The organism is Brevibacterium sp. R8603A2, from assembly GCF_023072605.1.
Classification (GTDB): Bacteria; Actinomycetota; Actinomycetes; order Actinomycetales; family Brevibacteriaceae; genus Brevibacterium; species Brevibacterium pityocampae.
This window is the reverse complement of the sequence record NZ_JALLGN010000006.1, coordinates 115,344-230,686: the sequence shown is the minus strand read 5'-3', so window position 1 is coordinate 230,686 and position 115,343 is coordinate 115,344. Positions and strand designations below refer to the sequence as shown.

Annotated in this window: 91 protein-coding genes, 3 tRNA genes and 2 pseudogenes (2 of these 96 cut by a window edge); 39 read left to right on the top strand and 57 right to left on the bottom strand. The window is 70.5% G+C overall.

Annotated features, from left to right (window positions below; all coding sequences use genetic code 11):
- Positions 1-715, top strand: the 3' portion of a protein-coding gene (locus MTQ12_RS08095; protein WP_247618208.1) for a hypothetical protein. It extends 23 nt beyond the left edge of the window; 715 of the gene's 738 nt are visible here — the last part of the coding sequence; its start codon lies off the left edge, out of view; its stop codon occupies positions 713-715.
- 117 nt (positions 716-832) lie between these two features.
- On the opposite strand, the gene MTQ12_RS08090 is transcribed toward MTQ12_RS08095, so the two are convergent.
- Entirely contained in the window at positions 833-1,192 is a 360-nt protein-coding gene (locus tag MTQ12_RS08090) for a DUF2218 domain-containing protein (protein ID WP_137318242.1), read from the bottom strand.
- Positions 1,193-1,296: 104 nt separating this feature from the next.
- Between MTQ12_RS08090 and MTQ12_RS08085 the strand changes: the two genes are divergently transcribed.
- Positions 1,297-3,393 carry a RecQ family ATP-dependent DNA helicase gene (locus tag MTQ12_RS08085; RefSeq protein ID WP_247618207.1) on the top strand — a complete coding sequence of 699 codons (2,097 nt, stop codon included), beginning with the start codon at positions 1,297-1,299 and terminating at the stop codon, positions 3,391-3,393.
- A 102-nt stretch (positions 3,394-3,495) separates the two neighbouring features.
- Here the strand turns inward: MTQ12_RS08085 and MTQ12_RS08080 are convergent, their stop codons facing one another.
- The 4 genes from MTQ12_RS08080 to MTQ12_RS08065 form a co-directional block, all read right to left on the bottom strand.
- On the bottom strand, positions 3,496-4,218 hold the full coding sequence (locus MTQ12_RS08080; RefSeq protein ID WP_175406810.1) for a GntR family transcriptional regulator: 723 nt from the start codon (positions 4,216-4,218) through the stop codon (positions 3,496-3,498).
- 269 nt (positions 4,219-4,487) lie between these two features.
- On the bottom strand, positions 4,488-5,201 hold the full coding sequence (locus MTQ12_RS08075) for a DUF3152 domain-containing protein (RefSeq protein ID WP_247618206.1): 714 nt from the start codon (positions 5,199-5,201) through the stop codon (positions 4,488-4,490).
- Positions 5,202-5,467: 266 nt separating this feature from the next.
- Positions 5,468-6,418: a DedA family protein gene (locus MTQ12_RS08070; protein WP_247618205.1), complete on the bottom strand. Its 951-nt coding sequence runs from the start codon at positions 6,416-6,418 to the stop codon at positions 5,468-5,470.
- 161 nt (positions 6,419-6,579) lie between these two features.
- Positions 6,580-6,798: a hypothetical protein gene (locus MTQ12_RS08065; RefSeq protein ID WP_137318236.1), complete on the bottom strand. Its 219-nt coding sequence runs from the start codon at positions 6,796-6,798 to the stop codon at positions 6,580-6,582.
- 344 nt (positions 6,799-7,142) lie between these two features.
- On the opposite strand from MTQ12_RS08065, the gene MTQ12_RS08060 reads away from it, so the two are divergent.
- From MTQ12_RS08060 to MTQ12_RS08040, 5 genes are all read left to right on the top strand, one after another.
- The gene (locus MTQ12_RS08060; RefSeq protein WP_247618204.1) at positions 7,143-7,931 is read left to right on the top strand and encodes a TIGR02206 family membrane protein; all 789 of its coding nucleotides are present in this window, start codon (positions 7,143-7,145) and stop codon (positions 7,929-7,931) included.
- 299 nt (positions 7,932-8,230) lie between these two features.
- Entirely contained in the window at positions 8,231-10,093 is a 1,863-nt protein-coding gene (dnaK, locus tag MTQ12_RS08055) for a molecular chaperone DnaK (protein WP_247618203.1), read from the top strand.
- Positions 10,093-10,791, top strand: a complete 699-nt coding sequence (locus MTQ12_RS08050; protein WP_247618202.1) for a nucleotide exchange factor GrpE — start codon at positions 10,093-10,095, stop codon at positions 10,789-10,791. Before dnaK ends, MTQ12_RS08050 begins: the two co-directional genes overlap by 1 nt.
- Positions 10,792-10,999: 208 nt before the next feature.
- Entirely contained in the window at positions 11,000-12,046 is a 1,047-nt protein-coding gene (locus MTQ12_RS08045) for a DnaJ C-terminal domain-containing protein (protein ID WP_247618201.1), read from the top strand.
- Positions 12,047-12,152: 106 nt separating this feature from the next.
- On the top strand, positions 12,153-12,626 hold the full coding sequence (locus MTQ12_RS08040; protein WP_247618200.1) for a helix-turn-helix transcriptional regulator: 474 nt from the start codon (positions 12,153-12,155) through the stop codon (positions 12,624-12,626).
- 184 nt (positions 12,627-12,810) lie between these two features.
- Here MTQ12_RS08040 and MTQ12_RS08035 read toward each other — a convergent pair whose 3' ends face one another.
- The 8 genes from MTQ12_RS08035 to MTQ12_RS08000 all read right to left on the bottom strand — a co-directional run bounded on the left by MTQ12_RS08035 (position 12,811) and on the right by MTQ12_RS08000 (position 22,830).
- A complete protein-coding gene (locus MTQ12_RS08035; RefSeq protein ID WP_247618199.1) occupies positions 12,811-13,593 on the bottom strand; it encodes a maleylpyruvate isomerase family mycothiol-dependent enzyme in 783 nt (260 codons plus the stop codon).
- Between the two features lie 181 nt (positions 13,594-13,774).
- Positions 13,775-14,512, bottom strand: a complete 738-nt coding sequence (locus MTQ12_RS08030; RefSeq protein WP_247618198.1) for a DUF3618 domain-containing protein — start codon at positions 14,510-14,512, stop codon at positions 13,775-13,777.
- A complete protein-coding gene (locus MTQ12_RS15200) occupies positions 14,509-15,180 on the bottom strand; it encodes a phage holin family protein (protein ID WP_348983858.1) in 672 nt (223 codons plus the stop codon). The genes MTQ12_RS08030 and MTQ12_RS15200 overlap by 4 nt, the downstream gene beginning before the upstream one ends.
- Positions 15,177-16,130: a hypothetical protein gene (locus MTQ12_RS08020; protein WP_247618197.1), complete on the bottom strand. Its 954-nt coding sequence runs from the start codon at positions 16,128-16,130 to the stop codon at positions 15,177-15,179. Before MTQ12_RS08020 ends, MTQ12_RS15200 begins: the two co-directional genes overlap by 4 nt.
- Positions 16,131-16,462: 332 nt before the next feature.
- Positions 16,463-18,070 (bottom strand): DASS family sodium-coupled anion symporter, encoded by a 1,608-nt coding sequence (locus MTQ12_RS08015; RefSeq protein WP_247618196.1) that lies wholly within the window; start codon positions 18,068-18,070, stop codon positions 16,463-16,465.
- A 362-nt stretch (positions 18,071-18,432) separates the two neighbouring features.
- On the bottom strand, positions 18,433-19,515 hold the full coding sequence (locus MTQ12_RS15195; protein WP_247618195.1) for an LPXTG cell wall anchor domain-containing protein: 1,083 nt from the start codon (positions 19,513-19,515) through the stop codon (positions 18,433-18,435).
- Between the two features lie 168 nt (positions 19,516-19,683).
- On the bottom strand, positions 19,684-21,408 hold the full coding sequence (locus tag MTQ12_RS08005) for a hypothetical protein (RefSeq protein ID WP_247618194.1): 1,725 nt from the start codon (positions 21,406-21,408) through the stop codon (positions 19,684-19,686).
- 249 nt (positions 21,409-21,657) lie between these two features.
- Positions 21,658-22,830, bottom strand: a complete 1,173-nt coding sequence (locus MTQ12_RS08000) for a diacylglycerol kinase family protein (RefSeq protein WP_247618193.1) — start codon at positions 22,828-22,830, stop codon at positions 21,658-21,660.
- 176 nt (positions 22,831-23,006) lie between these two features.
- On the opposite strand from MTQ12_RS08000, the gene serS reads away from it, so the two are divergent.
- Together serS and MTQ12_RS07990 are read left to right on the top strand one after the other, a co-directional pair.
- Positions 23,007-24,296 carry a serine--tRNA ligase gene (gene serS / locus MTQ12_RS07995; protein ID WP_247618192.1) on the top strand — a complete coding sequence of 430 codons (1,290 nt, stop codon included), beginning with the start codon at positions 23,007-23,009 and terminating at the stop codon, positions 24,294-24,296.
- Positions 24,297-24,316: 20 nt separating this feature from the next.
- Complete coding sequence (locus MTQ12_RS07990) at positions 24,317-25,120, top strand: HAD family hydrolase (RefSeq protein WP_137318221.1); 804 nt, start codon at positions 24,317-24,319, stop codon at positions 25,118-25,120.
- A gap of 7 nt (positions 25,121-25,127) precedes the next feature.
- On the opposite strand, the gene MTQ12_RS07985 is transcribed toward MTQ12_RS07990, so the two are convergent.
- From MTQ12_RS07985 to ilvA, 5 genes are all read right to left on the bottom strand, one after another.
- On the bottom strand, positions 25,128-25,991 hold the full coding sequence (locus MTQ12_RS07985; RefSeq protein ID WP_247618191.1) for an HAD family hydrolase: 864 nt from the start codon (positions 25,989-25,991) through the stop codon (positions 25,128-25,130).
- Positions 25,984-26,616, bottom strand: coding sequence for a hypothetical protein (locus MTQ12_RS07980; RefSeq protein ID WP_247618190.1), 633 nt, complete (start codon positions 26,614-26,616; stop codon positions 25,984-25,986). The genes MTQ12_RS07985 and MTQ12_RS07980 overlap by 8 nt, the downstream gene beginning before the upstream one ends.
- A gap of 6 nt (positions 26,617-26,622) precedes the next feature.
- On the bottom strand, positions 26,623-27,423 hold the full coding sequence (locus tag MTQ12_RS07975) for a proteasome activator (RefSeq protein WP_247618189.1): 801 nt from the start codon (positions 27,421-27,423) through the stop codon (positions 26,623-26,625).
- Entirely contained in the window at positions 27,420-28,433 is a 1,014-nt protein-coding gene (locus MTQ12_RS07970) for an NAD(P)H-quinone oxidoreductase (RefSeq protein ID WP_137318217.1), read from the bottom strand. The genes MTQ12_RS07975 and MTQ12_RS07970 overlap by 4 nt, the downstream gene beginning before the upstream one ends.
- 192 nt (positions 28,434-28,625) lie before the next feature.
- Positions 28,626-29,912, bottom strand: a complete 1,287-nt coding sequence (gene ilvA / locus MTQ12_RS07965) for a threonine ammonia-lyase IlvA (RefSeq protein ID WP_247618188.1) — start codon at positions 29,910-29,912, stop codon at positions 28,626-28,628.
- 261 nt (positions 29,913-30,173) lie between these two features.
- Here ilvA and MTQ12_RS07960 point away from each other — a divergent pair, with 261 nt between their 5' ends.
- The 4 genes and pseudogenes from MTQ12_RS07960 to glgB all read left to right on the top strand — a co-directional run.
- Entirely contained in the window at positions 30,174-31,295 is a 1,122-nt protein-coding gene (locus MTQ12_RS07960) for a universal stress protein (RefSeq protein WP_247618187.1), read from the top strand.
- 189 nt (positions 31,296-31,484) lie between these two features.
- Positions 31,485-33,599 (top strand): alpha-1,4-glucan--maltose-1-phosphate maltosyltransferase, encoded by a 2,115-nt coding sequence (locus MTQ12_RS07955; RefSeq protein ID WP_247618186.1) that lies wholly within the window; start codon positions 31,485-31,487, stop codon positions 33,597-33,599.
- Positions 33,600-33,848: 249 nt separating this feature from the next.
- Complete coding sequence (locus MTQ12_RS07950) at positions 33,849-36,284, top strand: hypothetical protein (protein WP_247618185.1); 2,436 nt, start codon at positions 33,849-33,851, stop codon at positions 36,282-36,284.
- A gap of 69 nt (positions 36,285-36,353) precedes the next feature.
- Positions 36,354-38,501 (top strand): annotated as a pseudogene (glgB, locus tag MTQ12_RS07945) (1,4-alpha-glucan branching protein GlgB); the annotation flags it as partial.
- A 162-nt stretch (positions 38,502-38,663) separates the two neighbouring features.
- On the opposite strand, the gene MTQ12_RS07940 reads toward glgB, so the two are convergent.
- Complete coding sequence (locus MTQ12_RS07940) at positions 38,664-39,470, bottom strand: VOC family protein (protein ID WP_247425617.1); 807 nt, start codon at positions 39,468-39,470, stop codon at positions 38,664-38,666.
- A 281-nt stretch (positions 39,471-39,751) separates the two neighbouring features.
- On the bottom strand, positions 39,752-40,345 hold the full coding sequence (locus MTQ12_RS07935) for an endonuclease domain-containing protein (RefSeq protein WP_247425614.1): 594 nt from the start codon (positions 40,343-40,345) through the stop codon (positions 39,752-39,754).
- Between the two features lie 270 nt (positions 40,346-40,615).
- Here MTQ12_RS07935 and MTQ12_RS07930 point away from each other — a divergent pair, with 270 nt between their 5' ends.
- Entirely contained in the window at positions 40,616-41,182 is a 567-nt protein-coding gene (locus tag MTQ12_RS07930) for a hypothetical protein (protein WP_247425612.1), read from the top strand.
- A gap of 198 nt (positions 41,183-41,380) precedes the next feature.
- On the opposite strand, the gene MTQ12_RS07925 is transcribed toward MTQ12_RS07930, so the two are convergent.
- On the bottom strand, positions 41,381-43,213 hold the full coding sequence (locus tag MTQ12_RS07925; protein WP_247425609.1) for a gamma-glutamyltransferase: 1,833 nt from the start codon (positions 43,211-43,213) through the stop codon (positions 41,381-41,383).
- A gap of 217 nt (positions 43,214-43,430) precedes the next feature.
- Here MTQ12_RS07925 and MTQ12_RS07920 point away from each other — a divergent pair, with 217 nt between their 5' ends.
- From MTQ12_RS07920 to MTQ12_RS07910, 3 genes are all read left to right on the top strand, one after another.
- A complete protein-coding gene (locus MTQ12_RS07920; RefSeq protein ID WP_247425607.1) occupies positions 43,431-44,177 on the top strand; it encodes an AraC family transcriptional regulator in 747 nt (248 codons plus the stop codon).
- Between the two features lie 124 nt (positions 44,178-44,301).
- A complete protein-coding gene (locus MTQ12_RS07915) occupies positions 44,302-45,114 on the top strand; it encodes a VOC family protein (RefSeq protein WP_247425604.1) in 813 nt (270 codons plus the stop codon).
- On the top strand, positions 45,114-45,590 hold the full coding sequence (locus tag MTQ12_RS07910) for a VOC family protein (protein WP_247425602.1): 477 nt from the start codon (positions 45,114-45,116) through the stop codon (positions 45,588-45,590). The genes MTQ12_RS07915 and MTQ12_RS07910 overlap by 1 nt, the downstream gene beginning before the upstream one ends.
- 241 nt (positions 45,591-45,831) lie before the next feature.
- Here MTQ12_RS07910 and treZ read toward each other — a convergent pair whose 3' ends face one another.
- From treZ to glgX, 3 genes are read right to left on the bottom strand one after another with little or no spacing between them, the layout of a single operon-like run.
- Complete coding sequence (gene treZ, locus MTQ12_RS07905; RefSeq protein WP_247425601.1) at positions 45,832-48,264, bottom strand: malto-oligosyltrehalose trehalohydrolase; 2,433 nt, start codon at positions 48,262-48,264, stop codon at positions 45,832-45,834.
- Positions 48,265-48,268: 4 nt separating this feature from the next.
- Entirely contained in the window at positions 48,269-51,193 is a 2,925-nt protein-coding gene (locus MTQ12_RS07900) for an alpha-amylase family glycosyl hydrolase (protein WP_247425599.1), read from the bottom strand.
- Positions 51,194-51,230: 37 nt separating this feature from the next.
- Complete coding sequence (gene glgX, locus MTQ12_RS07895; RefSeq protein ID WP_247425597.1) at positions 51,231-53,507, bottom strand: glycogen debranching protein GlgX; 2,277 nt, start codon at positions 53,505-53,507, stop codon at positions 51,231-51,233.
- Positions 53,508-53,928: 421 nt separating this feature from the next.
- Between glgX and MTQ12_RS07890 the strand changes: the two genes are divergently transcribed.
- A tRNA-Ser gene (locus MTQ12_RS07890) sits at positions 53,929-54,016 on the top strand.
- Between the two features lie 1,071 nt (positions 54,017-55,087).
- Here the strand turns inward: MTQ12_RS07890 and MTQ12_RS07885 are convergent.
- From MTQ12_RS07885 to MTQ12_RS07875, 3 genes are all read right to left on the bottom strand, one after another.
- The gene (locus tag MTQ12_RS07885) at positions 55,088-55,597 is read right to left on the bottom strand and encodes a hypothetical protein (RefSeq protein ID WP_137318205.1); all 510 of its coding nucleotides are present in this window, start codon (positions 55,595-55,597) and stop codon (positions 55,088-55,090) included.
- A gap of 552 nt (positions 55,598-56,149) precedes the next feature.
- Positions 56,150-56,494: an HNH endonuclease gene (locus MTQ12_RS15190; protein ID WP_175406806.1), complete on the bottom strand. Its 345-nt coding sequence runs from the start codon at positions 56,492-56,494 to the stop codon at positions 56,150-56,152.
- Between the two features lie 734 nt (positions 56,495-57,228).
- Positions 57,229-58,086, bottom strand: a complete 858-nt coding sequence (locus MTQ12_RS07875; RefSeq protein WP_247425595.1) for a hypothetical protein — start codon at positions 58,084-58,086, stop codon at positions 57,229-57,231.
- A 183-nt stretch (positions 58,087-58,269) separates the two neighbouring features.
- On the opposite strand from MTQ12_RS07875, the gene MTQ12_RS07870 reads away from it, so the two are divergent.
- The gene (locus MTQ12_RS07870) at positions 58,270-58,842 is read left to right on the top strand and encodes a recombinase family protein (protein WP_137318203.1); all 573 of its coding nucleotides are present in this window, start codon (positions 58,270-58,272) and stop codon (positions 58,840-58,842) included.
- A 223-nt stretch (positions 58,843-59,065) separates the two neighbouring features.
- On the opposite strand, the gene MTQ12_RS07865 is transcribed toward MTQ12_RS07870, so the two are convergent.
- The 6 genes from MTQ12_RS07865 to MTQ12_RS07840 form a co-directional block, all read right to left on the bottom strand.
- Complete coding sequence (locus tag MTQ12_RS07865; RefSeq protein ID WP_137318202.1) at positions 59,066-59,695, bottom strand: hypothetical protein; 630 nt, start codon at positions 59,693-59,695, stop codon at positions 59,066-59,068.
- A gap of 9 nt (positions 59,696-59,704) precedes the next feature.
- Positions 59,705-60,010, bottom strand: coding sequence for a hypothetical protein (locus tag MTQ12_RS07860; protein WP_137318201.1), 306 nt, complete (start codon positions 60,008-60,010; stop codon positions 59,705-59,707).
- Positions 60,011-60,232: 222 nt separating this feature from the next.
- Complete coding sequence (locus MTQ12_RS07855) at positions 60,233-60,526, bottom strand: hypothetical protein (RefSeq protein ID WP_137318200.1); 294 nt, start codon at positions 60,524-60,526, stop codon at positions 60,233-60,235.
- On the bottom strand, positions 60,523-60,924 hold the full coding sequence (locus MTQ12_RS07850; protein WP_175406805.1) for an HNH endonuclease signature motif containing protein: 402 nt from the start codon (positions 60,922-60,924) through the stop codon (positions 60,523-60,525). The genes MTQ12_RS07855 and MTQ12_RS07850 overlap by 4 nt, the downstream gene beginning before the upstream one ends.
- Positions 60,925-61,260: 336 nt before the next feature.
- On the bottom strand, positions 61,261-61,908 hold the full coding sequence (locus MTQ12_RS07845) for a helix-turn-helix domain-containing protein (protein ID WP_247425592.1): 648 nt from the start codon (positions 61,906-61,908) through the stop codon (positions 61,261-61,263).
- Positions 61,905-62,120 carry a helix-turn-helix domain-containing protein gene (locus MTQ12_RS07840; protein WP_217494878.1) on the bottom strand — a complete coding sequence of 72 codons (216 nt, stop codon included), beginning with the start codon at positions 62,118-62,120 and terminating at the stop codon, positions 61,905-61,907. Before MTQ12_RS07840 ends, MTQ12_RS07845 begins: the two co-directional genes overlap by 4 nt.
- Positions 62,121-62,352: 232 nt before the next feature.
- On the opposite strand from MTQ12_RS07840, the gene MTQ12_RS07835 reads away from it, so the two are divergent.
- From MTQ12_RS07835 to MTQ12_RS07825, 3 genes are all read left to right on the top strand, one after another.
- Complete coding sequence (locus MTQ12_RS07835; protein ID WP_137318197.1) at positions 62,353-63,792, top strand: tyrosine-type recombinase/integrase; 1,440 nt, start codon at positions 62,353-62,355, stop codon at positions 63,790-63,792.
- A 48-nt stretch (positions 63,793-63,840) separates the two neighbouring features.
- A tRNA-OTHER gene (locus MTQ12_RS07830) sits at positions 63,841-63,935 on the top strand.
- A gap of 44 nt (positions 63,936-63,979) precedes the next feature.
- Positions 63,980-64,201, top strand: coding sequence for a hypothetical protein (locus tag MTQ12_RS07825; protein ID WP_101652577.1), 222 nt, complete (start codon positions 63,980-63,982; stop codon positions 64,199-64,201).
- A gap of 58 nt (positions 64,202-64,259) precedes the next feature.
- On the opposite strand, the gene MTQ12_RS07820 is transcribed toward MTQ12_RS07825, so the two are convergent.
- The 3 genes from MTQ12_RS07820 to MTQ12_RS07810 all read right to left on the bottom strand — a co-directional run bounded on the left by MTQ12_RS07820 (position 64,260) and on the right by MTQ12_RS07810 (position 66,954).
- On the bottom strand, positions 64,260-65,081 hold the full coding sequence (locus MTQ12_RS07820; RefSeq protein WP_137318196.1) for an NAD(P)H-binding protein: 822 nt from the start codon (positions 65,079-65,081) through the stop codon (positions 64,260-64,262).
- 32 nt (positions 65,082-65,113) lie between these two features.
- Positions 65,114-65,848, bottom strand: coding sequence for an ABC transporter permease (locus MTQ12_RS07815; protein ID WP_247618224.1), 735 nt, complete (start codon positions 65,846-65,848; stop codon positions 65,114-65,116).
- 101 nt (positions 65,849-65,949) lie between these two features.
- The gene (locus tag MTQ12_RS07810) at positions 65,950-66,954 is read right to left on the bottom strand and encodes an ATP-binding cassette domain-containing protein (protein WP_137318194.1); all 1,005 of its coding nucleotides are present in this window, start codon (positions 66,952-66,954) and stop codon (positions 65,950-65,952) included.
- Between the two features lie 102 nt (positions 66,955-67,056).
- On the opposite strand from MTQ12_RS07810, the gene MTQ12_RS07805 reads away from it, so the two are divergent.
- Entirely contained in the window at positions 67,057-68,016 is a 960-nt protein-coding gene (locus MTQ12_RS07805) for a YafY family protein (RefSeq protein ID WP_137318193.1), read from the top strand.
- 80 nt (positions 68,017-68,096) lie between these two features.
- Here the strand turns inward: MTQ12_RS07805 and MTQ12_RS07800 are convergent, their stop codons facing one another.
- The 9 genes from MTQ12_RS07800 to MTQ12_RS07760 form a co-directional block, all read right to left on the bottom strand.
- The gene (locus tag MTQ12_RS07800) at positions 68,097-69,755 is read right to left on the bottom strand and encodes a sodium:solute symporter family protein (RefSeq protein WP_247425589.1); all 1,659 of its coding nucleotides are present in this window, start codon (positions 69,753-69,755) and stop codon (positions 68,097-68,099) included.
- On the bottom strand, positions 69,752-70,396 hold the full coding sequence (locus MTQ12_RS07795) for an OsmC family protein (RefSeq protein ID WP_247425587.1): 645 nt from the start codon (positions 70,394-70,396) through the stop codon (positions 69,752-69,754). The genes MTQ12_RS07800 and MTQ12_RS07795 overlap by 4 nt, the downstream gene beginning before the upstream one ends.
- 182 nt (positions 70,397-70,578) lie before the next feature.
- Positions 70,579-71,310, bottom strand: a complete 732-nt coding sequence (locus MTQ12_RS07790) for an HAD-IA family hydrolase (RefSeq protein WP_247425585.1) — start codon at positions 71,308-71,310, stop codon at positions 70,579-70,581.
- 10 nt (positions 71,311-71,320) lie between these two features.
- On the bottom strand, positions 71,321-72,493 hold the full coding sequence (locus MTQ12_RS07785) for an acyl-CoA dehydrogenase family protein (RefSeq protein WP_247425583.1): 1,173 nt from the start codon (positions 72,491-72,493) through the stop codon (positions 71,321-71,323).
- Positions 72,490-73,917: a beta-ketoacyl-[acyl-carrier-protein] synthase family protein gene (locus MTQ12_RS07780; RefSeq protein WP_247425580.1), complete on the bottom strand. Its 1,428-nt coding sequence runs from the start codon at positions 73,915-73,917 to the stop codon at positions 72,490-72,492. The genes MTQ12_RS07785 and MTQ12_RS07780 overlap by 4 nt, the downstream gene beginning before the upstream one ends.
- Positions 73,914-75,428, bottom strand: a complete 1,515-nt coding sequence (locus MTQ12_RS07775; RefSeq protein WP_247425578.1) for a class I adenylate-forming enzyme family protein — start codon at positions 75,426-75,428, stop codon at positions 73,914-73,916. The genes MTQ12_RS07780 and MTQ12_RS07775 overlap by 4 nt, the downstream gene beginning before the upstream one ends.
- A gap of 51 nt (positions 75,429-75,479) precedes the next feature.
- Entirely contained in the window at positions 75,480-76,364 is an 885-nt protein-coding gene (locus MTQ12_RS07770) for an LCP family protein (RefSeq protein ID WP_247425575.1), read from the bottom strand.
- Positions 76,365-76,570: 206 nt separating this feature from the next.
- Positions 76,571-76,978 carry a four-helix bundle copper-binding protein gene (locus MTQ12_RS07765; protein WP_247425573.1) on the bottom strand — a complete coding sequence of 136 codons (408 nt, stop codon included), beginning with the start codon at positions 76,976-76,978 and terminating at the stop codon, positions 76,571-76,573.
- Positions 76,979-77,136: 158 nt separating this feature from the next.
- The gene (locus MTQ12_RS07760) at positions 77,137-77,751 is read right to left on the bottom strand and encodes a PepSY domain-containing protein (protein WP_247425571.1); all 615 of its coding nucleotides are present in this window, start codon (positions 77,749-77,751) and stop codon (positions 77,137-77,139) included.
- 257 nt (positions 77,752-78,008) lie between these two features.
- Here MTQ12_RS07760 and MTQ12_RS07755 point away from each other — a divergent pair, with 257 nt between their 5' ends.
- A complete protein-coding gene (locus MTQ12_RS07755) occupies positions 78,009-79,082 on the top strand; it encodes an MBL fold metallo-hydrolase (protein ID WP_247425569.1) in 1,074 nt (357 codons plus the stop codon).
- A gap of 208 nt (positions 79,083-79,290) precedes the next feature.
- Here the strand turns inward: MTQ12_RS07755 and MTQ12_RS07750 are convergent, their stop codons facing one another.
- Complete coding sequence (locus MTQ12_RS07750) at positions 79,291-80,262, bottom strand: nitronate monooxygenase family protein (RefSeq protein WP_247425567.1); 972 nt, start codon at positions 80,260-80,262, stop codon at positions 79,291-79,293.
- A 630-nt stretch (positions 80,263-80,892) separates the two neighbouring features.
- Between MTQ12_RS07750 and MTQ12_RS07745 the strand changes: the two genes are divergently transcribed.
- Positions 80,893-82,032, top strand: a complete 1,140-nt coding sequence (locus MTQ12_RS07745) for a C45 family peptidase (protein WP_247425565.1) — start codon at positions 80,893-80,895, stop codon at positions 82,030-82,032.
- 193 nt (positions 82,033-82,225) lie between these two features.
- On the opposite strand, the gene MTQ12_RS07740 is transcribed toward MTQ12_RS07745, so the two are convergent.
- The 3 genes from MTQ12_RS07740 to MTQ12_RS07730 form a co-directional block, all read right to left on the bottom strand.
- Entirely contained in the window at positions 82,226-83,347 is a 1,122-nt protein-coding gene (locus MTQ12_RS07740) for an acyl-CoA desaturase (RefSeq protein ID WP_247425563.1), read from the bottom strand.
- Positions 83,348-83,574: 227 nt separating this feature from the next.
- A complete protein-coding gene (locus MTQ12_RS07735) occupies positions 83,575-83,997 on the bottom strand; it encodes a VanZ family protein (protein ID WP_137318180.1) in 423 nt (140 codons plus the stop codon).
- 93 nt (positions 83,998-84,090) lie between these two features.
- Positions 84,091-84,264, bottom strand: a complete 174-nt coding sequence (locus MTQ12_RS07730; protein ID WP_137318179.1) for a CsbD family protein — start codon at positions 84,262-84,264, stop codon at positions 84,091-84,093.
- A 215-nt stretch (positions 84,265-84,479) separates the two neighbouring features.
- Between MTQ12_RS07730 and MTQ12_RS07725 the strand changes: the two genes are divergently transcribed.
- From MTQ12_RS07725 to MTQ12_RS07705, 5 genes are all read left to right on the top strand, one after another.
- A complete protein-coding gene (locus MTQ12_RS07725) occupies positions 84,480-85,352 on the top strand; it encodes a MaoC family dehydratase N-terminal domain-containing protein (protein WP_137318178.1) in 873 nt (290 codons plus the stop codon).
- 90 nt (positions 85,353-85,442) lie between these two features.
- Positions 85,443-86,186 (top strand): DUF5058 family protein, encoded by a 744-nt coding sequence (locus MTQ12_RS07720; protein WP_137318177.1) that lies wholly within the window; start codon positions 85,443-85,445, stop codon positions 86,184-86,186.
- Between the two features lie 22 nt (positions 86,187-86,208).
- A complete protein-coding gene (locus MTQ12_RS07715; protein ID WP_137318176.1) occupies positions 86,209-86,937 on the top strand; it encodes a hypothetical protein in 729 nt (242 codons plus the stop codon).
- 48 nt (positions 86,938-86,985) lie between these two features.
- Positions 86,986-88,221 carry an amidohydrolase gene (locus tag MTQ12_RS07710; protein ID WP_137318175.1) on the top strand — a complete coding sequence of 412 codons (1,236 nt, stop codon included), beginning with the start codon at positions 86,986-86,988 and terminating at the stop codon, positions 88,219-88,221.
- A 52-nt stretch (positions 88,222-88,273) separates the two neighbouring features.
- Entirely contained in the window at positions 88,274-89,707 is a 1,434-nt protein-coding gene (locus tag MTQ12_RS07705; RefSeq protein WP_137318174.1) for an amidase family protein, read from the top strand.
- A gap of 98 nt (positions 89,708-89,805) precedes the next feature.
- Here MTQ12_RS07705 and MTQ12_RS07700 read toward each other — a convergent pair whose 3' ends face one another.
- On the bottom strand, positions 89,806-90,915 hold the full coding sequence (locus MTQ12_RS07700) for a hypothetical protein (RefSeq protein ID WP_137318173.1): 1,110 nt from the start codon (positions 90,913-90,915) through the stop codon (positions 89,806-89,808).
- A gap of 103 nt (positions 90,916-91,018) precedes the next feature.
- A complete protein-coding gene (locus tag MTQ12_RS07695) occupies positions 91,019-91,759 on the bottom strand; it encodes a TetR/AcrR family transcriptional regulator (RefSeq protein ID WP_175406801.1) in 741 nt (246 codons plus the stop codon).
- A 102-nt stretch (positions 91,760-91,861) separates the two neighbouring features.
- Here MTQ12_RS07695 and MTQ12_RS07690 point away from each other — a divergent pair, with 102 nt between their 5' ends.
- A complete protein-coding gene (locus tag MTQ12_RS07690) occupies positions 91,862-94,717 on the top strand; it encodes an MMPL family transporter (protein WP_247425561.1) in 2,856 nt (951 codons plus the stop codon).
- Complete coding sequence (locus MTQ12_RS07685) at positions 94,717-97,296, top strand: YhgE/Pip domain-containing protein (protein ID WP_137318170.1); 2,580 nt, start codon at positions 94,717-94,719, stop codon at positions 97,294-97,296. The genes MTQ12_RS07690 and MTQ12_RS07685 overlap by 1 nt, the downstream gene beginning before the upstream one ends.
- Positions 97,297-97,696: 400 nt before the next feature.
- Here the strand turns inward: MTQ12_RS07685 and MTQ12_RS07680 are convergent, their stop codons facing one another.
- Both MTQ12_RS07680 and MTQ12_RS07675 read right to left on the bottom strand, forming a co-directional pair.
- Positions 97,697-99,778, bottom strand: coding sequence for an FAD/NAD(P)-binding protein (locus tag MTQ12_RS07680; protein ID WP_247425559.1), 2,082 nt, complete (start codon positions 99,776-99,778; stop codon positions 97,697-97,699).
- The gene (locus tag MTQ12_RS07675) at positions 99,775-102,117 is read right to left on the bottom strand and encodes an LCP family protein (protein ID WP_247425557.1); all 2,343 of its coding nucleotides are present in this window, start codon (positions 102,115-102,117) and stop codon (positions 99,775-99,777) included. The genes MTQ12_RS07680 and MTQ12_RS07675 overlap by 4 nt, the downstream gene beginning before the upstream one ends.
- A 371-nt stretch (positions 102,118-102,488) precedes the next feature.
- Between MTQ12_RS07675 and MTQ12_RS07670 the strand changes: the two genes are divergently transcribed.
- From MTQ12_RS07670 to MTQ12_RS07650, 5 genes are all read left to right on the top strand, one after another.
- Positions 102,489-102,577, top strand: a tRNA-Ser gene (locus tag MTQ12_RS07670).
- 509 nt (positions 102,578-103,086) lie between these two features.
- On the top strand, positions 103,087-103,845 hold the full coding sequence (locus MTQ12_RS07665; RefSeq protein ID WP_137318168.1) for a 5-oxoprolinase subunit PxpA: 759 nt from the start codon (positions 103,087-103,089) through the stop codon (positions 103,843-103,845).
- Entirely contained in the window at positions 103,842-105,983 is a 2,142-nt protein-coding gene (locus MTQ12_RS07660; protein WP_247425555.1) for a carboxyltransferase domain-containing protein, read from the top strand. Before MTQ12_RS07665 ends, MTQ12_RS07660 begins: the two co-directional genes overlap by 4 nt.
- Positions 105,980-107,821: a biotin carboxylase N-terminal domain-containing protein gene (locus MTQ12_RS07655; RefSeq protein ID WP_247425553.1), complete on the top strand. Its 1,842-nt coding sequence runs from the start codon at positions 105,980-105,982 to the stop codon at positions 107,819-107,821. The genes MTQ12_RS07660 and MTQ12_RS07655 overlap by 4 nt, the downstream gene beginning before the upstream one ends.
- Positions 107,822-107,868: 47 nt before the next feature.
- Positions 107,869-108,513: a GntR family transcriptional regulator gene (locus MTQ12_RS07650; RefSeq protein ID WP_247425551.1), complete on the top strand. Its 645-nt coding sequence runs from the start codon at positions 107,869-107,871 to the stop codon at positions 108,511-108,513.
- Positions 108,514-108,748: 235 nt separating this feature from the next.
- Here MTQ12_RS07650 and MTQ12_RS07645 read toward each other — a convergent pair whose 3' ends face one another.
- Both MTQ12_RS07645 and MTQ12_RS07640 read right to left on the bottom strand, forming a co-directional pair.
- Positions 108,749-109,585: a putative hydro-lyase gene (locus MTQ12_RS07645; RefSeq protein ID WP_137318165.1), complete on the bottom strand. Its 837-nt coding sequence runs from the start codon at positions 109,583-109,585 to the stop codon at positions 108,749-108,751.
- 5 nt (positions 109,586-109,590) lie between these two features.
- Positions 109,591-110,780, bottom strand: a pseudogene (locus MTQ12_RS07640) (NRAMP family divalent metal transporter).
- A gap of 523 nt (positions 110,781-111,303) precedes the next feature.
- On the opposite strand from MTQ12_RS07640, the gene MTQ12_RS07635 reads away from it, so the two are divergent.
- The gene (locus MTQ12_RS07635) at positions 111,304-111,621 is read left to right on the top strand and encodes an XRE family transcriptional regulator (RefSeq protein ID WP_137318164.1); all 318 of its coding nucleotides are present in this window, start codon (positions 111,304-111,306) and stop codon (positions 111,619-111,621) included.
- 27 nt (positions 111,622-111,648) lie between these two features.
- On the opposite strand, the gene MTQ12_RS07630 is transcribed toward MTQ12_RS07635, so the two are convergent.
- A complete protein-coding gene (locus MTQ12_RS07630; protein WP_175406800.1) occupies positions 111,649-113,019 on the bottom strand; it encodes a DUF418 domain-containing protein in 1,371 nt (456 codons plus the stop codon).
- Positions 113,020-113,163: 144 nt separating this feature from the next.
- Between MTQ12_RS07630 and MTQ12_RS07625 the strand changes: the two genes are divergently transcribed.
- On the top strand, positions 113,164-113,733 hold the full coding sequence (locus MTQ12_RS07625; protein ID WP_137318162.1) for a TetR/AcrR family transcriptional regulator: 570 nt from the start codon (positions 113,164-113,166) through the stop codon (positions 113,731-113,733).
- A 195-nt stretch (positions 113,734-113,928) separates the two neighbouring features.
- On the opposite strand, the gene MTQ12_RS07620 is transcribed toward MTQ12_RS07625, so the two are convergent.
- Positions 113,929-115,343, bottom strand: partial view of a phosphoenolpyruvate carboxykinase (GTP) gene (locus MTQ12_RS07620; protein ID WP_137318161.1) — the 3' portion only. 418 nt of this gene lie beyond the right edge of the window; the window shows 1,415 of its 1,833 coding nt (coding positions 419-1,833); its start codon lies off the right edge, out of view; it ends in the stop codon at positions 113,929-113,931.

Here is a 115,343-nt window from a genome sequence, read left to right as displayed (position 1 = left end):
GACCCTCGTTCCCATGGCACTCGGCAGCACCCTGCTGCTCGTCGGGTGTTCCTCCGGCGGGGGTGAGCCGGCCGGTGGCGAGGAAAACCCCGCCCCCGGTCAGGAGGCTTCGGCGGAGCAGCCGGAGCAGCCCGCCGAGGAGCCTGCTCCCGCCGCCGTGACCAATGAGCAGATCCGCACCGCGATCGAGGCGATCGACGTCGAGGGCGTCGACCTCACGGTCACCGATTCCGCGGCCACCGAGGGCGCGGACGAGGCGCTCGACGAGAACCAGGTCGAGCCGGCGGAGTGCCGGGCGGCGCTCGAGAACATGCCGGGCGTCGGCAGCTCGGAGAGCGCAGCCGTCTCCGGCATCGCGAACAACGGGATGATGTTCGGCGGCTCGGCCCTCGAGGATGCACAGACCGCCGAGGAGCTGCTCGCCGCCCAGGAGCAGATGCCGGAGCGGTGCGCGGAGTTCACGATGACGAACGCGGCGGGCGAGACCGGTGAGGTCGCCATCGCCCCGTACGACCAGGCACCGGAAGGGGCGACGGGATACACGATGACGACGCAGGCCGGCGGGGTCGCCATCGACGTGAACATCGTCTTCGGAACCGTGGGCAATGCCTTCGTCCTCGGCGCGTTCGTGCCGGAGATGGCTGTCGACGGGCAGCAGAAGCTCGACGAGGGATACGGGCAGCTCGTCGAGTCCCTCGAATCGCAGGCCGGCTGACGGGCAGGCTCCGCGACAGGTCGATCTCGCCGCAGGCCGGCGACCGATCGGACGGGGACCGATCGGTCCGGGACCGGCCGATCGGCCGGGCCGGATCCACCGGCCGGGCCGGACGGGTCAGTCGGCGTCGGCGGTGAAGCGCTGCTCGGTGCCGGGGGAGTCATCCGAGCGGGTCCACGTGCACACGAGCTCGTCGCGGGAGCCGAAGCGCACGAGGTGCCGACCGACGACGCCCTCGAAGCGCTCGACGGAATCGGCGGTGGCCGTGAGCTCGATGTCGAGGGAGTCACCGCGGTCGGTGAGTGCGGCGAGCACGGACCCGTCTGCGAACTCGATCGTGCCCTTGCCGGTGTCGGCATCCCACACGCCCGGCACCTTGCGGCTCATGTGCGACACGAGCTGCTTGGCGTAGCGCGCGGGGCGGTCGGTGCGCACGTGCGCGGTCGAGATCACAGGGTGCTCGGAGGATTCGCTCATGCGATGGAGTCTACTGCCGGGATCGTGGTGCCCCTCTCCCGTGCCCGGGCATCTTCCGTGTCCGTGCCTCTCCCGTGTCCGTGCCCGGACCTAGACTCGGGACCATGGACAGCAGCGAACTCCGGACCCAGGCCCTCAGCGCACTGCGCGAACTCACCGGTCGTCCCGACGCGGAGTTCCATCCCGGGCAGTTCGAGGCGATCGAGGCGCTCGTCGCCGGTCGCCGCCGCACCCTCGTCGTGCAGCGCACCGGTTGGGGCAAATCCGCCGTCTACTTCGTCGCCGCCCGGCTGCTCCGTGCCGCCGGCCGCGGCCCGTCCCTCATCATCTCCCCGCTGCTCGCCCTCATGCGCGACCAGGTGGGGGCCGCCGAACGCGCCGGGGTCCGCGCCGTCACCCTCAACTCCTCGAACGTCACGGAGTGGGACTCGGTGCTCGCCGCGCTCGGCGACGGCGCCGTCGACGTCCTCCTCATCTCCCCGGAGCGGCTCAACAACCCGAAGTTCCGCGACCACGTGCTCCAGAACCTCCTCACCGAGGTCGGCATGATCGTCGTCGACGAGGCGCACTGCATCTCCGACTGGGGGCACGACTTCCGGCCCGACTACCGGCGCATCGGCGCCCTGCTCGCCGAGCTCCCGGCGGACCTGCCTGTGCTCGCGACGACGGCGACGGCCAACGAGCGGGTGGTCGCCGATGTCGCCGAGCAGCTCGGCGCGGACACCCTGGTGATCCGCGGCCCCCTGTCGCGGGCCTCGCTGCGCCTCGGCGTCGCCCCGGTGCGCCCGCCGAGCGAGCGGATCGCCTGGCTCGGTGAGCGCCTGGGGGACTTCCCCGGATCAGGCATCATCTACACGTTGACCGTCGCCGCCGCCCAGGACACCGCCCGCGCCCTGCGATCCGCGGGCTGGGACGTCGCCGCCTACACCGGGGGCACCGACCCGGAGGAGCGCGAACGGCTCGAGGGCGACCTCAAGGCGAACCGGCTCAAGGCGCTCGTCGCCACCTCCGCGCTCGGCATGGGATTCGACAAACCCGACCTCGGATTCGTCGTCCACCTCGGTGCGCCGTCCTCCCCGGTGGCGTACTACCAGCAGGTCGGCCGTGCCGGCCGTGCCACGGAGTCCGCCGACGTCCTGCTTCTGCCCGGCGCGGAGGACTCCGACATCTGGGAGTACTTCGCGACCGCGTCGATGCCCGCGGAGGACGATGCCGCCGCAGTCCTCGCAGCCCTCACCGACGCCGGCGGGGAGCCGCTGTCCGTGCCGCGGCTGGAGACCCTCGTGGGCGTCAAGCGCGCCCGCCTCGACCTGCTCCTCAAGACCCTCCAGGTCGACGGTGCCGTGGATCGGGTGGCCGGCGGGTTCGTCTCCACCGGCCGCGGGTGGACCTACGATGCCGAGCGCTACGCCAACGTCGCCGCCGCGCGGAAGCGGGAGGCACAGGCGATGCTCGACTACGAGGCGACGGGCGGCTGCCGCATGCGGTTCCTCGCCGAGCAGCTCGACGACCCGGAGGCCGCCGACTGCGGACGGTGCGACACCTGCGCCGGCCAGTGGTGGTCCGACGAGGTCTCCGACTCCGGACGCTCCGCCGCCCGCTCGGTGCTCAGCGCGGTCGGGCTGCCGGTCGAACCCCGCGCCTCGTGGCCGTCCGGGCTCCCGTCGATCGGGGTCGACCTCAAGGGGAGGATCCCGGAATCGGAGCGCAGCGCCGTCGGCCGGGTCGTCGCGCGGCTCACCGACCTCGGCCCCGGGCAGCTGCTGCGCGGATTCCTGGCGCCCGGGGCGGAGGACCTGCCCGTCCCGCCGGAGATCGGCGCGCACTGCCTCCGCGTGCTCGCGGACTGGGGCTGGGACGCCCGGCCCGAGGTCGTCGTCTCCATCCCCAACGCGCGCCGTCCCACGACGGTCGCCTCGCTCGCCGCGGAGCTCGCCCGCGTGGGCCGGCTGCACGACGGCGGGCCGCTGACGGCCCGCCGGGAGACCGGCAGCCCCGACGTCAACAGTGCGTTCCGCGTGCGCGACGTCCACGACGCCTTCGCCGTGAGCCCCGAGCTCGGCGCCGCGGTCGAGGGCCGCACGGTGCTGCTCGTCGACGACGAGATCGTGTCCCGCTGGACCATGACGGCGGCCGCCCGGGAGCTCCGCCGTGCGGGTGCCGCGGCCGTCCTGCCCTTCGCGCTCGCCCTGCGCGCCTGAGCCACGTCTGCGGGTGCGCGGTCTGCAGGTGCGCGCCCGCACCACGTCGCCGGCTGCGCGCCGGGTGGGCCGGGCGGCGCCTCGACCTCGGTGAGGAGATCCTCAGAAGCGGTGGGTGACGCTGATCGCGGAGCCGAGCATCGACCCGGTGCGGTACTCGACCGGGGTGTCGCCGGAGGCGGAGATGCGGGTGTAGGCGAGCAGCGGGGTGCCGGGCTCGCACTCGAGCGCGGCGGCCTCCTCCGCATCGGCCGCGACCGCCCGGAGTGTCTCCCTGCCCCCGTCCACGCTGATGCCGCAGACCACGCTGAGCTCCCGGTACACGCTCGTATGGGTGAAGTCGAGATCGGTGAGCGGCTCGGCGTACCGCAGCGGGATCCAGCTGTGACCCAGCGAGATCGGCGGGCCGTCGGGGTGGTAGGTCCAGGCGAGGTGGAGGAGCGCGGTGTCGGATTCCACGCCGAGATGCGCCGCCGCCTCCTTGTTGAGCTCGGCCCGCTGGACCGTCGTGTGGGTCGTGCCCCGGGAGATGTCGCCCTCGAGTGGGGGCAGCAGGCTGTGGACCGGGCCGCTCGAGGTCCACGGGTCGGTGGTCTGGACCTGGGGCGCGCGGCCGCGGTGGGAGATGATGATGCCGGCCTCGCGCAGCGGGCGCAGTGCCTGGCGCACTGTCCCTCGGCTCACGCCGTACTCCTCGGCGAGCTGCACCTCACCGGGGAAGCCTTCGGTGAACTCGCCGGAGTAGATCCGGGAGCTGAGGTCGTCGTGGATGCGCTTCCATACCGGGTTGGGGCGCGTGGTACCGCTTTCGGCACGGGAGAACAACGTCAGGACCTTTCGGTGGACAAAGCAGTGGGTCGGCCATTTGAGGACGGGGTGAGGCAACGCGCCGTGTTGATGACAGACGGAATCCGGCGGATTCCCGGTCACTGTACACCGGTTTGACTGAACATTCTGCCGTTCAATGACATTCCACCGAGATGGGATCGCTCCATGCGGCCCGCATGCAAGGCAGCGGCCGTCCGGGTTCATGGTGCGGAAGGGCGATCATGCGAGTGGTGCTCGAAACTGCGTATAGGAGATCCTACCTCCGCTCAGGCCACGGTGGGCCAGGCATTCGGCCGGCAGCCGTCGAGCCCCTTCGACTGCTGATGCATGAGAGGAGCGGGCTCCCCGTCACCGGGGCAGCTGACGTGACCGTGCCCGAGCGCGTGCCCGACCTCGTGGTTGACGAGATACTGGCGGTAGACCTCGAGCGACTCGAAATCCTCCGTGCCCTGCATCCAGCGCTTGGCGTTGAGGTTGACGTTCGGGCCGTTGCGGCACGAGAGCTCGCCGTCGGTGATGAGCGGTGCGCACATCCGGTCCACGGTGTCGGGGCTCGCGATGCTGATCACCGAGTCGGCCTCCGCGGTGTCGACGACGAGTTCGAAGGCGACGCCGTCGAGCGTCTGCCAGCCGCGTTCGTCCTGGAGAGTCGCGATGACGAACTCCGCGGCTTCATCCGCGTCGATAGGCATGTCGTCCTCGACCCGGATGGCGACGGCGAAGGGCCGGCCGTCCTCGGTCGACGGTTCCACCGGCTCATCGCTGCTCGCCCACTCGCCGCTGCCGGAGACGGGGACCTCGGTGGGTGTCGGAGTGCCCGGGGCGGCCTGCCCGGGTGCCGGGATCGATTCCGGGGCGACGGCCGCGGTCGGCGTGGCCCCGGCGTTCACCTGGTGTGCGGAGTCCGCCGGGGTGCAGGCGGAGACGGCGAGCACGAGGGACGCGGCGGCAAGCGGCAGCATCGGGCGCGGGGGATGCATGCTCGTCATCGTAGTCGACGCCCGGCGCCGCGACGGGACCCCGCACATCCGGTGCGGGGATCCGCAGGCCCGGTTCAGGGTTCCAATGCCAAGCTGTTCGAGCGCCTGCCGGGTTCAGCCGCGCAAGGAGCGCATGGCGCGCATGGCGCGCTGCTGGGCCACGGTGTCTACGGCGCGGAGCACGGCGATCCGCACGGGCCTGCGGGGTGTGCCGGCGCCTCGGCCCGGGGCCGGATCCGTGGAAGCCGGGAAAGCCGTGGACGAGGTCAGGCCTGGGCGTCCTTCGCCTGCTTGTTCGCCTTCGCGCCGGACCACACGGCGATGAGGACGACGAGGCCGAGGCTGATCCACAGCGCGTAGCGGTCGATGGTCTGGATGACGTCGACGGCCGCCTGGCCGAGCGAGTAGCCGAGCAGTGCGACACCGACGGTGAGGATGAGGCAGGCGAGGAAATCGGCGATGAGGAACACCCACAATCGCATCCCGCTCCAGCCGGCGACGAGCCATACGAGGGTCCCGGGGATGCCGGGCACGCGGCTGATGACGACGAGGAGGAAGAGGAGCCACGGGGGCATCCGGCGGAACTTCTCGACCTGCCGGCGCTGCCGGTCGGTGGAGGTGAAGATGTTGAGGATGCCGTCGCCCCAACGGCGGCCGGCGAGCCAGAACAGCCAGTCGAACTTCGTCATCCCGACGAAACCGGCGACGAGCACGAGCCAGAGCGGGAACTCGCCCACCCGCGCATAGGCGGCTGCGCCGACGATCGCGGTCTTCGCGCCGGTGAGGAACTCGAGGAGAATCGGCTGGTGCGCGATGAGGAACGGCCGGAACGGCATCATGCCCAGGTAGAACGCTGGGACGGCGAAGATCGCGAACAGTAGGAACTTGTCCGTCGGAGCCGCCGCGCCCTTCCACGGCTTGAGGTCGTCCCAGGACTGGGGCGGCTCCTTCTTCATGCCGCCGGCGGTGTCTGCGCTGTCCGCGGAAGCCGAGCCGTCAGCAGGAGCGGTGACCGTGGATGACGCCGTGTCCGCAGGTGATGCGGTGTCCTCGGCTTGGGTGCTGTCGCTCGCCGGGCCGGGTGCGCCCGGGGATTCGGGGCGCGGGGATGACGGTTCGGGGACCACGGTCTGTCCTTCGGTGTCGGGGTGGGCGCAGAGTGATCGAGCGGCGCGAGGAGCGCGGAGCCCGCCGGGGTCCGCAGGCGTTCGTGTCATGGTAGCCGGTGAAGCCGGGCGGGTGGTGCCACCGCTCTCCGAGACGGCCTGCGGAGGCGGTCGGGCTCTGGGTCGCCTGCCAATTCGTCCTGGAGCGGCCTGTGGTCAGGGCAACCCTCGCGGGCCGGGTCGGACTGGGGTGCGCGGAACGGGTGCTCGGGTCACCCGCGGCGGCCGGCCACGACGATGAGGGCGATCCCGCCGCCGGCCATCAGCACGCTCACTCCGGCGACGAGGGAGGCGACCAGGCGGAAGTTCGCGGCGATATCGTCGAACGCCTCGGTGTTCCCGCCGCCGCCCAAGAGGAACAGGCCGAACGGCATGATGAAGATCAGCACCGCCGCGGCGATGCCGAGCAGACCGAGGACGAGGAGCGTCACGCCGGGGGCGATGAAGTGGCGCCTCTTCCGAGGCGCGCCCGGGGCTCCCCCGGGCTGCGGGGGCGCAGGCGGCGCGCCGGGTGGTGGAGGGGGCGGGGCCTGACCCCGGCCCCCGCTGGGTGGGGGTGGCCGGTGGGGGTTCCGTGCTGGGCCGGTCATGGTGTGCTCCCGCTCATCCTCGTCGTGTGGTCCTCTCCGGACTCTCCCGCAGCGGCCGGTCTTGCGCAAGCCGGTGCGGAGAACGGCGCGCCTGCGGGCCGGGCAGACTCTACACTCATGATGAGGCCGGAGCGGTGCGGGCACCACCGTCGTGCCTGTCGAGGACGAGCAGGGAAGGGGCGCCCATGGAGATCGCGGAGCCGATCGGCCGGATGGCCCTTTTCGGCCCCGAGCACCTGACCGCGCTCGCCGGGATCGTCGTCGGGGCGGTCGTCCTCGTGGTCATGGCGCGGCGGAAGCGCGGCACCCGCACCGAGCTCCGGATCACCCGTGCGACCGGATGGGTGCTCCTCGTCGTGGCCGTGGGGTGGACGGTGTGGGGGATGCTGCCGAGCCACTGGGACATCGGTCAGTCGCTGCCCTTCCACTTCTCCGACGTGCTCCGCATCGTCACTGCGATCGCCCTCATCACCCGCGCGGGCTGGGCGATCGCCATCACCTACTACTGGGGGCTCACGCTCAACCTCCAGTCGGTCGTCACCCCCGACCTCAACTACATGCAGAACCCCGAGCTCGAGTTCACCGTGTACTGGATCCTCCACGCCCTCGCCCAGTGGGCGCCGATCGTCCTCGTCTGGGGGCTGGGCTACCGGCCCACCTGGCGCGGCTTCGGCGTCGCCTACGTGTCGGCGCTCGCCTGGGCCGTCCTCGCGGCGGCGGTCAACTGCGCCACCGGAGCGAACTACGGCTACCTGGCGCAGGCGCCGGCCGGGTTCTCCGTGCTCGACCTGCTCGGCGGCTGGCCGTGGTACATCGGTGTGGAGATCGCCGTCGTCGCCGTCGTCTGGATGCTCATGACCCTGCCGTGGTCGGAGCCCGAGCGCCTCACCCGCGCCCCGGTCGTCGACTGCTGGCGCTGCGTGCGCCGCTGGGACGGAACGCCCGTGCGGCCGCGCGGGCGAGCGTCGGCCTAGCACTCGGAGCCCGGAGATCACCGGGTGGACCGGAGAAACTTGTCCGGCGACCGGAATAAAACCCCGCTGAGCAAAGTTGAGTCAGGTGTACGCAACTTTCGTGATCGTGGTTTGACACCGCGATCGCGGCGTTCAAGACTTGAGCCAATGGCGCTCAATGTGTTCGGGCGCGCGGTTCCGCTCCGGTTCCCCGGGCGGGGCCCCGCTCCAGGGGCCACGGTCGGAAGTCCGGCCGCGGAGCCGTCCGGCCGAGCACATCGGGGCACCGGCTCGCACAACTACGAAAAGGAGTTCCACTCATGGCACGTGCAGTAGGCATCGACCTCGGTACCACCAATTCGGTCGTCGCCGTCCTCGAGGGCGGCGAGCCCAAGGTGATCGCGAACGCCGAGGGCGGACGCACCACCCCCTCGGTCGTCGCGGTGAACAAGAACGGCGACTCGCTCGTCGGCGAGATCGCCAAGCGTCAGGCTGTCACCAACGTCAAGAACACCGTCGCCTCCGTCAAGCGCCACATGGGCACCGACTGGAGCACCGAGATCGGCGGCAAGACCCTGACCGCCCCGGAGATCTCTGCCCGCATCCTCCAGAAGCTCAAGCACGATGCCGAGGAGTACCTGCAGGAGGAGGTCACGGACGCCGTCATCACCGTCCCGGCCTACTACAACGACGCCCAGCGTCAGGCCACCAAGGACGCCGGGCAGATCGCCGGCCTCAACGTCCTGCGCATCATCAACGAGCCCACCGCCGCCGCCCTGGCCTACGGCCTCGAGCGCGGCAAGGAGGACGAGCTCATCCTCGTCTTCGACCTCGGTGGAGGCACCTTCGACGTCTCCCTGCTCGAGGTCGGCAAGGACGAGGACGACTTCTCCACCATCCAGGTGCGCGCCACCTCGGGCGACAACAAGCTCGGCGGCGACGACTGGGATCAGCGGATCGTCGACTGGCTCGTGTCCGAGGTCAAGAACGGCTACGGCGTCGATCTGTCCAAGGACACCACTGCGATGCAGCGCCTCAAGGAGGCCGCTGAGCAGGCGAAGAAGGAGCTCTCCAGCGCGACGAGCACGAACATCTCGCTGCAGTACCTGTCGATGAGCGAGAACGGGCCCATCCACCTCGATGAGACCCTGACCCGCGCGAAGTTCGAGGACCTCACCAAGGACCTTCTCGAGCGCACCAAGAAGCCGTTCGAGGCGGTCATCGCCGACGCCGGCATCAAGCTCTCCGACATCGACCACGTCGTGCTCGTCGGCGGTTCGACCCGCATGCCGGCCGTGTCCGAGGTCGTCAAGAAGCTCACCGGCGGCAAGGACCCCAACAAGGGCGTCAACCCGGACGAGGTCGTTGCGATCGGCGCCGCCGTCCAGGCCGGCGTCCTCAAGGGCGAGCGCAAGGACGTGCTGCTCATCGACGTCACCCCGCTGTCCCTCGGTCTCGAGACCAAGGGTGGAGTGATGACGAAGCTCATCGAGCGCAACACCCCGATCCCGACCAAGAAGTCGGAGACCTTCACCACCGCCGAGGACAACCAGCCGAGCGTGTCGATCCAGGTCTTCCAGGGCGAGCGGGAGTTCACTCGCGACAACAAGGCGCTCGGAACCTTTGAGCTCACCGGCATCGCGCCGGCCCCGCGCGGCCTGCCGCAGATCGAGGTGTCCTTCGACATCGACGCCAACGGCATCGTGCACGTGTCCGCCAAGGACAAGGGCACCGGCCAGGAGCAGTCGATGACGATCACCGGCGGGTCCGCGATCCCGCAGGAGGACATCGACCGGATGGTCCGCGAGGCCGAGGAGCACGCCGACGAGGACAAGCAGCGCCGCGAGGCGGCGGACAACCGCAACCTCGCCGAGAACCTCGCGTACTCGACGGAGAAGCTCATCTCCGACAACGAGGACAAGCTGCCCGAGGACGTCAAGTCCGAGGTCAGCGCGGACGTCGAGGCCGTCAAGGAAGCGCTCAAGGGCGATGACGACGACGCCGTCAAGGCCGCCGTCGACAAGCTCTCGCAGAGCCAGACCAAGCTCGGTGAGGCGCTCTACGCGCAGCCCGACGAGTCCGCCGGTGCGCCCGAGGGCGATGCCGCAGGCGGATCCGCCGACACCGAGGACGAGGTCGTCGACGCCGAGGTCGTGGACGACGAGGACGAGGAGAAGAAGTAATGACTGCCGAGGATCCCGACAACGGCGCAGCCGAGCAGGGCTTCTCGTTCAGCGACGAGCGCCGCATCGACCCGGAGACCGGGGAGGTCCGGAACCCCGCTGATCCGTCGGCCCAGGCAGCTGCCGGGTCGGGCGGGGAGCCGGACCCGCAGGCCGCAGCGCCTGCGGACCCCGGCGCGGAGCCCGCCGAACCCGGCGTCGAGGTCCCGGACGACATCTCCGGCATCGACGACACCGCGGCCCCGGTCGAGGGCGGCGTCGAGGACGAGCAGTCCGCCGACGCCCGCCTCGCGGCCGAACGGCTCGCCGACCTGCAGCGGATCAACGCGGAGTACGCGGCGTTCCGGATGCGCGCCAAGCGCGAGCAGGACCGGGCCCGGGAAGCCGGCGTCCAGTCCGTCGTCGAGGCGCTCTACCCGGTGCTCGACGAGCTCCGGCTCGCCCAGGAGAACGGCGACCTCACCGGTCCCTTCGAGACGCACGCGAAGAAGTTCATCGCGTCGCTCGAGAAGGTCGGGGTCGTCCAGTTCGGGGAGCCGGGCGAGGAGTTCGACCCGAGCATCCACGAGGCGCTCATGCAGCAGCCGTCCGACGAGGTCGAGACCGCCACGGTCTTCCTCGTCATGCAGCCGGGCTACCGGCTGGGCGAACGCGTCATCCGGGCCGCCCGCGTGGGTGTGCAGGCGCCGGCCGAATGATCCGCTCCCGAGGCGCCCGCCGGCACCCGGCCCACCCCACCGGTGGGAGATTGGGCATCCCGGCGGGGCGCCTCGGGCACGGGCCCGGCGAGCAGGACGCGCCCATCCGACCGCCTGCCGCTCGGCACGTGAGGAAGACAGCAGCACACATGACACATGAGAATCAGCAGATCGATGCGAGCGTGAGCTCACAGGAAGGAGGTGCCAGGTGAATACGGGACCTCAGAACGAATGGTTCGACAAGGACTACTACACAACCCTCGGCGTCTCCAAGGACGCCACGGACGCGGAGATCAAGAAGGCCTACCGCAAGCTGGCCCGCAAGTACCACCCGGACACGAATCCCGGCGACAAGGCCGCCGAGGAGAAGTTCAAGCAGATCAGCCAGGCCAATCAGGTGCTCTCCGACAAGGAGACCCGCGAGCAGTACGACCAGGTCCGCGCCATGGGCCGCGGCGCCCGCTTCTCCGCCGGCTCCGGCGGCGGAACCGGTGCGGGCGGATCCGGCGGCGGGTTCGAGGACATCTTCTCCGGCCTGTTCAACACCGGCGCGGGCAGGAGCCAGTACCCGCGCTACACCACGCGCGGCGGCGGCAGCCCTTACGGCGGCTACGGTGACGTGCCGCCCGACCTGTCGGACCTGTTCGGCGGTCAGCCCTACGGCGGCAGCCCCTACGGCGGCGGGTTCTCCACCGGCCCGCAGAAGGGCGGGGACATCAAGGCGAGCACCTCGCTGTCCTTCACCGAAGCGGCGAAGGGTGCCACCGTCAAGCTTACGATGCCCTCGGGCAAGCCGCTGAGCGTGCGCACCCCGGTGGGCGTCAAGGACGGCCAGAAGATCCGCGTCAAGGGCAAGGGCAAGCCGAGCCCCAACGGCGGGGAGAACGGCGACGTCGTGCTCACCATCAACGTTGAGAAGCACCCGGTGTTCAGCCGCGACGGCGACAACCTGCGGATGGAGCTGCCGGTGAGCTTCGACGAGGCCGCGCTCGGCGCCGAGGTCGAGGTGCCCACCCTGTCCGGCATGCCCGTGCGGATGAAGGTGCCCGCCGGCACTCCGTCGGGTCGCGTGCTGCGGATCCGCGGCAAGGGCATCGAGGGCAAGAATCACACTGGTGACCTGCTCGTCACCATCGAGGTCGCCGTGCCGCGGAACCTCAGCCCGGACGCCAGAAAGGCCGTCGAAGCCTACCGGAAGGCGACCGAGGGTGAGGACCCGCGTGCCGAGCTGTACTCCAAGGCGAAGGCGAGCTGATACGGCTCCGCCGCGATCGGCGCCGGGCGAGTGGACAACTGAACAGTCGAGCACGAGCAATCGAGCACGAGCAATCGAGCACTGAGCGAAGGAGGTGGGGAGGACGATGCAGATCGACAGAGCGGCCGCGGTCTACGTGATCTCGGTGGCCGCCGAGCTCGCCGGGATGCACCCGCAGACCCTGCGGCAGTACGACCGGCTCGGTCTCGTGGTGCCCCAGCGCACGGCCGGGCGCGGGCGCCGCTACTCCGCCGCCGACATCTCCCGGCTCCAGCTCATCCAGCGCCTCTCCCAGGAGGAGGGAATCAACCTCGCCGGGATCAAGCGGATACTCGAGCTGCAGCGCGAGGTCGAGACGCTCGGGGCGCATACCCGGACCCTCGCCCAGCGCCTCGAGAAGGTGATGCGCAGCGGCGGCGGCCGCGTGTTCGCCGCCGGCGCCGCGGGTGACGTCGTCTCGATCGTCCACGGCACCCGGCCCGAGCTCCGGATCGCCGGGGCGCTGGCACCCGGAGCGACCGCGCGCGCCGGCGGACGGCGCAGCGGTGAGCTCACGCTCTACCGCCGCCGCTCCGGCTGAGGCGAAGCGCAAGCGGCGCGCCCGGCTCCACCGGATCCGTATACGCTCGTTACCGGCACCAGTTCCCGGTACCCACCGCCGGCACCCCGCGCAACTGTAGGACTTTCGGCCGAGCGTGGTGCCGTTGATGGCCCTACACTCCTCTGAAAGTCCCACACTCCCGGGCGCATACCGCGCCGGCGGCTCAGAGCCAGTTCGGGGGCGCCGGGAGGTCCTGCGGCGTGGTGCTGCCGGCGCCGCCCTTGTCCGTATCCCCCGACACCGAGGCCGGCCAACCGCGGCCGGTGAGGTAGGACAGCACCTCGGCGGCCTCGCCGGTGACCTCGATCGGCTCGGCGGGCACGCTGCCCTCGGAGCCGTGGCGGATCACCCGCTCCTGGCCGCCCTCGCGGTCGGTGAGCCGGATCCGATAGTGCACGGGCTCGTCGCGGGCACCCCAGACCGTGTCGACGTCATCGAGCAGCCGGTCGACGACCTCGGCCGGGAAATCCCGGGCGGTCATGCCGATCCCGAGGTCGAGGCTGTGCATCCACACCTCGCGGGCCCGCAGCCAGGGGATCTCCGCGGCGAGGATGTCCGCACCGCGCCCGGACACCACCTGTGCGCCCCAGTCGCCGGCCGACATCGAGTCGAGCTCGGCGGTGAGGTCGTCGGCCACCTCGTGCGCGAGCGTGATCGTGTCCGCGCCCGAGGTGTGCGCCACCCCGTCGGCGATCTGCTGGTCGCGCCATTCCCGCGAGGGGTACATCGGGTTCTCCTCGCCCGTCTTCGCCCATTCGAGCAGCCGGAGGAAGCCCTCGGCGTTGTAGAGCACGTGGAGGGCCACGTGCTTGCGCGTCCAGTCGGGGACGAGGGACGGCTCGTCGAGGCCGTTGACGGAGAGCTGATCGAGGGCCTGGAGATAGAAGGTCTCGCCGAGCAGCCGGAAGCCGAGGTCGCGCTCGAGCGCGTTCGTGTCGATGTCCATGGTGGTCACTCTAGTTCTCCTGGGCGACGGTGGGGGAGGTCAGGCGTGACCGGGCGACGGTCCGGCATGCACTTCGGGCGAGAATGCCGCCGGCGCCCTGACCGGAGGGTCCGGACAGCACAGCGCCCGCGGGAGCTCGGGGCTTCCGCGGGCGCTGCAATGGTTCACCGGAGGGCGAGGGTCACTCGCGGGTCTCCTTGACCGTCTGACCGGAGGACTGGGCCTCGGTCTTGAGGTGGTCGGCCTCGGACTGGGCGTCGGACTTCACGTGCTCGGCGCCGGACTGGGCCTGCGACTTCACGCTCTCCGCAGCCTCCTTCGCCGGCTCCTGCAGGTTCTGCCCCATGTCCTTGGCGACGCTCTGGGCCTCCTGGACGAGCGGCTGAGCGGCGTCCTTCGCCTGACCGGCGAGCTGCTGCTCCTTCTGCGAGGCAGGGATCAGCGAGCCGATGAGCCAGCCGGCGCCGAGCGCGATCACGCCGGCGGCCAGCGGGTTGCCGCGGGTGCCCTGCTTGATGCGGCCGGGCACCTGGGAGGCGGCGTCACGGGCCTGGTAGGCGGCGTCGCGAGCCTGGTCGGCCGCACCGTGGGCGGAGTCGGCGAGCTGCTGGCGCTGGTGGTGGAGCTGCGCGTTGGCGTCGTCTGCGGAGCCCATGATGGATTCCTTCCAGTGGTTCAGGCGATCGGCGACCTTGTTCTTGCGGCGCTCGACGACCTTGGCCGGGGAGACCTTCTCCGCCATCGCATCGACGTCGTAGCCGAGGTTGCGACGGGTCTGCTCGATCTCCGCGCGAATCTGCTCGGGGGACTTGTTCGAGTTGTCCGTCGGGTAGTCCGCGGTGCCGTAGCCGGCGTTGCCGTGGGTCGCGACGGGACGGTTGGGGTCGGCCTGGTAGCCGTGATCATGGGTGTAGGTCATGGCGTTTCCTTTGCGGGATTCATGGTGGGCGGGATGTCCTTGGCGGTGTCCACGGTCTCGGGGATGCCCTTGACCTGCTGGAGCTTGCTCTTGCCGACGAGGCCGAGCACGGTGGCGACGATCGCCCAGATCACACCGACGACGAGTGCCGCCCAGCCCAGCCCGATGAGGTTGGCGAGCGCCATCCACAGGGCGTTGGACAGGAAGAGCAGGAAGAACAGCGCGGCGATCGCGGCCCCGGCGAGCATGCCGGCGCCCGCGCCTGCGCGCTTCGCCGATTGGGTTGCCTCGGCCTTGGCGAGGGCGATCTCCTGCTGGATGAGCTGGGTGGTGTTCCGGCTCAGCGAGGAGAACATCTCGCCGATCGACTGGCTCTCGGCGCGCACCTCGGCCTGGGCTTCGGCATAGGCCTCGCGGTCGTAGCCGCGGTCCCAGCCGTGCCCGGCGGCGTTCGCCGGGTACTCCTCACCGGGTCGGGGCGGCTCCTGCGCCACGTAGGCGGTCTGCGGATTGGGCCCGGGCGGGACCACGCCGGGCTGGCCCGGATGCGGCTGGCCGGGGTGGACCGGCTGACCCGCGTGCGGGACCTGCTGGCCCGGATACCCGCCGCCCGGGTGCTGGCCGGGGTGCTGCCCCGGGTGCGCGCCCTGGTTGGGGTCGTAGCTCATCGGTTGGTCTCCCCGGTGCCGTAGCCCTGCTGGCGGGCGTCGTACTGTCCGGCCTCATAGCCCTGGCCCGCGCCGTACTGGCCCGCGGACTGCTGCCCGGCGGCGTAGCCCTGCTGGCCGTAGCCCTGTGCGGCATGACCCTGCTGGCCGTACTGCCCGCTCGCATCGCTGTACTGCCCGGCGGAGTACTGGCCTCCGGTCGGGTAGCCCTGCTGGCCGTAGCCCTGGGCCGGGTAGCCGGTGGTCGGGTACCCGCCCTGGACGGGGTAGCCGTACTCGTCGATGCCAGTTCCCGAGGTGCCGCCATCGTTCGAATCGTTGTTGGCGTCGGCGAGACCGCGGGTCACGCGACCGGCGATGAGGCCCACGCCGGCGGCGATCGCGAGGAAGGTGAAGGGACGGGTGGAGGCGAAGCGGCGCACGTCCTGCACGAGATCCTGCGGGTTCGAGTTCTCCAGGCGGTCGGCGATCGCGGAGACGCGCTCGTCGGCCATGCTCAGCAGGTCGCGGGTGACGGCGTCCTTGGGCTCTTCGCCGCGGCGCAGACCGGCAAGATCGTCGGAAACCGCGCGGACGGACTTGGCGGCACGATCCTGCTGGTGGGTGGCCTGGTCGCCGGCATCGCGCTGGAGCTGGTGCCACAGGTTCGAAGCCTGCTGCTTGGCCTCCTCGGCGACCTGGCCGGCCTCGTACTGCGCGGTCGAGGACACGTTCTGCGCGGCGGCTCCGGCCTCGCCCTGGAGGCGGCGGCCCTCGTCCTTGGCGACATCGGCGGTGCCGGCGCTGTCGGTGCTGACGCCGTGGCGTCCGTAGGATGCGGGCTGGTCGCTGCTGAGCGCAGCGCCCTGCGATGCGGAGTGCACCGGCTGCTGCGGCACATCGGTACCCGGGTACGGGGTGTCGGAGCCGAGTGCGCTGCCCGAATCCGCGGAGTTGTAGTTGTCGGTCATCGATCAGACCTTCCTTGAGGAATCGGTGGAAATGGGCCCCGCTTTCAAGGGCCCTTGCGTTTTCACCCAATCACTTCCTGACGGTTTCGGCAAGGCTCCGGGTGTGGGAACTTCCTGGCAGATGGTGGTGCGGCCCTGCGGGGAACCAATGCGGACCGGCCCGGAACGCGATGCGTTCCGGGCCGGTCGGGTGCGGCGTCCCCGGATTCGCGGGGCGCGAGCGGTCGGTGGTCCACAGCGGGCCGGGCAGCTGCGGGGACTCGTCAGCGGCGGCGGCCCCGTCAGAAGCGGCGACCCGTCAGAAGCGGCGACCCGTCAGAAGCGGTGTCCCGTCAGACCAGTCCGATCCAGTTCCAGTAGGTCGCCGACAGCAGCAGCACGAGCAGGTAGCCGACGATGGTGAGCGGGATGCCGGTCTTGAGGAACTGCTTGGCGGTGAATGCCCCGGTGCCGTAGGCGAGCATGTTCTGCGGCGCGGAGATCGGCAGCAGGAAGCCGAAGCTGATGACGAACTGCTGGATGATGACGAAGCCGAACCCGCCGTCGGAGGCCCCGGGCAGGGTCGCGGCCAGCGCGATGTAGACCGGGATCAGGGCCGAGGCGAGCGAGGTCGCCGAGGCGAAGCCGAGGTGGATGAGGATCGTGAAGATCGAGACGAGCGCGATCGTCGTAAGCAGCGGCATCCGGCTGATGCCGAGCGCACCGAAGGTGTTCTGCGACAGCCATGCGGCGGCGCCGGTGTCGAGCAGCAGGGTGCCGAGCGAGATGCCGGTGGCGAACACGATGAGGGTGCCCCAGTTGACGAGCTTCTCGAGCGACTTCCAGGAGAACACGCCGATCTTCGGGACGAGCAGCAGGCCGATCGCAATGATCGTGATCGTCGAGGAGTCGAGCGGGTGGAGGATGCCCTCGGTGGCCCACATGAGCAGGAGGAGGCAGGCGATGACGATGAGCCGGATCTCCTTGCCCGTCATCGGACCGAGCTCGGCGAGGTTCTGCTTGACGACCTCGCGCCCGCCGGCGATCGAATCCACCTCGGGCTTGATCGCCCAGCGCATGATGAAGTAGAGCGCGATCGACATGAGGATCGACCACGGGGCGGCGTAGAGGAACCACTGGCCCCAGGAGATGGTGATGCCGAGCTGATCCTCGATGAAGCCGGCGGCGACGAGGTTCTGGGCGGCCGCGGTCTTGATGCCGACGTTCCAGATGGAGACGGCCTGGGCGGCGGCGATGATGAGGAGCGCGCCGAGGCGGGAGTTGTTCGCAAGCCCGAAGGCGGCGACCATGCCGAGCAGGATCGGCACCACGGCACCCGCACGGGCGGTGGCCGAGGGGACGAAGAAGGCGAGGATGATCGCGATGACGATGCCGCCGATGAGGACGTTGCGGGTCTTCTCGCCGGAGAATCGGAGGACCCACAGGGCCAGGCGCTTGTGGAGGCCGGTGGCCTGCATGGCGGCGGCCAGGGCGAGGGCGGCGGCGACGAGCGCGACGGCGGTGGATGAGAACCCGGCGAGGCCCATCCGCAGGGCGTCAGAGGAGCCGATCGTGGTCGAGGGGTCCTCGAGGCCGGGGGAGAACCCGAGGAGGATCGCGACGAGCCCGATGATGAGGACCGAGCTCACCGAGTAGGACACCGCCTCGGTCACCCACATGATGACGGCGAACACGAGGATCGCGAGCGCGCGCTGGGCGGCGACGGAGAGGCCGTCGCCGGTGGGGACGAAGAGGATGACGGCGAACATCGCGAGGAAGGCGACGCCGAACCAGATCGGCTTGAGGTTGAGGTGGGCGAAGAAGCCGTCGGGCTGGCGGGAGCCCGCGATCGCGGTCTCCTGGCGGGCGACGGCCTGCTGTTCGGCGCGGGCCTCGTCCTGCAGCCGGGAGCGCTTGACGGCCTTCGAGCGGAGCCGGGAGCTGTTCTGCGGGGGGATCATCGGGTTCACCTGATTCCGTGTCCGGGTGCGAGGCCCCGGTGGGGGTCTCCGGGACCAGGATAGGAGCCGACCGGCCACCCGGGGCAGGGGTCTTGACCTGCGGGTCCGCCCATCTCACGGCCGCGATTCCGGCAGGGTGCGCTGTGGTGCGGGACACGATCCGCACCGGGTTTGGCGCGCGGGATCTGCGCGAGTGGCGTGGTCTGTGCGGCTTTCGGAGAAGAGTGCGACCGATGACGCCACCACTCTCGACCGAAAGCCCCACAGCCCCGTCGGCGCATGCGGAAGGCCCGCGAACCGTGGGGTTCGCGGGCCTTCCCGGGTGAGCGGTGCCGGTGCGGCGGCGCTCAGCACGAATCGGCTCAGATGTCGGCCGGGCCGGTCTTCGCGCCGCGGCGGCGGGTGAGCATCATCGTCGCAGCACCGATGACGAGGAGCCCGGCGCCGGCGGCGAGACCGGTGAGCTCGGTACCGGTGCGCGGCAGCTCGTTGCCCCCGGCGTTGTCGTCCGAGCCGTTGTCGTCGCTCGAGTCGTCGTCACCCGGGTTGGCATCGTCGTCGCCGTAGCCCACGGTGAACGCGTCGGTCCAGGAGTTCTCACCGCAGGTGGCGGTCACGGTGTACTCGCCGATGTAGGCCTCGGCCTGGTCGGCGTCGAGTCCCTTGACGCCGTGGACGGCGATGCCGTTCTCGTCGGCGGCGACGGTCTCGGTGTAGGGGCGGACGTCGTCACGGCCGGCGCGGACCTCGAAGGTCACGTCCTGGCCGGGCTCGCAGCCGCGGACGGCGAAGGCGACGCCCTCGTCGACGAACTTCTCCGGGGTGACCCGATCGGACTCGAGGTTGAGACCTTCCTTGAGCTCGGCACCGTTCCAGGTCCACTCGTCCTCGTCCGCGTCGTCATCCTCGGTCGGGGTGGGGGTCGGCGAAGCGGTCGCGGTCTCGGTCTCAGTGGGGGTCGGCGACGGGGTCTCGGTCTCGTCGTCATCGTCGGAGGCGGCGACGGTGAACTGCAGAGCAGCCCCGACCTGGTTGCCGTCGGGGCCCATGATCTGGACGGTGTAGTCACCGACGTAGGCATCCGGGTTGTCGGCGCTCTGGCCGAAGATGGTCACGCCGAGGATGCCGTCTTCAGCGACGGTGGCGTCCAGCTCGTAGTCCTTGACCGAATCGCTGGAGGGGTTGACCTGGAGCGTGTACGTCCCGGTCGGGAAGTCCTGGCCGGACCCCTTGATAGCGGTGTCCTCGTTCACGAAGTCATCAGCGGAAACCGTCTCAGCGCTGAGCGAGGCGGTCGGCTCGGCAGCCTCCGGCTCCGGGGTCGCGGTCTCCGTCTCGGTGGGGGTCGGAGCCGGGGACGGCGTGGGGGCGGCGGACACGGCGGTGGCGCCGAAGCCGCTGATCGCGATGGCGACGGCGGGGGCGAGGACGATCGACTTCTTCACGGTGGTGCCTTTCGTGGATGAAAAGAATGATTGGTCTCAACGTAGCCATGCGCATGCGGCATGAAAACTTGTGTTCATTGTGGTCGCGAACTGAACGAATCAAACGTCTGCGAAGACGACTGCGGCCCCCGTCCGCGGTGGACGGGGGCCGCAGATGCGGGTCGGGGATCAGATGTCGCCGGGAGTGCTGCCGGTGCCGCGACGGCGGGTGATGAGCAGCGACGCGCCGCCGATGACGAGCAGTGCGGCACCTGCGGCGAGGCCGCTGAGCTCGGTGCCCGTGCGCGGCAGGGTGCGTCCGTCGTCGTGGCCGGAGTCGTCGGATCCGCCGTGGCCTGGATCGCCGACGACGAACTCGCCGGTGAGGTCCTCGCCGCCCTCGCAGGCCACGCGCACCTCGTAGGTGCCGGCGTAGACGTGCGGCGCGTCGGCATTGATGCCGCGGACGCCGAACGTCACCGTGCCGTCCTCGCCGACGGTCTGCGTGTCCGTGTGGCCGGTGACCCCCGAGGAGCCGGACGGGGTCACGGTGAGCGTCGCCGCGGTGCCCGGGGTGCAGCCGGTCGCGGTGATCGACACGGCCTGCTCCTTGACGAAGTCCGCCGCGGAGATCCGCTCCGGGTCGATCGCGAGCGAGCGTGCGACCGCCTCGTCCTGGTCGTCGTCGCCCGGACGCGCGTCATCGTCATCGTCACCGGGACGGGCGCCGTTGTCGTCGTCATCGTCGTCGCCCGGGGGCGGGGTCGGATCGCCGACGCGGAAGCTGCCGGTCAGCGCGTCCTCTCCCTCGCAGTCGACGACGACGTTGTAGGTGCCTTCGTACGCGGCGGCGTTCCCGGCGGAGTCGCCCCAGACGCGGAACGACACGGTGCCGTCCTCGGCGACGGTCTCGACGTCGTCGAGACCGTCGATGTCGCCGGACCCGTCGAGACTCACGCGGATCGTGGCCTCGGTGCCCGGCTCGCAGCCGGTCGCGACGATCGTCACGCCCTTGCCCTCGTCGACGAAGTCCGCCGCGCTGATCTGCTCGGGCGAGATCGAGAGGCTGAGGGCCGCTGCGTCGTCCGCATCGTCGTCCTCGCTCGGAGGCGTCTCGGGGCTCGGGGTGTCGTCGTCCTCGTCCCCGTCGCCCGGGGGAGGGGTTTCGCCGTCCTCGTCGTCACCCGGAGGGGGAGTCTCGTCGTCACCGTCGCCGGGGGGAGGGGTCTCGTTGCCTTCGTCGCCGTCACCCGGGGGAGGAGTTTCGTTGCCGTCGTCGGCATTGACCGTGATGTTGAGTGGTTCGACTTGACCGTCCCCGTCATCGGGGATAGTCCCCGTGACGGTGATCGTGCCACCATCTGTCCGAAGAGCGGCGATGTCGGCTGAGAGCTCGGTGACGTTGATTCGTGCTTCTGCCCCGGGTGCGACGGTGAGCTCTTTCGATCCGCCTGGCTCCGCGGTGGCGGTGACTGACATGCCCGCCGTCGTCGAATCATTCTTCACGGTGATGACGAAACCGGCTTCGACCTCATCGGCGTTGACTGTGGTCTTCTCGGTAGTGATCGAACCCGTCGAGGCTTCGGCATCGTTCGCATCCTGGTCCTCGGAATCGTCCGACTCCGAAGAACCGTCCGGTGCTGATTCCGAGTCCTTCTCGGCCTTCTCGGGGACCGGCTCCTCGGCGGGCTTCGGCTCGGCTTCCTTCTTCGGAGCCGGCTCCTCGGCCTCGTCCGTGGTCTCCTCGGCCTTCGGCTCCTCGGCGGGGGCGGGCTCCTCGGCCTCGGCAGCCGCCTCCGGAGTCGCCTCGCTGGGGGTTTCGGTGGGCTCGGCATCTTGCGCGAAAGCGACGGGAGTGCCCAGGCCGGTGAGCGCGATGGCGACGGCGGGAGCGAGGACGATCGACTTCTTCATGACAACCTCATTCACAGGGAAGGCGCGCCCGCGGTTCGGGAGCAGCAGTGATCCTTGGCCTCATTCAATCCGATCGCGCGGAATGATCGTGAATATGTGCTGAATAGAACATTAACAACAGGTGAATCACGCTTGGTGCTCAGCCAGCAGAGTACGGATCATCGTCCTGCTCGTCCCGCCTGCCCGCTCAGGCCGAGTCCTGCTCGGATCGGTGCCGCGCTCACCCGGCCGACACCCGCTGACGCCGGATCACCCGACCGGGATCGGCCAGCCCTCGGCGCGGATCGCCCGCTTCTGCTGACGGGTCGCGGTGCGCATGGTGAGCGCATGCTCCTCGACCTGCATTGCGAGGTAGGTCGACGAGCCGACGGCGTCCCCGTCGAGCTGCACCTCGATCTCCTCCTCGGACTCGATGACGATCTCCTTGCACCGGTGGATCTCCGTGTGGAGGCCCTTGCGCTTGTTCCGACCGAGCACCGACGCCGCGACGCCGATCCATTGGACGGCGTTCTTCGGGGCGATGACGATGACGTCGAGGATGCCGTCGTCGAGCTCGGCCTCGGGCAGCAGGGTGATGCCGCCCTGGAGCTTGCCGCAGTTGCCGGCGACGACCGAGCGGATCTTCTCGGTGAAGGGCTCCCCGCCGTCCACGGTCACACGCACCTCGGTGCGCGTGCCGACGAGCTTGCGGCTGCCGGCCTCGAGATAGGCGAGCCAGCCGACCTTGGACTTGAGGTCGGAATCGGTGTCGGCCATGACTGCGGCGTCGAAGCCCAGGCCGGCCATGACCATGAACGCGTGGTCCTTGCCGCCGGGCTCGATCTGCGCGTGCGCGACGTCGACGGCGGTGTCCTCGCCCCACAGCGCGATCCGCAGCGCCCACTCGGGTCGGCCGAGCACGATGTCGAGGTTCCGGGCCAGCAGGTTGCCGGTGCCCATCGGCACGACGCCCATGGGGACGCCGGTCCCGGCGAGCACTTCGGCCACGGCGCGCACGGTGCCGTCGCCGCCGGCGGCGACGACGAGGTCGACTTGCTGCTCGAGCGCCTGTCGGGCCATCGTGCAGCCGGGGTCCTCGACCTCGGTCTCGAGCATGATCGGGGCGTCCCAGCCCTCCTGCCGGCACACGGCCCCGGCGGTTGCCTCGAGGCCGGCGGCATCGGGCTTCGAGGGATTGACGATGATCGCGACGCACGGCTTGGGCGGGACGACGGTCTCCTGACCGGAATCCTCGTCCGCGCTCGTCATCGGCGTGAGGTCCTGGGCACCGCCGGCGAGGTCGACCCTGCGGTCGCGCCCCTTGCTGTCCCCGCCGCGGGAGGCCGAGGAGCGGCGGCCGACCGCGAGGCCGACCCCCAGACCGACGAGCAGCATGACGACGGCGATGATGATGCCGATGAGCAGATCGGTTCCGGTGTCCATATGGCCAATCTAGCCGCTGGGCCTGCGTGCCGGATGCAGGTCGGTCCGGATGCAGGGGGCCTTGATGTCACGGTCAGGCGGGCGGCCCGCTCCGCCGCCCGCTGACTTCATGGCCCGACCACCGGCGCGTTTCGAGCGGGTCACCCCGTGTCCGCGCCGGAATGTAGGCTGGAATCGTGATCGACATCCAGCAGCTCAGAGACCATCCCGAGGCATTCAAGGCCTCCCAGCGCGCTCGCGGCGCGGAGGAGTCGCTCGTCGACGAGGTCCTCGCCGCCGATTCCGCCCGGCGCCGGGCGCTCACCGCGTTCGAGGAGTCCCGCGCCGAGCAGAAGGCGTTCGGCAAGACCGTCGCCCAGGAGAAGGACAAGGAGGCCAAGGCGAAGCTCGTCGCGCAGGCCAAGACCCTGTCCGATTCCGTCAAGGTGCTCCACGCGGAATCCGACGAGGCCGATTTCGCCTTCGACTCCCTCGTCGCCAAGCTGCCCAACCTCATCATCGACGGGGTGCCGCCCGGTGGCGAGGAAGACTCCGTGGAGCTGCGCCGCGAGGGCACTCCGCGGGACTTCGCCGCGGAGGGCTTCGAACCGCAGGACCACCTGGCGCTCGGGGAGAGCCTCAAGGCGATCGACACGCAGCGCGGGGCCAAGGTCTCCGGCGCGCGGTTCCACTACCTCACCGGATTCGGCGCGCGGCTCGAGCTCGCGCTGCTGACCATGGCGATCGACGCCGCCCAGCAGGCCGGGTTCATCCCCGTCATCACCCCCACCCTCGTCAAGCCGGAGATCATGGCGGGCACTGGGTTCCTCGGCGAGCACGCAGACGAGATCTACCGCCTCGAAGCGGACGACCTCTTCCTCGTGGGCACCTCCGAGGTGGCACTCGCCGGGTACTACAAGGACGAGATCATCGACCTGTCCGAGGGCCCGATCCGGTTCGGCGGCTGGTCCTCGTGCTACCGCCGCGAGGCCGGCTCCTACGGCAAGGACACCCGTGGCATCATCCGCGTCCACCAGTTCCAGAAGGTGGAGATGTTCTCCTACGTCCCCGTCGAGCAGGCCGAGGACGAGCACCAGCGGATGCTCGCGCTCCAGGAGGACATGCTCGCCAAGTGCGAACTGCCCTACCGGGTCATCGACATCGCCGCCGGCGACCTCGGCGACTCCGCCGCTCGCAAGTACGACTGCGAGGCCTGGGTGCCCACCCAGGGCACCTACCGGGAGCTCACCTCGACGTCGAACTGCACGACCTTCCAGTCGCGCCGCCTCAAGATCCGCGAGCGCGGGCCTGAGGGCACCACCCGCCCGGTGGCGACCCTCAACGGCACCATGGCGAACACCCGTTGGCTCGTGCCGCTGCTCGAGAACCACCAGCAGGCCGACGGCACCGTGCGCGTCCCGGCGGCGCTCCAGCCCTACCTCGGCGGGATGACCGCCTACGGCCCCGACGGGCCCGTGCACGCCTGATCCCCTGAACCGGAGGAAGAATGAAACCGCACATCGTGGCCCTCGACGTCGACGGCACCATCGTCGACTACGACGACATGATGACCGAGCGCGTCCGCGACACCATCACCCGGGTCGCCGAGGCCGGACATCACGTCGTCATCTCCACCGGTCGCGCGGTGAGCGGCTCCCATGAGGTCGCCAACCGGCTGGGGCTCGTCGAGGGATTCGTCGTGAGCTCCAACGGCTCGGTGATCACCCGCCTGAGCCAGGACCTCGAGGACGGCTGGGAGATCTTCCACGTCGAGAGCTTCGACCCCGAGCCCGCGCTGCGCCGGATGTCGGAGGTGCTGCCGACCGCGCTCTACATGGTCGAGGACACCGAGCTCACCCGCTGGGCATCGGGCAATTTCCCTGAGGGCGAGCTCGCCTCGATCACCAACCTCCGCACGGTGCCGTTCGAGGAGCTCACCACCAAGACCGCGACACGCATCGTCATGCGCGAGCTCGAGGGCACTGACGAGGAGTTCGCCGCCGCCGTCGAACGGATCGGCCTGCACGGCGTGACCTACGCGGTGGGCTGGAGCAACTGGCTCGACATCGCCCCGGACGGGGTCTCGAAGGCGAGCGGACTGCAGATCGTGGCTCGCGAGCTCGGCATCGCACAGGAGCATACGGTGGGAGCCGGCGACGGCTCCAACGACATGGAGATGCTCGAATGGGTGGGCCACGCCATCGCGATGGGCCAGGCCGGCGACAAGCTCAAGGGCGTCGCCGATGTCGTCACCGGTTCCGTCGTCGACGACGGCCTGGCGACCGCGCTCGAGGAGTACTTCGAGCTCTGACGACTGCTCAGCGGCGGGCGGCGATGGTGCGGAGCACCTCGGCGATCCCGCCGTCGAGCACTGCGGGTGCGATGCCGTCCGCCGCCGCGAGCACGTCCGGGTGGCCGTTCGCCATCGCGTAGCTGTGCCCCGCCCACTCGAGCATCTCGATGTCGTTGGGCATGTCCCCGAACGCCGCCACTTGATCGGCGGTGATCCCCGCCTCCGTGCACCATGCCGCGAGCGTCCGGGCCTTGGTGACGCCGTTCGCCGACAGCTCGACGAGTCCGTTGCGCGGATTGGAATGCGTGGCGTGGAGCACCGGGCCGATGACCTCGCGCACCTGCGCGAGGATCGCGTCGGAGTCCCGGGACCCGGTGCGGAGGATGACCTTGACGACGTCGCGGACTTCCGGGCTGTCCGCCGGGTCGATCCAGGTGGCGTCCGCGGGGAAGCGGGTCCGGAACCCCGGTTCGAGGAGCAGCCCGGTCAGCGTCTCGAAGCCGAGCACGGCCGCCGGCATCCGCTCGCGGACCAGCCCGACGAAATCCCGGAGCACTGCGCCGTCGACCGTGTGCGCGGTGAGCACCCGGGCCTGCGCCAGGTCGTAGACGATCGAGCCGTTCGCGCAGATCACCGGGCCGAGCTCCGGCACGCTCGCGTGGATCGGGGCGAGCCAGCGCAGCGGCCGGCCGGTGACGGGGACGAACGGGATGCCGGCACTCAGGCAGTCCCGGATCGCGGCCACGGTGGGCGCGGGGATCGGCTGCCAGTCGTGGAGGAGCGTGCCGTCGACATCGCTCGCGATGAGCCGGACGCCGGCAGGGGCCCGCGCTGCCGGGTCCGGCAGTGCGGTGGCGTGCGCCTGCTCCGGGGCCGAGGGATCAGTCATGGTGGAGTGCCCTTTCGCAGGCGTCGACGAGCGTGATGGCATCCGCGGCGTAGGAGCGCGCGGAGCGGGCGGCGGGCAGCGGGTCGGTGCCGGAGCGCAGCGCGGCGCGCGCCATCGCTGCGGCCTGGCCCGCCTCGGCGGTCTTCGCGGCGGCCTTCGACAGGAGCGCGGGCAGCTGCCCGACCCGGGCCCGCACCTCGGCGGGGACGACCAGGCCGTCGAGCGGGAAGCGCGCGTGGACGGTCTCCGTCACGGCACCGACCCGGTCCGCGAGCCCGTTGAGCACGAGCGTCTGCTGGGCGACGATCTCAGCGGCCTCCGTCGCCGAGGTGCCCGGTGCGTCCGCCTCCCCGGGCGCGGATCCGGCCGTGGAATGGAGGTCCACGGCGATCGCGTAGAACCGATCGACGGCGCGCAGGAAGCGGTCGTGGTGCTGCCGCCACAGACCGGTCCCGAGCCGGTGATCGAGGCCCTGGGCATCAGCGGCGCGAGCACCGCCCGGACGCTCGGCGCCTCGGGTCCGGGCGGGTCCGCCCGCCGTGCTGCGCAGGGCTCCGGTCGGAACCGCCGCATTGTTGCCGGCCGCCCCGCGCAGCGCACGGGACAGCCGATCCCAGATCCCCATCGTGGCTCAGAGGTAGTTGCCGGTCCCGGAGTGGCCGTCGTCCTTGGGGTTCCCGGAGGACCGACCCTCGCCGCCCTGGGGAACGACGACCATGCCCGGGGGCAGCGCGCCCTGCGCGTGGCCGCCGCGCTGCTGGGCGAGCGCCTGCTGCGCCATGATCGCGGTCTGGATGCCGTGGAACAGGCCCTCGAGCCAGCCCACGAGCTGCGCCTGTGCGATCCGCAGCTCGCCCGCCGTCGGTGCGGATTCGCCGTCGAAGGGCAGGTTGAGGCGCTTGAGCTCGTCGGCGAGCTCGGAGGACATGCCCTCGGACAGCTCGTCGATCGTGCGCCGGTAGATCTCGGCCAGGCGCGCCCGCCCGGCCTCGTCGAGCTCCATGTTCCGCACCTCTTCGAGGAGCTGTTTGGCCATGGTGCCGATGCGCATGACCTTGCCCGGCTCGGAGACCGCGACCTCGCCGCTGTCGTCGTCCTCGCCGTCGGGGCCGGCGTTCCCGGAACCGGCGTCCCCGGATTCGGACCCACCGGTGTGGTCGGCGGAGCTGTGTGGGTCGGAAGCCCCAGCAGTGCCGCCCGGCTGGGAGGATCCGGACGGCGCGGTGGTCGCCGGGTCGACGTCGGGTGCCGGGCGCTCGCTCGACGCGGGGTCGCCCTCCGGCGACTGCTGTGCGGAGTCCGACGCGGTGCCGGGAGCAGCGGCCGGATCCGGCAGCCGGTCCTCGGCCGCGGGCCGGGGCGCCTCTGCGGGGGTGGTGAAGGGCGCCTCGGGCGCGTTCTGCCGGGGCTGCCCGGTCGTCTCGTCCGTCATCGCACACCTTCCACATCGAGGAGGACCTTGCCGATGCTGTCGCCGTTCTCCAGCAGCTGCTGGGCCTCGCCCGCGTCGGCGAGCGGGAGCACCGAATGGATGATCGGCTTGATCGTGCCGTCGGCCACGAGCGGCCACACGTCGCGGCGCACCTGCTCGACGATCGCGGCCTTCTGGCGGCCGGGGCGGGCGCGCAGCGTGGTGCCCATGACGGACTTGCGGGCGCGCATGAGGGCGTTGAGGTTGATCTCGGCCTTGACCCCGCCCTGCAGGCCGATGATCATCAGCCGGCCGTCGTCGGACAGCGCCTTGATGTTGCGCTCGAGGTACTTCGCGCCGATGAGATCGAGGATGACGTCCGCGCCCGGCTTCGCGCCGGCCGCCTCCTGATCCGCTGCGGTGATCTCGCGGATGCGCTCGACGAAGTCCTCCTCGCGGTAGTTGATGACCGCGTCCGCACCGAGCTCGGTGCAGAAGTCCGCCTTGCGCTGGGAGCCGACGGTGACCGCGACCTTGGCCCCGAGCGCCTTGGCGAGCTGGATCGCCGCGGTGCCGATCCCGGAGCCGCCGCCGTGGGCGAGCAGCCACTCGCCGGGCAGGAGCCGGGCGGCGGCGAAGACATTGGAATGGACGGTGCAGAGGACCTCGGGCAGGGCTGCGGCCTCCTGCAGGGTGAGGTTCTCCGGCACGGGGAGCAGCTGCCCGGCCGGCACATCGACGATCTCCGCATAACCGCCGCCGGTGAGGAGGGCCGCCACGTGCTGGCCGACCTCCCAACCGGTGACCTCGGCGCCGAGCTCGATGATCGTGCCGGACACCTCGAGCCCGGGGATCCGGGTCGCGCCCTCCGGCGGGTCGTAATGGCCCTGCCGCTGGAGGATGTCGGCGCGGTTGACGCCGGCGGTGTGGACCTTGACGAGGACGGAGCCGGGTGCGAGGTCCGGGACCGGGGCCTCGTCGAGGACCAGGGCCTCGGGCCCGCCGGGATTCGGGATCGTGATTGCGAACATGTCCTCAGCCTAGCGACAGGTGGGGACGCGGCGCAGGGTCGGCTGTCCGGGAAATGCCCCGGAACCGTCCGGGGGCGGCCGCGAATCGTCCGGGAACGGGTGGCCGGGCCGGATCCGGGAACGGGCATGCTGGGCGTGAGTGTGCGAAGAATCGCGGAATCACTCTCAGAAACCTTCGGGAATCGAGTGGTGTCAGACGAACATGCGGAAGAGCGGGGAGTCCTGGGGGACCTTCTCGATCTGCAGCGGCGAGGCGTCCATCCGCTCGAGCAGGCCGGCCAGATCGTCCGGACGCCCCAGGGTGATGCCGACGAACGCCGGGCCGGTCTCCCGGTCGGAGCGCTTGACGTAGTCGAACAGCGCGATGTCGTCGTCGGGTCCGAGCACCTCGTCGAGGAAGCGGCGCAGCGCGCCGGGCTCCTGCGGGAAGTTCACGATGAAGTAGTGCTTGAGGCCCTCGTGGACGAGGGACCGCTCGAGGACCTCCGAATACCGTGAGATGTCGTTGTTCCCGCCGCTCACCAGGCACACGACGGTTGACCCCGGGCGCACGGCGACCGGGGCGGCCGAACCGGGTGCGCCGATCGCAGCCGAGGCGAGCGCCCCGGCGGGCTCGGTGATGATGCCGTCGACCTGATAGAGGTCGAGCATCTCCGAGGCGGTCCGGCCCTCGGGCACCGGCTCGATCGGCAGGCCGAGCTCCTGGATCATCCGGAAGGTGATCTCGCCGGCCCGGCGCACCGCGGCACCGTCGGCGAACGAGTCGATGTCCTCGAGGGTGACCGGCCGGCCCGCGGCGAGCGCGGCGATCATCGAGGCGGCACCCTCCGGCTCGGCACCGATGACCGTCGTGTCGGGCATGTGCTCCGCGGCGTAGGCGGCGATCCCGGCGAGCACACCGCCGCCGCCCACCGGCACGATGATCGCGTCGGGCTCAGCGGGCAGCTGGGCGTGGATCTCGGCTGCGATCGTGCCCTGCCCGGCGATCGTGCGCGGATCGTCGAACGCGGACACGAGCAGCGCCCCGGTGCGGGCGGCGCACACTTTGGCGAGGTCGGAGGCGTCGTCGTAGGTCGAGCCGTCGATGACGACCTCGACGTCCTCCCCGCCGAAGTGCCGGATCCGGTCGATCTTCTGACGCGGGGTGGTCTTGGGCACGAAGATCACGCCGGCGATGTCGAGCTCGTTGCAGGCCCGCGCGAAGCCCTGCGCGTGATTGCCGGCCGAGGCGCACACGACGCCGCGGGCGCGTTCGGCGGCAGTGAGCTGGAGCATGAAGTTGAAGGCCCCGCGGATCTTGTACGAGCGGACCGCCTGGAGGTCCTCGCGCTTGAGGTAGACCGTGGCCCCGGTCACTTCCGACAGGCGCTCCGAGACATGGAGGGGGGAGGTGATCACGGAGTCCGCGATGCGCGCGGCGGCGGCCTCCACCTCGGTCGCGGTGACGAGCTCGCTGGTCGTCGCTTCGTTGTTGAGCACCCCACCATTGTGCTCCTGGCACCCGGTCAGTACCAACCTTCGGACAGCGTCCGCTCGCACTGTGGTATCGGCGGGGGGTGCCGGCAGGGTGCGGGCGAGGCGCGCTCGGGAGCGGACGAGGAGCCGCCGAGGGGCCGCCGGGGGTCGCGGTCCACGGTGTGAGAACGCGGGGACGGTGGCGTGGACCACTCGACGGGGCTGCGGATCCGACACGTACCCTTGTCGGAAGGCACCGATGGCGATGCCGCGAGGAGGAGCATCATGGCACCGGACACCTCCGGCCGGGAACCAGCGGCCGGCACCCCTGACCCTGCTGCGCGGGCTGCGGTCCTCGTCGGCGTGGACGGCTCGCTCAACGCCTCGCGCGCCTTCGACATCGCGCTCGGCATTGCGTCGAGCCGCGACCTCGACCTGGAGCTCGTCGGCGCCTTCACCTACCCGTTCTCCTACGTCGATCCCACCGACCCCGCCGTCGCCGACGAGCGCGCGGAGTTCCGGCGGGCCGTCGAGGCCCGGATCCGTGAGGCGACGGACCCGCTCGTCGCCCGCGCGGCGGACGCCGGCGTCGGGACCCGGCTCGAGATCCGCGAGGGGGATGCGGCCGGCGTCCTCATGCGGGCGAGCGAGGACGCGGTGTTCGGCGTCGTCGGCAAGCGCGGCCGGACCTCGTTCGGCGGGCGGTTCATGGGCAGCGTGTCCTCCTCCTTCGTGTCCCACGCCCGCTGCCCGGTCCTCGTCGTGCCAGAGGCCTGGACCGGAGAGCCGGCTCAGGCGGCCGATGCCCCCGAGGTCGAGGGAGTCGCCGGCGAGCCGGAGCCCGCGATCACCGCCGAGCTCCGCGCCCGCTCACCCGAGGTCGAGGTGCCCGCGCCTGCCCCTGCCGAAGCCTCCGTTGCCCCGGCCGCGGGGACCTCGCCGGTCCCGCCCGACCTCGACTTCGCCGGTGCGATCGTGCTCGCCGTCGACCCCGGCGACACGCGCAGCGACCTCGCACAGCGGGCCGCGGACTGGGCAGAGGAGGCCGGCCGCAGGCTCGCCCTCGTCTCCGCGCTCGCACTCGGCGTCGAATCGAGCACCTGGGTGCCCACCCGCAGCCAGCGGCCCCTGCTCGAAGCGCCCCGGGTGCGCGGTGCCGCGGTCGGCCGGCTCAAGGAGATCGCCGCCGCGGTCGCGGACTCCCACCCCGGTCTGCCGGTCGAATGGCGGTTCTACGACGGGCTGCCCGCCGAGGTCATCGGCGAGGCGACTCGGACCGCCTCGCTCGTCGTCATCGGCAGCCGCGGTCGCGGCGGGTTTGCCGGGCTGCTGCTCGGCTCCGTCAGCCGCGCCGTCCTCGCCCGCGCGGTGTGCCCCGTCCTCGTCGTGCCGGCACCGCGGGGCTGACGGCGCCGGGCCGACAGGTGCCCGAGTCGGGACGGCGCCGGATCGAGCCGCGCCGGGTCGGGACGGTGCCGGGACGGGACGGCGCCGAGTCGAGCCGCGCCGGGCTCGCCGTCACCGGCCCACGGACCGACCCCACCACCGGCCCGGAGGCATTCACACCGCATTCATCGCGCCGCTAGGGTGATGACCATGAGCCGTCCTAACGTGTTTCACGTGAGCACCCATTTCTCCCGCATCCCGATCCTCGACCCGCAGCCGCTCGTCGAGGGCGGCGTGTTCCCCGCGAAGGCGATCGTCGGCGAGACCGTGCCCGTCGCCGCCACGGTGTTCCGCGAGGGTCACGACATCATCGGCGTCAACGCCGTGCTCAGCGACGACACCGGGCGCGAGGTGCACCGCTCACTGCTCTTCAACACGATCGAGGACGTCGACCGCTACTCCGGCTTCGTCGTGCCGCGGGCCACCGGCCTCCATCACATCGTCATCGAGGGCTGGGGCGACGACTTCGCCACCTGGAAGCACCGCGCCGAGATCAAGATCTCCGCCGGCACCGACGTCGAGCTCATGCTCGCCGAAGGGGTCGAGCTCCTCGACGCTTACCGGAAGGCGCCGGGCCGGGTGGCCCGCGACCGCGACATCCTCAAGGAGGCGCTCGGGCACCTCGAGTCCTCCCACGGCGAACCGCTCGAACGCCTGCAGCGCGCGCTCAGCCCCGCGCTCCTCGAGCTCATGACGCGCCGGCCGATCCGTTCGCTCATCTCCCGCTCCGCGCCGCTGCCGCTCCTGGTCGCCCGCCCGCTGGCCGGCAATGCCGCCTGGTACGAGTTCTTCCCCCGGTCCGAGGGGGCGCACTACGATCCGGAGTCGAAGACCTGGACCTCGGGCACTCTCCGCACCGCCGCGGAGAGCCTGCAGCGCGTCGCGGACATGGGATTCGACGTCATCTACCTGCCGCCCATCCACCCGATCGGCGAGGTCAACCGCAAGGGCCCGAACAACACGCTGACGGCCGGTCCGGAGGACCCGGGCTCGCCCTGGGCGGTCGGGTCGAAGGCCGGCGGCCACGACGCGATCCACCCCGAGCTCGGCACCGTCGCGGACTTCGAGCACTTCGTGACCCGCGCCCACGAGCTCGGCCTCGAGGTGGCGCTCGACCTCGCGCTCCAGGCCGCCCCGGACCACCCCTGGGCCACGGAGCACCCCGAGTACTTCACCACCCAGCTCGACGGCAGCATCGCCTATGCGGAGAACCCGCCCAAGAAGTACCAGGACATCTACCCCCTCAATTTCGACAACGACTACAAGGGCCTGCGCAAGGAGATCCTGCGGATCGTGCGGCTGTGGATCTCCCGCGGCGTCACGATCTTCCGCGTCGACAACCCCCACACCAAGCCGCTGCGCTTCTGGGAGTGGCTCATCCGCAAGGTCAACGCCGACCACCCCCACGTCGTGTTCCTCGCCGAGGCGTTCACCCGCCCGGCGATGATGCAGTCGCTCGCCAAGGCCGGCTTCCAGCAGTCGTACTCGTACTTCACCTGGCGCAATACCAAGGAGGAGATCGAGGAGTACCTCACCGAGCTGCGCGACGACACCGGTGCGTTCCTGCGCCCGAACTTCTTCGTCAACACCCCGGACATCCTCACCGAGTACCTGCAGTACGGCGGGCCGGCGGCCTTCCGGATCCGCGCGGCGCTCGCGGCCACCTCGTCCCCGCTGTGGGGCATGTACTCCGGCTTCGAGCTCTACGAGCACGTCGCCCGGCCCGGGGCGGAGGAGTACATCGACAACGAGAAGTACGAGTTCAAGGACCGCGACTTCGCCGGGGCGCTCGCCGAGGGCCGCTCGCTCGCGCCGTACGTCACCCGACTCAACGCGATCCGGCGCGCCCACCCGGCGCTCGGGGAGCTGCGCAACATCACCTTCCACACCTCGGACGACGATGCGGTGCTCGTGTTCTCCAAGCGCACCGGCGAGGACGTCCTCGTCGTCGTCCTCAACGTCGACCCGCATGCCACCCGGGAGACCATGGTCCACCTCGATCTCGACGCGCTGCGGCCGTTCTCCCTCTTCATCGAGGCACCCCCCGGCCACACGACGATCGCCCCCGACGACGTCGAGCACCCCGAGGGCAAGGTCGAGTACCACCCGCCGGTGCCGCTGCCGGCCTCCCGCACGGCCACGGAGTTCGAGGCCCACGACCTCATCACCGAGCAGACGTGGACGTGGGGTGCGGACAACTACGTCCGCCTCGACCCGCGCGACGAGCCCGCCCACATCCTCGAGGTGCGCTGGCCGCAGGACTGAGCGCCGGCCGCCGTTCCGGGCCGGCCCCTGGGGATGGGCGCCGGCCGCGGGGTCCGGATCCGGCTGGTGCCGGCCACGGGGCGCCGCTCCGGCTGCATGTCCGAGCGCCGGCCACGGGGCCGAGGCGCGGGCTCGCTCCCGTGATCGGACCGGGCGGGCGAATCCGCAGGTCGCGGGGCGCGTTCGCCCGCGCGTGCCGTCGCCTTCGCTAGAGTGGGGGCAGGCATTTCAACGGCAAGGGGGACATCGGTGGCCATCAGCAGTGATCTGGAGCAGCTGCTCTCCTCGTGGTTGCCGCGCCAGGGGTGGTTCCCCAAGCTCGAGACCGAGCTCGGGGCCGACCCGGACATCACCCCGATGTCCGTCACCCAGCTCTTCGAGTTCGACACCGACGCGGTCGCGGGTGCGAACCACGACGCCCCCGGGACCGTATCGCCGGACGCGGATCCGGCAGGCGGCTCCGCGGCCGAGGCGCCCCTCGCCGAACGATCGAGCGCCGACCGCACCGACCCCGGACGCGCCGACTCCCCGCGCACCGGTGCCGGGCGTGCGGGCACCGAGACCGAGCACTACCGCATCATCGACAACCGCACGCCGCAGCCGGAACCGGCGGCGCAGCCCCCGGCCGCCGGCGCTTCGCCCACCCCCGGTCCGCTGCGGGCGTTCGGCACCGTGCAGGGTCACCAGGCGATCATCTCCGTGGGCGACGGCCGCACCCTGCGCCGCCTCAACATCCCCCTGTCGTTCCGCACGCAGGAGGACTACGCGCTCCGTCCGCATCTCATCGGCACCGTCGACGACATCACGCTCGGCCGCTGCTACGTCTACGACGGCACCGCCGACCCCGTGTTCGTCCTCGCCTACGCCCAGGCCATGGCGACCGGGCACCGGTTCCAGGGCGGTCAGGTGCAGGCCGATCGCGTCTGCGAGCACGAGCACCCCTTCGCCCGGCTCGACGATCCCGAGTCGCTCCTCGTCCACTCCGAGGTCATCCGGCTCGGACTCATCGACAGCCGGACGAACGAGTCGAGCGTCGTCATCGACGACCCGGCCGACCCCTGCGTGCTCACCTTCTTCCGCGTCATCCGCCCTGGTCTGAGCTCCGCGGTGCGGATCCCGGTCGCACTCACCGAAGCCGAATCCGGGGCCGTGCCCGAGGTCATCGGCTGGTCGGCCGGCCGCTGGTTCGACGCCGCCGACCTCGACACCCAGAGCGCCCCCCTGGCGATCCTCAGCCGCACCGAGCGCGAATCGCAGCCCGCCTGGCGCGAGGCCGTCGAGATCGCCTGCACCGTGGACTCCGGCTCGCTCGGCTCCTACAACAAGCGGGCGATGGCGCTCGGCGCCCGGGTGGGCGAACTCCACCTCGACCTCGCCGCGGAGTTCGGCGTTGTGCGCAGCACCGGCGAACCCACCGCGGACTGGGTGAAGAAGTGGCAGGAGCGGGTGGACTGGGCGCTCGCCCGGGCTCCGCTCGCCCTCGGATCTCTCGGCACCCGCCTGCGCGCCCACCGGGATGCGCTCGGTGAGCTCACGACGCTGGGCGGACTGCAGCGGATCCACGGGGAGATCACCCTCAACCAGGTGGTGACGAGCCCCGCTGCCGGCTTCCGGGTGGTGAACTTCTCCGAGGACACGCAGGAGTTCCCCAAGCCCCCGGCGATCGACCTCGTCGCCCTGCTCCGCAGCATCGACTACGCCGCCGGCTACGCCCGGCTCCGCCGCACCGGCGCCCTCGAGCTCGACGCGCAGCCCGTGGTGCTCGGATTCTCCGGCCTCGAGGAATCGGGCGAGTCCATGCAGGAGGTCGTCGACTCCCCGGAGTACCTGTGGTCCTCGCAGGCGCAGAACTCGCTCCTCACCGGCTACTCGCACGCGGTCAACGCCTCCGTCGGCCTCCACGACCCGGTGCTGCGCGCGGTGCTCGTCGACCGCCTCCTCGTCGAGGTCGTCACCGAGCTCCGCAACCGCCCCACCTGGCTCATCGTCCCGCTCGCGACGCTCACCCTGCTGCTCGGCGGCCGGCTCGAGCACGACGTGCCCACCGCGGACGAGGAGGGCGCCGCCCGCGCCTGGGCCGCCCCGGCCACCGCCGCGGAGGTCAGCGCCGAGCAGTTCTCGCAGGCCTCGGTGGACCAGGTTCCCGTCATCCCGCCCGAAGAGGACCGCACCCGGGGGGAGACTCCCACGCAGGCGGAGGCCTCGCAGGGGATCTCCGCGAATGCGGCCCCTGTAAAGGCGGCCGTCGCAGGCGAGGTGGCTCCCACGAAGGAACCCGGTGGGGAGCCGGCGTCAGCTGAGCCGGGTCCCGGACCGGTCGAGAACGTCGACCCGGAGCTTGTTTCGGGCGCGGATCCCGTGCCTGCCGGGGGTCCGGAGCCGGCCCCGGCCTCGGACACGGCCCCTGCCTCGGACGCGGCCCCTGCCTCGGACACGGCCCCTGCCTCGGACACGGCGACTCCGGAGCCGGCTCCCGCCTCGGCTCCGGCACCCGCACCCGCGGACCCTGTGCCGGGAGCCTTCGTCGGCATGACGGCGGACCCCGACGACCCGGACGACGAGTTCGACCTGGAGGTCGCGGAGCCGCCCGCACCTTCGCGCCCCGACACCGACCCGACGGCGGACGCCGCACCCCCGATGCCGGCGCGGCCGCCGGCCCCGCCGCGCTTCGGATTCGACCGCTGACGCGGACCACCCCAGACGCGGATCCGCGCACAGGAGGATGACGGAACCATGAGCGAACTCACCCCCGAGCTGCTCGACACGATCGCGGCGGGAGCGCACTACGACCCGCACGGCGAGCTCGGCGCCCACCGCCTCGACGCGGAGCACGTCGTCGTGCGCACCGTCGCCCACATGGCCGACTCCGTCGCCGTGGTCGTCGACGGCGAGCACATCCCTGCCGAACACGTGCGCAGCGGCGTCTGGGAGGCCCGCCTGGCCCGTGCGGACGTCCCCGACTACCGCCTCGCGATCGACTGGGGCTCCGGCCCCGTCGTGACCGACGACCCCTACCGCTTCCTCCCCACCGTCGGAGAGCTCGACCTCCACCTCATCTCCGAGGGACGCCACGAGAAGCTGTGGACGGTCCTCGGCGCGCATCGCCGCACCTACGACGGGCTCGGCGCCGACCCGATCACCGGGACGAGCTTCGCCGTGTGGGCGCCGAACGCCCGCGCGGTCCAGGTGATCGGGAGCTTCAACGGCTGGGACGGCCGTGCTCATGCGATGCGCTCGCTCGGCGCCACCGGCGTGTGGGAGATCTTCGTCCCCGGCCTCGGCACCGGCGAGATCTACAAGTTCCGGATCCTCACCCGCGACGGCCGCTGGGTGGAGAAGGCCGACCCGCTCGCCCGGGCCGCCGAGGTGCCGCCCGGCACCGCCTCGGTGATCGCCGACTCGGAACACACCTTCCGCGACGCCGGCTGGATCGCCGCGCGCGACGCCTCGGTCCCGGCCGACCGCCCGATGGCCACCTATGAGGTCCACCTCGGCTCCTGGCGCCTGGGCCTGGGCTACCGGGAGCTCGCCCGCGAGCTCGTCGACTACGTGTCCGCGCTCGGCTTCACCCACGTCGAATTCATGCCCGTCGCCGAACACCCCTTCGGCGGCTCCTGGGGGTACCAGGTCACCTCGTACTACGCCCCGACCTCCCGGTTCGGCTGCCCGGACGAGTTCCGCCACCTCGTCGATGCGCTCCACGAGGCCGGGATCGGCGTCATCCTCGACTGGGTGCCCGCCCACTTCCCCAAAGACGAGTTCGCGCTCGCCCGGTTCGACGGCGAGCCGCTCTACGAGCACCCGGACCCGCGGCGCGGCGAACACCCCGACTGGGGCACGCTGATCTTCGATTACGGCCGGCCCGAGGTGCGGAACTTCCTCGTCGCGAACGCGCTGTACTGGATCGAGGAGTTCCACATCGACGGGCTGCGCGTCGACGCGGTCGCCTCGATGCTCTACCTCGACTACTCGCGTGAGGACGGCCAGTGGCTGCCCAATGAGCACGGCGGGCGGGAGAACCTCGACGCGATCGCGTTGCTCCAGGAGGTCACCGCGACGGTCGGCAAGAAGCACCCCGGGGTCGCGATCATCGCCGAGGAGTCGACCGCGTTCCCCGGTGTCACCGCACCGACGTCCGGCGGCGGACTGGGCTTCGACCTCAAATGGAACATGGGGTGGATGCACGATTCGCTCGGCTACATCGGACGCGACCCGATGTACCGCAGCTGGCACCACAACGACATCACCTTCTCCCTCGTCTACGCCTTCTCCGAGCAGTACGTGCTGCCGATCTCCCACGACGAGGTGGTCCACGGCAAGGGCTCGCTGCTCGCCCGGTTCCCCGGGGACCGCTGGCAGCAGCTCGCCGGGGTGCGCTCCTTCTTCGCGTACCAGTGGGCGCACCCGGGCAAGAAGCTCGTGTTCATGGGCTCGGAGTTCGGCCAGGAGGCCGAGTGGTCCGAGCAGCACGGCCTCGACTGGTGGCTGGCCGACATCCCCGGCCACCGCGGGGTGCAGCGGCTCGTGGCCGACCTCAATCAGCTGTACCAGGACACCCCGGCGCTGTGGGAGCAGGACGGGGTGCAGGCCGGGTTCCAGTGGCTCAACGGGGCCGACTCCGGGAACTCCGTGCTGTCCTTCGTCCGCTGGTCGACCTCCGGGGAGCCGCTCGTGTGCGTGGTGAACTTCTCCGGGCGGACGCTGAGCGACTACCGCCTCCCGCTGCCGTTCGGCGGGGTGTGGACCGAGCGCCTCAATACCGACGCCGAGGCCTACGGCGGCTCCGACGTGGGCAACATGGGGTGGATCGACGGCGAGCCCGGGGGATTCAACGGCTTCGACGCCTCCGCCGAGGTCACCGTGCCCGCCCTCGGCGCCCTGTACTTCACCCCCGGGCGCTGAGCCCGCTCAGCACCGCGAACTGCGCGGTATCCGAGACCGAGCACGCAATTGCGCGGTCGCATTCGGATACCGCGCAGTCCGTGCTCGATGTCACCCCGTGGTTCGCGATCCGTGCAGGATCTGCGACCGCGCGCGGTGCTCAGATCGGTCTCCCCGCGCCGGTCACTTGCCGCCGATGGCGAAGATCGTGGCTCCCCGGGGGTCGGCGAAGGCGGAGATGAAGCCGTAGGGCGAGGGGTCGGCATCCATCATCGCGAACGCGCCGAGGTCGACCGCGCGGCGCAGCGTGTCACCGGCGGAGTCGACGAGGTAGCACGTGTTCCAGGTGCTCGGCTGTTCGGGTGGGTACACCTGGGACACGTCCATCATCCCGAACAGGTAGTCGCCCTCGGGTCCCTTCGCGCTCGCATAGGTGTAGGGGAATCCCTCGGGCTGCTCGAACTCGACGCCGAGCCAGCGGCTGTAGAAGGCCCGGGCCGCGTCGAAGTCCTTGGTGTGCAGGTCGAACCAGGCAGGGCAGCCGGGCTGGGCGGCCGCCCCGAACCCGCGATGCGTGCCGGGCTGCCACAGCCCGATGACCGCGCCGGCGGGGTCGTGGAGCAGCGCCATCGTGCCCTGCTCACCGACGTCGGTCGGCTCAATGATCGCGGTGGCGCCCAGGTGGAGTGCCTCGTCGAAACTCTGCTCGATGTCGTCGAAGTGGAGATAGAGGTGCCAGACGGAGCGCTGGGACCCGGCGTCGTGGTGCGCCGGAGCGTCGGAGGGCGAGGTGTCGTCCATCGCAGCGCCGAGGCCGGCGACGGCGACCGGTCCGGAGTCGGTGCGCGCGGATGCGATGCGGTAGTCGCCGTGTTCCGGTCCCTGGGATTCGATGTCCCAGCCGAAGACCTCGCGGTAGAACGTCACCGAGGCGTCGACCTCGGGTGTGCTGAGCCCGGCCCAGCAGGGCTGTCCGTTGATGAAATCCATGGCGATCCTCCTGCTCGGGAACGGTGCGTGCTTCCAGTGTGCCCCCGAAAGCGCCGGCCAGGGTGGTGCCGAAGCGAGAGTTCACCTTGCGCCGCAGGTGGGCGGGGTGAGCCGGGTCGTTCAGCCGACCCGGGCGGAGCCGTCGGCGCGGGCGGTGGCGCGGGCGTGGTCCTGTCATCGAACTGCGCGGTATCCGAAGGGCGCCGCGCAATTGCGCGCTCGGTTTCGGATACCGCGCAGTCGGGTGTCGCCGAGCCGCCGGCGCCCCGAACCTACAGCACTCACAGGAGGCCCATGCGCATGAGCGCGCGGCGGAACCGGTGGACGTCGATGACGTCGGCCCACGTGAGTCGCACGACCGTGTACCCGCATTCGCGGATGCGCTGTTCGCGCTCCTTCTCGTCGAGCAGGACGTCGCGCCGCATGAGGTTGGGATCCGCGGCGGACGCGTACTTGCCCAGCCCGTCGACCTCGATGACCAGTCGTCTGCTCTGAAGCAGGAAGTCCACCTGCGCGACGCGGAACCCGTGCCGATCCTCGATCCACACCTGCTGCTGGACTCCCTCGACGCCGAGGTGGTGGAACCCCACAGTGGCCAAGCTCTCCGCCGGTGATTCGGCGAGCCCGGTCGCCCACTCGAATGCAGTGAGGAGTCGACGACGCCCGGGACCGTGGCCGGTCGATTCGATGATCTCAGCGAGCGTCTCCCTGCGGGCTGCGATCGCCTCGGGCTCCGGCGGGAACTCGCCCCTGCGCCGGTCCGCAGCACCGACGCGTTCGCCGCGGGCGAGGAAGGCGTCGAGCGCGACGACACCGGTCTGGATGCCGCTGTCGCGAGCCAGGTCGACCACGGTGCGCGCTCGTGTGGTGATCATCCGATCGGCACCGGCCGTCGCTGCGGATCCTGATTCGGTCGAAGGCGCCTGCGGCGAGAGCGATCGTATCGATGCACCCGTGGACCGGATGGCCGCCGTCGCCGGGCCGGGCCCGTGAATGGCCGCCGCAGAGCCGGTCGCCACGACCCTCACTGTTGAGCGATCCGGGGCAGGCGTCCCGGTGGTTCCCGGGTTATCGGGGGCTGGTACTGGCGGCGCCGGCAGGGCGGGCGCCTCGGCGGCTGTCTGATCGTCGAGAACGGGTGATCGGTGAGCGAGGACCTCGATGATGGACATCGTGTGCGCAGCGTCCACGATGCGCCGGCGTCGGTGGATCGATCTCGCGCTGCGGCTGCGCCGGGGGTTCACCAGCTCGATGCGGTTCGGCTCCGGGCCGATGTACGGAATCCCGAGAAGCAGACCAGCGGAGCGGTGGCTCACCGCGTCATCCTGACACAGCGATTCGTGGGCGAGTACCCAGCCGAGGTGGCGCTGTCGGAGGTAACGCCGCCAGCGCGGGTCGCTGCTGCGGGTTGTGCCCACCGCGGATCCGCGCGGGCGCAGGCCTTCCGGGTCGTCGACGAAGTACCCGAACGGGCGATGCCCAGGGACACCGCACTGCGAGATGACTTCGAAGACTCCGTGCGACAGGCGGTCGATGCAGCAGGACAGCGCGGTTCGGATGCGATGTTCAGCCGAGGGGTGATGGGCGATGTCGCGATACGTGAAGACGTTGTACATGCGCCGATGGTGCGTGCGGTCGAGCGCGACGGGAAGTGCGGCGACGGCGATGTGGATACTGGTGCTCGTTCCACAGGCGAGGAGTCGCAGCCGTGAGCAGGGATTCCACACGTGCACCGCACATCGGCGGGGTCGAGCACGAGCCGACTGCGCGGTATCCGGTGATCACCGCGCAATTGCGTGTTCGGTTTCGGATACCGCGCAGTTGGGCGGAGCGACCCGCCCACCGGCGCGGGAAAGGTCTGGCGCGGGAAAGGTCAGGCACGGGCAAGTACGGGTTCGCCGCCCGGCCGCTCAGCCCACCCAGGCGGAGCCGTCGGCGCGGGGGTCCGAGGCGGCCTCGGGCGTCTCCCCGCGCAGGTCGATGACATTCGCGTGGCCCATCCAGTCAGTGCGCGGGGCGGTCCACTGCACCGGCTCCGGGCTCGAGCGCTCGAGCTCCGCGACGGCCTCGGCGGGGACGTCCTCCTCCGCATGGACGGACTGCGGGGTGTCGTCCTGATGGCGCACACCGGTCACCCAGCGGGGCAGCGCGACGGCCTCGGCCGCGGTGCCGCCGCGCACGAGGTGCGTGAACAGGCGGGCATGGATCTGCGCCTGGGCCTTGCCGCCCATCGTCGCCTGCACGAGGGCCGGGCGGCCGGTCGGGTCGGTGACGATGACCGGCATGAGCGTGTGCGCGGGCCGCGTCCGGCCCCGGACCAGCTGCGGTGAGTCCGGGTCGAGGGAGAACATCGAGCCCCGGTTCTGGAACACGATCCCGGTGTGCGGGTCGAGGCAGCGCGAGCCGAACGCGGAGTACAGGCTCTGGATGAGGGAGATGCTCACCTCCCCGTCGCTCGCCGCGATCCCCACGGTGTCCCCGTCGGCCGGCGGGGTGGCGACGGGTCGTACGGTGTCGGCCGGGGAGGCGCCGCCGGTGGGAAAGGCGGAGCCGGCGGGAGAGGCGTTGCCGGTGGGGGAGGCGCCGGGGTCACCGCTGCCGAGGCGCCCCGAGCGGTCGAGGAGGAGCGCCGGATCGGTGTCCTCGGCGAGGACGGAGTCGCGCAGCGCATCCGAGGCGGCGAAGGACCCGGTCCAGATGCGGGCGAGCGCGGCGTCGGTCAGAGCGCCGTCGTCGATACTGTCGGCACCGCTGGACCCATTGCCACCACCGGACTCGCCGGTACCACCGGACTCGCCGACACCACTGGCCCCGACACTGTCGGACCCAGCGGCACCGCCGACACCGTCGGGCCCCGCAGCGCCACGGGGCTCGGCGGCCTCGCCGAGCTCATCGAGGTACCGCAGGAGTGCGAACCCCTGGCACGGCGCGCCACCGGTGTTCACCGTGAGCCCGGCGAACTCGGTGCTCAGCGGTTCACCGATGTGCACCGTGTAGTCGGCGAGGTCCTCCGCCGCGAAGTCCGGCCGTACCTGCTGGAGGTAGGCGAGCACGTCCGCGGCGACCGCGCCGTCGTAGAAGTCGTCCGGGCCGGCCTCGGCGAGACGGGTGAGAGTGCGGGCGAGCGCCGGGTTGGACGCCTGCTCGGCCTCCGCCCAGTCGGGTCCGAACATCGCCTCGACGAAGGCGAGTCCCTCCGGCCCCGAGGCGGCCGTCCGGTCGATCGCCCCGCGCAGCGACTCGCTGATCGGGTAGCCGTCGCGGGCGCAGGCGATGGCCGGTTCGAGCAGACGCGCCCAGGGAAGCCTGCCGTAGGTGTCGTGCAGGTGCTTCCACCCGCGCAGCGTGCCGGGGACGGTGATGGATTCCGGGCCGAAGGCGGGCACCCGCCCACTCGTGCCCCATGCCGCCGGGTCGACGGCGCGCGGGGCGTACCCGAACCCGTCGACGAGCTCGAGCGTGGTCTGCGATCCGGCGCCCGGGGCGGGTGCCGCTGACGTGGGCGGGTCCCCGTCCGCACCCGCATCCGCGGCGGCGGTGCGCGCGACGAGTGCGATGAGGTCCCCGCCGATCGCCGTGTTGTGCGGGTAGACGACGGTGAGCACCGCATCGGCGGCGATCGCCGCGTCCACGGCGGAGCCGCCGTCGGCGAACGCCTGCCGACCGGCCTCGGTGGCGAGTGTGTGCGGGGTGGCGATGGCGCGAACGGCCCCGACGGTGGGGGCGGCAGTCTGAGCAGTCATGATGCTGTCCACCCTAGCCGCGGCCGAGGCCTCCGTCACCGGTTCCGCGCCCGGCCGGAGCCTCGCGCGGCGCGCACTGCCGGCGCTCCACATCTCCACGACCCCTCCACGCATCCCTGCGCCCGGTTCGTGCGGAGCACCGCACACCGTGCCCCCGACCCCACCGGTGGCGCAGAGCGCCCTGCCACACCTGCGGCGGAGGTCGTACAGTGGTGGCATGAGTCACACCACGGCTCTCTCCGCCATCGCGTTCATGCGCCGTCTCCACGCGGACCGGATCACCGTCTACGACGTCGCCGACCACGTCGGCTACAGCCCGGCCCACTTCTCCCGTGCGTTCGCACAGGTCACCTCCCTGAGCCCCGGGCAGTACCTCGCCGCGGTCCGCTTCGATGCCGCCAAGCGCCTGCTGCTGGCCGAGGACTTCGCCGTGTCCGAGGTGTGCGCCGCCGTCGGCTTCGACTCGCTGCCGACCTTCACCCGCCGCTTCTCCCGCGCCGTCGGCACCACCCCGGCCGCGCTGCGCCGACTCGCCGAGAGCGTCGGCGAGCAGCCGCCTCGGCCGTTCGAGCAGACCCGCGGGCGCCACGCCCCGGTGCGGGTGCGGATCCGCTACCCGGACGACGGATGGGGCGGCGCAGACACCTGGTTGGGCTGGTATCCGCAGCCGGCACCCATCGGCCTGCCCGCCGCCGGTGTGCTCGTGCGGGACCGAGAGCTCGTCGACCTGCCCCTGTGCCCCGGGAACCCGTGGCTGCTCGCCTTCGTCGTGCCGCCCGCAGCGCAGGTGAGCGACCACTTCGCACTCGGTCGTCCCGTCGTCGCGGTCCACCGCACCCCCCTCACCCAACCGCTGCCGGCCGGAGCCGAGGTGACGCTCGACCTCGGCCCGGCGCCGGGCACCTCGGCGCCCCTGCTGTCCGCCCTGCCGGTGCTGTGGGCGCAGGAGCGCAGGAACGGATAATCACGCCCGCCCGTACGGGCTTACCGTGGGGAACACCGACAGGGCCGGAATCAACCGATTCCGGGCACCGACACATCCGACGCCGATCGCAGCGACCGGCACGGTGGAGAGAGAAGGCACGACCATGGCACGTCCGACCGGAGAGCCCACCTGGCTCGAGTACAGCGCGAACGGGATCGCGGGTTCCATCGACTTCTACCGACAGATCTTCGGCTGGGAGTTCGAGGACCTGGGCCCGGAGATGAATCACTACCGCATGGCCGTCGCAGAGGGCGGCCGCCAGTCCGGCTTCATGGACACCACCGGGATGACCTGCCCGGACGGCGAGGAGCTCACCCCCACATGGGACGTCTACCTCTCCGTGGACAGCGTGGACGAGCGCCTCGAGAAGGCCCGCGCGAACGGTGCCCGGGTGGTCGTCGAGCCCGCCCGGATGGAGGGCGTGGGGACCTTCGCCGGGATCTGCGATCCCACCGGGGCGTTCGTGGGCCTGTGGGAAGACGGCGGGTTCGAGGGCTACGTGTTCTCCGGCAAGCCGGGCACCCCGGTGTGGTTCGAGCTCATGAGCATGGACTTCGACGCCTCGGCGGCGTTCTACTCCGCGGTCTTCGACTTCGACATCACGCTCATGGACAGCGATGAGGACGACCCGCAGCCCGACCTCCGGTACGCGACGAACGCACCCGGGGAGAAGGCGAGCGCAGGGATGTGCGAGGCGAAGGAATGGTTCCCCGCCGGCACGAAATCGTTCTGGCGGCCGTACTTCGGGGTCGCCGACGCCGATGCGACCGTCGCCGCGATCGAGAAGGCCGGCGGGAAGCTGCTCGACGGGCCGATCGACTCCCCGTTCGGCCGGGTCGCGACCGTCGCGGACCCGAAAGGCGCGAGCTTCCAGATCAACCAGCCGCTCCCCGGCGGCCCGGGAGCGGGATCCTGATGGCCGCCGTCGACACGATCACCCCGTTCCTCTGGTTCGCGGACTGCGCCGAGGAGGCGATGGAGTACTACGTCTCCGTGTTCCCCGACTCCTCGATCGACGAGATCATGCGCTACTCCGCCGACCTCGAAGTCATGGGGGAGCAGTTCCAGGGTATGGCCGGGAAGGTCAACGCTGCGTGGTTCACGCTGGCCGGCCGGAGGTTCGGCTGCCTGGACGGCGGGCCGTACTTCACCATCACCGAGGCGGTGTCGTTCGCGATCGCGTGTGCCGACCAGGCGGAGATCGACCACTACTGGGAGAAGCTCTCCCACGTCCCGGAATCGGAGCAGTGCGGCTGGTGCAAGGACCGGTTCGGAGTGTCATGGCAGGTGGTGCCGGCGCGGATGAGTGAGCTCGTCCGGACGCCGGCGCAGATGCAGGCGATGCTCGGGATGGAGAAGATCGTCATCGCCGACCTCGAGGCCGCGGGCTGAGTCGTCTGGCCGGCTGACCCGTTCGAGTGAACCGTCCGTCCGGATGACTCGCATCATCCAACTGCGCGGTATCGTGCCCCGAGCGCGCAATTGCGCGCCGGGTTCCGGATACTGCGCAGTTGGATGAAGCGGCGGATCGCCGCTTGCGCAGCGCCTCGCCGGTTCAGTGCACCGCAGGGTCGGCGCGTCGCAGGGTCGGCGCGTCGTGCTGGACATGTGCCGCCGGGGCAGCGCCGCGGGGTCAGCCCGCCGTGGTGAGCACGACCGCGGACATCGGGGGTACGCGCACGGTGCCGGCTTCGATCGAGGCGAAGAGCTCGCCATCGGCGTCGGTCGCGCCACCGGCGTCTCGTGAGGCATGCGAGTCCTCACCCGACCCGGCGCCGCGCTCGGCGAGGAACCCGGCGGTGTCGAGCAGGATCGACGCGGCACCACCGGGCAGCTCGACGGCTGCGGCCTCGGTCCCGAGGTTCGCGACCACGTGGAGACCGCCGATCGTCATCGCGACCCACCGGTCACCGGCGCTCCCTCCGCCCGCGGACGCGTCCACCGTGATGTCGGCGAAGGCGAGCTCGCGGAACTCGGGCCGCTCGGCGCGCAGCGCACCGAGAGCGCAGTAGAGCTCGAAGATCGCCCGCCGGGCCGCGGTCCCGGTCCCGTGAGCCGATCCCGTGCCCAGCCCGGCCCCGAGAGCCGGTCCCGTGCCGAGCCCGGAAGCGGCGAACCCGGCATCCGCGGCCCCGGCTCCGGCCGCCTCGGATCCGGGGACCCCGGCTCCGGGCGCCTCAGCCGAGTCGTCTCCGCTCCCGTCCTCACCGAACTCCGTCCAGTCGAGGACGGAGCGGGTGGAGGTCTCCGGGTCCTGCGGGTCGGGCACCGCGGACTCGTCCCAGCCCATGCGCGCGAACTCGGACTTCCGGCCGTTCGACACCGCCTCGCCCAGCCAGTCCTCGCGGTGGTCGGTGAAGAACTGCCAGGGGGTCGAGGCCGCCCACTCCTCACCCATGAAGAGCATCGGGGTGTTCGGCGCGAGCATGAGGAGGACCGCCCCGACGGCCAGCGCATCGGTGCCGACGAGGTGCGACAGCCGCTCCCCGGCCGCCCGGTTGCCCACCTGGTCGTGGTTCTGGATGCAGACGATCAGCTGGCCCGGTGACACCCGGTCTCCGTCGATCGGCCGGCCGTGGGCGCGGCCGCGGAAGGTCGAGAGCGTCCCGTCGTGGAAGAAGCCGCTGCGCAGCACCTTCGGGAGCGCCGCGGGGTCCGCGAAGTCGGCATAGTAGCCCTCGGTCTCCCCGGTCAGCGCGACGTGCACGGCGTGGTGGAAGTCGTCGCTCCACTGGCCGGTGAGGCCGTCCCCGCCGTCGGCGCGAGCGGTGATGAGCCGGGGGGCGTTGAGATCGGATTCGGCGATGAGGTGGATCGGGTGGGCGCGTCCGAGCGTGCGGGCCAGCTCCTCCATGTGGACGGTCATGTCCTCGAGGATCGGCAGGGCGCGCGAGTCGAGAAGGGCGTGGACGGCGTCGAGCCGGAACGCGTCGACGCCGTAGTCGGCGGCGAACATCGCGAGGTCGTCGAGGATGAGGGCACGCACCTCGTCCGAGCCCGGGCCGTCGAGGTTGATCGAGTCGCCCCAGGGGTTCGCTGCCGCGGCGTGGAGGTAGGGCCCGAACATCCCCAGGTAGCTGCCCGAGGGCCCGAGGTGGTTGTACACGACGTCCTGGATCACGCCGATCCCGCGGGCGTGGGCGGCCTCGACGAAGCGCCGATACCCCTCCGGCCCGCCGCAGCTCTCCTGCACCGCGAACCAGCCCACCCCGTCGTACCCCCAGTTGTGGAGGCCGGCGAAGGTGTTGACCGGGAGCAGCTCGACCCAGCCGATGCCCAGGCGCACGAGGTGGTCGAGCTTCTCGATCGCCGCGTCGAAGGTGCCGGCGCTCGTGAAGGTGCCGATGTGGAGCTCGTAGACCGGGGAGGAGTCCCAGGCCCGGCCCGCCCAGCCGCCGTCCGAGGCGCGTTTCGCCGCAGGGGCGTCCGACGCCGAGGTGGGGGCCGGCTCGCCGTCGGCGCGGTCGGCCCAGCCGCCGTTCGGGCTGCTGCCCGCTGCCGAGGTGCTCCCCGGCTGTCCGAGGACCGGCACCGTGGCCGACGGACCGTGCGGCCCGTAGGGCTGCCGGCGGGAGCGCGGGTCCGGGCGCAACGCCGGATCCTCGTCGAGGAGGTAGCCGTACTCGATGACGGGGGCCTCGGTGCCGCCGGCGGCGCCCGCGGCGTGGTCCGCGAGATCGCGGAGCACGGCGGTGAGCGCATCGGAGGGAGCGGTGACGGCCCACCAGCCGGCGGGCGTGGTCTCCATCGCCTCGGTGTGGAAGCCGAGTGCGCTGAGCTCCTCGCCCTCGACGGGGGCCTCGCGGTACTGGGTGCGGGCGAAGTCGGTGCCGTAGGGCGCGTCCGCGAGGCGCCAGGCGAGGCGCACGGTTCCGGCAGCCGGGGCCCAGACGCGGAACACCGGGTCGCTGCCGGTGACCGGGTCGCTGCCGGCGACCGGGTTGATGCCGGTGCCGGAACCGGCGTCGGGGTCCGGCCCGGCCTCGGGGCCGGTCACGAACCCGCGCGCGATGCTCGGATAGTCGGGGAAGTGGAAGGTGGCGTCGATGCCGGGGTATCGCGTCATGGGTCTACTCCACGCGTTCGAGGACGGCGACGGGCAGGCGGTCGAGGAGCTCGGCGACCTGCAGGCGGGTGCCGGTGAACTCGGCTCCGGTGAGCACGTCCCGCCAGCGGCAGGGCGCCTCGGGTGCGGGGGCCTCGCTGGGCTCCGCGGAGCCGGTGGTGCCGGCGGTGCTGGTCCCGGGGTCGTCCGCGGGGAGGTCGTCAGTGGAGCGGTCGGGGTCCGTCTCCGCGAGCACTTGGGCGAGGTAGGCGTCCTCGTCGAGCGGGCGGAGGTCCTCGGCGGCGACGGTGACCGCGGTGTCGGCCCACCCGCCGGCCGCTGCCAGGCCGATCGGCAGGCGGGTTCCGACGAGCAGCACGCGCCCGCCGAACAGCACGGCCAGCGCATGCTCCCATTGCGCGCCCGTCCGCCCCACCGGCCCCGGCGGGCCGGTGAGCAGCGGGCTGTCGGGGACGAACACCTCGCGCAGGCGCGTGCGCAGGTGGAGCAGGCGAGAGGTGAGGAGGAGCTTGACCGCGCCGGAGTCCCAGGCCGCCTCATCGCTGAGATCGAGCCGGTCGATGCCGCCGAGGTGGCGGCCGCGCTCGCCGTAGTCCACCGGGCGCCGGTTGTCCGGGTCGACGAGCGAGCGGTCCCACAGCTCGGTGCCCTGGTAGACGTCGGGGACGCCGGGGGCGAGCAGCTGGAGCGCCTTGGCGACCAGTCCGTTCGAGTGCCCGGCTGCACGGATCCGGCCGTCCATGTCCTCGATGAGGGCGCGGAGCTCGGGGTCCTGCTCGGTGGCCTCCATGGCGGCGCGCAGCTCGTCCTCGAACTCTTCGTGGTTGTCCGTCCACCAGGTGTAGAGGCTCTGCTCGCGGGCGGCCTTGAGCGCGTACTCGGTGAGCCGCTCCGGGGTGGCCGGCCAGGCACCGAGCACCGCCTGCCACAGGAGGATGTCGAACGAGGTGTCCGCCGCGAGCGGCGCCTTGGTGCGCTCGATGCTCGCGTTGACGCCGTACCGTGCGCCGGCGGTGACCATGAGGTCGGACTCGTCGGGCCGGTAGCGCACGGAGGTGCGCTGCCGGGCGGCGGCGAGGAACGCGAAGAACTCGCCAGGGAGCTCGGCGAGAGCGAGGATGCGGGCGCGGGTGTCCTCGCTGCGCTTGGTGTCGTGCGTGCTCAGCGAGTTGAGGCCGTGGGGAGTGGTGCGCATGCGGCGCTCGAACTCCTGCCACAGCGCGGCCGGCTCGAACGGCTCCTCCGGCCGGCCGCCCACCTCGTTGAGCGCGGTGAGCGCGGCGTAGCGGTAGAAGGTCGTGTCCTCCACACCCTTGGCCATGATCGCGCCGGTGGACTGGGCGAACCGGATGAAGGTGGGATGGTTCGCGGTGGTGAGCACGACGCCGAGGTACGCGAGCAGCCGGTCCGAGGCGGTCGCGGAGCGGGCCGTCGAGCGGATCGCCGACAGCGCGCGCATGATGATCTGGCCGTCCTCGCTCAGCGGCGGCAGGTCCACGGTATCGACGGTGTCCGAGAGCTGGGCGAGGAAGTGCTCGCGGTCGGTGGGCGCCGGGCGGTAGACGCGGTAGACGGGCAGCGAGGCGGCGAGGATCCCGAACACGTCGGCGAGCTGCTCGATGTCGATGTCGAGCGGGTCGGCGCCGATCACGGCGCGGGAGCGGGCATCGCAGTGGAACCAGCCGATGGCCTTGAGCTCGCGGGCCAGACGGAGCATCTCCCCGGACAGCGGGCCGAAAGCGAAGTGCGTCTTGGCGGCCTGCTCGATCTGGGTGAACAGGCCGTGCACGGAGGTGGGGTGGCGCTGCAGGTGGCGGCCGGCGGCCGCGAGGCCCGCCGGCTCCTCGGCGGCGTCCGCCCCCTCGACCGCTTCACCGGGCAGCGGACCGCCGGCGAAGAGCTGCTGGCGGGCGGCCTCGAGGTGGAAGAACCCGGCACGGTCGGTGAGCGCACCGTCGATGTAGGCGATGAGCTCGTAGCCGGTGGTGCCGCGGGCGCCGGCCTCGGCCCAACCGGCCGGCAGCAGCTCGCGGGCACCGAGGGACTCGAGGGCCAGGATCTTCTCCGTCACGATGTAGGCCCCGGTGAGGTGGGTGAGCCGGGTCAGGTACTCCTCGGGCCGGGCGAGCCCGTCGATGTGGTCGATGCGCAGCCCGTCGACCAGGCCCTCGGTGAACCAGGAGGCGATCTCACGGTGGGTGGCTGCGAACACGGCGGGGTCCTCGACGCGGATCCCGGCGAGGGTCTTGATCGAGAAGAAGCGGCGGTAGTTGAGCCCCCAGTCCTCGTGCTTCCAGTGGACGAGCCGGTAGTTCTGCACCGCGTGGAGCTCCTGCGGCGTCATCCCGTCCTGCAGGCTGCCCGGGGCCACCGGGTAGAGGTTGTCGTAGTAGGCCAGCACGGGGCTGCCCTCGTGCTCGCGGATCTCGAGCTCCCCGAGGTGCTCGGGAGCACCGAGCTCGGCGAGGACGAGCTTGCCGGTGGCCGGGCGGGTCCAGCCGTCGGCGGGGCGGAACGGCGCGGTGTCGTCCGCGCCGGCCGCCCAGTCGACGTCGAACCACTGGGCGTACCGGGATGCCTCGCCGAAGGTCAGCAGATCCCACCAATACCGGTTGTGCACGGGTGTGGCGACGCCCATGTGGTTGGGGACGATGTCGACGAGCACCCCCATGCCGGCCGCGTGAGCGGCGCGGGAGAGCGCCTCGAGCCCGGCCCGCCCGCCGCGTGCCTCGTCGACCCGGGTGGGGTCGACCATGTCGTAGCCGTGGGTCGACCCGGGTTCGGCGGCGAGGACGGGGGAGAGGTACACCCAGTCGATGCCGAGGCCGGCGAGGTAGGGGATCTGCTCGGCGGCATCGAACAGGGTGAAGTCGGAGGTGAGCTGGAACCGGTAGGTGGACGCGGGGACGGGGGCGGGGCGCTGACTCAATCTCACTCCTGCTCGGTCGGGTGGGCTCGGGCGGCGCTCAGATCTCTTCGTAGCCGGGACGGACCTTCTCGCCGGCCTCACCGGGCACGCCGAGGTCCTCGACCCGGCGGGTGCCGGTGCGGCTCGACGGCTCGTCACCGGCGGCCTGACCGGCGGCGCTGCGCGAGGCCAGGGACGCCTCGACGGTCATCGCGGTCTCCTCCTGCGTGCTCGCCTCCTTGAGGATGAGCATGGACTTGCCGCACAGGGTGATCTTCTCCCCGGCGGTGAACACGTTCTCCTCGGTGAATTCGCCGGCGGTGTCGAGCTGGACCTCCCAGCCGGGGGCGAAGTCCTCGCCGGGGAACACGAAGTCGACGTCCTCGAGGGAGGCGTTGTAGAAGACGAGGAAGTCCTCGTCGCGGATCGGGCGGCCACGCTTGTCCATGCCCTGGATGCCGCTGCCGTTGAGGTAGACGCCGACGGCGTGGGCGAAGGAGGTGTGCCAGTCGGTGACGATCATCTCCTCGCCGTCGGTGTTGAGCCACACGAGGTCCGGCAGGGGCTGGTCGACGTCGGAGCGCACGACCTGGCCGTCGAAGAACCGGGAGCGGCGGAACGTCGGGTGGTGCTCGCGGATCTCGAACACGCGGGCGGTGAATTCGATGAGCGGCTGGTCGGCGTTCTCCCAGTCGATCCAGGCGAGCTCGGAGTCCTGGCAGTAGGCGTTGTTGTTGCCGTGCTGGGTGCGGCCGAGCTCGTCGCCGTGGCTGAGCATCGGCACGCCCTGGCTCAGCGCCAGGGTGGCGATGAAGTTCCGCTGCTGGCGGGCACGCAGGGCGAGGACCTGCGGGTCGTCGGTCTCGCCCTCGGCGCCGTGGTTCCACGAGCGGTTGTGGGATTCGCCGTCGCGGTTGTCCTCGCCGTTGGCCTCGTTGTGCTTCTCGTTGTAGGACACGAGGTCGGCCAGGGTGAAGCCATCATGGGCGGTGACGAAGTTGACCGAGGCGAAGGGGCGCCGGCCGGAGTTCGCATAGAGGTCCGCGGAGCCGGAGATGCGCGAGGCGAACTCGCCCACCGTGGAGTGCTCGCCGCGCCAGAAGTCGCGGATGACGTCGCGGTACTTGCCGTTCCACTCCGACCACAGCGGCGGGAAGTTGCCCACCTGGTAGCCGCCGGGGCCGATGTCCCAGGGCTCGGCGATGAGCTTGACTTGGCTCACCACGGGATCCTGCTGGATGATCTCGAAGAAGGTCGAGAGCCGGTCGACGTCGTAGAACTCGCGGGCCAGGGCGGCGGCGAGGTCGAATCGGAAGCCGTCGACGTGCATCTCCGTGACCCAGTAGCGCAGGGAGTCCATGAGGAGCTGGAGGGAGTGCGGCATCCGGACGTTGAGGGTGTTGCCGGTGCCGGTGTAGTCCATGTAGTGCTTGAGGTCGTCCTCGACGAGGCGGTAGTAGTGCGTGTTGTCGATGCCGCGCAGGGAGATCGTCGGGCCCATGTGGTTGCCCTCGGCGGTGTGGTTGTAGACCACGTCGAGGATGACCTCGATGTCCGCGTGGTGGAGGGCGCGGACCATCTCCTTGAACTCCTGCACCTGCTGGCCGGACTGGCCGGAGGCGGAGTACTCGTTGTGCGGGGCGAGGAAGCCGATGGTGTTGTAGCCCCAGTAGTTGCGCAGGCCCTCCTCCTCGAGGCGCTGGTCCTGCACGAACTGGTGGACGGGCATGAGTTCGAGTGCGGTGACGCCGAGCTTCTTGAGGTGCTTGATGACGCTCGGGTGGGCGACGCCGGCGTAGGTGCCGCGCAGCTCCGAGGGGATGTCGGGGTGCATCTGGGTGAGGCCCTTGACGTGCGCCTCGTAGATCACCGACTGGTAGTACGGGTGGTTGGGGTGCTGGTCGCCGCGCCAGTCGAAGTAGGGGTTGATGACGACGCCGAGCATCATCGAGTCCGCGGAGTCGTCCTCGTTGTAGCCGGTGCCGTCGCTGCCCATCGGGTAGGAGAACATCGCCTGGCCCCACTCGATCTGCCCGGAGACCGCCTTGGCGTAGGGGTCGAGGAGGAGCTTGTTGGGATTGCAGCGCAGGCCGTTGTCGGGGTCGTAGGGACCGTGGACGCGGTAGCCGTAGAGCTGGCCGGGCTCGACCTGCGGGAGGTAGCAGTGCCAGACGTAGGCGTCCTTCTCCGTGAGCTCGATGCGGTCCTCGTTGCCCCACTGGTCGAAGAGGCAGAGCTCGACCTTCTCCGCGGGCTCGGAGAAGATCGCGAAGTTCGTTCCGGTACCGTCGTAGGTCGCACCGAGAGGGTAGGGCGTTCCTGGCCACACTTGCATTGAGGATGTCTCCTGACAGGCTCGGTTTCACGGGACCGGTGGGTCCTGCTCTAGCCTACCGAGTGGTCCGGACGCGGATTCACCGGCCTCCGCGGCGACGGATGAACTGTTGCCGAACTGTGGCGCGGGTCGCGGGCAGGCGACGACGGGACGATCCGGTCCCGGTGGACGGCCCCGGGACGGCCGGGCGTCACAGCGGGGACGTCGCGGATGGAGAGCCGCCGGAGCCCGGGCGGCGCAATCGGAGCTCCGGCGTCACAGCGGGGACGTCACCGGCTGTCGGCCCACAGTCCGCCCCGGTGTCCCAGCGGGGACGTCACAGCGGGGACGTCACTACACCTCGCCCGGGTGTGTGGTTGTGACAGAATGTGGGGTGCACCGCCAGGCAGGACGGGGTCTCCCGGCCGGTCGCCCGGTGCGAGGTGAGTTGACAGAGCGGCCGAATGTGACGGTCTTGAAAACCGTTGCCCCCACAGGGGCCGTGGGTTCGAATCCCACACTCACCGCCACAAACCACCACCCCTGACCAGGGCAAACGCTCGACCATCTCGAATCGTGGCCGATGGGTTTGACTCGAAGATCAAGTTATGCAGGTGCCTGCGTTCAGCCTGCTTCACGATCTCACTGTCACGCTACTGTCACGGAAACGCGGATTTCGTTTGACGTGATGACCGTTCCAGGTGTAGAAGCACTGCGGTTCCGCAACAAACGATCGGGCCATGACCTCGGCGGCGGGCGAGCTAGTTGGCGTAGGAGAAGAAGTCCTCCGGCCGCAACTCCGACGACGGGGCGCACAGGCCGTCGGCGTCGCCTCGGATCGTAGAGTCCGAGGCTCAAGGGCACCCGGCCCGCCGGTGCCCGCGGCAGCGTTGTTCCACGCATTGAGGTAAGCGCGGATCGTGTTGTCCGACCGGCCCATGATCTTGCTCGCCTCGACGACTCCGAATTTATCGTCCGGACGATAAATTCCTAGGACCTCGCTTCGCCGGCTCCACGCTTGCGGCGATCAGCCGGGCGGTTCACCCACCCCGAAACCCCGGCTAAAACACCCCGAACGCACGCTCACACGCTTTCGAACCTGAGCAGAATCTCAGCCGCTGTCAACGACCGGTCCTGCCCGACCGTCGCAGGGGGTCATGGGGCACCCCTATGCCACTGAGACGCACGCTACGGGGCCTGGGCCGGCCGTGGGGCCGCCCCTCAGCCCTGCACACCGTCGCGGCCCTCCAGGCCCGTACAGGCCCTCCTGCGGCCTCCTGGCCTCTGCCTGCCCTGCCTACCCTCTGCGTCCTCGGTGTGTGTCTGCCGCGCTGGCCGGTGGTGTGGTGGCGTTGTCTGGCTGGTGTGCCGGGCGCGGTGGTGGCTGCTAGGGCGTACAGCACGCTTGTACGGTCGAATTCCTACACGCTACGTAGGACTTCTGAAAGCAACGGGGGTGTGTTGGACAGTCGGGCCGGGGCAGCCCCCTTGTTCTCAGAACACACACGCTTCGTGTAGTAAATCGAGGTATACCCGCCCAGGAATACAGTGCAGCTCTACAGGCCCGACCGAGGTCATTTACTAAGTGAATGATTGAAGCGTCAGCGGCTGCGCTTCTCAATTGCGGCGGCACGAGTAGGCTCGGCTGCTAAGCGGACGATCAGTGCGCCTGCCACATGGACCATCAGCCATGCGTCATCGAGAGTGGCATGCGAATGGTTGTGGGAGTCGCCTAGTTCACTGCGGTCAGCGGATGCCCAATCAAGAAATTTGGTGACCCCGGCTGCCAGGTTTTGGTCGTGGCCGGCAAGAAGCCCTCGCTTCTTCGCGTCCTTGATCAACGGTCCCAACGCGCCTCCTTCGCACCCCAGCGCTTGGAGAGTTTCCTGCAACGCGGTTCCAGCATCCGTGATGGCGTTTCCGGGCTCGCCGTTGACTATCTCTTCAAGGGCGGCGAGGTATGCGGCCTGCGCTCCCGAGAACTCGCGACTCACCAACAGTCGCACCGCAGGTTCAACGACCTCCTGCAACAGCTCATCCGACTTGAACGGCACAAGATCACCATCAACGAACTTGTAAGCAACTCTGTGCTCCCGGAGGATGTCATTCACCAAGCCCTCGAACAACGCCCTGGATGTGTAGTCGTGAGGGGCTATGGACTTGTGCGCTGCCGCTAGTGCGTCGAAAACGAGCTTTCGGTCGGTAGTTGCTTTGAGGTCAGCCCAGCCGAAGTATGAGCCTAGGTCGTAGCCACCGTGAACCCGTAGGAGAAAGCTCACCTCACTTGGCTCGATTCTATGGGTCCCATAACTCATCTCGTGGCTACTCACCCACTGCCATGCAGCGGCGAGCCGGACACGCGCTCGATGGTCAACGGAATCGCTCCACAGATTTTCTCCTGCGGCTTCTTTGTCTGCAGTTATTTGATTTCGGAGGCGGTTGGACGGGAGGACCATAGGCCCAAGCATAAGGATCTGTGAACCAATTCACCCTCTTGCAACTCGCGACCGCGGCGCATTCCGTATCACGGCCGCTTTTGGAAAAGACTGCTTCACCGCTCCACTTGCGGAGACGTTTAAGCGCTGGACTCCGGATGACTAGACGTGTTCTGCCGAGCGTCAATGACGCAGCCTCTCAAGCCCGTCCAACGAGGTATACCTCTGTCACTGGAACCCCGGTAGCAGCGGATGGTTCGGATTGAGCTCGCGCAGCGCGTCCTCAAGCTCCTTGATCCGAGCGAGGAAGTTTGATCGAGCCATCATCTCTCCGAGGTTCTGTGCTTGCGTCACCGGTTCCAGGTGGTCCGGATTCGTGCACCGTGGGTTCGCGCAGACATGGTGAGCAACAAGCTCTCCAAGCGGTTTGCCGAGTTTGGCTTCCAGGGCCAGGCGGTGAGGCAAGAACTGGCCAGCTCTGTTGAAGCCGATCCGACCATAGCCCCGAGAATCGACCACGCCTTGCCACTCCCAGCACCCAGACGCGATCTTGTCGGAGCGCTCTTCGAGCACACGAAGAATTGTCCGGTAGTCCTTGGACTCCACTGCCTTCCGCAACTCTCCCCAGGCCCTCTTCTCTCGACCAGGGCAATGCGGAGAGCAGTACTTCACAGCACGACTCGTCGTTGTGAACTCTGTCCCGCACCCGGCACATTCGCGCACGTACTCTTTCAGCGGACGGCGAGCCTTCGATTCGCTGTTAAGTTCCCGGTGGCGGCGTCGCCGGCACTCTGTCTTGTCGCACGTCCAGGAGTTGGAGCGCTTCGGCTGGAACGGCTCTCCGCACTGGCTGCACTCTCGCTCGCCCAACACACGGCCAAGAGTGCCGCGCTTGTACTGGCCGTAGTGCTGGGAGCAGAGAGACCGAGTCTCAGCCAGCTTCTCGCACCCCTCAACCGAACACTGCTTGGGAGCCGGTTTCGGGCGCTGGTAGAGGGGATCGCCGTGCTTATGCCACTTGTCGTAGTGAGGCTGACACAGCCCCCGAGCAACCGGACGTTCTCCGCAGCCAGCAACGCTGCAGGACTTGCGATTACCCATATGAGAACCGTATCAGTTCGTCTCTCCTCGACCGCTTCGCTTTTCGCCGCCGCGTGAATGTATAATGGGTGGTAGCGGGCGCCGTTCGGCGGCTAGAGGAGCAAAACCTCAGTTCGCACAAAAACAGTGGAGACCCAGGTTCGACTCCTGGCTCCGGCTTTGCCGGAAGTAGCTCAATGGGTACAGAGCCCCCGTGTTCTTTCTTCTCACCAAGACGATGCCGTCCAGGCGCCAGCTGCTCGTGCAGCGTCCTGTAGTTCGGATTCAGTGAGGCGGAGTCCGGAGTAGTGGAAGCGCGCGAATCCGATGAGCCCCTGTTTCCATTTGCGGCTGTTTCGTGGGTGCTTTGCCGTTTCTGCGTAGTCCTCGACTGCGTAGGAAGCCCAACTCTCCCTGCTCAGCTTCTGCTCAAGAAGATCATTAACCCGACGCGCGCCTTCTTTGGTCACGGCGAATGCGGCGATCAAGTGCCCCAGGGTGAAGTGCAATTGCCCATCAACGAACATGGCCTCGGCCGCGCCCATTGTGAGTTTCTCCCACTTTGCGCGTTGTCCCGAGCTGAGTGATGCTATGGAGTCGCGCACCTCTTTGGTGATGCTCCCTGCGTGATGAATCTGTGCGTTCCTGGCGCAACGGAGCACGTGGAAAAGCGAAACGTTGTCGGCTGGTTCAGGAGTTCCTGCCGCTTGATACAACGTCTGGTGCATGCGTCCAGCATTGAGGGCAGCACGATCCCGTGCGACTTTGTACCCCTCGCGCTGCAACATCGAAACTGCTTCCTTGACGAATGCCTCGTATAGGGCAAGCGCATACGGAATCGCAACGGCTGCAAGGTGTGCATCGGCGTCGAGCAGCAGTTCCGAGGCGTGGTCAGGAAGAAGATTGAACCGGTCGATATCCTCGACAGAAGGAAACAGCCCGGGCAGATGGTGGGGCGATCCTTTGTGGAGTTGAAGGCTGTGAGCGGACAGCCGTGATCCCGCAAGCAGGGCGATCATCGCATTGTTTGCATCAACGCGGGCCGCGACGTACTCCCGGTATCGCGCGAATTGGATTTCACTCATAGCGCACTATTCTATTGGTCTGCCGAAGGCCGACCAAGCTTTCCGCGCTCTGGACACGTCCGGGCCTGTGACTGCATGTAAAAGCACGCATACCGTGATTGTCGGTTGACGCACTCCCGAGGACATGCGTAGTATCAAGTCATCAGAAACGTCGTTTACCACTATCGGAAACAGGTTTAAGACATGAGTTCACGCATCTACGGGTACGCCAGAGTCTCCACGACGGACCAGAACCTCGGACGCCAGCACGAAGCGCTGCGCGGCGTTGACCAGATCATCGACGAGAAAGCATCCGGGAAGAACCGCGAAGACCGCGCCGAACTCAACGCGCTAGTGAAGTTCGCCAGGCGGGGCGACACGATCCGCGTCAAGAGCATCGACCGGCTTGCCCGCAACACACGCGACCTCCTCGAACTCGTCGAAGAACTCAACAACAAAGGCGTCGCCGTCGAGTTCGTGGACACACCGAACCTCAACGTCAACGACAAAGTCGGCAAAGCGATGCTGACGATCTTCGCGGCGTTCGCAGAACTCGAACGCGAATCCATCAGAGAACGCCAACGCGACGGAATCGCGCTAGCGAAAGCCGCCGGGAAGTACGCGAAGGCCCCGGCACTCAACCCCGAACAGATCGAACAGGCCCGCGAGCGCGTCACGCTCGGCGTCGCCAAAGCCAAGATCGCCAGGGAACTCGGCGTGACTCGACAGACGCTGCACGCCGCCCTCACCGGGCGAGGCCGATACGCGAAACCCTAACCCCGCAGGACGACGAAGGCCCCGGCCCCGCACGAGCGGGAACCGGGGCCTCATCATGCCCAGAACAGCGAAGGGGCATTTTAGGGTCTTGACATATGTGCCACACCATCGCGTGCCCGCAACCGTTACCGAACCGTGACAGGCGGCCGACAGCACTACCCCCGCCCCCGCCCAGCATCCGGCGCACCCCTCGCCGAGCCAATAGCGACGACCTCGGCAGAAGTCAGCGGCGCGGGAGCTTCACCGCGCTCGACACCGCCCGGCGCACCGTGAACTCGGCCGTCGAAGCCGTCACCGGCGCCAGGCGGGCACCCGACACCCCGTCCTCCACCGTGCCAGGGTCGGTGCCGAACCGCGGACGCTCCGACCGCCCGACCCCGTAAGCAGAAAGGCGGTGCTGCGGCACCGACCTGGCCAGGCGGAGAACCGCAGCACGGTAGCGCTCATGCGCCTCGAAGAGAGGCGCGGCCTCGGCCAGCCGCTCCGAGATAAGCGCCTCCACCTCAGCGGCAATCTCACCGGCCAGCACATCAGAATCCGGCACCTCCGGGACACCGGCAATAGCCGCCCGGACCGCCTCAGCCACGGCGCGAACGTCGGCCTCGTCGGCCGCCGCCGCCTTCTCCCGCAGGCCCTCAGCGCGAAGCTCAAGAACCTCACGCTCGTCGCGGAGATCCGCGAGCTCACGCTTCCCCACATCCTCGCCGTCGGCCAGGCGTCGGCGAACATCAGCCTCCGCACGATCCGCCAGAGCAATCCGCTGCTCCACCTCGGCGAGCGCGGCACGCGCCGGCGCACCCGTCGTGACGTCCTCAATGGTCGGAACGGTGTTCTCAATGATGTTCTCGGTCATCTTCATCTCCTACTCAACGCCCGGCAACGATGCCGGGCTAGTGTTATCACTCTCGTACATAACGGACGCCGCACTGCTGGCGTCCTCAGGCGGGGTTTCAACGAACCCTGCCGCGTCGGACGCGCGCTCTGCGGCGTCCACGATCAGGTCAGCCAACCGGTAGGCGTCAGCGACCGGAAGCAAGACCAGAAACCGCGTCCCAGGATTCCTGAGCCCAACCCCCGGCGACCCGCCGAACATCACCGCCGGGTCAACCTCGACGCCGGAGGCGAACTGACGATTCCGCCGAACATGCCTCGCCGCTTCAACGAACATCTGCGGCCACCGCCTCCCCGACAGCCTCGGCTATCGCCTCGGCCAACTCCGCCGCAACCGCGGGATCCACGACGAGGAGGACGTGCGATCCCGCAAGGATCGCCACCGCCGCATCGCCCCGCTTCCGAACAGCCGCGCACACGCGGCCCCTACGAACGAACTGCTGATTATTTGCCGCCTGACGCGGCGGCTCATCAACAACAACAGACCGATCAAACCGAATCACGCGCTCACCCACTCCCGCTCGATCTCGACCGGGTCGAGCATCCGAGAGCGGAGATCGCGAAGAGCCGCGACCACCTCGGCCTCGGACAGCCGTCGGCACGGCTTGTGCGACCACACGGTCACACGGTGGACGCGGAGGTCCGTGCTATGGCCGAACGAATTCGACGGCGTCAGTCGGTGCCGCCTCCGCCCGACCTCCACCGGCCGAGCAAGACACAAATACACGCGGCCAATCCGGTCGTCCTCCAAAGCGAACCAGTCGCCGGGAATCATGTCTTCTACGGTGGTCACACGGCCTCCATAACCACGTGGAGGACAGGGCCAGTAGCGCGCCAGGCGCGCACCCGCTCCAGGTCTGAACGATTCTTCTCCCGGTGGCAGCCGAGGCACAGCAACGCAACAGCACCGAGCGAGTGCTCTCCACCCATCACCACCGGCGTCCGGTGATCGAGCTGCAAGTTCGTTTCGTCATCGCCGCAGGCCGAACAGCCTGCGCCATCACGCTCGATCAGGTCACGAAGACGAACCCGCTCGACGACCGGCAGGTGTCCGGCGTCGCGGGAGCGGCGACGGTAGTTGAACGACCACGACCGCTCCGGGCCAGCCGCCCGGAATCGGGCGGCGTTGCACGGCTTGCACCGGTAGCCGCGGCCTCGCGGATTGCTCCGGTCGCGGTGGAAGTCGATCAACGACCTCCGATCCCCACACGATCCGCAACGGCGGATCAACAGAAGCTGTCCAAGATCGGCGGCAGTAGCCGCCCTCTTCTTCGTCATAATGCACCCCAATCTGCCCGCGCCATCGCGGGCCTGGTATATGTCGGACGCCTGCGCGGCGTCCGTGTCAGCGGCGGCGTTGACTCGCCGCCCGGTGGTGGTGGTTGTTGTTCCACAGCGGCCCCCGCCGGGGCCGCCCCGTTCGCGTCGGACCTGACGGTCCTGCTCAATTCTTCGCCGTTGGATAGCGGCCCAGACAGGGCCGCGTTTGAGGGTGTAAGTACTGAGGGGGACAAATCGTGCACGCCCTCATCGGCGGTGCACGACCCGCAGATGATCGACGAACCTGGCCGCATCCCCAGCGGTCCGAACCTCCGCAGGAAGGTGCTCCGGCACGATCACATCGGACCCGTAGACGCTCATCATCGCGGCGACGAAGTCGCGGCGGCGGTGCGCTGTCGCAGTCGAACCACGCGACTCGACCCACCGCTCAGCGAGCGTGTACAGGTCGCCGCCGTCGCGTTCCTCCGGCGTCGTGAACGCCCACACCCCAACCTCGGCGGCATCGCCGCGCCATCCTCCGTATCGCACCGGGTCGAGCAGCCGCTGCTCCCGGAGGTCTCGCAGGTGTCTGCGCACCGTGCGGATGCTCGCTCCGCACTCGTCGGCCAGCCACTCGTTCCCCCGGTCGAACACGAACTGCTCGGACCCGTGGTCGATCCTCGCGCCGAATAGCATCTGCACGAACACCCGGAACTGACCGTCGGTCACAGTCGCCGCTGACGCCGAGAGCATCGCCATGCGCTCGGCCCGGAGGTCATGCACTGTGAGGCCGTCACCGGCACCCATCTTCTGCACCCGCTCCAGCGCCTCCAGCGCGGCGGACGGAACATCGTCCAGGTCGGGTTCGAAGTCGAGCGCGTCGAGCACCGCGCTCTCATAGTCGGTGGCAGTCACTGGACCCGCTGTGCGTCGAGCCACCGGTCAAGGTCGTCTACGTGGTATCGGATAGTTTTCGCGCCATAGCGAAGATAAGGGGGCGTGATCGGTGAGCGTCGGTTGTTCCGCAGCCAGGACACCTTGACGCCGATATACTCGGCGGCGATGTGCTCATCAACCGCCTTGGCGATCCCGTTGGCAACCATCATCCGGTCGAACTCGGCGGACACCTCCGCCGTACTCATGTGGTCTGTAGGTGCAGTCATCTAACCTCTGTCTCTCTATACGATTTTCAAGGAACGACACGCCAGGGCTTGACAATCCCGAACGTGTATGAAACACACTACCCCTAGATCGTGTGTTACACCAGTGTCATTCGCTCCGCTTGTGCACGATCAGTCTCCGTTTTCAGCCTGGTTCCGCGTGACAGCGTGACAGCGCGGACCGTTGTACCCTGGTCGCATGGCGACCCAGTACCCGCGGCGGCTAGACGAACTCATCGACCACGGGCCGACAGCCCGAGCTGGCAAGCGATGGCAGGTAGACGTGTTCCTCCACCCCGGCCCAGGCGGACGGAAGCGGCCTCGATTCCGCACCAAGGCCGAGGCCGAAGCCGAGCGGGACCGGCTGCGGAAGATGAAGACGACCAGCGGCAGGAAGCCGCGCAACACAGCCGGCTCCGGCTCCCGGACGAACACCGCCGAACTCTGGGAGCAGTTCAGGGCGTCGGCGCGAGTCCGGCGCACCGGACTCCGCAACCAGGCCGACCTCGCCGAGCAGTGGGAGAACCTCGTCCGACCGAAATGGGAGCACCATCTACTCGACCGGATCACCTACAAGCAGATCGAAGAGTGGGCGCAGGAACTCGCCACCGAACCGGCCCCCGGCCGGGATCGGCCGAGGTCGGTGAAGCGTCAACGCGACGCGCTCGCACTGCTCACTCGGATGCTCGCCTACGCCGTCAGCGAGCAGATGATCCCCGACAACCAGGCTTACCGGCCCGGCGGTGGCCGGGACTACATGCCGAGCATCCCCGGCGGGTCTGGGGAGACCGCGAAGCACGCGCTCACGGCGCGACAACTCAACCGGCTAGCCGACGCCGAAGCGCTCGCCAGGTGGCGCGACCTCATCCTCTTCGCGGGAACAACCGGCCTCCGGTGGCAGGAATGGGCGCGACTCGAGGTCGCGGATATCAACACCCACCGCCGGACTGTCACCGTGACGAAGGCTCTCAGTACCGTGCGAGGTCAGGGTCATTCGTTCCGAGGTCGGGCCGGTCTGATCGACGGCCCGACGAAGACGCACGAGACTAGGACGGTCCCGGTCACCGCTGAAGTCCTCGCTCTCATCCGGCCGAGGTTGACGCCCCCGGCCGACCAGCTCGTGTTCAACATCAAGGGCAAGCCGATTGCCCACACGACCCTCGCCAAGGCGATGAGGGACGCATCGGCCGAAGTCGGAACGGCTGTCACGCGGCTACAGGAGACGCTGGGGCGGCCCATCACCGGTTACGCCGACGAGGCCACGATCAGCGGCGTCCCGGCCGCGATCCAGGCCGCAGGGGAACGGCTGGGGGAGGCGAAGGCGAAGCTCTCCGACCAGTACACCGGCAAGGAGCTGCGGGATCGGCTCGCCACCGTTCAGAAGGCTCACGATGATGATGTGGCCGCGTGGCGCGGCCTCCGGGCAGGCGATGAGGACTTCAGGCCGTTGGCTCCGCACGGCCTCCGACACACCGCGATCTCAGCTCTCATCAACTCCGGCGTCCCGGTGACGACGGTAGCGCGGTGGGCGGGCCACCGGTCGCCGACGGTCACGCTCAACACGTACTCTCATCTGTACGCGGGAAGCCTCGATGAGGCTGGCGAGGTCATGGCTGACTGGCTCGCCCGCGAGCAGTGAGCTCCGACTTCTTACTGTCACTCCGCTGTCACAGAATCGCCGTAGCGAGGCTGTGACCAGGGGCGATGGTTGATCATATGCGGTCTTGAAAACCGTTGTAGGGCAACCCCCTACCCAGGGTTCGAATCCCTGACTCACCGCCGTGCACCACCCGGCTCGGTGGCCGGATCCGCCCTATACTCTGAGCATGACCCGACCGACCGGATTCGAGTACCGCGAACGTGGTGACGCGGTCGTCATCACGCATCACGGTCGTCCCGCGACCACCCTGCGGGGTCGCCGTGCAGCGGACTTCCTCGATGACGTGGAGTCCGGGGATCCGCAGGAGCTCATGGCGCGGCTCACCGGCAACTACCGCCGGGGCAACGAACGGCAGGCCCGGAACCACCCGCGCAACCGATCGCGCTGAAGGTCCGCGGCCCCGCAGCGCTGCTGCCCCGCGGCACCGCTGAGCTGCGGGGCGGCGATCATCCCCTCCGGAAGGCCTCGGCGTTCTCCTCCGCCCATTGGGCGAAGGTGCGGGCCGGGCGCCCGGTGACCCGTGCGACGGTGTCGTGCACCTCGGCGGCCTCCGCCGGCGGATTCGTCGCGAGCTCGATGCCGAATGCGACGTAGTCCTCGGGATAGCCGTACGACCGTAGCCGCTCGCGCTCCTGCTCGACGGTGAGCTGTTCGAAGACGATGTCCTCCCCGATGGCCTCTCCGATGAGGTGCGCCCGCTCGGCCGGCGTGAGCACCTCCGGACCGGTGACGACATAGGTGCGCCCGGCGTGCCCCGCCTCGGTGAGTGCGGCGACGGCGACGGCGGCGATGTCGGAATCGTGGACGACGGCGCTCGGCCAGTCGGCGAGCATCCGCAGCCTCCCGTCCGCACGGATCCCTTCGGCCCACTCCAGGGCGCCGGACATGAACTCCGCCGGCCCCACCACCGTCCAGTCCAGCGCGGACTCCCGCAGCGCCGGTTCGATCGAGGTCTCCTCCCAGCCGCCGAGCACGGAGATCCGGCGCACTCCCGCCCGCGCGGCGAGGTCGACGATCCGGGGACCGGTCGTCAGGGCCTCTCCCTCGTCTCCGCCGAACGTGATGAGGTGGGCGGCGGAGACGCCGTCGAAGGCGGCGGTGAGCGAGTCGGGATCGGTGAGGTCGCCGGCGACGACCTCGGCGGCTGCGGGCAGGTGCGCCGCGGCGGGATTTCGGGTGAGTGCGCGCACCTGTTCTCCGGCGGCGAGGAGCTGGTCGACGATGAGGCTGCCGATGGTTCCGGTGGCTCCGGTGACGAGGATGGTCATGATGGTCTCCGTTTCGTTGTGTTGTGTGAGGTTCAGTCCGCGCTGCGGTTCATCAGGCGGACGCCGAGTGCGAGGCCGAGGGCGGCCGTCGCGAGCGCGGCGACCCATCCCCAGAGGATGGCGGGGGAGGAGAAGTCGCCGGCGAACAGCGCCCGCTCGGCCTCGACGACGTATGCCAGCGGGTTGGCGGTGGCGGCGATCTGCATCCACCGGGGTCCGGAATCCAGCGGCAGGAGCATCCCGGAGAGGATCATGAGCGGGAAGATCAGGGTCTGGTGGACGACCCAGAACATCCAGTCCTGCTTGCGGACCGCGGTCGCCAGGCCGTAGCTCAGGGATCCCAGGCCGACGCCGAGGACGGCGAGGAGCGCCAGGCCGAGTGCCGCACCGAGGACGTCGGCCCGGAACCCGAAGGGGATCATCACGACGATGACGATGAGCGCCTGACCGATGAGGGGCAGCACTTCCTTGAGCGAGCGGCCGACGAGCAGCGAGGGGCGGGACAGCGGGGTGACGAGCATGCGCTCGTGCGCTCCGGTCTGGAACTCGTAGAGGAGGTTCGAGCCGGTGGTGGCGGTGCCGAAGAGCGTCGTCATGACGAGGATCGCCGGGACGAACCACTGCCAGACATTCCCGCCGAGGACCTGCTCCCCGCCGAGCGAGCCGGCGAGCAGCGGGCCGAACAGGCCGAGGAACACGAGGGGCTGGACGAGGCTGAAGACGAGGGAGAACGGATCGCGCAGCACGGGCCGCAGTTCACGGGTCATGACGATCCACGTGTCGCGCAGCGGTGCGCTCGCGCCGCGGCGGGTGGTCCGGTCTGCAGGTGCCGGCCGGGGTGCGGCCTGGGCGGGCGTCGGGGTGGTCATCATGCGTCCTTTCCGGGGAGAGGGGCGAGTTCGGCGGCGGGCTTCGGTGCGGTCTCCTCGCGGAGGCTGCGGCCGGTGAGGGCGAGGAAGACGTCGTCGAGAGTGGGGCGGTCGACGTGTGCCGCCGCGATGTCGATGCCCGACTCCCGGGCCGCGGCGAGCAGCCCGGGCAGGGCGCGCGGGCCGTCGGTCACCCGGGCCGTCACGACGGTGCCGTGCACGGCGACCTCGCGGGCGCCGGGGCCGTGCGAGACCAGCTCGGCCGTGCGCGCGGCCGCTGCTGCGTCCGGGGCGGTGAGGCCGATGCGATCACCGGCGAGGTGGGACTTGAGCGCATCAGGGGTGTCGTCGGCGATGACGCGGCCGTGGTCGACGACGATGACGCGCTCGGCCATGTCGTCGGCCTCGTCGAGGTAGTGCGTGGTGAGGACGATCGTCATGTCGTGGGAGCTGCGCATCGTTGCGATGTGCTGCCACAGATTGGCGCGGTTATGGGGGTCGAGACCGGTGGAGGGCTCGTCGAGGAACAGCAGCCGGGGAGCGTGGACGAGACCGATGGCCACATCGAGTCGCCGGCGCTGCCCGCCGGACAGCTCGGAGACCTTGCGCGCGGCGAGCTCGCGCAGCCCGAGGACCTCGAGGAGCTCGTCGGTGCGGCGCCGGGCCTCGCGGCGGGACAGACCGTACACGAGAGCCTGGGTGTACAGCTCGTCGCGTGCGCGCTGGGTGTGGCCGCCGCCGTTGCCCTGGCCGACGTAGCCGATCCGCCGGCGCACCTCGGCCGAATCGCCGACGACGTCGTAACCGGCCACGGTGGCGGTGCCGGAGGTCGGGGGAATGAGGGTGGTGAGCATCCGCATGGTCGTCGTCTTACCGGCTCCGTTGGGGCCGAGCACCGCGACGAGCTCTCCGGGCGCGATGTCGAGGTCGATGCCGCGGACGGCCTGGACCGGCTGCGCACGGCCTGTCGCGAAGGTCTTGGTGAGGGATCGGGCGTGGATCACGGTTCCTCCTGAGGGGATGAGCGGGCCGTCTTCGGCGGCGTGGAACCATGCTCTCGAGTCTTTAGGTCAGTTTCTGTCCACAATCGTGCCTATTCTGGATCCATGTCGACGAGCACACGGATGCTTCAGCTCCTCTCCCTCCTCCAGACCCGCCGGTTCTGGTCCGGCGCCGAGCTCGCCGAGCGGATGGAGGTCACCCCGCGGACCCTCCGCCGCGACATCGAGCGGCTGCGGGAACTCGGGTACCCCGTCGACGCCGATCGCGGCATCGGCGGGGGATACCGGCTCGCCGCCGGTGCCGCACTTCCGCCGCTCGTGCTCGACGACGCCGAGGCCATCGCGATCGCCGTCGGACTGCAGTCGGCGGCCCAGGGCTCGGTGGCCGGGATCGAGCAGTCCGCTCTCCAGGCCCTGACCAAGGTTGTCCAGGTCATGCCGCCGCGGCTGCGGCAGCGGGTCGATGCGGTGCGGGCCATGACCGTGCCCGCGACCTGGGGACCGCGCACTGCGGGTCCGGCGGTCGAAGCCGACACCCTCACCGCCATCGCCCAGGCCTGCCGCGACGACGAGCGCCTGCGCTTCGACTACCGGACCGCTGACGACCGGACGGCGGAGCGCCATGTCGAGCCGCACCGGTTGGTCTCCCTGGGCGGTCGCTGGTACCTCGTGGCCTACGACCTCGGCCGCCACGACTGGCGGAGCTTCCGGCTCGATCGACTCCGCGGGCCCAGCGGCACCGGGGCCCGGTTCCGACCGCGCCAACTGCCTGCGGAGGACGCCGCCGCGTTCGTCCGGGAGGGCATCGAGAGCGCGAGCTCCCGCTACGCGGTCGACGTCATCATCCACGCACCCGTCGCCCGCGTGCGTGCCGCGCTCGACGGGTGGGGCGTCATCGAGGACATCGACGGGCAGCGGTCCCGGCTGCGGATGACGACCGACACCCTCGACTGGCCGGCCATGGCGCTCGGTGCGGTCGAGGCGGACTTCGAGATCGTGTCGCCGCCGGAGCTCGGCGCACGGATCGCGGAATGGGGCGAGCGCTTCACCCGCGCCGCCGGGTGAGTGAGGCGGGATGCTCCCGGCTCAGCGGTCGGTGCGGTCCGTCCGCGGCGGGCGGGTGCGAGGAGCGCAGCGCCCTCGGGTCAGTGGCCGTCTTCGTTCGCTTCGCCCGCCGTCGACGGCGCGAGCTCCGCGGAGCTCGACGGGGACTCGGCTCCCCGCTCCGCCGGAACGGTGAGGCTGACCGTCGCGGCGAACAGCGCGACGACGATGAGGAACAGCGCCATGCCGACGAGCCCGTGCCCGGCGAGCCAGGACCAGGCGAACACGGAGAGGACGGCCACTGCGGCTGCGAGGAGGAGGAACAGCTGCCCGCGCTGCCGGTGGCGTCCGGCCGGGACCGTGACCCACCGGCGCTGGACGAGGGTGACCGCAGTGAGGCCGACTAGGTTCGCGATCATCCCGATCCACACCGGGTGGACGCCGAGGAAGAACGCCGACGGGTCGAACCCGGAGAGCGTGTACCAGGTGAGCCCGGAGCCGAAGCCGGCGAGCAGCGCGGTGAGCGCCGCCGAGCGCGTGGCGAGCGGCCAGAAGAACGCGGCGAGCACCGGAGCGAAGGTCGCGCCGTTGCGCAGGGTCCATGCCATGACGTTCCACCACGCCGACTGCTCGGAGCGGAGCAGGGCGAAGACGACCATGACCACGGTGAGGCCGACGAGCGCCCAGCGCGTGTAGCGGACGAGCTGGGCCTGGGTCGCACGCGGATTGATCGCCGAACCGAGGTCGCGACCGAGCGAGGTGGCGCCGGAGAACTGGCACGGTCCCGCCCAGCCCAGGGCGCAGGCCCAGAGCCCGACGAAGAACAGCCCGGCGGCCCACGCCGGCAGGACGCCCACGATGTACTCGGGGATCGCGACGAGCGGCAGCGCGGCATCGGGCACGAGCGCCGCGGCCGCGATGCCGATGAACACCCCGAGGAGGATGAGCGGGATCCCGAGGACCGCCGCGCGGTAGAGGCCCTTCTGCCCGTTCTCCGGACTGCTCGCCGACATCGACATCTGGAAGGCCGCCTGCGCCAGCGGGACGTTGATGATGAAGGTGCCGAACCACGCGGCGATGAGAGAGACCCCGGCGTTGGAGAGGTCGAACATCGCCGGGCTGGCCGCGCGGAAGTCCGCGATTCCGCCGAACCCGGGGGAGACCGTGATCGCCCACACGCCGACGGCGAACATCAGGGAGATCATGATGACGTTCATCGTCTGGCTGAAGGCCACTGAGTGCATGCCTCCGGAGGAGAGGAACGCGAGGAGGACGGCGGCGGTCACCGCGATCGACAGCGGCAGCGTCAGGCCCGTCACCATGTGCAACGCCGAGGCGAAGGCGATCGTGGTCGCGACGGAGTACATCGGGAAGGTCAGGCCGGTGATAATCGAGCTGATGGCCTTCGCCGCCCGTCCGAACCGGTCACCGATGATGCCGGTCACCGTCACCACGAGCTTCTCGCGCAGCGGCTTGACCAGGAGCAGGGCGATGAGGAGCACCTGCACGGTCTCCGCGACGCCGTACCAGACGGCGGACACACCGGTCCGGTAGCTGAGCTCGACGATCGCGATGAAGGACGAGCCGGAGAACAGGCCGGTGATGCAGAAGGCCACGGTCCACGGGCTGAAGGTGCGTCCCCCGACGAAGAATCCGGCTCGACCCGTCTCCCGGCGGCGCAGCACGACCCGGCCGCCCACCACGAGCCAGAGGGTGTAGGCCGAGGCGAGTCCGATCGTCCACAGTCCGACGGCGGTCATGCGCGTGCGCCTGTGCCCTCGGCGCCGACGGCGGGTGCGGGTGCATCCGCGTTCTCGAACGTGATGACGGGTTCGGTGAAGTCCTCGGACGGCGAGGTGTAGCCGAGTGCGGTGTTGCACGCGGTTTCAGCGGCGCCGTCCTCGACCCCGGCGGCGAACGACCACGCGACGGTGAGGTCGATGCGGGCATCGCGGAGGAGGTTCACCGCGGGGCAGGAGTGTTCGACCGCGGTGGCGAAGTCCCGGAGCACCTGCTCGTCGGTCTCCGGGGTCCCCACGCACACCTGCAGGCGGTAGGTGTGGAAGTACGGCTGGACGTCGGCGGTGCCGGCGAGCCCGCGCTGGTCCTGGCGGGCGAGCGAGTACGTGGAGATGCCCGTGAGCGCAAGGCCGCGGCGGCCGGCCACCTGGTCGATGACGACGGTGATGCAGGCACCGACTGATCCGGCGAGGTACTCCATGGGAGTGGGGCCTTCGTCACGGCCGCCGATCCTCTCCGGCTCGTCCACCGTGAAGGTGAAGTCCCGCACCTCGACGCGCGTCTGCTGCTGACCCGTCCAGGTCCCGGCGGCGCGCAGGGTCTTGGACTGGGCGTCATCGGGGGACTCGGTGAAGCGGGGATGCTCGGGGGCACGGCTCATGGCGGATCACGCTCCGGTCGTCGGATGATGGAGTCCGCATCACGGCCGGAAGGTTCGACAGCGGATGCGAACCGGCCATCCGATACCGTGGCGGACCACCTCAGTAGGCCGCAGAACCTCGGGCTCGGTCAATCCGCGGGTGTCGAATAACGTCATGATCTGTCATATGACAGATCGTGGTGTCAGTTCTCCCTCCCCAACGCTCTCTCCACGTCCCGGGCGAAGTCCATGAGTGACGGGTACTCGGCGGCGATGTCCACGGATGCCTGCGGATCCGGTGTCGCGCCCCAACCGGGCCGGTCGTGACGACGGTTGATCCACACGCCGGGCAGCCCGAACTGCTGCGCCGGCACGTGGTCGTGGAACAGCGACTGGGCCACGTGCAGGAGGCGTCCGGACCACCCCCGTTCCGCGGCCCTCCGCTCCAGCGCCTCGAAGTTCGCCGGATTCGGCTTGTAGGAGCCGATGTCCTGAGCGGTGAGGATCTCGTCGAACTCCACACCCAGCCGTTCGTTCGATGCCGCGAAACCGGCGCGGTGCACATTGGAGAGGATGACGAGCGCGTAGTGATCCTTGAGGATCGCCAACGCCTCGGCGGAGTCGTCGAAAGCGGGCCAATCGGGCACCGAGTCGCCCAGAGTATCGGCCTCGATGTCGGTCACCGGCAGGCCGAGGGCCTCGCCGGTGCGCCGGAACGCCTCCCGCAGCGCATCCGGGTACAGGATCCCCGGGGTCTCGCGGAGCACCGCGGCCTCGTTCTCCGAGTACGCCACGAGCACGCCTTCGTCCGACATCTCCGGTCGGTGCCGCCGGGCCCACGGGCCGATCACGGCAGCGATGCCGGCCTCCCAGTCGATGAGCGTGCCGTAGCAGTCGAAGCTCAGGGCGTCGTACACGGTCAGGTCGAGTGCCACGGGCTCCTCCTCAATCGTCCAACAGCGCGGCGGCGAACATCGGGCGGGCGGCATCCGGGCTCGCCGGGTGGAACAGCCCGGCCAGCGCGTCGCGGTAGAGCCGGCCCAGCTCGTGGCTGTTGTCGAAGCCGGCCCCGCCGGAGCAGTGGAGCGCGGACTCGGTCGCGCGCCTGGCCGCCTCGCCGGCCTTGATCCGGGCCGACACGAGCCGACGCGGCCAGCCGGCCCCGTGGTCGACGAGCTCGTCGAGGTCCCGCGTGTACGCCTCGAGCTGCGCGGCCACCGGCATGAGGTCGAGCGCGGCATCGGCCAGCCGGTCGCGGAACTGCGGGATCTCGGCGAAGGTCGTGCCGTGCTTGGCCGAGGACTTCTTCCGCAGCGACTCCGCCGCCACCTCGAGCGCGCGGGCGGCGAGCCCGGCGTACACCGAGGCGATGAGGAGCTGGAAGTTCGCGGTGATCCCGAAGGTCAGCAGGTCCGGGTGCGGCCCGGCCGGGATCCGCCTGGCCACCTTCTCCGGCCGCATCCGCACGTTGTCCAGGGTCGTCGAGCGGCTCTGCGTGGCCCGCATCCCCATGACGTCCCAGTTCTCCGACACGGAGATCCCGTCCGCGCTGCGCTCGAGGAATCCGTACACGAGCGTCGGCTCCTCCGGGTCCGAGGTGTCGAGCCCGTGGACGAGCAACCGCGTCCACACCGGGGACATCGAGGTGAAGATCTTCTTCCCGGTCATCCGGTACCCGCCGTCGTCCTCGGGCACCGCGGACGAGTTCGAGCCCTGGAGCACCCAGTCGTTGCCGGCCTCACTGATCCCGAACGCGAACACCTCACCGGCCATGACCTCGTCGAACACGAAGTCGAGGGACCGGTCGCCGCGCTCGTGCATCGCCCGGATCGTGCCGGTGCACACGAGGTGCATGTTGATGCCCAGCGCGGTCGCCGGAGCCGCGGTCGCGAGCCGCTGCTGGAGGCGGGAGACCTCGTTGACGCTCAGCCCCGGCCCGCCGAACTCCTCCGGTGCGAACAGGGTGAGGTACCCGGCCGCGCGCAGCTCCTCGAGGTCCTCGGAGAAGAACGCGTTCTCCCGGTCGTAGCGCGCCGCCCGCCCCCGTATCCGCTCGAGCAGCTCGGCGGGCAGGTAGCGGTCGGCGAGCTCGGCGTGGCGGGTCTCACGGTCGGTCATGGGGTCTCCTTCTCGGGCAGGTGGTCTGGTCGGGATCGTCGGGTGCGGGCCCCTGGGGTGCTGCCGGGCCACTCCGGCCGGCGCAGCAGCACGGCGGCGTTGTGCCCGCCGAACCCGAACGAGTTCGACAGCACGGCGGACACCTCGGCCTCCCGGGCGGCGCCGGTGACGATGTCGTGGTCGGGGAATGCGGGCTCGTCGAGGTTGAGCGTGGGTGGGATGAGGCCGGTGCCGAGTGTGCGCACGGCGAGGATCGCCTCGGTCACCCCGCCGCAGCCCAGCAGGTGGCCGGTGCTCGACTTCGTCGCGGTGATCGGCACCCGCCGGGCCCGCGCGCCGAGCACCGCGTCGATCGCCCGGATCTCCGCGGCATCGCCCTGCGGGGTGCCGGTGCCGTGGGCATTGATGTGGTCGACCGCCTCGGGGCCGAGGCCGGCGTCGGCCAGGCAGTCGCGCATCGCCTGCGCGGCACCCCGCCCCTCCGGGTGCGGGGCTGTCGGATGGTGGGCGTCGCTCGCCGCACCGGCCCCGGCGAGCTCGGCGAGCACCTCCGCGCCGCGGGCCCGGGCGGCGTCCGCGGATTCGAGGAGGATCGCCGAGGCGCCCGCCGCCATGACGAACCCTGTCCGACCCGCGTCGAAGGGCCGGCTCGCCGCGCTCGGCTCGTCCTCGTACCCGGCGGCGAGCGCGCGCATGTTGATGTTCGAGGCGAGGTTGACCGGGTTGAGGCAGTCCTCCATCCCGACGACGAGCACTGCATCGGCGTAGCCGTGGCGGATCCTCCGCAGCGCCTCGCCGAGCCCCACTGCACCGCTCGCGCAGGTCGCGTTGACGCCCTGCGCCGGGCCGGTCGCGGCATAGCGCTGGCTCAGCAGAGCCGCGGCGGCGTCCGGGGCGCCGTAGATCGACAGGGTCAGCGGCACGCCGCGCGGGCCTCCGGCGAGGAGTGCGCGGGTGGCGTCCTGCATCGCCGCGACCGGCCCGGAGCCGGAGGCGGCGATGATGCCGAACCGGTGGGCGTCCCAGGGCAGTGCGACGGCCGGCGCCTGCGGGCTCGCGGTGGTGCCGGTCGGCGGCACGTCTTCCGTGCCCGTGTCCGCACGGCCCTGCGTCGGTGCGGTGGTGCCGTCGGCGAGCAGGCCCGCCTGCCGCAGTGCCTCGTCGGCGGCGGCGATCGCCCAGGCCTGGACGGCGCTGAGCCGCCGGGCCAGGGACTTCGGGACCACGGCCGTGGGATCGAATCCGCGCACCTGCGCCCCGATCCGCACCGGGAGGTCCGCGAACTCCTCCCCGTCGAGCACGTCGATGGCGCTGCGACCGGCGACCACAGCATCCCAGGTCTCCCGGACGCTGAGTCCGCTCGGGGTGATCGCCCCCACCCCGGTGACGACGACGCCCCGGCGCTCCACTCCGCCCCGGCTCACAGGCGCGTCACCCCGGTCCCGGCAGCCTGCACGAGCTCCGTCGTCTCGCCGCGGCGGATCTTGCCACCCACGGTGCGCGGCAGCTGCGGCACCGAGTACCAGCGGCCCGGGACGAACTGCGGGGCCAGATGAGCCCGCGCGTGGGCGAGGAGCTCCGCCTTGGGCGGTGCCCCGCCCTCGATGACGAGTGCGACCACGGTGCCGAGCTGCGCGCTCGGGACACCGACAGCGCACACCTCGCCGAGGCCCTCCACGGTCTCGAAGGCGCGCTCCACCTCGGGCAGGGAGACCTTGTGCCCACCGGTGACGACGATGTCCGCGGCCCGCCCGCTCAGGCTCAGCCGGCCGTCGACCATCCGGCCCTGGTCGGCCACCGTGGCGAACCCATCGGGACCGACCAGGCGTGCGGTGCTCGTCGCGCCGACGTAGCCGTCCGAGCAGGCGGCCGCGTGCACCCACACGGTGCCGACCTCGCCGGCGGGCGCCTCGGCCCCGGCGTCGTCGCGGATGCTCACGGTGATGCCCTCGTAGATGCTGATGAGCGTGCCGTCGCCGGCGCGGCTGTCGCCGATGAAGCCGATCTCCGCGGCCCCGTAGTAGCTGATGAGGCGAGCGGCCGGCAGCGCGGCGGCGAAGCCCTCGCGGATCCGCGCAGACAGGTTCGCCCCTCCGGTGACGACGAGCTCGAGGCCGGTGAACCGCTCCGGGTCGCGGCGCGCGGCATCGGTGAGACCCTGGACGACCGCGGGCACCGCGACGACCCGGGTGATCGACTCCGCGGCGACGCGCCGCCCGGCGTCGATCGCATCGAAGCGGTCCGCGACGTGGCAGCTCCCGCCCGAGGCCAGGCATTCGATGAGGGCGTAGAGGGTGAGGCTGTAGGACATCGGGCCGGGCGCCAGAGTGGCGACGCCGGGGCAGGGCTCGAGGTGCGCGCTCGAGACCGCGTAGTTGTCGCGGTACTGGCGCCGGGTCTTGAGGAAGGCCTTGGGGTTGTCGGTGGTGCCGGAGGAGAAGAGGAGGAGGAACGCCTCGGCGCCGTCGCGCACCCCGGGCCGCTCGGTGGGGTGGGACCGGGCCTCGCGCTCGCGGAGTCGGTCGAGGGGGATCACGGTGCCGGTCCAGCCGGCGGCGGCGAGCGCCTCGGCGAGCTCTGCGGAGTCGCTGACGACGACGCCGATCCCGGTGGTCGTGATGACGCGCACCTGGTGGGCGAGCGGCCAGCGCGGGTCGATCGTGGCCGACACGGCGCGGTGCAGTCCGAGGCCGGCGATGATCCGGGCGGTGTGCAAGGCCGAGGTCAGGCTCACCGCGGTGATCGGGATGCCGTGGGTCTCCGGGACGGGCTCAGGCGGACTGACCTGCTCAGCGTGGAGCCCGGACACCGCGGCGAACAGGCGCGCGGAGTCGGTGACGAGCTCGGCGTACGTCAGGCGTTCATCCGACCCGACGACGGCGGGCCGGGCGGGATGGTCTGCGGCGACGTCGAGGACCGTCCGGGTGAAGGGCACGCACCACCTCCGGCTGGGGACTGGGACGAGTCCGAGTATAGGACCGCGCTCCTACAGGTGCTGAGTCTCCGCCTGTGCCGCGTAATCGCCGACGGTGTCCTCGGCGAACGCCGTGCGGACCTTCTCGAGCTCATCCTCGTCGACGCTGAGGTAGGACTGCCCGTCCGAGGAGGTCCCCAGGCCGCCGATGGGTGCGGAGAAGAACTCGATGTCGTCCTGGCGGACGTCGCGCAGCTGGTAGGCGAGCGAACCGATGGTCCCCGAGCTCAGACCGGAGTCGACCGTCATGTACGGCGAGAAGTCACGCACGATCCCGGAGATCCGGGTCGGGTCGCTCAGCGTGTCGCGGCTGATGAGCTCATTCATCACACCGGACAGGAACGCCTGCTGGTTCCGGTTGCGCTGGAGGTCGCCGTCGCCGAAGTTCTTGCGGGCCCGCACGAAGGCGAGCGCCTGCTCGCCGTCGAGGGTGTTCGTGCCTTCCTGGAAGGAGTGGCCGCCGGACTCGAAGGACTGCTCGGATTCGACCTCGACTCCGCCGAGGGAATCGGTGAGCGCCTGGAACCCTTCGAAATCGATGATCGCGACGTGGTGGATCGGGGCGCCGATGAAGTCGCTCACCGTGGAGGTGGCCAGGGGCAGTCCGCCGAAGGACATCGCGGCGTTGATCTTCGCCTGACCGTGGCCCTCGATGTCGACCCAGATGTCGCGGGGGATCGACATGATCTGGACACCGGAGCGATCCTCGGGCACGTGCATGACCATGATCGTGTCGCTGCGGAATCCGCGCGAGTTCTCGTAGTCGACATCCTCGTCGCGCGCGTCGGAGCCGAGCAGCAGGACATTCATGCCCTCGCCCGAGGTCTCCGGCCGCGCCCCGCCGAAAGCCTCCTCGTCGGTGACCTCCTGCTTCCCGGAACGGAGCGCCCGGGTCATCCTCGTAGAAGAGGCGGTCGAAGTCCGAGGTGCTGCGCGGGTCGGTCACGGGTCTCCCTGGGGGCGGTGGCGAGCGCTTGTCCACATTCCAGACATCCGGGCCGGAAGGATCCTCGGGGGGACACACAGAACCCCCTCGGCCCGAGCACAGGAATCGGGACGAGAGGGTCGGTGCGGAGCGGCTCGGGTACCGGCTGGTCAGCGCCTCAGCTCAGCACGTCGAGGAGTGCGGCGCAGGCCTTCTCGCAGCGGCGGCATGCCTCGGCGCACACCCGGCAGTGCGCGTGCATCTCCGCGTGCTGCTCGCAGTCCTCCGCGCAGGCCCTGCACGCCGCCCGGCAGGCCTCGAGCAGAGCGCGCGTCACAGCGTCATCGACCGCGGTCCGGCGGGTGAGGACGGCGCCGGTGGCGGCGCAGATGTCCGCACAGTTCTGGTCGGTGGTGATGCAGCGGCGCATCTCGGCGACCATGTCCTCGGCCAGGCAGGCATCAGCGCACGCGGTGCACGTCTGCGCGCAGGCGAAGCATGCGGCGATGCACTCGGCGAGGACTGTGCGGTCGACTCCGGTGGAGTCGTTGGGGTGGGTCTCCAGCATGGTGGTCACATCGGACATCGTGGATTTCCTTCCGGTCCCGGCGGGCCGGCGGTCGCCGGTCCCCGTAACCGACAGTACTCCTCCGCCGGGACACGGAGAACCCCCTCGAGCCGACAAGTGTCCTTGCGGTTCGAGGGAGTCGATGCGATGCTGCGGCCGGGAATGCTCCGAGCGGGTCAGCGGCTGTCCTCGGTGACCTCGCCGGTGGAGGGATCGACGAGGTAGTCCATCCGCTCGCCCTGCAGGGAGATCTCGTAGCGGACCTCGCCGTTCTCCGCATCGAGCTCGGCGTCGTCGAGGTCGCCCTGGTGCGCTTCGCCCACAGCGTTGATGGCCTCGAGCAGGGAGATGTCGGCCGCGCCGAGCTCCTCCGTGTCCTCGGTGTCCGCTGAATCCTCCTCGGTCGCTTCGATCGAGGAGCCGTCGGCGGAGACCGAGTACTCGAACTTCGTCTCCCCGTCGAGCGTCGTGACCTCCCACGTGCCGTTGTCGTCGTGATCGATCGACATGGCAGTGCCGCCCTCGCCCTCGGCGGTGGCGATCGCGGTCTCGACGACATCGATGTTGCCGATGCCCTGTCCGGAGCCCTCGGTCTCGCCGCCGGAATCCTCGGTCGAGGTGGTCGGCCGCTGGTCCGGAGCATCACTCGTCGGCGCATCGACGTTCGGGTCGCCGGTCTGGCCTTCGACGTCGTCCGGGGTGTCGGTCCCGCCGCATCCCGAGAGGACGAGGCCGAACCCCAGGGTGGAGGCGGCGATGGTGAGTGCGGGTCGCTTGAGCGTGCGCTTCATGACAAGGCTCCTTTTCGATCTGCGGATGTCCTGGGAACGCCTGCGGGACGTCCGGTATTCCCCGGTGGGGACCGATGAGGTGCCGATGGCGGCCCGGGTGCGGCCGGGCGCCGAGTCCGTCGCGGGGCCGGTGCCGCAGTGCAGGAGGCGCGGCCAGCACACCCTGCACCGGGGCCGAAGTGCTAACGTGACGAACGATTGTTCAATGGCTTCAAAGAGCCGGTTGTCACGACCGGCGGAGACGAAAGGCGCGATCGATGAAGATCGAATCCCTCAGCACCGAGCAGCGGCAGGCCTGGCAGGATCGGGTGCTGCCCCCGGTCGAGGAGGTGTCCGAGGGTGTCTGGGCGATCCCCGTGCCGATCCCGAACAACCCGCTCGTCTACACCTACTGCTACGCGATCGCCGAGGACCGCGGGGTCGCGCTCATCGATCCGGGCTGGGACGGCAAGGAGCAGCTCGCGGCGCTCAGCGAGGGACTCGCGCAGGCGGGCTTCGCGCTCACCGACATCACCGGGGTCGCGATCTCCCACTACCACCGCGATCACCTCGGCCTCGTGCCCGCGCTGTTCGCGCAGAACCCGGACATGTGGCTCGCCCTCCACTCCCACGACATCGCCACCCTCGACACCTTCCGGCGACGGGAGAAGGGGGCGGTCACCGGGGCCCACGGCAAGGCCTCGATCGCGGAGATCTACGGGGTTCCCGAGGAGCGTCACGGGGAGATCTCCCACCTCGAGGGGCGCCGTCGCGCGGACGCTTTCAAGGTCCCGGACTGGCCGCAGCAGATCATCGTGCTCGGCGACCATGACGAGCTGCCGATCTCCGGGCGCACGGTGCATTCGATGTGGACCCCGGGCCACACCTATGGCCACTCCGCGTTCCACGACGCCGGCGCCGGGATCTTCTTCTCCGGCGACCACGTGCTGCCGACGATCACCCCGAACATCGGCCTCGACGCGCCCTCGATCACCCACAGCCTCGCCGACTACCTCGAGTCCCTGCGCCGCATGTCCGGGCTCGACGAGGCCGTCACCGTGCTGCCCGCCCACGGGTTCCGGTTCCGTGGCCTGCAGGTCCGGGCCGAGGAGATCGCCCTCCACCACGACGAGCGCCTCGCGGAGATCCGCGTGCGATGGGAGGAGAACGAGGACCACTCCGTGTACTCGGTCGCGCAGGGCCTCCACTGGGCGCGCGGCTTTGAGGGGCTGAAGAACTTCAACCTGTTCGCCGCGCTCGCCGAGACCGCCGCGCACATGTACTACCTGGGCCTGCCCGTCGGCCCCGACGCAGCCCCCGAGCCCGACCCCGAGGTGGGCCTGCACGGCTGAGTCGCAGGCGCCCCGGGAGGGGCCGACGGCTCCGCCGAGGTGCGCTGACCAGGCAGGGTGCGGGTGCCTCGGGAGAGGTGCGGCACGCCTCGGGAGAGGTGCGGCACGCGTCGAGGGGCGGCTCTCCGATCGTGGAGAGCCGCCCCTCGGCGTGCGTCCGGGTGGCGGTGCGGGACGCCCACCCTGGTGGCGTGCACCCGGGTGGGTGTCAGCGGACCATGTCGGCGAGGCGGCCGGTGATGATCTGCTCGGCGTCCCTGATGATGCGGGTGATGAGCTCGTCGCAGGTGGGGACGTCGGTGATGAGGCCCTGGACCATGCCCACGGTCCACTGGCCGGCCTCGATGTCGCCGTCCTCGAACACCTTGCGCCCGCGCGCGCCGGCGACGAGGTGCTGGACGTCCTTGAACTCGCCGCCCTTGGCGAGGATGTCGACGGCCTCGGTGGACACGGCGTTCTTCCGCACGCGCACGGTGTTGCGCAGGGGTCGGAAGTTGAGGATCGTGTCGAGCTCGGAGCCCTCGACGATGGCCTGCTTGACGTTGTCGTGGACCGGGGCCTCCTGGGTGGCGAGGAAGCGCGAACCCATGTTGATGCCGTCGGCGCCGAGTGCCAGGGCTGCGGCCATGCCGCGGCCGTCGCCGAACCCGCCGGAGGCGATGAAGGGGATGGAGAGCTTGTCGGCGGCGGCCGGGAGCAGGATGAGGCCGGGGATGTCGTCCTCGCCGGGGTGGCCGGCGCACTCGAAGCCGTCGATGCTCACCGCGTCGACGCCGACGCGCTCGGCCTTGAGGGCGTGGCGCACGGCGGTGCACTTGTGGACGACCTTGACGCCGTGCTCCTTGAACAGCGGCATGAAGGGCTCGGGGTTGGCCCCGGCGGTCTCGATGACGGTGATGCCCTCCTCGACGGCGACCTTGACGTACTCGTCGTAGGGGACCGGGTTGATCGTGGGGAGGATGGTGAGGTTGACGCCGAAGGGCTTGGCGGTGAGCTCGCGGGTGCGGCGGATCTCGGCGCGGAGGTCCTCCGGGGTGGGCTGGGTCAGCGCGGTGAGGATGCCGAGGCCGCCGGCCTCGGACACGGCTGCGGCGAGCGGGGCCTTGCCGACCCACTGCATGCCGCCCTGGACGATCGGGTGCTCGATGCCGAGCAGTTCGGTGAAGCGGGTTGTGATCACGGGATTCTCCTTCGACGTGCCGTGTGGACGGAGGCGCGGTGCAGATGCGCGGTGCGAGCTGCGTGATGCGCCTCTCCGGGAATTTCACCGAACCGAACGAACGAACGGACAGTGTTGAATACCGACGGTACGGTCCGCGTGCCGACTTTTCAAGGCTGGGCGTGTGCTGGTGAGATCGGCGGCGGGGCTTGCGTGGCTGGTGGGCCCGTGGGAGTGCCGGGTGGCCGGCTGGTGCGCCACGGGAGTGGCCGGGCGGCCGGGCGGTCGTGCGCCGGAGGCGTTGCCGGGTGCTCGTGCGTCGCGGGAGTGGCCTGCGAGTGGCTAGGTGGGTGGGGTTCGCGGTGCGGACCGGAGCCGGCGCGCCGCTCGGCGGTCACTTCAGTGCGATTACTCCTGAATATCCGCACTGAATTGCACCTGGAAGCGTCCGGACCGCACTGAACTGCCCTCGGAACACCCGGGCCGCACTGGACTGACCTCGGAACGCCCGGACCGCACTGAGCTGCACCTGGAGACGCCGGGCCCGCACTGAGCTGCACCTGGAACCTCGCAACCGCACTGAACTGCTCGGCGAATCCGCCTTCCGGGCGGTCCTGTCGGCCATCCGGCTGCGCGGATAGCATGAGAACCATGTCACCTACGGAATCGCACGACCCGCAGCCGTCCCGCTTCGACACCGACCGGGTGGTCGACCCGGCGCTCGTGGAGCCGGAGCACCTGACCGTGTCCGGCGCCGACCACGCCGCCCGCGGCCGCGGCCGAGGTGAGCAGGCCGCCCGCGGAATCGCGCTCACCGTCGACGCCTACTCCTCACTCTTCTCCCGCCTCGGGATCACTGTGGACACCCAGCGCAGCGCCGCCGAGCAGTCGCTCGCCGCACTCGCCGACTGGGACCCCGCGCAGGTCGACGAGCTCACCGGCGTCGCGGCCGGTGCCGGCCTGGGGCTGTGGCAGGTCGGGCTCGTCAATGCGCGCACCGAGATCCTCACCCTCGCCCAGGTGGACCCGCGTGAATGCTCCACCCTCGTCCACGCGGCCCCGGGTGGGACGAAGGCCGTCCAGACCTGGGACTGGCACGCGGAGTTCGCCGATGTCTGGCACTACGAGAGCGTGACCGGGGTCGACGGCGAACTCGACCACCACGGATTCGCCGAGTACGGCATGCTCGGCAAGATCGGCATGAACTCCGCGCGGGTGGGCGTCATGCTCAACATCCTCAAGAATGCCGCGGACTCGGCCGGCGGCGTGCCGGTCCATTCGGTCCTCGCCGCCGCGTTGCAGCGCGGCCGCACCGTGGCCGAGGCGGTCGACATCATCCGCTCCGCGCGCACCACCTCGTCCTCGGTGATCACGGTGACCGGGTCGGACGCCGCGGTCATGGTCGAGATCGGCCCGGCCGGCACGCAGGCGTTGAGCGCCGACGGCTGGTTCGCCCACACGAACCACTTCGTGGGTTCGGAGCTGCTCGACGGGGCGCTCCCGCTCAACGCGGCGAGCATGTCCGAGGAGCGCCTCGCGCTCATCGAATCACGGGTCGCGGACGCCCCGGCGCCGGCGGACACCGCGGAGATGCTCGGCCACCTCTGCACGGGACCGGGGGAGGCGCCGGTGTGCCGCGTGCCCGAGCCCGGCAAGGGATTCGGGGAGCGGACCGCGACCCTCGTCACCGTCCAGTTCGACCCCGTGGCAGGCCGGGTGGTCATGAGCCCCGGCAGCCCGAACGACGTGGGCCGGGCGCAGGCGGTGGAGTTCAGCACGACGGCGCGGTGACATCAGGCGCAGGCACGCTCACACGTCGGTGCCCTGCCGTGTGCAGACGTCCCGCAGTGCGCCGGTGCCCGGCCAGGTGCACTGACGATCTGCGCCGCACCGACGCTCCACGCTGTGCTGTCACCCGACAGCCGAGGCGCGGGCACGGGGACCTGTGCCCGCGCCTCGGCGGTAGTGGGTGCGGGGAGTCGTGTCAGATCGCGCGTCCCGCCCCGGCCATCGGGCACTCGAACGGGTCGCGGGCCTTGATGCCCACGCGGTTGAGGTAGTCCACCACGGCGCCGTAGGACTGGAGGAGGGTGACCTCGGTGTAGCGGATGTCCCGCTCGGCGCAGAACTCGCGGACGATACGCTGCGCCTGCTTGAGGTGCGGGCGCGGCATGCTCGGGAACAGGTGGTGCTCGATCTGGTAGTTGAGCCCGCCCATGAGGTACGTGTTGAAGGTGTTGCCGACGATGTTGCGCGAGGTCGTCACCTGGCGGAGCAGGAAGTTCAGGGTCGAGCGGTTCTCCAGCTGCGGCATGCCCTTGTGGTTCGGGGCGAACGAGGCGCCCATGTAGAAGCCCCAGACGGCGACCTGCACGCCGAGGAACGCGAACGCCATGCCGAGCGGCAGGTACCAGAACACGAGTGCCGGCAGCGCGATGAGGCGGATGCTCAGGAGCACGATCTCCGCGGTGCGGTTCTTGAGCTTCTTGCGGGTGAGGACGGTGAGGATCGCGTCGCGGTACAGGTTGAGGCCCTCGAGGAGGAGAAGCGGGAAGAACAGGTAGCCCTGACGCTTGGTGAACTCGTGCGCGAGCCCGGTGCGGGCCTGCGCCTGCTCCGGGGTGAAGGCGACGACCGGGTCGAAGATGTCCGGGTCCTTGCCCTTGGTGTTCGGGTTGGCGTGGTGGCGGTTGTGCTTCTGCGTCCACCAGCCGATCGACAGGCCGACGATGAGGTTGCCCGTGATGAGGCCGTACCAGTCGCTGACCTTGTGCGAGGTGAAGATCTGCTTGTGCACCGCCTCGTGGCCGAGGAACGACATCTGCGTGAAGACGATGCCGAGCGCGGCGGCGATGAGGAGCTGGAACCACGAGTCGCCGAGCAGGACGAAGCCGGCGATGCAGCCGCCGAGGGCCGCCATGAGCACGGTCGTCATGACCCAGTAGAAGACCGGGGTCTTCTCCATGAGGCCGGCGTCGAGCACGAGCCGCTTGAGGGCGGCGAAGTCGCTCGTCGCGGCGCGGGACCGGGCGCCCGCCGGGCGGGGCCGCGGCGCTGGCGCTGTGGGGGAGTCGGCGACGGTGGCCGCTGCGGTGGTGGGTGTCATGGTGAATCCTCGAGACGTCGGCGCGTGGGGCTGCCCGGGTTCACATGAGAAGCGTGGTGCGAAGCGATCCAAGTACGTTCAGGCGACGATATGACCCACGCTACAGTGCCGCGCCGGGGCGAGGACACCGTGATCTCACGAAACGACGGATATGCACGGATTTCACATCTGGCGGCTACCAGGATCCTTGTCGGAATCGGGGCCGGTCGCAGGGGCACCGGGCGGGGTCAGCGCCGAGGTGCGGCGGGCGCCTCGGGCCCGGGCTCCTCCACCGGCACCGCCCGCCAGATCGCCCAGGCGAGTGCGATGCCGAGGAGGTCGGCCGCCCAGTCGCCGAACTCACCGGCGCGACGCGGCACGGCGAACGCCTGGATCAGCTCACTCGCCCCGCCGTAGAGTGCGGCGAGGACCAGCGTCCACGCGACCGGGGCGCTGAGGAGCAGGAGCGGGGTGATGAGCGCGGCGAAGATTCCGAAGTGCCCGAGTTTGTCGAGTCCGGGGAGCGCGCCGGGCTCACCGCTGCCCGGGCTGTAGAGCGCGAGGAGGTGGATGAGGAAGGCGAGCGCGAACCAGATGCGCAGCACCCAGGTGCCCGCCGACGCCCGATAGTCCACCTGCTCCCCCTCCGTGGCCGGCCCGTGTCCGCTCATGCCGGCGGATGATCCAGACTACCGGCCTGCTCGGGCACGGCAGAGCCCCGCCGTCCCTGCGGACGACGGGGCTCCGGTGCGCTCGTGCGGGCCTTACTTCTTGAAGGCGTCCTTGACCTTCTCGCCGGCCTGCTTGAGGTTCGCGCCCGATTCCTGCGCGTGCCCCTCGTTCTTGAGCGACTGGTCGTCAGAGGCGTCGCCGACTCCGGCCTTGGTCTTGCCGGCCATCTCGTCGGCCTTGTTGGAGATCTTGTCACCGAGTCCCATATGCAGCTCCTTCGGTCGTCGGACCGACCCTCCTGGTCGACCCTGCACCTCGACCCTATGCACGAAACCTCAAGATCAGTTGTGAGAAAGCAGTGCCCCTGGCACGCGCGCTCCGTGCACGGGTCTGCACAGCGTCAGCGGCACTGAGTAGGCTGGGCTCGACTGCTGGAACCGCCCTGCTCACCCCACGAGCCCGCACACCCGAAGGAGCCCCGATGAGCGAGACCGTCGACATCGCCCAGCTGCAGGAGTGGATCGGCCGATCCCAGAGCCTCGAGGACCTCGCCACTCCGGCCAAGTCCGCCGGGCTGCGCGCCATCCTCGACTACGACTCCGACCCCTGGGGCGGTCAGCTGTTCCCGGTCGGCTACTGGCTCCACTTCACCCCGGATGCCCCGCAGCACGAGCTCGCCGCGGACGGCCACCCGCACAAGGGCGGGTTCCTCCCGCCGATCCCGTTCCCGAGGCGCATGTGGGCCGGCTCCGACGTCACCTTCCACCGGCCGATCGCGGTGGGGGACCCGCTGCGCGAGGTCCAGACCATCAAGAACGTCGTCCACAAGTCGGGGCGCTCCGGCGACCTCGTGTTCCTCACCGTCGACCACGAGATCTTCGCCGCCGGCGAGCTCGCGGTCACCGACGTGCAGACGATCGTCTACCGGGAGGCCGCCCCCACCCAGCGGGCTCCCGAGCAGTCGGCGGCCGAGCGCGCCGCGCTCGCGCCGGCCGACACCTCGGACTGGGACTACTCCTATGTGGTGCGCCCCACCGAGACCCAGCTGTTCCGCTATTCGGCGCTGACCTTCAACGCCCACCGCATCCACTACGACCGGGACTATTGCCTGAACGAGGAGGGCTACCCGGGCCTGGTGGTCCACGGCCCGCTGTCGGCGACCCTCATGGTCGACGCTTTCATGCGCAACCACCCGGGCGTAGAGCTCAAGACCTTCGCGTTCCAGGCGCGCAAGCCGATCTTCGACAACACCCCCGTCGCCTACGTCGGTCGCGAGACCGGCGAGGGCACCTACGAGGTCGGCGCGGTCGATCCCGAGGGAACGGTCTGCCTCAAGGGCACGATCACGGTCTGAAACACGGCGTTCACGTGATCGGCGTCACAGATTGCTATGGTCGAGGCGTCAATCCGTTCCCCACTGTGATCTGAATTCGAGGAGCTGCCGATGGTAGTCGCCCAGGCCAATTCGACTGACATCGGCATCATCGCCAATGCGCCGCTCCTGTGGGTGCTGGCCGCGGCCGTGTTCGCCGTCATCCTGATCCAGTCCGCGATCTACATGCTCGCGGTCAAACGCAACGCTCAGGCGGCGGACATGAGCCAGGCGGAGGTCAACGCCTCCTTCCGGGCCGGCGGCGTCGCCGCAATCGGACCGTCACTGGCCGTCGTGCTGGTCTCCGTGGCACTGCTCCCGCTGTTCGGGACCCCGCCCGTGCTCGTCCGGATCGGACTCATCGGTTCCGCTGCCACCGAGACCGCCTCGGCCTCCCTGGCAGCAGGAACGATGGGGGCCGAACTCGGCGGGGAGGGCTACACCCAGGCCGTGTTCGTCGTCGCACTCATGGCGATGAGCCTGTCGGGGGCGATGTGGCAGATCAGCACGCTCGTGCTCACCCCGCTGCTCGGCAAGGGGAGCGACGCGCTCTCCCGGGTCAATCCTGCGCTCATGTCGATCGTGCCCGCAGCGGCTCTGCTCGCAGCCTTCGCGGCTCTGACGATCACGGAGATCCCCAAATCCCTTGCGCACATCGCGGCAGTGGTCGCCTCCGCCATCGTCATGGCGATCTGCCTGGTGCTCGCGCGCGTCCTGTCCCAGGCCTGGTTGCGGGAATGGGCGCTGGGAATCGCAATCGTCGGTGGTCTGATCGCCGCCTACGCCGTCCACCACGCCGGTTTCGGCGCTGCGTGAGCATCGAGTAAGGAGAACCATCATGACGACTGCCGCCCCGGATCTCGAAGCGCTGCATCGCAACTACTCCAAGACGACCTATCTGTGGGGCAATGTCACGATGGTGGCCTGCCTTCTGCTGGCCACCGCAGTGCCGTTCTATCTCTATTTCTCGACCGACCTCGGTATCGAGGTGTCGCATATCGTCACCGCCTTCATCGCGGTGGCCGCCGTCTACGGCGTGTTCTGGGTGGTCGAACCCGTGACGTACTTCCCCATCCTCGGTCCTGCCGGGATGTACCAGGCGTTCATGATCGGCAACATCTCCAACAAGCTCGTGCCGTCGGCGATCGTCGCCCAGTCGACCATCGGAGCCGAACCGGGAACTCGAAAGGCCTCGTACTCAGCGACCGCCGCGATCTGCGGTGCCGCCGTGGTGCATGTGCTCTCCATGCTCGTGCTCGTCGGCCTGCTCGGCACCTGGCTGGTCTCGATCACCCCGGAGCCGATCACCGAGGTCGCGCGGCTGTACATCCTGCCCGCGATCCTCGGCGGCGTCACCGTTCAGCTCATCGCGACGCTCAACCAGGTGCGTGCGACGATCATCGCTCTCGTCGTCTCGGCCGTGGTGGTCCTGCTCATCGTGCCGTTCAGCCCACCGCTCGTGAAGTCCTTCGCCACGGCCATCGCAGTCATCGCCACGATCGTCATCACCTGGTACGCGCGGGACCGCAAGGTCCGCAGCAGCTCTGACACCGCTCATATCAACTGACACGACTCACCCGATACGCTGGCCACACGCCGACTCCAAGGAGACCCCATGGCACTCGATCCCACCTTCCGCTCCGCGCTCGACGCCGAGATCCCGGCGCTCGTGGAGATGTATCAGCACTTCCACCGGCACCCGGAGCTCTCGATGCAGGAGCACCGCACGGCCGACGCCATCGAGGAGCACCTGCGCTCGTACGGCCTCGAGCCGTTCCGCTGCGGCGGGACCGGGGTCGTCGCCGTGATCGAGAACGGCGAAGGGCCCGTCGTCGCCTTCCGCGCCGATACCGACGGCCTCCCGATCGCCGAGCAGACCGGGCTGCCCTACTCATCGGAGGCGACGGGGACCCTGCCGGACGGCACCGAGACCCCGGTCATGCACGGCTGCGGCCACGACACCCACATCACCTCCGGCCTGGGTGCTGCGAAGCTCCTGACCGAGCACCGGGACCGCTGGTCCGGCACCGCGATCATGATCTTCCAGCCGGGCGAGGAGACGAGCGCGGGTGCTGCGGCGATGCTCGAGGACGGGATCTGGGACCGGGTGCCCCGCCCGGACGCGATCTACGGCCAGCACGTGTGGCCCGGCGTGGCCGGCACCGTCAACATCACCTCGGGCACGGCGATGGCGATGGCCGACTCCCTCGAGGTCATCGTCCACGGGCAGCAGGCGCACGGCTCGCAGCCGGAGAACGCGGTCGATCCGATCGTGCTCGGAGCCTTCATGATCACCCGCCTGCAGACGATCGTGTCCCGGGAGATCTCCGGGCGGGACTCCGCGGTGCTCACGATCGGCGTGTTCAACGGCGGGCTCAAGGAGAACATCATCCCGAGCAGCGCCCGCTTCACCATCAACATCCGCACCTACGATGAGGCCGTCCGGGAGACGGTGCTGACCGCCGTCGAGCGCATCATCACCGCCGAGGCGCAGGCTTCCGGGGCGCCCGCCCCGGAGATCCGCCCGATGTACGGCTTCCCGCCCGTGGACAACGACCCGGACCTCACCGCCTCGCTCATCCGTGCACTCGGCGACGAGCTCGGCGAGGACGCGGTCAACGTCACCCCGCCGGTCACCGGGTCGGAGGATTTCGGGCGGTTCGGCGACGCGATCGACGTGCCGTACGTATTCTGGTTCTTCGGCGGCTATTCGCAGGCGAAGGTCGACGACCCCGAGGAGGTGCTGAGCAATCACTCCCCGTTCTTCGGTCCCGACGAGGTCGAGACCACGCTCGGCACGGGGGTGCGCGCGGCTCTCACCGCACTCCTCGGGCACCTCGGCTCCCGCTGAGGCGCCCCGGCTCCACTCGCGAACGATAACCCGCTCCGAAGGAAGGCGCACAATGACCAGTGAGCTCACCTGGCTGTCCACCCGAGAACTCGCCCACCTCATCGGCACCGGTGAGCTCAGCGCCGTCGACGCCGCCGACGACCATCTCGAGCGGATCGCCGAGGTGAACCCCACCATCAATGCCGTCGTCACCCTCGACGCCGAGGCCGCGCTCGCCCGGGCGGTGGAGGCCGACCGCGCCTACGCCGCCGGTGAGCGGCTGCCGCTGCTCCACGGGGTGCCGATGACGCACAAGGACACGCACAGCACGGAGGGGATGCGCACGACCTTCGGTTCGCCGGTGTTCGCCGACAACGTGCCGGATGCCGACTCGCTCGTCATCGCCCGGCTCCGAGCCGCGGGGGTGAACACCACGGGCAAGACCAACGTCCCGGAGTTCGCCGCGGGCTCCCACACCTTCAACCCGCTGTTCGGCACGACGGTCAACCCCTACGACCCGTCCCGGTCGGCGGCCGGCTCCTCCGGTGGCGTGGGCGCGGTGATCGCCGCCGGTATCCAGGCCTCGGGAGACGGCTCCGACATGGGCGGATCGCTGCGGATCCCCGGGTCCTTCAACAACGTCGTCGGTCTGCGCCCGACGAACGGCCGGCTCCCGCACGTGCCACCGCAGGACCCATGGTCCTGGCTCTCGCAATCGGGCTTCATGGCGCGCACCGTGGGCGACGTCGCGCTCCTCATGCAGGCCGCGTGCGGGCCCGACCCGCGCGGACCCGGATCGATCGACGAGCCCGGAACGGTGTTCGACCTGCCCGAGTTCCGGCTCGGTGCCCGGTACGAGCCCGACCTCGACGGACTCCGGGTGGGCTTCGCCCCCGATTTCGCGGGGCGCGTCAGGGTCGAGTCGGCAGTGCTCGACATCGTGCGAGCCGCGGGCCCGGTGTTCGAGGAGCTCGGGGCGCAGATGAGCGAGGCGTGCATCCGGCTCGACGACGCCGACGAGGTGTTCGACACCCAGCGGGCCTACGACTTCGCGCTGAACTGGGGCGAACTCGTGCGGTCCCGGCGTGCGGACATCAAGGAGGCCGTGGTGTGGAACACCGAGCGCGGGCTCGCGCTCACCGCGGACGAGATCATCTCCAAGGACCGGGCGCGCGCGCGGCTGCGGGAGGACGTGGCGGAGTACTTCACCGAGCACGACATCCTCGTCACCACGATGGCGCAGGTGCTGCCCTTCGACGCGGGGATCGAGTACCCCACCGAGATCGAGGGGGTGCCCTTCGAGACCTACCTCGACTGGATGCGCTCGGCGACCCTGATCTCCGCCACCGGGTGCCCGGCGATCTCCGTGCCGGCAGGTTTCACCGCCTCCGGGCTGCCGGTCGGCATCCAGATCGTCGCCGCCCCCGGCCGGGACGTCGACCTGCTGCGCGTCGCACACGCCTTCGAGGCCGCGACCGGCCACCACCTGCGCCACCCGGAGATCTGAGGGTGCGCTGAGCCGGCGGGGGATGCCGCCGGCGCTCTCGGACTGCCCGGCATCGGTCATGCCGTCCCACGAAGTGACGCGGGGGCGACCGCTCCGGGCTAGACCGTCGCCGCAGCCCGGTCGTACGCGGCCACGAGGGCGTCATCGTCGGTGAGGGCGTCCCGGATGAGCTGCCACGGCACGACATCGAAGCCCTCCGCGCCGCCGTCGGCATCGCCGCCGGCGAACCGGACGAACGGCTGGCCCGAACGGGGGTCGTCGGCAGGGACCTCGGCCGCGAATCGCCACGTGCCGAACCCTGCCCGCCGGATCACCTCGCCGACGTAGCGCACCGCACCGGCCAGGTAGGCCTGCTCGTCCTGGCCGGTCATCGCCTCCGCATCGGAGTAGCGCTCCCGCAGGTCCGCTGTGAGGCGCTCGAGCGCTGCACGGCCGTACGCCCAGGCCTCCATCCCGCCGCCCTGCTCGTGGATCCACGCGGCGATGACCGGCTCGACCCCGCCGAGGAAGGCGTCGAGGTGGTCCTGCTCCGCTTGCGAGGGGCGCTCCCCGCCGGCCGAGAGGTCGATGCCCGTGCTCGAGCGGTTCGGCGTGCCCTGCTCGCCGAACTCCGCGAGCGCGTTCGCCAGCGCGGTGACGAAGGTGTCGCCGCGGCGCTCCTGCACCGCGGTCATGAGGAGTCCGACGAGCGAGATCGGGGTTCCGGCGGCCTCCCCGGCCGGCGAATCCGGCCGGATGAAGGGCATCCCATGGCCGGTCCCACCGTCCGGGTCGATGTCCCAGGTGCCGCCCACCGTGCGGAGCAGGGTCTCGCCGACGTAGCGGACGAGCCCTTCGGAGAACGGCTGGTTCTCCGCGGCCGCGACGGCCGCCGGGGAGGGCAGGCGAGTGAGCGCGAACGTTTCGACCCACGGCAGGGAGGCCGGGGAGAAGTCCTTGCGGAACTCCCTCTCCTCGCCGTCCTCACCGACGGTGATCGCACGCGGCAGGACGGCCTCGACGAACGAGCCCAGCTTGACGGGCATGTTGGACAGGAAGGCGCGGAACTCGGCGCGCTTCGCCTCGGCGTCGGCCGTGCTGGGCGCGGCGCCTCCGGCCGCCTCGCTCGTGTCGGGCGTGCTCACAGTCGCAGGGTCCTGGACCGCAGGCTCAGGGCCAGCTGAGCCCTGGGCGGTGGGGTTCGGGTCGGTGGGGTTCGCGTCGGTCATGCCCACCACCCTAGTGGCCAAAAGCCCGTCCGGGGCCTGGCGGGGGAGCGCACTCAGCGGAGCACACTCAGGGGAGCGTGGGCAGGGACGAGTGCACGAGTGCTCAGTCGAAGACGACGAACGCCCGGAGGATCCGGAAGGTCGGCTGCGGGTCGATGATCAGCGGGCCGGTGCCGGGCCACTCCGGGATCGCTTTCACCGAGGCCTCCTTGACGACCACCGCGAGGAGCTCGACGAGAGCGGCCGCCGGGATCGTCGTGCGACCGCCCAGCCGGTCGAGCACTGTATCGATGACCGCGGCGAACTGTTGGAAATAGGCGGCGAGCAGCTCCTCGTACTTGTCGAGCAGCTCGGGGACGCGCAGGGCGTGGAGGTGGATCTCGCGTTCGGCGAGCACCCAGTCGACCGATTCCGGGTATTCGATGAAGAAGCGTTCCAGAGCGAGCTCCATGAGGCGCTGCGGGTCCGCGGTGCCGATCGAATCGGCGACCTCGTCAAGACCGGACTCGGCGGCCTCGTTCACGCGGTCCATGGCACGCTTGATCCCGGAGTCGCACACGGCGAGGACGAGCGCGTCACGGGAGGCGAAATTCGAGTAGAAGGCGCCGCGCGTCATCCCGGCGGCCTCGGCGAACTCCTTGATCGAGGTGCCCGCGACGCCCTTGGCGACGAGCAACGGGATCGCGGCCTCGATGAGCTTGGTCCGCGTGCGCAGCCGACGCGGTGAGATCGACTCGGCGGCGGGTGCCGGGGCAGCTGCCGCCGCAACGACGGACGAGCCGTCGCCGGGGGGCTGCGCGGACTGTGCTGCGGGGGCGGCCTCGCAGCGGTCCACGGTGTTCATCGATTCCTCACGTCCTTGTTGCTCGGTCCATTTGCCATCCGGCCTCCGGCCCAGAATAATACACAACTGTATCCAATACATTTCCGTATCGAGAGTGGTGTCGTGTCCTCTTTTCTCTACGAACTCGGGCGGGCCGCGTTCCGGCGCCGGAAGACCGTCGCCGCGATCTGGGTGGCCCTGCTCGTCGTGCTCGGCGGCCTCGCCGGCCTGCTCGCCGGTGACTTCGACGACGACTTCACCCTGCCCGGCTCAGAGTCGCAGCAGGCACTCGACTCGCTCGCCCTCACCTTCCCCGAGGTCAGCGGCACCGCCGCGCAGGTGGTCGTCGTCGCCGCCGAAGGGGACGACATCACCGCCGAGCCCTACCGCAGCGCCCTCGAGGACTTCGCCGACGACCTCGGCGAACTCGACTCCGTCAACTCAGCGACCTCGCCGTTCATGGACGGAATCGAGGGCGTGATCTCCGACGACGACCGGGCCGCGCTCGTCAACATCCAGTACGACGGCGCGGTCGCCGAGCTCGGCGACCCGGTCAAGGACGCCCTCGCCGAGGCCACCGACGCCCTCGTCGCGGACCTGCCCGAGGGCACCCAGGCCTCCCCGGGCGGTGAGCTGTTCGGCGTCACCGGGGTGCACCTGTCATGGGTCGAGGCCATCGGCGTCGTCGTCGCCTTCGTCGTCCTCCTCTTCACCCTCGGCTCGCTGCGGGCCGCCGGCATGCCTCTCGTCACCGCGATCCTCGGCGTCGCGATCGGCATGGTCCTCATCGTGCTCGCCACCGGCTTCTTCGTGGTGAACTCGACGACCCCGATGCTCGCCCTCATGCTCGGCCTCGCCGTCGGCATCGACTACGCGCTCTTCATCATCTACCGGGCCCGCGACCTCATGGCAGACGGGCACTCCGCGGAGGAGGCCGCCGCCCGGGCGACGGCCACCTCGGGCTCGGCCGTCGTGTTCGCCGGCACCACGGTGATCATCGCGCTCGTCGGCCTCAGCGTCGCCGGCATCCCCTTCCTCACCGTGCTGGGCGTGGCCGCAGCGATCACCGTCGCGATCGCCGTCTTCATCGCCGTCACCCTGGTCCCGGCCCTGCTCGGCTTCGGCGGGGAGAAGCTGCGGCCCAAGCCCGGGAAGGCGCGCCGCGACGGCACCGAGAAGCCGCGCCTCGACCGGCGGCTGTTCGGCGCCTGGGAGACCGTCGCGACGAAGGTCCCGGCGCTCACCGTCGTCATCATCATCGTCGGCCTGGGCCTCTTCGCGATTCCCGCCCAGCGCCTCGAGCTCGCCCTGCCGAACAACGGCGGGGCGGAGGCCGGGACGCCCGCGAAGGAGAGCTACGACCTCATCGAGGAGAACTTCGGGCCCGGCTTCAACGGCCCGCTCGTCATGACGGCCGGCATCATCTCCTCCACCGACCCGCTCGGCGACATGGAGTCCCTGGCCGAGGACATCGAGGCCGTCGACGGCGTCCACTCCGTCGTCATGGCCACCCCCAACCGGACCGCCGACACCGGGATCGTGCAGATCATCCCCGAGTTCGCGCCCGACGACCACCGCACCAACCAGGTCGTCGAGGACCTTCGGGGTCTCGCCCCGCAGATCGAGGACGACTACGGCTTCGACACCGCGGTCACCGGCTACACCGCCGTCGCGATCGACGTGTCCGACCAGCTCGGCAAGGCTCTGCTGCCCTTCGGCATCTTCGTCGTCGGCCTCTCCGTCATCCTGCTGACCATGGTGTTCCGCTCGATCTGGGTGCCGATCAAGGCGACCGTGGGCTACCTGCTCAGCGTCGTCACCGCGTTCGGCGCCGTCGTCCTCGTGTTCCACGACGGGTGGCTGTCGTCGGCCATGGGCATCGCGCAGACCGGACCGGTCATCAGCTTCCTTCCGATCATCCTCATGGGCATCCTGTTCGGCCTCGCGATGGACTACGAGCTGTTCCTCGTCTCCGGCATGCGCGAGGCCTACGTCCACGGCGCGGGCGCACGTGAGGCAGTCCGCAAGGGCTTCCTCGGCTCGGCGAGCGTCGTCACCGCGGCCGCGGTCATCATGATCTCGGTGTTCGGCGCCTTCGTGCCCGTGGGCGAGGCGGGCATCAAGTCGATCGCGCTCGCGCTCGCCGTGGGCGTGTTCGTCGACGCGTTCATCGTCCGCATGACCCTCGTCCCTGCCGTCATGGCGCTCCTCGGAAAGCATGCGTGGTGGCTGCCGAAGTGGCTCGAGCGGATCATGCCCCACTTCGACGTCGAGGGCGAAGGGCTCTTCCACCAGGTGGCGCTGCGCGACTGGCCGCAGCCGGACTCCCCGTACCGGGTGTACGGCGAAGGGCTGGGACTCGACGCCGCCGGGGCCGGTTCCGGCCCGCTGTTCGACGGCATCGACGTCGCGCTCCTACCCGGCGAGGTGCTCGTCGCCACCGGCCGCGGGTCCGGCCACCTGCTCCTCGCACTGTCCGGCCGGCTGCCGCTCGACCGCGGCGAGCTCAAGATCGGCCGCGAGGTCATGCCCGAGCAGGCCGGCCGAGTCCGCTCCCGCACCCCGCTCATCGTCGTGAGCGCCGCCGACCCCGCACTCACCGCCGGCCCGGCCCGCCTGCGCGCACTCGCCCAGGACCCGCCCGCGCTGCTCGTCGTCGATCGCGCCGACCAGCCCGCGGATCCGGAGTCCGCGAGCCTCGTCACCGCGCTCGTCGCCGCAGCAGTGGACGCCGGTTCCGCCGTCGTGCTCGCGGTCAGCCACCCACAGGCGGACTGGATGGTCCCGGCACGCACCTCGTACACCTTCCTCGACCTCGACGACCACCGCCGCGCTCCGGTCTCCGCTCCCAGTGCGTCCCCCGGCCGCGGAGGATCCGGACCGGCCGGCGGCCGTCCCGCCGACCCCGGGGACGCGGGACCGGCAGACGGCCCCCGGGGCGACACCGACCACACGCAACTCATCGGAGGAACCCGCTGATGGCACTGTTCGAACGCGCCGACACCGGCCGTCCCGTCACCTGGATCTCGATCCTGGGACTCATCCTCGTCCCGGTGATCATCGCCGCCGGGTTCGTGTTCGCCGCCTGGCAGGCGAACGACCGGCTCGACTCCGTGCGCGCCGCGGTCGTCAACAACGACGAGGGCGCCGAGGTCGACGGTAAGACCGTGCCGCTCGGCCGGCAGCTGTCCGCCGGGCTCGTCGACTCCGAGGAGGACAACCTCGAATGGGTGCTGTCCGACGACGCGGATGCCGCCGACGGCCTGGCCAGCGGCGAGTACGCCGCCGTCATCACGATCCCCGAGGGGTTCTCCCGCGCCGTGATGTCGAGCGGCGAGGACGACCCGCTGCTCGCCCGCCAGGCGACCATCGACGTCACCTCCTCCCAGGTGTCCCCGCTCGCCGACGCGACGATCGGGCAGGCGATCGCCGAGGTCGCCCGGACCCAGTTCAACACCGGCTTCACCTCCCAGTACCTCGACAAGATCTACCTGGGCTTCAACGACATAGGCGAGCAGTTCCGCGAGGTCGCCGACGCCGCCGGCGAGATCGCCGACGGCACCGAGCAGCTCTCCGAGGGCACCGGGGACGCCGCCGAGGGCGCGACCGCGTTCGCCGACGGCGCCGAGCAGCTCGACGCCGGCTCTGGCCCGCTGGTCGAAGGGGCGAACGGGATCGCCGACGGCGCGGGCGGCCTCGCCACCGGAGCACGTGAGCTGTCCGGCGGTGCGAACGAGCTCGCCGACGGCACCGAAGAGCTCGCCGGGGGCGCCGGTGAGCTCGCCGATGGCGCTGATGAGCTGTCCGACGGGCTCGGCCAGATGCGGGATCAGACCGCGGACCTGCCGGATCAGACCCGGCAGCTCGCCGACGGCGCCTCCCAGCTGTCCGAGGGCGTCGACGAGTACACCGGCGGCATCGATGAGCTCGTCCGCCAGCTCGGCGAGTTCGACACCGGTGGTGAGGACGGGTCGATCGAGGACCTCACGGACGGCCTCGACGAGCTCTCCGACGGCTCCTCGCAGCTCGCCGACGGAATCGCCGGGATCAACGACGGGCTCGGGGAGTACCAGCAGGGCCTCGACGACCAGGCGGCGGCCGCCGGGAACCTCGCCGGCTCCGCGGAGAAGCTCGACGACCTCGTCGCCGCCGGTCTCATGACCAAGTCCGAGGCGCAGGCCACCCGCGCCCAGCTGTGCCCCAAGGGCACACCGGCCGAGGTGTGCGCCGGGACGGAGCGCGCCTTCGTCACCGGTCTGCTCTCCGGCACCGCCGGCGCGCTCGAGGGCGCTTCGGCGGGACTCGATCAGCAGGACCCGCGGACCGGGCAGTCGATCAACTCCGGGCTCGACGAGCTCGAGGACGGGGCCTCCCAGCTCGACGACGGGGTGCAGGAGCTCGCCTCCGGACTCGGCACCGCGCTCACCGGGCTCGTCGAGGGCCTCGCCGAGTTCACCGACCGCTCCGATGAGCTCCTCGACGGCTCCCGGCAGCTCCGCGAGGGCGCCTCGGGCCTGGCCGACGGCACCGACCAGCTCGCCGACGGCATGGGGGACCTGAGCGACGGGATCGGCGCCTCGGCCGACGGCGCCTCTCGGCTCGCCGACGGCACCGACCAGCTGGCCGACGGCACGGGTGAGCTCGCCTCGGGCGCCCGGCAGCTGGCCGACGGCACCGGTCAGCTCGCCGACGGCGCCGACGAGCTGTCCGCCGGGGCCGGGGAGTTCACCACCGGGCTCAGCGCCTACACCGACGGGGTGGGCCAGCTGTCCACCGGAGCCGGCGACCTGGCGACCGGTCTGACGGAGCTCGACGAGGGCACCGGCGAGCTCGCCGAGGGCACCCGCCAGCTCGCCGACGGCCTCGACGAGGGCAAGGACCAGATCCCGTCCTACACCGCGCCCGAGCGCGATGCGCTCGCCGAAGCGGTGTCCGAGCCGGTCGCCGCCGACGACGGGCTGCTGGGCTCGATCTCGCCGGCCTCGACGATCGCGCTGCTGCTCGTCATGGCGCTGTGGCTGGGTGCGCTCATCACCTACACCGTCGTGCGCGCCGTGTCGGCGACCGCCGTGACCTCCCCGAAGCCGTCGTGGGCGATCATGGCCCGGGGCCTGCTGCCGGGGCTGCTCGTGGCGGTCATCCAGGCGGTGATCCTCACGTTCGTCGGGCAGATCGTGCTCGAGCTCCACTTCTTCGATCTCACCGCGCTGCTCGTGCTCGCGATGTTCGCCGGGATCGTATTCATGGTGGTGAACTACGCGCTCGTCGCCTGGTTCGGCGGGGTCGGTCGCTTCGTGTCGGTGGCGCTCGTCGTGCTCGCCGTCGCCGGCCGGGCGCTCGGTGCGACGCCGGACTTCTTCCAGGCCGTGGCACCGTTCCTGCCGCTCACCCCGGCCTTCGACGGGGTCACCGCGATCGCCACCGGAGCGCCGGGCCTGGGGGCGGCGTGGGCCGGACTGTTCGGCTGGTTCGTCATCGGCACCGGCGCGGCGATCATCGCGGTGGCCCGGAAGCGGACGCTCACGGCCGGCCAGGCCTCCCGCCTCGTCCCCGCCTGACACCTCGATATCCGAAGGTTCCTGAGAGCGGAACCTTCGGATATCGAGGTCTCACGCGGTCGTGACCGGGAGTGACAGTGCTCAGAGCGATCGTCTCCGGGACATCAGTGCTCGGGGCGGCAGTGCCCGCGTCATCGACCTGCCATCTGTGCTCGACGCGTTCGTCGACCTACCATCTGTGCTCCGATACGACCCGGATTATCGAGCACAAGTGGCAGGTCGATGGTCAGACCGAGCAGAAGTGGCAGTTCGAGCGGTAACGGCAGGTCGACGACTGCGAAGAGCCTCAGATGCTGCAGTTCTGCAGTTCTGCAGTTCTGCAATGATGCTCAGATGCGGCCGGGCTGCTCAGGCGCAGCCCCGCTCCCGCAGGCCCCCGACCGGTCTGGCGCCGTGCGCCTCAGCTGCGGGCGGACGCGAGGACATCCTCGGCGATCCGGTGGGCGTCGACGAGCGACTGCGCCCGCCGTCCCGGGTTCGCCGCGATCGCCAGCCCCAGCTGCACGGCCGAGAGCTGGATCGACAGGCAGTACCGGTGCGGGTGCACCCGACCGTGCTCATCGACGGTGCGGTGGGAGGGCCCTGCGACGGCGATGCCGCTGAGCGGCTGCACCCGTCCGCTGGAATCCTCGTGCGTCGCCACCGCCAGCTGACCGCGCTCGAGCATCCCGGAGATCAGCGGGTCGGCGGCGTAGCGCATCTGGTTGGCCGGCGAGGCGGCATCGACCAGAGCGGAGGCCGTCACCGGGGCGTCGACGGCCGGCGAGACGGCGCGGAAGACCGCCTGCTCGTCCGCGCGCGAGGTGGTGATCCGCACCTCGGGCCCGACGAATTCGACGAGCCCGGCTTCGGTGAGCGCGATGAGCTCCGCGTAGCGCTGCGGCGGCGGACCGTCGCAGATGCCGGACACGAAGTCCTCGAACCAGCCGCGCACCTCCGCGACGAAGCTCTCCCGTGCGATCCGGCCGGCGGCGACGAGCTCCTTGAGATAGGCGCGCGCGGCCCACAGTACGGCGAACAGCGCCTTCTCCGGGGAGCGCTCGGGGCCGAGGTGCGCCGCGGCGAGGTCCGCCCGCAGGAAGTCGAGCATCCACTCGGTGAGGGAGCCGTGCCCGCCCGAGCGGGAGGCGAACCGCGCGCCCTCGAGGGGACGGAGCAGCTCGTGGAGGTCGAGGGCGCGGGACGGATCGGCGAGGACCTCGCGCTCGATCGCCGACCAGGCCGGTGACGCACTCGTCAGGCGGCCGGGGCGGTGATCGGATTCGCGGACCTCGGCGGCGGCGCGGCGGCTCAGATGCCGGTCGACGCCCTCGGCGAGCGCCTCGGTGACGCGGCCGGGGTCGGTGGCGAACGCCTGCGGCTCGGAGCGCGCGAGCGCGGAGTACCAGGCGTGGCGGAGGTCGGCGAGGATGAGCGGCCACAGCTGGTCGTTGAAGAGCAGCGCCTCCTCAGGGCCGGCCAGGCGTGCGACGTTCTCCGGGGTGAAGGCGCGCAGCCGGTGGTCGGCGAGCGGATGGGCCGGGGTGATCGGCTTGCTCCGGTAGGGCACCCCGCGGCGCGAGGACGGGACGAGGATCGGTTCGCGGCCGCTGGGGATGTAGACGAGTGCGCCGGGTGCCGCGCCGGAGCCCGAGGCGTCGTTCCCGTCATTCCCGTTATCCTCGGTATCCCCGGCATCGCCGGCGCCCGTGCTCCCGGCGCGGGCCGGCTCCCGCGGTTCGAACCGGCCGCCGCGGCCGACGGTGAGCATCGTCTGCAGGTCGAAGTAGTTGAGTCCGAAGCCGCGGAAGATCACACGCTCACCGGGAGCCAGGCGGTCGACGGGCGCCTCGGCGGGCAGACCCGGGGGAAGGTAGGTCAGGCGGCCCGAGCGCGCGAACCGGGCGAAGGCGGCACGCTCGTCGGCGAGCTCGGAGGGGATGTGGCCGACGGCCAGGACCACGGCGTCGGCGGCGATCGTGGTGGTGTCGGTCAGGCGCACGAGCTGGGTCCGATCGCGCACCTCGGCGCCGGCCGGATCGATCCCCGCGGGCTCGACGATCGCGGTGGCCCGCTGCGGGTGGTGGATCGTGGTGACATGGGCCGGGGCGGAGGTGCGGATGTGCTCGTAGGACCACTCGAGGTACTCGCCGTAGAGCGCCCGGGAGCCGAAGGTGCTCGCCGGGTCGGCCGTCCCGCCGCGCTCGCGGTACCACGTGCCCATGTCCGGACCGGTGGAGTCCGGCGACACCCGGCAGCTCGGGTCGGGGAACACGGTCTGCTCGCCGATCGTCGTGTTCATCAGCAGGTTCGGGTCCTGGTCGGTGCGCCACACGATGCCGGGTCCCGGAGGGAACGGGTCGACGAGGTGGATCTCGAGGGGGCGCTGCGCGAGCGCCTCGGGGCCCTTCGCCGAGGCGAGAGCGACGAGCCGCTCGTACACGCTCAGGCCGCGCGGCCCGGCGCCGATGATCGCGATCCGGTAGGGCGCCTCGTCCGTCACTGACCGGCTCCGGTGCCGGCGCCCGCACCCGTTCCCTGCTCGGTGCCCGCGGGGGCGTCGGGGTTCCCCGGATACCCCGGCCACGGGTCGCCGGGCTCGTAACCCTTCGGGAAGCACTTGCCGGCGGAGTCCTCGACACCGGGGGGCGGCTCCTCGGTGGGTTCAGGGGTCTCCTCCGGCGTCTCCGTCTCCTCCGGCTTCTCCGCCTCCTCCGGCTTCTCCGCCTCCTCCGGCTTCTCCGTCTCCTCCGGAGCCGGTTCAGCGGCATCCTCCTCGGCCTGGCTCGGCTCCTGAGGATCGACCTGATCCTGCACCCATTGGTGGAGGGTGTCGAAATCCGGCTGCGTGGTGTTGACGACGTCGTTGTTGATCTGGGCGGACTTGATCTCCGACTGCTGCATCGCGACCGCCAGCTCGATGAAGGCGTTGACCTGCTCCTGCGGGATGCTCGTGGCGATGTTCTTTCCCGCGCTGCCGGCGAGCCGCGGGTAGGCGACGGCGATCTCCTGCGGGTCGATCTGGGCGATCGTCGTCTTGAGCATGCGCTGCTGGCGGCACATCCGGTCGTAGTTGTCGCTGCCCTCGCGCGAGCGGACGTACCACAGCGCTTGGAACCCGTCGAGCGTCTGCGGGCCGGGAGCGATCCAGTCGAAGACCTCGTTCTTCACACCTGTAGCGAGGCTGGTGCCGCCGCCCATCGGGATCGGGCGTTCGACATCGATCTCGACTCCACCGATCGCATCGATGACGTCCTCGAATCCCTTCATGTCCACCGAGGCCCAGTAGTCGAGCTCGAGCCCGAGCGATCCCTCAACCGCCTGCATGGTCGCGTACATCCCGGGTTCGAGACCTCCGGTGTCGCCCACCTGCTCGGGGTACTCCTCGGCCCAGGTCCACACGGCATTGATCATGCTCTCCGAGTACCCGAAGGCGTTGAACCCGTCGGGGAACACCGAGGCGAGCTGCGAGCCCTCGGGGAAGATCGGCAGGCCGAGGTTGCGGGGCACGGAGATGAGCGTGGTGGCCCCGGAGTGCGTATCGATGGAGGCGATGAGCATGGTGTCGGGGCGGGTGCCCTCGCGGCCTTCACCGGTGTCCCTGCCGATGAGGAAGACATTGATGCGAGGCGTGTCCGCCCACAGCTCGTCCTTGTCGACGACGGCCGCGCCGGTGTTGCCGAACACCTTCGCCACGGTGTCGCTCTGTACGCGGGCGTAGCTCGCTCCGACCACAAGGGGGATCCCCACGCAGAGGACGAGGGAGGTGACGAGGATCGCGCCGAGCGTCTTCTGGCCGGCGCGCAGGGCTCTGCCGCGGCGCTGCTCCCGGTAGGTGCGGAGGATGACGACAAGCCACACGACTGCGGCGACGGCGAGCAGCACCGCGGTGATGTTGAGGAGGTTGGGGCTCGACACGATCCGGCTCGCCGCCCGCAGCGGGCCGCGGTAGATGACGTAGGCGATGAGGGCGAGGATGACGCCGAAGAAGCCGATGAAGAGCCCCCAGCCGAGACGCGAGCTGCGGGCCTGCACGATGCCGAGGCCGGGGATCAGAGTGCCGAGCGCGGTCCAGCCGACGATGTGGGGGAAGCCGTCGCCTCGCCGGTTCGAGCGCCGCGGGCTCGGATTCTCCTCGCGGGCGGCCGCGGCGAGGGACGCGGACAGCGGAGCCGTGCGCGAGGTGCCGCGGGCTCGGGCGGACGCGTCGCCGCGATCCGGTGCTGACCGCGAGGTGTCGCGTGAGTGGGGGGCTGGGGTGCCGGCTGCTCTCGAGGTGCCGGCCGCTCGCGAGGTACCGGCTGCGTCCGCCGCCCGGGCAGCGCGGCGGGGGGAGGCCGCAGCAGCGCCTGCGGCTGCTGCCGCAGGACCTGCCGCACTGCCGGCAACGGCAGCGCCGGAGGCCTGCGCAGTGGCACCTGCAGCGGTTCCAGCGGCAGCTCCGGCGCCGGCTGCAGTGCCGGCAGCTGCGGCCGCGCCGGGACCGGCGGCTCGCTTCGCCTCCGGGCTGCGGGGCCACCTCTTCTTCACCTGGGTGGAGTGGCGCGGGGAGTCGGAACGCCGCTGGGCGTTGGCATGCCGGGTCGCCGGCAGGGGCGGCAGAGTGCTCGGTGCGGTGTCCCGTGACGCCGCAGACGGAGCATCGGACCCGCCGGCAGGGGCGGGGGAGCCCTGCGTCGAGCGGCGGCGCGCCTCGGGCGTGGACGAGCCGGAGAGGGTCGGGCGCCCGGAGGCCTGGGAGTCGCCGCGCAGGCGGGGGCGCTTGGATGCGCGGAACGAGGCGGGAGTCGACGGGTCGCCGTCGGGGCGCTGGTCGGGGCTCCCGGTGTCGTTCTGCGCCAAGTGCGGACTCCTCGTGGGGCTGGATCGCCGCCGGAGAGGCACCCGCGGCGGGCGGGGCTCAGCGGAGCCCGACCCGGCTGGGAACGTGCGACGGTCGACAACAGTGCAATGGTCGAAGCCCGAGTGTACGGCCCGACTCTGTGGGAACAGTGTAATCCCGGTGGGTGCGGGGTGGACGTGCGGGCGCGGTAAGGCGCGGCACCGTCGTGCCCTGCCGCGGTGCGGGAGGTGCGGTCCTGCGTGAGGCAGTGGCTGAGGTGCGGATCGAGGAGCGGTCGGGGCCCGGGAGAAGGCGGGCCGGTCCGTGATCGCTTTGGCGCCTCGGGACCGGGTCGAGTAGTCTTGTGTCGGTCGCGCGCGGCGCGGCAGATGGAGTCGTGGCTGAGCGGCCGAAAGCACCACCCTGCTAAGGTGGAGTCCCTTGAATTGGGGACCGTGGGTTCAAATCCCACCGGCTCCGCGTTTTTCGCAAGACCCCCGAGACTCTCTGGAATCAGAGGATCGCCGGGGGTTTTGAGTATTCATGAGGTGCAACGGCCGCACGGTCTGAGCTCCCCGGCCTCGGCCCAGCGGCTGCGGGGGATGAGCAGCGCGACGACCACGCTGACGATGACGTGCAGGGCCGGCGGTGAGCCACATGCCGGGCCCGTCGGCGGTGGGGCCGAGCGCGAGGTTGATGGCCGAGGCCACATGGAAGCCGCTGTGGATGCCGACCGCGGCCCACGCCGAGCGGCAGGCGATCGCGAGGAGCCCGGCGCTGATCAAGAACCCGAACGGGACCGCGAGGTAGAGCATGCGCTCGAGGACTGTCCGGGTATTCATGTGGGGATGCGGTCAAGCTTCCAGGCTATGGAGCACCTCGGCACCTCGGCGCCGGTGACCCGATCCCGTGACGCACGCCTCATTCCGCGCTAGGATTGTTCAACAATCGCGGGCAGCCTTCACCGCCCGACGAGAGGGATGATGATCATGACCGCCATCGATGTGAACTCCGACCTGGGCGAATCCGTCGGCGGCAATCCCGTGAGCGACGACGCCGCGATCATCGAGGTGGTGTCGAGCGCCAACGTCGCCTGCGGCTTCCACTCCGGCGATCCGCACGACATCGCCCGCACCGTCGAGGCGGCCGCCGCACGCGGGGTCGCCGTGGGCGCGCACGTGGGCTACCGCGACATCCCGGGCTTCGGCCGCCGCTTCATCGACATGGATCCCGCCGAGCTCGCCGACGAGGTGCTCTACCAGATCGGCGCCCTCGACGCGCTGGCCCGCTCCAAGGGCACCGCGGTCACCTACGTCAAGCCCCACGGCGCGCTCTACAACACGATCGTCCACCACGAGGAGCAGGCGCAGGCTGTCATCGACGGGATCAGGGCCTTCAGCCAGGAGCTCCCCGTGCTGCTGCTGCCCGGTGCCGTCGCGATCGAGAAGGCGGAGCAGGCCGGGCTGCGCGCCGTGCGCGAGGCGTTCGCGGACAGGAACTACAACCCCGACGGCACGCTCGTCTCCCGCCGCGAATCCGACGCCGTGGTCAGCGACCCGGACGCGGTGGCCGCCCGCGTCGTGCAGCTCGCCCGGGAGCGCACGCTCCTCGCCCGCGACGGCAGCACGATCGACATCGACGCGGAGTCCCTATGCGTGCACGGCGACTCCCCGGGCTCCGTCGAGCTCGCCCGCCGCATCGTCGGCGCCCTGCAGGACGCCGGCATCGAAATCCGCAGCTTCCTATGAGCCCCGCCGGACCGACCCCGCCAGGAGACTCCGACCCGGGCCTGAGCCCCTCCGACCGGGGCCTGAGCCCCTCCGACCGGGGCCTGAGCCCCTCCGACCGGGGCCTGAGCCCCTCCGGTCCGGGGCCGAGTCCCGGCACCCACCCGAGCTCGACCGGACCCGGTGGCGCGCTGGCCCTCCACCGGGTCGGAACCCGTGCGGTGCTCGTCGACCTCCCGGACCTCGACACGGTCATGGCCTGGCACGCCGCCCTCACCGCAGACCCGCTGCTCGCACAGCGCGGCATCGTCGCCGCCGCCGCCACTCTGCTCTTCACCGCGCACACCCCGGACGCCGCCACCCGGGCCTTCGAGCTCCTGCGCGACTTCGCGCCGGAGACCTCCGCGCAGACAGGCGGCCGGGAGATCACCCTCGACGTCGTCTACGACGGCGAGGACCTCGCCCCGCTCGCCGAGCACCTCGGTCTCAGCCCGGAGGCGCTCGTCGAGAAGCACACCGCGGAGACCTGGACGGGTGCCTTCGGCGGCTTCGCGCCGGGCTTCACCTACTGCGTCCCTGCCGCGGGCGGCTGGGACGTGCCCCGCCGAGAGTCCCCGCGCACCGCCGTCCCGCCCGGCTCCGTGGCGCTCGCCGGGGAGTTCTCCGCCGTGTACCCGCGGCGCACCCCGGGCGGTTGGCAGCTCATCGGCCGCACCGACACCCCGATGTGGGACGAGTCCGCCGACCCTCCCGCTCTCATCGCCCCCGGCGACACCGTGCGCTACCGGGCCGTGCGCCCCACCGCCGAGGCGGGGGTCGGGGCACCGGGCGGCACGGAGCCCGCATCATCCGACAACGGCGGGCCCCCCGCCGAGGCGCGTCCCGGCGGGGACGCCTCCGCGACGCCCCCGCAGCCCGTCGCCCCGTCCGCGCCCGCGGCACCCGGCCGACCCGTGCTCCGGGTCGAGGACGCCGGACTGCTCACCCTCATCGAGGACCTCGGGCGGGCCGGTTACGGTGACCTCGGTGTGGCCTCCTCCGGTGTGCTCGACCGCGCCTCGGCGTGGACGGCGAACCGGCTCGTCGGCAACGGCGGAGCCTCCGCCGTCCTCGAATCGATCGGCGGGCTGCGGGTCACCGCACTCGTCGACACCGTCGTCGCCGTCACCGGGGCCGAGGCGCCGCTGACCGTCGCGCCCGGCCGCGCCTCGGGAGCCGGGGACCCGCGCCGGCACCCGCTCGCCCACCCGCTCCTGCTGCGGGCCGGCGACGAGCTCACGGTCGGCGGCCCGCGCCTCGGCATGCGGTCCTATCTCGCGGTGCGCGGCGGATTCGCCGCCCACCGCGTACTCGGCTCGGCCGCCACCGACCTGCTCTCCGGCCTCGGCCCCGAGCCGGTCCGGACCGGCGACACCCTGCGCGTGCGCAACCGGCCACGACCGGCCGGCGCCGGAAATGGCGGCGAGCCCGCACCGACGACCGGCTCGGCGCCCGGTGCCCCGGTGAACGCCACCCCGCTGGGCACCTCGCCTGCGGACGCACCCGAACCGGAGACCGGAGCGATCGCCGCGGTCGCCGCACCCGCACCCAACCCGCTGCGCGTCACCGGTGAGCGGGCAGTGCTGCGCTGCATCATGGGACCGCGCGCCGACTGGTTCGACGCCGCCGAGCAGGCCCGCTTCACGCAGGTCCCGTGGCAGGTCAGCGGCCGGTCCAACCGGATCGGCCTGCGCCTCGAGCCGGGGGACGGCGCCGCGCCGCTCACCCGCTCCCGCGACGGTGAGCTCGCGAGCGAGGGGATGATCACCGGTGCGGTGCAGGTGCCGCCCGACGGGAACCCCGTGCTGTTCCTCGCCGACCACCCGGTGACCGGCGGCTACCCCGTCATCGCCACCGTCGTCGCCGAGGACCTCGACATCGCCGGCCAGCTCCCGCCCGGCAGCGCCGTGACGTTCACCCCCGTGGACCCCGTCACGCTCACCCCGCTCGCCGCCGCCGGGCCAGAGGCCGCCACCGGTTCCGAAGGCACTGCCGGTTCCGAAGACCCTGCCGGTGCCGAGGCCGCGACCGGTTCCGCTGCGGCCGCCGGGCCGGCAGCCGCTGACCCGGTCCGACCCGACACCGCCACCCCGAACGACGACCCCGAGGACCCCTCATGACCCGCGCCCCCGCCCCGCTGACCGCCGTGCTCATCGCCAACCGCGGTGAGATCGCCGTGCGGATCGCTCGCGCCGCCCGCGACCTCGGCATCCGCTCGATCGCCGTCTACAGCGAGCTCGACGCGGATGCCCTCCACGCGGAGATCGCCGACGAGGCCTACGCGCTGCCGGGCACGAGCGCGGCCGACACCTACATGAACGTCCCCGCCCTCCTCGACATCGCCGCCCGCGCCGGGGCCGACTGCATCCACCCCGGCTACGGCTTCCTGTCCGAGAACGCCGACTTCGCCCGCGCCGTCATCGACGCCGGGCTGACCTGGGTGGGCCCGTCCCCGGACACCATCGACCTGCTCGGCAACAAGGTCACCGCGCGTCGGCTCGCCGCCGAGGCGGGCGCACCCCTGGCGCCGGGCACCGACGACCCGATCGAGGACTGGCAGACCGCCCGCGACTTCGCCGCCGAGCACGGCCTGCCGATCGCCATCAAGGCCGCTTTCGGCGGCGGCGGACGCGGCCTCAAGGTCGTGAACGAGGTCGAGGACATCGAGGAGGCGTTCGCCTCGGCCGGGCGCGAGGCACAGGCGGCGTTCGGCCGCGCGGAGTGCTTCGTCGAGAAGTTCCTCGAGCGCCCCCGTCACGTCGAGGCGCAGGTCCTCGCCGACACCCACGGCACCACGGTGGTGCTCGGCACCCGCGACTGCTCCCTGCAGCGACGCAACCAGAAGCTCGTCGAGGAGGCGCCCGCCCCGTTCCTCACCGCCGAGCAGCACTCCCGGATCGTCGACGGCGCCCGTGACGTGTGTGCGCGCGCCGGGTACGTCGGCGCCGGCACCGTCGAGTTCCTCCTCGCCGAGGACGGCACGATCGCCTTCCTCGAGGTCAACACCCGGCTCCAGGTCGAGCACCCCGTGACCGAGGCGGTGACCGGGGTCGACATCGTCGCCGAGCAGTTCCGGATCGCCGCCGGCGGGCCGCTGTCGCTCGCTGCGGACCCGGAGCCGGCCGGCCACGCCTTCGAGTTCCGCATCAACGCCGAGGACGTCGCGCAGGGCTTCGTCCCCGCACCCGGCACCGTCACCGTCTTCGCCGCGCCCACCGGCCCCGGTATCCGGGTGGACTCCGGGGTGCGCTCGGGCTCCGTGGTGCCCGGCTCCTACGACTCCCTCATCGCCAAGCTCGTGGTCCACGGCCCCAGCCGCGCCGTCGCGCTCGCCCGCGCCCGCGACGCGCTCGCCGAGCTCGAGATCACCGGAGTGCGCACCGTCGTCCCCTTCCACCGCGAGGTCGTCGACCACCCCGACTTCACCGGCGACACCCTCGACGTCCACACCGGCTGGATCGAGTCGGTGTACCAGCCGGGCCTGGCCGCCGCCGGGGAGGACGCCGCGGAGTCCTACGCCGAGCGCACCCGCCTCACCATCGAGCTCGACGGGAAGCGCCACGAACTCGTCCTCCCCGCCGAGGTGCTCCGCGCCGCGGCCGGCACCGGCGACCCGGCCGGCGGTTCGGGCGAGGCAACGGGCGGTGCCGGTCAGGCGGGCACCTCGGGTGCGGGATCCGGCGCGGACGGCTCCGGGGCCGAGGGCACCGGGGGAGCGGGCGCCTCGGGCCCGGGATCCGGGGGCACGGAGGTGACGTGCGGGTACACCGGCTCGCTCGTGCGATTCAGCGTCGAGGACGGCGCCGAGGTGGCCGCCGGCGACGAGATCGCCGTCATCGAGGCGATGAAGATGGAATCCCCGGTCGTCGCCCCGGCCGCCGGCACCGTGGCGCTCGCCGAGCTCTCCGCCGGCGACGAGGTGAACGAGGGCCAGGTCCTCGCCACGATCAGCAGCTGAATGATGCTCCCGGACGGGCCCGCGCTGCGGGTCGTACACTGAGCGGCATGTCCGCACAGCCGGGGCCCTCCCCGAACGCCCGCCAGTACGCGCTCACCGCGCTGCGTGAGCGGATCTCCGCCGGGCTGTGGGAGCCGGGGGAGAAGGTCAACGAGCAGGAGCTCGCCGCGACCCTCGGGGTGTCCCGCAACACCCTCCGCGAGGCCTTCGCCGCGCTGTCCGGCGACGGGATCATCACCCGGGTTCCCAACCGCGGAGTGTTCATCAGCAGCCCCGGGATCGCGGACGTGCGCGACATCTACGGCGCCCGCGCCGCGCTCGAACCGGCGGCGCTCCAGTGGGGCCGCGACCTCGACGTGGGGCTGCTCTCCCAGATCGTCACCGCGACCGAGGAGGCGCGCGGCCGGGGCGATCGGCATGCGGTGGCGGACGCGAACCAGCGGTTCCACCGCGAGATCGTCGCCGGGCTCGGCTCGCCGGCGCTCGATGAGACCATGGCCCGACTGCTCGCCCGGATGCGGCTCGTGTTCGTCCGGGTGCTCGCCGCGGAACCGGACTTCCACGCGCCCTACGTCGACGAGAACCGGCAGGTCGTCGGACTGCTGCAGGCGCGCGAGCGGGCCGAGGCCGCCGGGCTGCTGCGGACGATGATCATGCGCACCGGCGACCGCCTCGCCGACCTGCTGCGGTGAGCGGACCTGCTGCGGGAGCTGGTGCTGCTCGCGGGGAACGGACGGGGCGCCGGTCCTGATGATGGGGAATGCGGCGGCTGAGGGCTGTGCGGTCGGTGAGCCGAGCCGACGGTGGTGCTGGGGCGACGGTGGTTGTGGGGCGACGGTGGTTGTGGGGCCGAGCGGGCGCCTCGGCGGGTGGTGACATTGCGAAGAATCGCGGAAACGCTCTCAGGAACCTTCTGAAATTGAGTGGTCAGGGGACCTGGTAGGCGATGTCGCGGGCATCGGCGACGAGCATGTGACCTGGCGCGTGGGCGATCGCCAGGGGCGGCCGCGACTCCATGACCGCGGCCTGCGGAGTCACCCCGCACGCCCAGAACACCGGCACCGCACCGTCCGCGATCTCCACCGGATCCTCGAAGTCGGGCCGGGCGAGGTCCGTGATCCCCAACTCCGCCGGATCACCCACGTGCACCGGCGCCCCGTGCACCGCCGGATACCGGGAGGTGATCCGCACCGCGTCGGCGACCTGCGCGGCCGGAACCGGGCGCATCGACACGACGAGCGGACCGGAGAACCGGCCCGCCGGTGCCGCCGGCACCCGGGTGCGGTACATCGGCACGTTGACGCCCTGTTCGATGTGCGCCACCGGCACCCCGTTGTCGAGCAGCGCGGACTCGAAGGTGAATGAGCAGCCGATGAGGAACGCGACGAGGTCGTCGCGCCAGTGCTCGCGGATATCCGGGACCTCCGCTGCGAGTTCCCCGTCCCGGTACACCCGGTAGAGCGGCACATCGGTGCGGATGTCGCCCCCGGCGAGCAGCTCCGAGGAGAGCTGACCGGCCTCGAGCACACCGAGCACGGGGCACGGCTTCGGGTTGCGCTGGGCGAACAGGAGGAACACGAAGGCGTATTCCTGCGGCACCGCGAGGAGGTTCGCCTGCGCGAATCCCGCGCTGTACCCCGACGTCGGTGTGACGAGCCCGGCGCGGAACCGGGCGCGCGCCTCGGCCGGGGAGAGGGCGGAGGTGTCCGCGTTCGCCTCGGCGGCAGGGCGGTCGGGGTGCGAGTGCTGGTCCGGCTGCGGCATCGGACTCACGCCCACAGGGCGGCGATGCCCTCGAGCGAGCGCCAGCCCAGGTAGATCGTCAGCAGCCAGGTCAGCGTGCCGATCACCGCGAGCCACACCGGGTACCGGTAGCCCTGCAGCAGGTCGCGGCGGCGCCACGCCACCCACAGTACGAGCGCGAAGCCGATCGGCAGGATGGGGCCGTTGACCGCGCCGGCGAAGATCAGCAGTGTCTGCGGCGTCTGATCGAGCACGAGGTAGGGGATCGCGCAGACGGCGATGAAGGCGACGGTGATCCAGTTGCGGATCCGCGGGCTCACCGTCTGCTCGGTGATGAAGGTGACCGAGGTGTACGAGGCGCCGATCACCGAGGTCAGGCCGGCCGCTCAGAGCACCACGCCGAACACGCGCAGGCCGATCTCGCCGGCCGCGGCCCGGAAGGCGTCGGCGGCGATGTTGTCCCCCGCGAGGGCCGTGCCGCCGGCGACCACGCCGAGGATCGCGAGGAACAGCAGCGTGCGCATGACACCGGTGGTGATGATGCCGAGCACCGAGGCCTGGGTGATGGTGCCGGAGTGCTCGGGGCCCTTGATGCCGGAGTCGATGAGCCGGTGCGCACCGGCGAAGGTGATGTAGCCGTCCACCGTGCCGCCGATGAGGGTGGTGATGACGAGGAAGTCGACCTGCTCGGGCATCACCGTGTTCTTCAGCGCCTCACCCACCGGCGGGGCGGATACGATCGCGACGTAGATCATGAGGAGGATCATGATCGCGCCGAGGAGGACGACGATCCTGTCGAGCGCGAGCCCGGCGCGCTTGGACAGGAAGATGAGGATCGCGAGGACCGCGGAGATCGCCCCGCCGATCTTGGGGTCGAGGCCGAGCATCGCGTTGAGGCCCAGCCCGGTGCCGCCGATGTTGCCGATGTTGAAGATCATCCCACCGATGAAGATGAACGCGGCGAGCACCCAGCCCAGGCCGGCAGCACGGTGTTGCCGAGCTCGTTCGCGCGCAGGCCGGAGATCCCGAGGACGCGCCAGACGTTGAGCTGGATCGCGATGTCGACGAGGATCGAGATGAGGATCGCGAATGCGAACGCGGCTCCGAGCTGGACGGTGAAGACGCTCGTCTGGGTGATGAAGCCGGGGCCGATCGAGCTCGTCGCCATGATGAACATCGCGCCGAGCACCGCCGTGCGCCGGCTGCCGTCGCGCACCCGGGAGGCGGCGCTGCGTGAACCGGAACCGGGTGAACCGGCGTCGCGGGCGCCCTGACCGTGCGTGTCCCGCTCCTCGCCGGTCGGCGTTCCGGCGGCCTGCTGGCCCCGGGGTTCCTCGGACGGGTGGCTGTCGGTCATGGCGCGCTTCCTCGTCCCTGTGCTCGTGTCTCGTGTGTCATGTACGGCCTGCGGATCTGTTCGTAACCGATCTGCGGATCCGGTGATCCGGCACGGAGCGCGGTCATGCCTCGGATGTGATCCACCGCACTGCGTCGCCTGCCACTGTATGGATCGTTGAACAATATGTACAGGGTTGGGTCGAGATGCGGCCGTTTCGTTATCGGCGCAGGGACGCGCGAAAGCAGAGGTGTCCAGGCGTCGCCCGGGGGCGGCGCGGTCACCGGCATGACTGCGGATCCCCGCGCGGGCCGGGGCGGGTCCAGGCGCGGGAGTGCGCGGTGTCGCGCATTGTCACAGGATTGCCGGGTGCAGATCGGGGCGCCTCTGTCATGCTGGAGTCATGGATACGCACAATTCGCAGATCACGCCGGACCAGGCTCGAGCTGCGCGAGCGCTGGTCGAGGTGTCCCTGGAGAACATCGCGCAGACAGCCGGGCTCGAACCGGGGCAGATCCACGGCTTCGAGTACGGTCACCACAGCATCGATGCTGCGTCCACCGAGCGCCTGCAGCGCGCGCTCGAGCACTACGGCGCCGTCTTCATCCCCGAGGACGAGAAGCGAGGAGTGGGCGTGCGCCTCAAGCACAACGCATCGAAGGCCCGGTCGCTCAAGCGCTGGGAGAACGAGGGCGGCCCCGTCGCCGCCGACGACATCTGAATCCTTCGCACTCGCCTCGGCCGTGAGTCAGCGCAGCCGCTCGAGCGCCGCGTGGCTGAGCCACTCGAGCGGCCCGCGCCGGGCCGGACCGGTGACCCACCGCTGCCAGGTGAGGATGAACGTTACGACCACGGCGAGGACGAGCAGGAACCCGCCCACGCTGAGGAGCAGCCGGTGGTCCGGAAAGCGGCCGGCGATGTCGAGCCCCCAGCCGTAGAACAGTGCGCCGGCGACGAGGTTCTGGCCCACATAGCACGTCAGGGACATGCGTCCGACGGCGCCGAACACACGTGCACCGGGGAGTCGGCCCCGCACGGTGTCTGCGTCCGCGGTGCGCGGCGCGGTGAGGTGGCCGATGAGGGCGAGCAGGCCGACGGCGACGAGCGTCGCGGTGAGATAGCGCTGAGTGAGCACCGCTGCCGGGGTGCCCACGATGCCGAGCGCGAGGTCGGCCGGCACCGCGCAGGCGCCGAGGACCATGCACCGGCGGCGCGTGCGGGAGCCGTGCTCGGTGAACACCCCCGCTGCGTGGAGCCGGGCGCCCACGAGGAACAGGCAGATGCCCAGGCTGAAGGTGAAGACCGGCTCGGCGCGGAAGACGAGAGTGTTGTCGAGGCGGAAGAGTGCCAGTTCGAGGAACCCGGCCTCGCGGTAGGGGTTGATGTCGTTCCACAGCGGCCAGTCCGCCGGCGAGGCGTCGGCGTCTGCGCTCCCGGCGGCGTCGGGGAAGAGGAGGAGCGAGGCGCTCATTGCGAGGATGACGCAGGTGTGGACGGCGCCGGTGATCCACGCCCAGAGGCGTGCGGTGCGCGGGCTCGAGGCGATGATCGCGGCGACGACGAACCCGGTGAAGGCGTACCCCATGAGGATGTCGAACTCCGCGATGAGCACGAAGTTCACCAGCCCGTCGACGAAGAGGAGAGCAGCTCGCGGTGCATAGGTGCGCAACCAGCGCGGCTGCTTGCCGGTGTTCTCCGGTGAGCCGTTGTCGCTGTGCGCGGTGCCGCTCGGGTGGCTGCTCGCAGTGGTGTGCCGGGTGCGGCGCTGCCAGGCCGCGTACTGGAGGGAGACGCCGATGCCGAACATCATCATCAGCAGGGCGAGGAACTTGCCGTTGGTGAGTGTGGTGAGCAGCTGGTAGGCCAGCGTCTCGAATCCGGGGCTCAGGCCGACGAAGGGGTCGGTGAGGCTGCCGAGCATCCCTGCCGGGTGGGTGAAGAGCCAGATATTGGTGCCGAGGGTGCCGAGCACCGCGATCCCGCGGGCGATGTCGAGGCCGCCGATCCGTGAGGCGGGAATCGCGCCGATGGGTGCGGCTCCCGTGGTGCCGGCCCGACCGGAGTCGGGAGTCGCGGCGGGAGGGTCGGTCGAGGGGTGTGGTGTGCGAGGGGCAGGCATCCGAGCACTCGGATCGAGCCCGCGGTGCTGGCGAGCTGTACGCTCGGGGGAGGTGTCCATGAGCCGCACAGTACACACGTATTGACGGGCGTGCAATACACATGTATTCATGGAATCTGGGCCGCAGAGCGGAAGGGGGGCGCGATGGTCGAGAGCAGGGAGCGGATCATCGAGGCGATCATCGCCCTCGTCGCCGAATCCGGCATCGAGAAGGCCAGCGTGCGCACGGTGGCGCAGCGGGCAGGGGTTTCCGTCGGTGCCGTCCAGCACCAGTTCCCTGCGAAGACCGAGATGCTGCAGGCGGCACTCGCGGCCATCGCCGCGGCGGTCTCCGACGGCGTGGCCGAGCAGGTGGACGGCGGTGCCTCCGCGGCCGAGGTACTCCGCGCACTCGCGGAGATCCTCGCCGCCGTGCGCGAGGAGGACACCGTGATGGCGGGCGTATGGCTCGATTTCGTCGCACTGTCGCGGGTGACGCCGGCGCTCGCGGAGATCCATCGCAGCACGTGGATCCGCCTGCGGACCTCCCTCGCAGAGCTCATCGAGCAGACGCACCCGGGGCATCCGGACCCCGCCGCGGCGGCTGAGACGGCGCTCGCCGCCTTCGACGGGATCGCCGTCGCGCGGGTCGCCGAACCCGATTTCATGACCGGAGCGCGCGCCTCGGCGATCCTCGACCGGGTGCTGGGAGGGATCGCCGCCGAGGCCGGGTGACCCTCGCCCCGGGGCGGCCGCCGACGGTGGGCGGATCGGTGGGCGGAGACCGCGGAGGAATGCCCGGCCTGCGCCTCGGACGGGGGCGGGCGTCGTGAATGCAGAAGGAGCGGGTGCCGTCCTGGCTCAAGGACGGCACCCGCTCCGGTCTGCGGGGTGGTGCGGGGCGCGGCTCAGCGACCGTGCCCCGGTGGATCAGGCGAGGTCCAGGCGCGCGCGGAGCTTGTCGACCTGGGTCTTGAGCTCGGCCGGGACGGCATCGCCGAGCTCCGCGTACCAGGCTTCGATCGACTCGAGCTCGGTGTCCCACTCCTCGGGCTTGATCGCGAGGGCCTTCTGCACCTGCTCGGGCGTGATGTCGAGCCCGTCGATGTCGAGGGCACCCTCGGCCGGCGCGTAGCCGAGCGGGGTCTCGACGGCCTCGGCGGTGCCGGAGACGCGCTCGAAGATCCACTTGAGGACGCGTGAGTTCTCGGAGAAACCGGGCCACAGGAACGAGTTGTCCTCGTCCCGGCGGAACCAGTTGACGTAGAAGATCTCCGGCAGCTGCGCGCCCTCGGTGGCGCCGATGTTGAGCCAGTGCTGGAAGTAGTCGCCGACGTTGTAGCCGATGAACGGGCGCATCGCCATCGGGTCGCGGCGGACGACGCCGACCTTGCCGGTCGCCGCAGCGGTGGTCTCCGAGGAGAGCACGGTGCCCATGAACACGCCGTGGTTCCAGTCGGTGGTCTGGGTGATGAGCGGCATCGTCGTCTTGCGGCGGCCGCCGAACAGGATCGCGGAGATCGGCACGCCGTCCGGATTCTCCCACTCGGGCGCGAGCGTCGGAACGTTCTCGATCGGGGTGCAGAAGCGCGAGTTCGGGTGGGCGGCCGGGGTGTCGGACTCGGGGGTCCAGTCGTTGCCGCGCCAGTCGGTGAGGTGGGCGGGTGCCTCGTCGGTCATGCCCTCCCACCACACGTCGCCGTCATCGGTCAGGGCGACGTTGGTGAACACGTTGCCGCCGGCCTCGATGGCGCGCATCGCGGTCGGGTTCGTCGAGTAGCCGGTGCCCGGTGCGACGCCGAACAGGCCGAACTCCGGGTTGACGGCGTAGAGTCGGCCGTCCTCGCCGAAGCGCATCCAGGCGATGTCGTCACCGAGGGTCTCGGCCTTCCAGCCGGGGATCGTCGGCTCGATCATCGCGAGGTTGGTCTTGCCGCAGGCGCTCGGGAACGCGGCGGCGATGAACTTCGACTCGCCCTCCGGGTTGGTGAGCTTGATGATGAGCATGTGCTCGGCGAGCCAGCCCTCGTCGTGGGCGATCGCGGAGGCGATGCGCAGCGCGTAGCACTTCTTGCCGAGCAGGGCGTTGCCGCCGTAGCCGGAGCCGAACGACCAGATGGCGCGGTCCTCCGGGAAGTGGGTGATGTACTTCGTGGTGTTGCACGGCCACGGCACATCATCCTCGCCCTCGGCGAGCGGGGCGCCGACGGAGTGGACGCACTCGACGAAGTCGGCATCGAGCTTCTCGATCGCCTTGAGTGCGGTGGTCCCGCAGCGGGCCATGACGAGCATGGAGAGCACAACGTAGGGGGAGTCGGTGACCTCGATGCCGAACATCGGCTGCT

Bases quoted from the DNA above. Each gene is read 5' to 3' on its own strand.
- MTQ12_RS08090 (WP_137318242.1), bottom strand. From the start codon at position 1,192: ATGAGCGAATCCTCCGAGCACCCTGTGATCTCGACCGCGCACGTGCGC.
- MTQ12_RS08085 (WP_247618207.1), top strand. From the start codon at position 1,297: ATGGACAGCAGCGAACTCCGGACCCAGGCCCTCAGCGCACTGCGCGAA.
- MTQ12_RS08075 (WP_247618206.1), bottom strand. From the start codon at position 5,201: ATGCATCCCCCGCGCCCGATGCTGCCGCTTGCCGCCGCGTCCCTCGTG.
- MTQ12_RS08070 (WP_247618205.1), bottom strand. From the start codon at position 6,418: ATGACACGAACGCCTGCGGACCCCGGCGGGCTCCGCGCTCCTCGCGCC.
- MTQ12_RS08060 (WP_247618204.1), top strand. From the start codon at position 7,143: ATGGAGATCGCGGAGCCGATCGGCCGGATGGCCCTTTTCGGCCCCGAG.
- dnaK (WP_247618203.1), top strand. From the start codon at position 8,231: ATGGCACGTGCAGTAGGCATCGACCTCGGTACCACCAATTCGGTCGTC.
- MTQ12_RS08050 (WP_247618202.1), top strand. From the start codon at position 10,093: ATGACTGCCGAGGATCCCGACAACGGCGCAGCCGAGCAGGGCTTCTCG.
- MTQ12_RS08040 (WP_247618200.1), top strand. From the start codon at position 12,153: ATGCAGATCGACAGAGCGGCCGCGGTCTACGTGATCTCGGTGGCCGCC.
- MTQ12_RS08035 (WP_247618199.1), bottom strand. From the start codon at position 13,593: ATGGACATCGACACGAACGCGCTCGAGCGCGACCTCGGCTTCCGGCTG.
- MTQ12_RS08030 (WP_247618198.1), bottom strand. From the start codon at position 14,512: ATGACCTACACCCATGATCACGGCTACCAGGCCGACCCCAACCGTCCC.
- MTQ12_RS15200 (WP_348983858.1), bottom strand. From the start codon at position 15,180: ATGAGCTACGACCCCAACCAGGGCGCGCACCCGGGGCAGCACCCCGGC.
- MTQ12_RS08020 (WP_247618197.1), bottom strand. From the start codon at position 16,130: ATGACCGACAACTACAACTCCGCGGATTCGGGCAGCGCACTCGGCTCC.
- MTQ12_RS08015 (WP_247618196.1), bottom strand. From the start codon at position 18,070: ATGATCCCCCCGCAGAACAGCTCCCGGCTCCGCTCGAAGGCCGTCAAG.
- MTQ12_RS08005 (WP_247618194.1), bottom strand. From the start codon at position 21,408: ATGAAGAAGTCGATCGTCCTCGCTCCCGCCGTCGCCATCGCGCTCACC.
- MTQ12_RS08000 (WP_247618193.1), bottom strand. From the start codon at position 22,830: ATGGACACCGGAACCGATCTGCTCATCGGCATCATCATCGCCGTCGTC.
- MTQ12_RS07990 (WP_137318221.1), top strand. From the start codon at position 24,317: ATGAAACCGCACATCGTGGCCCTCGACGTCGACGGCACCATCGTCGAC.
- MTQ12_RS07985 (WP_247618191.1), bottom strand. From the start codon at position 25,991: ATGACTGATCCCTCGGCCCCGGAGCAGGCGCACGCCACCGCACTGCCG.
- MTQ12_RS07980 (WP_247618190.1), bottom strand. From the start codon at position 26,616: ATGGGGATCTGGGATCGGCTGTCCCGTGCGCTGCGCGGGGCGGCCGGC.
- MTQ12_RS07975 (WP_247618189.1), bottom strand. From the start codon at position 27,423: ATGACGGACGAGACGACCGGGCAGCCCCGGCAGAACGCGCCCGAGGCG.
- MTQ12_RS07970 (WP_137318217.1), bottom strand. From the start codon at position 28,433: ATGTTCGCAATCACGATCCCGAATCCCGGCGGGCCCGAGGCCCTGGTC.
- MTQ12_RS07960 (WP_247618187.1), top strand. From the start codon at position 30,174: ATGGCACCGGACACCTCCGGCCGGGAACCAGCGGCCGGCACCCCTGAC.
- MTQ12_RS07955 (WP_247618186.1), top strand. From the start codon at position 31,485: ATGAGCCGTCCTAACGTGTTTCACGTGAGCACCCATTTCTCCCGCATC.
- MTQ12_RS07940 (WP_247425617.1), bottom strand. From the start codon at position 39,470: ATGGATTTCATCAACGGACAGCCCTGCTGGGCCGGGCTCAGCACACCC.
- MTQ12_RS07935 (WP_247425614.1), bottom strand. From the start codon at position 40,345: ATGATCACCACACGAGCGCGCACCGTGGTCGACCTGGCTCGCGACAGC.
- MTQ12_RS07925 (WP_247425609.1), bottom strand. From the start codon at position 43,213: ATGACTGCTCAGACTGCCGCCCCCACCGTCGGGGCCGTTCGCGCCATC.
- MTQ12_RS07920 (WP_247425607.1), top strand. From the start codon at position 43,431: ATGAGTCACACCACGGCTCTCTCCGCCATCGCGTTCATGCGCCGTCTC.
- MTQ12_RS07915 (WP_247425604.1), top strand. From the start codon at position 44,302: ATGGCACGTCCGACCGGAGAGCCCACCTGGCTCGAGTACAGCGCGAAC.
- MTQ12_RS07910 (WP_247425602.1), top strand. From the start codon at position 45,114: ATGGCCGCCGTCGACACGATCACCCCGTTCCTCTGGTTCGCGGACTGC.
- treZ (WP_247425601.1), bottom strand. From the start codon at position 48,264: ATGACGCGATACCCCGGCATCGACGCCACCTTCCACTTCCCCGACTAT.
- glgX (WP_247425597.1), bottom strand. From the start codon at position 53,507: ATGCAAGTGTGGCCAGGAACGCCCTACCCTCTCGGTGCGACCTACGAC.
- MTQ12_RS07875 (WP_247425595.1), bottom strand. From the start codon at position 58,086: ATGAGTGAAATCCAATTCGCGCGATACCGGGAGTACGTCGCGGCCCGC.
- MTQ12_RS07870 (WP_137318203.1), top strand. From the start codon at position 58,270: ATGAGTTCACGCATCTACGGGTACGCCAGAGTCTCCACGACGGACCAG.
- MTQ12_RS07865 (WP_137318202.1), bottom strand. From the start codon at position 59,695: ATGACCGAGAACATCATTGAGAACACCGTTCCGACCATTGAGGACGTC.
- MTQ12_RS07860 (WP_137318201.1), bottom strand. From the start codon at position 60,010: ATGTTCGTTGAAGCGGCGAGGCATGTTCGGCGGAATCGTCAGTTCGCC.
- MTQ12_RS07835 (WP_137318197.1), top strand. From the start codon at position 62,353: ATGGCGACCCAGTACCCGCGGCGGCTAGACGAACTCATCGACCACGGG.
- MTQ12_RS07825 (WP_101652577.1), top strand. From the start codon at position 63,980: ATGACCCGACCGACCGGATTCGAGTACCGCGAACGTGGTGACGCGGTC.
- MTQ12_RS07820 (WP_137318196.1), bottom strand. From the start codon at position 65,081: ATGACCATCCTCGTCACCGGAGCCACCGGAACCATCGGCAGCCTCATC.
- MTQ12_RS07815 (WP_247618224.1), bottom strand. From the start codon at position 65,848: ATGACCCGTGAACTGCGGCCCGTGCTGCGCGATCCGTTCTCCCTCGTC.
- MTQ12_RS07805 (WP_137318193.1), top strand. From the start codon at position 67,057: ATGTCGACGAGCACACGGATGCTTCAGCTCCTCTCCCTCCTCCAGACC.
- MTQ12_RS07800 (WP_247425589.1), bottom strand. From the start codon at position 69,755: ATGACCGCCGTCGGACTGTGGACGATCGGACTCGCCTCGGCCTACACC.
- MTQ12_RS07795 (WP_247425587.1), bottom strand. From the start codon at position 70,396: ATGAGCCGTGCCCCCGAGCATCCCCGCTTCACCGAGTCCCCCGATGAC.
- MTQ12_RS07785 (WP_247425583.1), bottom strand. From the start codon at position 72,493: ATGACCGACCGTGAGACCCGCCACGCCGAGCTCGCCGACCGCTACCTG.
- MTQ12_RS07770 (WP_247425575.1), bottom strand. From the start codon at position 76,364: ATGACCCGGGCGCTCCGTTCCGGGAAGCAGGAGGTCACCGACGAGGAG.
- MTQ12_RS07765 (WP_247425573.1), bottom strand. From the start codon at position 76,978: ATGTCCGATGTGACCACCATGCTGGAGACCCACCCCAACGACTCCACC.
- MTQ12_RS07760 (WP_247425571.1), bottom strand. From the start codon at position 77,751: ATGAAGCGCACGCTCAAGCGACCCGCACTCACCATCGCCGCCTCCACC.
- MTQ12_RS07755 (WP_247425569.1), top strand. From the start codon at position 78,009: ATGAAGATCGAATCCCTCAGCACCGAGCAGCGGCAGGCCTGGCAGGAT.
- MTQ12_RS07745 (WP_247425565.1), top strand. From the start codon at position 80,893: ATGTCACCTACGGAATCGCACGACCCGCAGCCGTCCCGCTTCGACACC.
- MTQ12_RS07740 (WP_247425563.1), bottom strand. From the start codon at position 83,347: ATGACACCCACCACCGCAGCGGCCACCGTCGCCGACTCCCCCACAGCG.
- MTQ12_RS07735 (WP_137318180.1), bottom strand. From the start codon at position 83,997: ATGAGCGGACACGGGCCGGCCACGGAGGGGGAGCAGGTGGACTATCGG.
- MTQ12_RS07730 (WP_137318179.1), bottom strand. From the start codon at position 84,264: ATGGGACTCGGTGACAAGATCTCCAACAAGGCCGACGAGATGGCCGGC.
- MTQ12_RS07725 (WP_137318178.1), top strand. From the start codon at position 84,480: ATGAGCGAGACCGTCGACATCGCCCAGCTGCAGGAGTGGATCGGCCGA.
- MTQ12_RS07720 (WP_137318177.1), top strand. From the start codon at position 85,443: ATGGTAGTCGCCCAGGCCAATTCGACTGACATCGGCATCATCGCCAAT.
- MTQ12_RS07715 (WP_137318176.1), top strand. From the start codon at position 86,209: ATGACGACTGCCGCCCCGGATCTCGAAGCGCTGCATCGCAACTACTCC.
- MTQ12_RS07710 (WP_137318175.1), top strand. From the start codon at position 86,986: ATGGCACTCGATCCCACCTTCCGCTCCGCGCTCGACGCCGAGATCCCG.
- MTQ12_RS07705 (WP_137318174.1), top strand. From the start codon at position 88,274: ATGACCAGTGAGCTCACCTGGCTGTCCACCCGAGAACTCGCCCACCTC.
- MTQ12_RS07700 (WP_137318173.1), bottom strand. From the start codon at position 90,915: ATGACCGACGCGAACCCCACCGACCCGAACCCCACCGCCCAGGGCTCA.
- MTQ12_RS07695 (WP_175406801.1), bottom strand. From the start codon at position 91,759: ATGAACACCGTGGACCGCTGCGAGGCCGCCCCCGCAGCACAGTCCGCG.
- MTQ12_RS07685 (WP_137318170.1), top strand. From the start codon at position 94,717: ATGGCACTGTTCGAACGCGCCGACACCGGCCGTCCCGTCACCTGGATC.
- MTQ12_RS07665 (WP_137318168.1), top strand. From the start codon at position 103,087: ATGACCGCCATCGATGTGAACTCCGACCTGGGCGAATCCGTCGGCGGC.
- MTQ12_RS07660 (WP_247425555.1), top strand. From the start codon at position 103,842: ATGAGCCCCGCCGGACCGACCCCGCCAGGAGACTCCGACCCGGGCCTG.
- MTQ12_RS07655 (WP_247425553.1), top strand. From the start codon at position 105,980: ATGACCCGCGCCCCCGCCCCGCTGACCGCCGTGCTCATCGCCAACCGC.
- MTQ12_RS07650 (WP_247425551.1), top strand. From the start codon at position 107,869: ATGTCCGCACAGCCGGGGCCCTCCCCGAACGCCCGCCAGTACGCGCTC.
- MTQ12_RS07645 (WP_137318165.1), bottom strand. From the start codon at position 109,585: ATGCCGCAGCCGGACCAGCACTCGCACCCCGACCGCCCTGCCGCCGAG.
- MTQ12_RS07635 (WP_137318164.1), top strand. From the start codon at position 111,304: ATGGATACGCACAATTCGCAGATCACGCCGGACCAGGCTCGAGCTGCG.
- MTQ12_RS07630 (WP_175406800.1), bottom strand. From the start codon at position 113,019: ATGCCTGCCCCTCGCACACCACACCCCTCGACCGACCCTCCCGCCGCG.
- MTQ12_RS07625 (WP_137318162.1), top strand. From the start codon at position 113,164: ATGGTCGAGAGCAGGGAGCGGATCATCGAGGCGATCATCGCCCTCGTC.